This window comes from Syntrophobacterales bacterium, assembly GCA_019429105.1.
Taxonomy (GTDB): domain Bacteria; phylum Desulfobacterota; class Syntrophia; order Syntrophales; family UBA5619; genus DYTH01.
In genome coordinates, this window is sequence record JAHYJE010000004.1 from 1 (window position 1) to 96,955 (window position 96,955).

At 53.6% G+C, this 96,955-nt stretch carries 84 protein-coding genes; 46 read left to right on the top strand and 38 right to left on the bottom strand.

What is annotated here, in order from left to right:
- The 3 genes from K0B01_02120 to K0B01_02130 all read left to right on the top strand — a co-directional run.
- Positions 1 to 481, top strand: a 481-nt coding sequence (locus K0B01_02120) for an ABC transporter ATP-binding protein (GenBank protein MBW6484934.1), incomplete at its 5' end; no start/stop codon positions are given.
- A gap of 263 nt (positions 482 to 744) precedes the next feature.
- The gene (locus tag K0B01_02125) at positions 745 to 1,452 is read left to right on the top strand and encodes a hypothetical protein (GenBank protein ID MBW6484935.1); all 708 of its coding nucleotides are present in this window, start codon (positions 745 to 747) and stop codon (positions 1,450 to 1,452) included.
- On the top strand, positions 1,449 to 2,825 hold the full coding sequence (locus tag K0B01_02130) for a 4Fe-4S binding protein (protein MBW6484936.1): 1,377 nt from the start codon (positions 1,449 to 1,451) through the stop codon (positions 2,823 to 2,825). The genes K0B01_02125 and K0B01_02130 overlap by 4 nt, the downstream gene beginning before the upstream one ends.
- A 305-nt stretch (positions 2,826 to 3,130) precedes the next feature.
- Here the strand turns inward: K0B01_02130 and K0B01_02135 are convergent, their stop codons facing one another.
- From K0B01_02135 to K0B01_02150, 4 genes are all read right to left on the bottom strand, one after another.
- A complete protein-coding gene (locus tag K0B01_02135) occupies positions 3,131 to 3,529 on the bottom strand; it encodes a putative toxin-antitoxin system toxin component, PIN family (protein MBW6484937.1) in 399 nt (132 codons plus the stop codon).
- The gene (locus K0B01_02140) at positions 3,526 to 3,744 is read right to left on the bottom strand and encodes a ribbon-helix-helix domain-containing protein (GenBank protein ID MBW6484938.1); all 219 of its coding nucleotides are present in this window, start codon (positions 3,742 to 3,744) and stop codon (positions 3,526 to 3,528) included. Before K0B01_02140 ends, K0B01_02135 begins: the two co-directional genes overlap by 4 nt.
- 319 nt (positions 3,745 to 4,063) lie before the next feature.
- Positions 4,064 to 4,636 (bottom strand): TlpA family protein disulfide reductase, encoded by a 573-nt coding sequence (locus tag K0B01_02145; protein ID MBW6484939.1) that lies wholly within the window; start codon positions 4,634 to 4,636, stop codon positions 4,064 to 4,066.
- A gap of 26 nt (positions 4,637 to 4,662) precedes the next feature.
- Positions 4,663 to 5,385: a cytochrome c biogenesis protein CcdA gene (locus K0B01_02150; GenBank protein MBW6484940.1), complete on the bottom strand. Its 723-nt coding sequence runs from the start codon at positions 5,383 to 5,385 to the stop codon at positions 4,663 to 4,665.
- A gap of 563 nt (positions 5,386 to 5,948) precedes the next feature.
- Between K0B01_02150 and K0B01_02155 the strand changes: the two genes are divergently transcribed.
- From K0B01_02155 to K0B01_02170, 4 genes are all read left to right on the top strand, one after another.
- The gene (locus tag K0B01_02155) at positions 5,949 to 6,788 is read left to right on the top strand and encodes a fumarate hydratase (GenBank protein ID MBW6484941.1); all 840 of its coding nucleotides are present in this window, start codon (positions 5,949 to 5,951) and stop codon (positions 6,786 to 6,788) included.
- Positions 6,789 to 6,800: 12 nt separating this feature from the next.
- Positions 6,801 to 7,358: a Fe-S-containing hydro-lyase gene (locus K0B01_02160; protein ID MBW6484942.1), complete on the top strand. Its 558-nt coding sequence runs from the start codon at positions 6,801 to 6,803 to the stop codon at positions 7,356 to 7,358.
- A gap of 401 nt (positions 7,359 to 7,759) precedes the next feature.
- Entirely contained in the window at positions 7,760 to 8,806 is a 1,047-nt protein-coding gene (locus tag K0B01_02165; protein ID MBW6484943.1) for a hypothetical protein, read from the top strand.
- Positions 8,807 to 8,941: 135 nt separating this feature from the next.
- Positions 8,942 to 10,912: a TRAP transporter fused permease subunit gene (locus K0B01_02170; protein MBW6484944.1), complete on the top strand. Its 1,971-nt coding sequence runs from the start codon at positions 8,942 to 8,944 to the stop codon at positions 10,910 to 10,912.
- A gap of 195 nt (positions 10,913 to 11,107) precedes the next feature.
- Here K0B01_02170 and K0B01_02175 read toward each other — a convergent pair whose 3' ends face one another.
- The 13 genes from K0B01_02175 to K0B01_02235 form a co-directional block, all read right to left on the bottom strand.
- Complete coding sequence (locus tag K0B01_02175; GenBank protein ID MBW6484945.1) at positions 11,108 to 11,557, bottom strand: acyl-CoA thioesterase; 450 nt, start codon at positions 11,555 to 11,557, stop codon at positions 11,108 to 11,110.
- 65 nt (positions 11,558 to 11,622) lie between these two features.
- Positions 11,623 to 12,846, bottom strand: a complete 1,224-nt coding sequence (locus tag K0B01_02180; protein ID MBW6484946.1) for an ABC transporter permease — start codon at positions 12,844 to 12,846, stop codon at positions 11,623 to 11,625.
- Between the two features lie 2 nt (positions 12,847 to 12,848).
- Entirely contained in the window at positions 12,849 to 14,063 is a 1,215-nt protein-coding gene (locus K0B01_02185) for an ABC transporter permease (protein MBW6484947.1), read from the bottom strand.
- On the bottom strand, positions 14,056 to 14,733 hold the full coding sequence (locus K0B01_02190; protein ID MBW6484948.1) for an ABC transporter ATP-binding protein: 678 nt from the start codon (positions 14,731 to 14,733) through the stop codon (positions 14,056 to 14,058). Before K0B01_02190 ends, K0B01_02185 begins: the two co-directional genes overlap by 8 nt.
- Positions 14,730 to 15,953, bottom strand: a complete 1,224-nt coding sequence (locus K0B01_02195; protein MBW6484949.1) for an efflux RND transporter periplasmic adaptor subunit — start codon at positions 15,951 to 15,953, stop codon at positions 14,730 to 14,732. The genes K0B01_02190 and K0B01_02195 overlap by 4 nt, the downstream gene beginning before the upstream one ends.
- Positions 15,954 to 15,996: 43 nt before the next feature.
- Complete coding sequence (locus tag K0B01_02200) at positions 15,997 to 17,271, bottom strand: TolC family protein (protein MBW6484950.1); 1,275 nt, start codon at positions 17,269 to 17,271, stop codon at positions 15,997 to 15,999.
- Between the two features lie 125 nt (positions 17,272 to 17,396).
- Positions 17,397 to 18,617, bottom strand: coding sequence for an MFS transporter (locus tag K0B01_02205; protein MBW6484951.1), 1,221 nt, complete (start codon positions 18,615 to 18,617; stop codon positions 17,397 to 17,399).
- Positions 18,618 to 18,641: 24 nt separating this feature from the next.
- Positions 18,642 to 20,300, bottom strand: a complete 1,659-nt coding sequence (gene ilvD / locus K0B01_02210; protein MBW6484952.1) for a dihydroxy-acid dehydratase — start codon at positions 20,298 to 20,300, stop codon at positions 18,642 to 18,644.
- A 10-nt stretch (positions 20,301 to 20,310) separates the two neighbouring features.
- The gene (locus tag K0B01_02215; protein MBW6484953.1) at positions 20,311 to 21,054 is read right to left on the bottom strand and encodes an MBL fold metallo-hydrolase; all 744 of its coding nucleotides are present in this window, start codon (positions 21,052 to 21,054) and stop codon (positions 20,311 to 20,313) included.
- Positions 21,054 to 21,617: a cob(I)yrinic acid a,c-diamide adenosyltransferase gene (gene cobO, locus K0B01_02220; protein ID MBW6484954.1), complete on the bottom strand. Its 564-nt coding sequence runs from the start codon at positions 21,615 to 21,617 to the stop codon at positions 21,054 to 21,056. The genes K0B01_02215 and cobO overlap by 1 nt, the downstream gene beginning before the upstream one ends.
- A gap of 32 nt (positions 21,618 to 21,649) precedes the next feature.
- Positions 21,650 to 22,627, bottom strand: a complete 978-nt coding sequence (meaB, locus tag K0B01_02225) for a methylmalonyl Co-A mutase-associated GTPase MeaB (GenBank protein MBW6484955.1) — start codon at positions 22,625 to 22,627, stop codon at positions 21,650 to 21,652.
- Between the two features lie 46 nt (positions 22,628 to 22,673).
- Entirely contained in the window at positions 22,674 to 23,078 is a 405-nt protein-coding gene (locus K0B01_02230) for a cobalamin B12-binding domain-containing protein (protein ID MBW6484956.1), read from the bottom strand.
- Between the two features lie 27 nt (positions 23,079 to 23,105).
- A complete protein-coding gene (locus tag K0B01_02235) occupies positions 23,106 to 24,794 on the bottom strand; it encodes a methylmalonyl-CoA mutase family protein (protein ID MBW6484957.1) in 1,689 nt (562 codons plus the stop codon).
- Between the two features lie 315 nt (positions 24,795 to 25,109).
- On the opposite strand from K0B01_02235, the gene K0B01_02240 reads away from it, so the two are divergent.
- Complete coding sequence (locus K0B01_02240; GenBank protein MBW6484958.1) at positions 25,110 to 26,900, top strand: amidohydrolase family protein; 1,791 nt, start codon at positions 25,110 to 25,112, stop codon at positions 26,898 to 26,900.
- A gap of 8 nt (positions 26,901 to 26,908) precedes the next feature.
- On the opposite strand, the gene K0B01_02245 is transcribed toward K0B01_02240, so the two are convergent.
- Positions 26,909 to 27,157, bottom strand: a complete 249-nt coding sequence (locus tag K0B01_02245) for a hypothetical protein (GenBank protein ID MBW6484959.1) — start codon at positions 27,155 to 27,157, stop codon at positions 26,909 to 26,911.
- Positions 27,158 to 27,476: 319 nt separating this feature from the next.
- Between K0B01_02245 and K0B01_02250 the strand changes: the two genes are divergently transcribed.
- The 11 genes from K0B01_02250 to K0B01_02300 all read left to right on the top strand — a co-directional run bounded on the left by K0B01_02250 (position 27,477) and on the right by K0B01_02300 (position 39,316).
- Entirely contained in the window at positions 27,477 to 27,965 is a 489-nt protein-coding gene (locus K0B01_02250; GenBank protein MBW6484960.1) for a C-GCAxxG-C-C family protein, read from the top strand.
- Positions 27,966 to 28,084: 119 nt separating this feature from the next.
- Positions 28,085 to 28,327, top strand: a complete 243-nt coding sequence (locus K0B01_02255) for a hypothetical protein (protein MBW6484961.1) — start codon at positions 28,085 to 28,087, stop codon at positions 28,325 to 28,327.
- A gap of 13 nt (positions 28,328 to 28,340) precedes the next feature.
- A complete protein-coding gene (locus K0B01_02260; protein MBW6484962.1) occupies positions 28,341 to 29,666 on the top strand; it encodes a SpoIID/LytB domain-containing protein in 1,326 nt (441 codons plus the stop codon).
- A gap of 128 nt (positions 29,667 to 29,794) precedes the next feature.
- Positions 29,795 to 31,324 carry a PAS domain S-box protein gene (locus K0B01_02265; GenBank protein MBW6484963.1) on the top strand — a complete coding sequence of 510 codons (1,530 nt, stop codon included), beginning with the start codon at positions 29,795 to 29,797 and terminating at the stop codon, positions 31,322 to 31,324.
- A complete protein-coding gene (locus tag K0B01_02270) occupies positions 31,317 to 32,687 on the top strand; it encodes a sigma-54 dependent transcriptional regulator (protein MBW6484964.1) in 1,371 nt (456 codons plus the stop codon). Before K0B01_02265 ends, K0B01_02270 begins: the two co-directional genes overlap by 8 nt.
- Before the next feature lie 286 nt (positions 32,688 to 32,973).
- On the top strand, positions 32,974 to 34,230 hold the full coding sequence (locus K0B01_02275) for an ABC transporter substrate-binding protein (protein MBW6484965.1): 1,257 nt from the start codon (positions 32,974 to 32,976) through the stop codon (positions 34,228 to 34,230).
- A gap of 21 nt (positions 34,231 to 34,251) precedes the next feature.
- Positions 34,252 to 35,121: a branched-chain amino acid ABC transporter permease gene (locus K0B01_02280; GenBank protein ID MBW6484966.1), complete on the top strand. Its 870-nt coding sequence runs from the start codon at positions 34,252 to 34,254 to the stop codon at positions 35,119 to 35,121.
- 3 nt (positions 35,122 to 35,124) lie between these two features.
- Positions 35,125 to 36,135: a branched-chain amino acid ABC transporter permease gene (locus K0B01_02285; GenBank protein ID MBW6484967.1), complete on the top strand. Its 1,011-nt coding sequence runs from the start codon at positions 35,125 to 35,127 to the stop codon at positions 36,133 to 36,135.
- On the top strand, positions 36,132 to 36,899 hold the full coding sequence (locus tag K0B01_02290; GenBank protein MBW6484968.1) for an ABC transporter ATP-binding protein: 768 nt from the start codon (positions 36,132 to 36,134) through the stop codon (positions 36,897 to 36,899). The genes K0B01_02285 and K0B01_02290 overlap by 4 nt, the downstream gene beginning before the upstream one ends.
- Positions 36,900 to 36,905: 6 nt before the next feature.
- Positions 36,906 to 37,652, top strand: coding sequence for an ATP-binding cassette domain-containing protein (locus K0B01_02295; protein MBW6484969.1), 747 nt, complete (start codon positions 36,906 to 36,908; stop codon positions 37,650 to 37,652).
- Positions 37,653 to 37,663: 11 nt separating this feature from the next.
- Complete coding sequence (locus K0B01_02300) at positions 37,664 to 39,316, top strand: AMP-binding protein (protein ID MBW6484970.1); 1,653 nt, start codon at positions 37,664 to 37,666, stop codon at positions 39,314 to 39,316.
- 54 nt (positions 39,317 to 39,370) lie between these two features.
- Here the strand turns inward: K0B01_02300 and metK are convergent, their stop codons facing one another.
- On the bottom strand, positions 39,371 to 40,552 hold the full coding sequence (metK, locus tag K0B01_02305) for a methionine adenosyltransferase (protein ID MBW6484971.1): 1,182 nt from the start codon (positions 40,550 to 40,552) through the stop codon (positions 39,371 to 39,373).
- 305 nt (positions 40,553 to 40,857) lie between these two features.
- On the opposite strand from metK, the gene dctP (K0B01_02310) reads away from it, so the two are divergent.
- Entirely contained in the window at positions 40,858 to 41,982 is a 1,125-nt protein-coding gene (gene dctP / locus K0B01_02310) for a TRAP transporter substrate-binding protein DctP (protein ID MBW6484972.1), read from the top strand.
- Between the two features lie 213 nt (positions 41,983 to 42,195).
- On the opposite strand, the gene K0B01_02315 is transcribed toward dctP (K0B01_02310), so the two are convergent.
- A complete protein-coding gene (locus tag K0B01_02315) occupies positions 42,196 to 44,004 on the bottom strand; it encodes a TRAP transporter large permease subunit (protein MBW6484973.1) in 1,809 nt (602 codons plus the stop codon).
- Position 44,005: 1 nt separating this feature from the next.
- A complete protein-coding gene (locus tag K0B01_02320) occupies positions 44,006 to 44,590 on the bottom strand; it encodes a TRAP transporter small permease subunit (protein MBW6484974.1) in 585 nt (194 codons plus the stop codon).
- Positions 44,591 to 44,910: 320 nt separating this feature from the next.
- Here K0B01_02320 and K0B01_02325 point away from each other — a divergent pair, with 320 nt between their 5' ends.
- Both K0B01_02325 and K0B01_02330 read left to right on the top strand, forming a co-directional pair.
- Entirely contained in the window at positions 44,911 to 45,357 is a 447-nt protein-coding gene (locus K0B01_02325; GenBank protein MBW6484975.1) for a flavodoxin domain-containing protein, read from the top strand.
- A gap of 33 nt (positions 45,358 to 45,390) precedes the next feature.
- Complete coding sequence (locus K0B01_02330; GenBank protein MBW6484976.1) at positions 45,391 to 45,765, top strand: desulfoferrodoxin; 375 nt, start codon at positions 45,391 to 45,393, stop codon at positions 45,763 to 45,765.
- Between the two features lie 273 nt (positions 45,766 to 46,038).
- Here the strand turns inward: K0B01_02330 and K0B01_02335 are convergent, their stop codons facing one another.
- From K0B01_02335 to K0B01_02345, 3 genes are all read right to left on the bottom strand, one after another.
- Positions 46,039 to 46,980 carry a sensor domain-containing diguanylate cyclase gene (locus K0B01_02335; protein ID MBW6484977.1) on the bottom strand — a complete coding sequence of 314 codons (942 nt, stop codon included), beginning with the start codon at positions 46,978 to 46,980 and terminating at the stop codon, positions 46,039 to 46,041.
- 162 nt (positions 46,981 to 47,142) lie between these two features.
- Complete coding sequence (locus tag K0B01_02340; protein MBW6484978.1) at positions 47,143 to 50,853, bottom strand: DUF748 domain-containing protein; 3,711 nt, start codon at positions 50,851 to 50,853, stop codon at positions 47,143 to 47,145.
- A gap of 78 nt (positions 50,854 to 50,931) precedes the next feature.
- Complete coding sequence (locus K0B01_02345) at positions 50,932 to 51,702, bottom strand: DUF4197 domain-containing protein (GenBank protein MBW6484979.1); 771 nt, start codon at positions 51,700 to 51,702, stop codon at positions 50,932 to 50,934.
- Positions 51,703 to 51,906: 204 nt separating this feature from the next.
- Here K0B01_02345 and uvrB point away from each other — a divergent pair, with 204 nt between their 5' ends.
- The 4 genes from uvrB (at position 51,907) to gltA (ending at position 57,419) form a co-directional block, all read left to right on the top strand.
- Positions 51,907 to 53,904, top strand: a complete 1,998-nt coding sequence (uvrB, locus tag K0B01_02350) for an excinuclease ABC subunit UvrB (protein MBW6484980.1) — start codon at positions 51,907 to 51,909, stop codon at positions 53,902 to 53,904.
- Positions 53,905 to 54,224: 320 nt separating this feature from the next.
- On the top strand, positions 54,225 to 54,851 hold the full coding sequence (locus K0B01_02355) for a 5-formyltetrahydrofolate cyclo-ligase (protein ID MBW6484981.1): 627 nt from the start codon (positions 54,225 to 54,227) through the stop codon (positions 54,849 to 54,851).
- 305 nt (positions 54,852 to 55,156) lie between these two features.
- Positions 55,157 to 55,996: a sulfide/dihydroorotate dehydrogenase-like FAD/NAD-binding protein gene (locus K0B01_02360; GenBank protein ID MBW6484982.1), complete on the top strand. Its 840-nt coding sequence runs from the start codon at positions 55,157 to 55,159 to the stop codon at positions 55,994 to 55,996.
- Between the two features lie 25 nt (positions 55,997 to 56,021).
- Positions 56,022 to 57,419 carry an NADPH-dependent glutamate synthase gene (gene gltA / locus K0B01_02365; protein ID MBW6484983.1) on the top strand — a complete coding sequence of 466 codons (1,398 nt, stop codon included), beginning with the start codon at positions 56,022 to 56,024 and terminating at the stop codon, positions 57,417 to 57,419.
- 227 nt (positions 57,420 to 57,646) lie between these two features.
- Here gltA and K0B01_02370 read toward each other — a convergent pair whose 3' ends face one another.
- The 6 genes from K0B01_02370 to K0B01_02395 all read right to left on the bottom strand — a co-directional run bounded on the left by K0B01_02370 (position 57,647) and on the right by K0B01_02395 (position 62,457).
- Positions 57,647 to 57,820, bottom strand: coding sequence for a universal stress protein (locus K0B01_02370; GenBank protein MBW6484984.1), 174 nt, complete (start codon positions 57,818 to 57,820; stop codon positions 57,647 to 57,649).
- 95 nt (positions 57,821 to 57,915) lie between these two features.
- Positions 57,916 to 59,238, bottom strand: coding sequence for a TRAP transporter large permease subunit (locus K0B01_02375; protein MBW6484985.1), 1,323 nt, complete (start codon positions 59,236 to 59,238; stop codon positions 57,916 to 57,918).
- Entirely contained in the window at positions 59,235 to 59,756 is a 522-nt protein-coding gene (locus tag K0B01_02380; protein MBW6484986.1) for a TRAP transporter small permease subunit, read from the bottom strand. Before K0B01_02380 ends, K0B01_02375 begins: the two co-directional genes overlap by 4 nt.
- Positions 59,757 to 59,871: 115 nt before the next feature.
- Positions 59,872 to 60,936 (bottom strand): TRAP transporter substrate-binding protein DctP, encoded by a 1,065-nt coding sequence (dctP, locus tag K0B01_02385; protein MBW6484987.1) that lies wholly within the window; start codon positions 60,934 to 60,936, stop codon positions 59,872 to 59,874.
- Between the two features lie 337 nt (positions 60,937 to 61,273).
- Entirely contained in the window at positions 61,274 to 61,456 is a 183-nt protein-coding gene (locus K0B01_02390; protein MBW6484988.1) for an iron-containing alcohol dehydrogenase, read from the bottom strand.
- 155 nt (positions 61,457 to 61,611) lie between these two features.
- Complete coding sequence (locus K0B01_02395) at positions 61,612 to 62,457, bottom strand: SDR family oxidoreductase (protein MBW6484989.1); 846 nt, start codon at positions 62,455 to 62,457, stop codon at positions 61,612 to 61,614.
- Between the two features lie 338 nt (positions 62,458 to 62,795).
- Between K0B01_02395 and K0B01_02400 the strand changes: the two genes are divergently transcribed.
- From K0B01_02400 to K0B01_02495, 20 genes are all read left to right on the top strand, one after another.
- Complete coding sequence (locus tag K0B01_02400; GenBank protein ID MBW6484990.1) at positions 62,796 to 64,292, top strand: sigma 54-interacting transcriptional regulator; 1,497 nt, start codon at positions 62,796 to 62,798, stop codon at positions 64,290 to 64,292.
- Between the two features lie 29 nt (positions 64,293 to 64,321).
- Positions 64,322 to 64,483 carry a helix-turn-helix domain-containing protein gene (locus K0B01_02405; GenBank protein MBW6484991.1) on the top strand — a complete coding sequence of 54 codons (162 nt, stop codon included), beginning with the start codon at positions 64,322 to 64,324 and terminating at the stop codon, positions 64,481 to 64,483.
- Between the two features lie 163 nt (positions 64,484 to 64,646).
- Positions 64,647 to 65,642: a winged helix-turn-helix transcriptional regulator gene (locus K0B01_02410; GenBank protein MBW6484992.1), complete on the top strand. Its 996-nt coding sequence runs from the start codon at positions 64,647 to 64,649 to the stop codon at positions 65,640 to 65,642.
- Positions 65,635 to 65,853 carry a hypothetical protein gene (locus K0B01_02415; GenBank protein ID MBW6484993.1) on the top strand — a complete coding sequence of 73 codons (219 nt, stop codon included), beginning with the start codon at positions 65,635 to 65,637 and terminating at the stop codon, positions 65,851 to 65,853. Before K0B01_02410 ends, K0B01_02415 begins: the two co-directional genes overlap by 8 nt.
- 298 nt (positions 65,854 to 66,151) lie before the next feature.
- Positions 66,152 to 67,381: a 30S ribosomal protein S1 gene (gene rpsA, locus K0B01_02420; protein ID MBW6484994.1), complete on the top strand. Its 1,230-nt coding sequence runs from the start codon at positions 66,152 to 66,154 to the stop codon at positions 67,379 to 67,381.
- On the top strand, positions 67,374 to 69,383 hold the full coding sequence (gene uvrC / locus K0B01_02425; GenBank protein ID MBW6484995.1) for an excinuclease ABC subunit UvrC: 2,010 nt from the start codon (positions 67,374 to 67,376) through the stop codon (positions 69,381 to 69,383). Before rpsA ends, uvrC begins: the two co-directional genes overlap by 8 nt.
- A gap of 167 nt (positions 69,384 to 69,550) precedes the next feature.
- On the top strand, positions 69,551 to 73,849 hold the full coding sequence (locus K0B01_02430; GenBank protein MBW6484996.1) for an AAA family ATPase: 4,299 nt from the start codon (positions 69,551 to 69,553) through the stop codon (positions 73,847 to 73,849).
- A gap of 36 nt (positions 73,850 to 73,885) precedes the next feature.
- A complete protein-coding gene (locus tag K0B01_02435) occupies positions 73,886 to 74,302 on the top strand; it encodes a hypothetical protein (protein MBW6484997.1) in 417 nt (138 codons plus the stop codon).
- A 116-nt stretch (positions 74,303 to 74,418) separates the two neighbouring features.
- A complete protein-coding gene (locus tag K0B01_02440; protein ID MBW6484998.1) occupies positions 74,419 to 75,804 on the top strand; it encodes a putative DNA binding domain-containing protein in 1,386 nt (461 codons plus the stop codon).
- 20 nt (positions 75,805 to 75,824) lie between these two features.
- A complete protein-coding gene (locus K0B01_02445; protein MBW6484999.1) occupies positions 75,825 to 78,032 on the top strand; it encodes a hypothetical protein in 2,208 nt (735 codons plus the stop codon).
- A gap of 3 nt (positions 78,033 to 78,035) precedes the next feature.
- Positions 78,036 to 80,918: a DEAD/DEAH box helicase family protein gene (locus tag K0B01_02450; GenBank protein MBW6485000.1), complete on the top strand. Its 2,883-nt coding sequence runs from the start codon at positions 78,036 to 78,038 to the stop codon at positions 80,916 to 80,918.
- 249 nt (positions 80,919 to 81,167) lie between these two features.
- On the top strand, positions 81,168 to 81,749 hold the full coding sequence (locus K0B01_02455; GenBank protein ID MBW6485001.1) for an MGMT family protein: 582 nt from the start codon (positions 81,168 to 81,170) through the stop codon (positions 81,747 to 81,749).
- 202 nt (positions 81,750 to 81,951) lie between these two features.
- Positions 81,952 to 83,163, top strand: coding sequence for an ABC transporter substrate-binding protein (locus tag K0B01_02460; protein MBW6485002.1), 1,212 nt, complete (start codon positions 81,952 to 81,954; stop codon positions 83,161 to 83,163).
- A 19-nt stretch (positions 83,164 to 83,182) separates the two neighbouring features.
- A complete protein-coding gene (locus tag K0B01_02465; protein MBW6485003.1) occupies positions 83,183 to 84,088 on the top strand; it encodes a branched-chain amino acid ABC transporter permease in 906 nt (301 codons plus the stop codon).
- A gap of 87 nt (positions 84,089 to 84,175) precedes the next feature.
- Complete coding sequence (locus tag K0B01_02470; GenBank protein MBW6485004.1) at positions 84,176 to 85,132, top strand: branched-chain amino acid ABC transporter permease; 957 nt, start codon at positions 84,176 to 84,178, stop codon at positions 85,130 to 85,132.
- Positions 85,133 to 85,135: 3 nt separating this feature from the next.
- A complete protein-coding gene (locus K0B01_02475) occupies positions 85,136 to 85,879 on the top strand; it encodes an ABC transporter ATP-binding protein (GenBank protein MBW6485005.1) in 744 nt (247 codons plus the stop codon).
- Positions 85,873 to 86,562: an ABC transporter ATP-binding protein gene (locus K0B01_02480; protein MBW6485006.1), complete on the top strand. Its 690-nt coding sequence runs from the start codon at positions 85,873 to 85,875 to the stop codon at positions 86,560 to 86,562. Before K0B01_02475 ends, K0B01_02480 begins: the two co-directional genes overlap by 7 nt.
- A gap of 50 nt (positions 86,563 to 86,612) precedes the next feature.
- Complete coding sequence (locus tag K0B01_02485; GenBank protein MBW6485007.1) at positions 86,613 to 87,860, top strand: DUF2088 domain-containing protein; 1,248 nt, start codon at positions 86,613 to 86,615, stop codon at positions 87,858 to 87,860.
- 2 nt (positions 87,861 to 87,862) lie between these two features.
- Positions 87,863 to 89,377, top strand: a complete 1,515-nt coding sequence (gene glpK, locus K0B01_02490) for a glycerol kinase GlpK (GenBank protein ID MBW6485008.1) — start codon at positions 87,863 to 87,865, stop codon at positions 89,375 to 89,377.
- Between the two features lie 225 nt (positions 89,378 to 89,602).
- Complete coding sequence (locus tag K0B01_02495; protein ID MBW6485009.1) at positions 89,603 to 89,914, top strand: cupin domain-containing protein; 312 nt, start codon at positions 89,603 to 89,605, stop codon at positions 89,912 to 89,914.
- Between the two features lie 126 nt (positions 89,915 to 90,040).
- Here the strand turns inward: K0B01_02495 and K0B01_02500 are convergent, their stop codons facing one another.
- From K0B01_02500 to K0B01_02535, 8 genes are all read right to left on the bottom strand, one after another.
- Positions 90,041 to 90,208, bottom strand: coding sequence for a hypothetical protein (locus K0B01_02500; protein ID MBW6485010.1), 168 nt, complete (start codon positions 90,206 to 90,208; stop codon positions 90,041 to 90,043).
- A complete protein-coding gene (locus tag K0B01_02505) occupies positions 90,192 to 91,604 on the bottom strand; it encodes a CoA-binding protein (protein ID MBW6485011.1) in 1,413 nt (470 codons plus the stop codon). Before K0B01_02505 ends, K0B01_02500 begins: the two co-directional genes overlap by 17 nt.
- A gap of 215 nt (positions 91,605 to 91,819) precedes the next feature.
- The gene (locus K0B01_02510) at positions 91,820 to 92,209 is read right to left on the bottom strand and encodes a cupin domain-containing protein (protein MBW6485012.1); all 390 of its coding nucleotides are present in this window, start codon (positions 92,207 to 92,209) and stop codon (positions 91,820 to 91,822) included.
- Between the two features lie 91 nt (positions 92,210 to 92,300).
- Complete coding sequence (locus K0B01_02515) at positions 92,301 to 93,476, bottom strand: ABC transporter substrate-binding protein (protein MBW6485013.1); 1,176 nt, start codon at positions 93,474 to 93,476, stop codon at positions 92,301 to 92,303.
- A gap of 62 nt (positions 93,477 to 93,538) precedes the next feature.
- Positions 93,539 to 94,246, bottom strand: a complete 708-nt coding sequence (locus tag K0B01_02520; protein ID MBW6485014.1) for an ABC transporter ATP-binding protein — start codon at positions 94,244 to 94,246, stop codon at positions 93,539 to 93,541.
- Positions 94,239 to 95,006, bottom strand: coding sequence for an ABC transporter ATP-binding protein (locus tag K0B01_02525; GenBank protein MBW6485015.1), 768 nt, complete (start codon positions 95,004 to 95,006; stop codon positions 94,239 to 94,241). Before K0B01_02525 ends, K0B01_02520 begins: the two co-directional genes overlap by 8 nt.
- Positions 95,003 to 95,887, bottom strand: coding sequence for a branched-chain amino acid ABC transporter permease (locus K0B01_02530; GenBank protein MBW6485016.1), 885 nt, complete (start codon positions 95,885 to 95,887; stop codon positions 95,003 to 95,005). Before K0B01_02530 ends, K0B01_02525 begins: the two co-directional genes overlap by 4 nt.
- Positions 95,888 to 95,909: 22 nt before the next feature.
- Positions 95,910 to 96,773, bottom strand: coding sequence for a branched-chain amino acid ABC transporter permease (locus tag K0B01_02535; protein MBW6485017.1), 864 nt, complete (start codon positions 96,771 to 96,773; stop codon positions 95,910 to 95,912).
- Between the last annotated feature and the right edge of the window lie 182 nt (positions 96,774 to 96,955).

A 96,955-nucleotide genomic window follows, 5' to 3' on the forward strand; every position in this document is an offset into this window, starting at 1 on the left:
TTATATTGTGGACGGAATCGACATCTACGGCCTGCCCAACGAGAAACTGGCCGATTTCCGCAGGGAGTATATCGGGTTCGTCTTCCAGTCCTTTCAACTGATTCCCTATCTGACGGTTCTGGAGAACATGATGCTGCCGCTGACCATTGTCCGCGGTTCGAACGGCGGGCAGAAGGAGGCGGCTTCTCAGGTGCTGGACAAGGTGGGGCTGGGGGCAAAGGGACGGCGCCTGCCGAATCAGCTCTCCGGGGGGGAGCAGGAACGGGTGGCGATCGCCCGGGCGCTGGTCAATCATCCGCCGATCATCCTGGCCGACGAGCCGACGGGAAATCTCGATTCCGCGACCGGCGACGAGATCATGGCGCTCCTGGGCGACCTCAATGCCGAAGGCCAGACGATCATCATGGTGACGCACAATCCGGAGAATGCCGCCTCGGCCCGGGAAGTCATCCGGCTCAAGGACGGCCGGATTCAAGGCTGATCAAAAGGGGCGGCAAAGACACATGCTTTTTATACAGGTCGAGCCAATTGCAAAACTCCGTGTCATGCCCGAATGCTTTTGTCGGGCATCCATGATTTCAAATAGTTAAAAACTGGATTATGAACATTAAACTTCGTTTTCCCGCCCAGAAGCGTCGCGGCAATGACAGTGTTGGGAGTTTTGCAATTGGCTCAGGTCGTTAAGATAAAGCGGGTAGCAAGACGCGGCAGGTGGATTTTAAAAAACTTTGTAAAGGGAGAAAGATGAAACTTAATCTGGGTGTAATTCGAGCGTTAATGCTCGGGCTTGCTTTGCCTTTGTCCTTTGCAGGGCAGGTATGGGCGAGCGGCGGGGGGCATGTCAGCAGTCTTGAAGAGTCAGTCGATGGCTATAAAGTGGCATTGACTTTTAAGGCGGGGCAGGCGCAGATCGGTCACAACCAGTTGACCGTACGGATTCATGATGCCCAGGGAAAGCCTGTGGACAATGCGAAAGTGACCATTGTTACCAGGAAATACACCGGGACGAAGAAAGAGACCGCTGTTCATGGCGGCAGCGGTATGGATATGGACAAGGCGGACCATGCCGGCGAGGGCAGGAGCGCCCCAAAGGAGGCCTCTGTTCATGGCGGTGGCGGTATGGATATGGGCAAGGCTGACAAAGCCGACCACGCACCGAGTGAAGCAGCCTTGTCCGGTTCACTGGTTGCCGGGGCGCTTGCCGCCGGCCATGAAATCGGTGAATATGCCGGAGAGGCGGAAACCGCGGCGGCCGGTCAATGGATGATCGAGGTTATGTTTGCCGTTCCCGGGCAGGAAAAATCGGCGGCATTTATAGTGGACGTTAAAAGGGGCGGGCCAAACTGGCCGGTGTTATGGGGTTTTTTGATAGTTAATGCGGCGATCATCGTGATTGCCGCCATGACAAGAAAAAAATCTGGTTCGAGTTCCGTCCAGGAGGCAGCGTTATGAAGAGTTTACAGAAACAACAAGCGGCATCGTCCGCACCGAGATACAATCTGCTCAAGAATCGGTTAATCGGCGGATTCATCAAAAGCAAATGGTATCCCGGTATCATCAAGTGGCCAACGGCTGTATCCTTCGTTCTGATCATGTATGTACTGTTGTTCGGCCCGTCCATTGCCCACAACAATCTGGGCACTGCCCTGACCTGGGTATTGTGGTGGCCGCTCATTCCGATTATCTTTGTGCTGATGGGGCGCTTCTGGTGCGCCATCTGTCCCTTCGGTGCGCTCAACGACCTGGTGCAGAAGTTTGTGGGCCACCAGCGGCCCGTCCCCAAATTCTTGAAGAAATACGGCATCTGGCTCATCGATGCGATCTTCATTCTCATTACCTGGGGCGACCATGTGTTCGGGATGGTAAGCTCTCCCTGGGTATCCGGGATCGTGATGCTGATGATCACGACCGCGGTTGTGGCGTCAGGCGCCCTGTGGGAACGCCGGACTTTTTGCCGTCACCTGTGTTTCCTGGGAGGACTATCCGGGAACTACTCGCAGACCGGTATGCTGGCCCTGCGGAGCACTCCCGAAAAATGCGCCCAATGCAAAGACCCGGTTTGCTACAAGGGAACGAGGAATGTTCCGGGATGCCGCATGTTCGAGTACCCCCGGGTCATGGACAGCAGCGCCAATTGCAATTTGTGCGGGGATTGCGTGAAGTCCTGCCCGCATGATTCCCTCACGCTGACGGGACGTCTGCCTTCCGAGGAATTGTGGTCTGTCCATAAACCCAAACTGGCGGCGGCTTTCCTCGCTGTCGTGATTATGGGCATTGTCTTTTTGCAGAACATCACCATGCTGGAGATGTGGCAGGGGATTTTGAGCTGGCTGGAAAACCTGCTCCATACGAAAAACTATTTCGTGACCTTTACCGTCACTTTCCTGGTGATCCTGCCGATACCCATTTATTTGCTGACCCTTGCCAGTTTTGTCGCCAAAAAAATCAATGGCGATACCCTGGCGCAGAATTTCACGAAGTTCGGCTATGCGATTATCGCTCTTGACGTTGCCGGGCACATTGCCCATAATCTGTTCCATCTGCTGGCGGAGGGAAAGTCCGTTTATATTACCGCCCTGATGTTTGCAGGACGGGAGGCGCATGGCATTGACCCGGCTCTGGTGAGCGGCCCGACCATCCAGCTTCTCCAGTATGGCCTGGTGATCCTGGGGGTGATCGGTTCCCTGTACACGGCCTACCGGATCAGCCGGAGCAATTACCCTGATAAAATCTGGGGCAGTCTGGCGCCCTATGCGATCCTGATCGCGGTGTTGGGAGTCATCAATCTGGTGCTGTTCAGCCTGCCGATGTCGATGCGTATGTAACAAGCGATTTACAACCAAGCCCGGAGGGCATGATGCACTGTTAGAGTCCACTGTAATATTGGGTCGGCGTGGATCATGTCCTGCGGCTTTTTATCGCGGGAGTCTTGACCATCAAAAATCCGGGATTGGCGTGATCCAGACCTTCCATCTGGCGTTTTCCTCGCGAGACATTGCTGTAGTATCCGTAATATCTCACCATTTGCTCGCCCCGGTTCGGGGAAGAGCACCCTCCTCAATATCCTGGGGGGGCTCAGCCATCCCAGCGCGGGGATGGGAAATAAACAGGGGCGCATCTCTGCATTAATTCATTGCTTCACTATCGTCCAAAACTCTCTTGGGGTTACCATTTGAGTGTTCTGATACTTGACCAAACATAATAAATCCTGATCTCCGGTGATTATGTAATCTGCCAATGAACGGTGAGCAAGCCCCAATACATGAATATCGTTCTCATCTCTACACAATGATTCATCCAGGTCATCCGTTTCGGAAATGAGACAATTTTCTCTCAAATAGGATACTATTAAATTGCCTTGTGGTAAGGGGAGTTTGATTTTTCTCTCCAAATTCATTGATACTTCTGCTAAAATCGCTTCACTCAAGATCACATCAAACCGATCAAGGCACAGCTCAAAAACTGCACTGCAAAGTCCACGACTTGCAAAAGCAGCAATGATCACATTGGTATCAAGAATTATCTTCATGAAATCATAGTGAATATATCTTCATCGGACAATATGCCTTGCGCCTCGGCAAATGGCAGCACCCTGTTTCTTAATCTTCGAAAGCGGTAAATAGCCAAATATCGTTTTAAGGATTCGCGCACGATATCACTCACCGGTTTATTCTCGTTTCTGCTTAATTCTTGCAATCCTTCTCTTAGATCATCGGGTATGCGTATAGTAAGAGTTTGATTCATATATCACCTCCATTTGTGTTACAACGTAACACGCTCAGACATCATTGTCAACAAGCTTAACTTTAACAAATTCCTCAGGGCATATCCCCCGCGAGACCTTTGAATAATGCCCCTGCTTTGTCATTCCCGCGGAGGCGGGAATCCGGAACATCTCGAAATGACTTGATACTGTCTGTCGACGTTATGACGATTTGGCTGATTTCATGAGAAATTCAAGCTCTCTCCGCATCGGCCCTTAACATCTCCAGTATCGGTCCGAGGTCAATGGACGGAAATAAATAGGTTTCTGTCCCTCGTATAAACAATGTGATTCGCCGTTTTATGGCCTCTGGATCAGATTCCGGAAAAAACGGACAACTTCAGGGGTAAACCAGTCCCTCGGACCGATAACGATTTCTTCAATCAACCCCTCTTTATTAACGATAAAGCTTTCCGGAACGCCGGTCGTTCCATAGAGATTTTTTATCCTCCCCTCGGGGTCCAGAAGGGCCGGGAAACTCAGTTTGTATTCTTTCATGAACGGGGCGACAGCCGCAGCCCCTGCTGTGTCAATGCTGACCGCGAGGATTTCAAAGTCTTTACCCTTCAACTCCTGATGAAGCTTTTCCATCGAGGGCATCTCTTCCCGGCAAGGGGGGCACCATGTGGCCCAGATATTGACGAAGACCACTTTACCCTTGAAATCGGCCAGGCTGATATTCTTGCCGTCCAGTCCCGGAAAGGTAAAATTCGGTGCGGGCATTCCCACCTTGACCCTTGGCTTATGAGACGTAAAGAATGAATCTTTCCCCTGAAAGAGAATAAAGACCGCTGCTGCAATAATAATGAAAACAAAAAAGATGATATGTTTAAAGCGATATCCATCATCTGCACGTACCCTTTTTTCTTCCATGTTATCCACCATTGACAAAAAGATCACTAAAGGCCGAAATCGATCCAGAAGAACTGTCCATAGTTCGAGATCCACTGGAAAACATTAAAAAGCAACATCAAACCGACGATGACCAGGACAACGCCCATCCCTACCTCAACATAATGCGCCATTTTTCCGTACCGGCGGATTATCCCGGACAACCACCCGATGCTCAGGGCGGCGATCAAAAAGGGAATAGCCAAACCGAGGGAATAGGAGATAAGCAGTTTGGTCCCCAGGGCAACGGAACTGCCTTTGACAGCGAGTGTCAGGATCGAGCCCAGAACCGGACCAATGCAGGGCGACCATCCGGCGGAGAAAAAGATTCCCATCAGGAAAGAAGTTATGTATCCCCGCTTGCGGTCCGGATTGCCCTGGATGCGTACATCGTACTCCAGAAAGGCGATGCGGAAAACACCGGTCATGTGCAGTCCGAAAAGGATAACCACGATCCCGCCGATACGCGCCACCCAGTTGCGCAGGTCGTAGAGCAGGCTGCCAAAGGCGGAGGCCGCGACACCAAGCAGCACAAACACGACGCTGAAGCCAAGCACAAAGGCCAGACCGTGCGTAAAGGTCGTGAAACGATTTCCGGACCTGTTTTCACCCCCCGCGGCCCGGCCGCCCAGGTAGCCGATATACGCTGGAACCAGCGAGAAAAGGCAGGGGGAAAGAAAAGAGGCCAGCCCGGCCAGAAATGCCAATCCAATTGAAATGTTAAAACCCATAGTTACGCTTACCTGAGTGATAGTGAAATTTAATATCCAGACCGAAGCTAACACATATCCACAAGAGAGGCCATAGTATTTTATTGTCCGCTGAGGTAATTGCAAAACTCCGTGTCATGCCCGAATGCTTTTATCGGGCATCCATGATTTCAAATAGTTAAAAAATGGATTATGAACATTAAACTTCGTTTTCCCGCCCAGAAGCGTTGCGGGAATGACAGCGTTGGGAGTTTTGCAATTGGCTCCACTATATTGCGTATTGGCGGATTAGAGAATCAGCAATTTTTTCACTGAGAAAAAAATGTCCTCAGCGATCAGTTGCCGGAGCAAATGCCCAAGGGGAATAAACTTGTCGCCGGCCTACTGAAAAAGCAGATATTCCTGCCCATAAATTTGTTGCATACCTTATGAAAATGTTGTTATACAGGACACAACGCAACAAAAAAAACTCAACAGACATCTTGGATGATGCAGAGAAGACAGGCTCCTTCGAAATGACATTATGACATAACAGCAGGCGTATTTGAGGCCATGTATTGAGGTTCAATGAACAGGAGAAGACCATGAGAGAGATCAATATCAGTGAGATAGTTGCAACGGTGAAAGCTTTACTGATAGAGGCGAATTACCATTTGGGGCAGGATATTGTGGCCGCTTTTGAGCGGGGTATTGCCGGCGATGAATCGCCCGTCGCCAGGGAAGTGCTTAAGGAACTCAAAGAAAACGCCAGGATTGCCGCAGAAGGCGAATATCCGCTCTGCCAGGATACGGGGCTCGCCGTCCTGTTCGTCGATATCGGTCAGGATGTTCACGTTGTCGGCGGGAACATCAAAGACGCCTTCAACGAAGGCGTGCGGCAGGCCTACAAGGACGGGTATTTACGCAAATCGTCCTGCGATCCCTTTACCAGAAAAAATACGGGGGACAACACCCCGGCCATCATCCACTACGACATCGTCCCCGGAGAAAAGATCAAAATCATGGCCGTCCCGAAGGGCGGCGGGGCGGAGAACATGAGCCGCGTCCAGATGCTGGCCCCCTCGGCGGGCGTTGAAGGGATAAAGGATTACATCGTCAACCGGATCAGGGAAGCCGGTTCCAATCCCTGTCCGCCCATAATTGTCGGTGTAGGAATCGGCGGAACGTTCGAAAGAACGGCTATTCTGGCCAAGAAGGCATTGCTGCGCAAACTGGGCGAGCGCAATCCCGATCCCGGGATCGCCGCGCTTGAGCGGGAGGTGCTGGAGCTGATCAACAAGCTCGGGACAGGACCGATGGGTTATGGCGGCACGACCACGGCGCTCGAGGTTTTCTTCGAGGTTGAACCCTGTCATATAGCCAGCCTCCCCTTGGCGGTGAATGTTCAGTGTCATCAAAACAGGCATAAGGAAGCAACTATCTAAGGGAGGAAGAGCATGGCAAACGAAATTCGGCTGAAAACACCCCTGACCGATGCAGATACTGATAAATTGAAAATAGGCGACAAGGTTCTTATTTCCGGCATTATCTACACGGGACGGGATGCTGCCCACAAGCGGATGATCGAGCTTGTCAATGCGGGCCAGGAATTGCCTATCGACGTCAAGGGCCAGATAATCTACTACGTCGGTCCGACCCCGGCCCGGCCGGGGAACCCTATCGGTTCGGCGGGACCGACGACAAGTTATCGGATGGACGCCTACGCCCCCAAAATGATGGAATTGGGCCTGAAAGGGATGATCGGCAAGGGGAACCGCGCCCCGGCGGTCGTAGAGGCGATGCGAAAATACAAGGCCGTTTACTTCGGCGCCACGGGCGGCGCCGCTGCCGTCCTGGCCAGGAGTATCAAGAAGGCGGAGGTTGTTGCCTATGAGGAGCTGGGACCGGAGGCGATCCGTCGTCTGGAGGTGATAGATTTTCCGGCAGTTGTCATCAACGACGTCCGGGGGAACGATCTTTATGTAGAAGGCGCCGGGAAATATCGAAAAGCTTGACGAGCGGCCTGCTTAAAAAAAGCTTGACATCCTCTATAAAATCTGGTCGAAGGGCACATAAGAAATTCATAATCTCAGATAAATTTTCTGCAACAGCGTAAATCGTGATTTTGCTTGGTTTGTTGTTTGGCGAACTCGGAAGAAGGCCGTGATTTCCCGGTTTGCAATTCTATGCGAAGCGCTCTTTATTGAGAATGCCGACAGTAAAATGCCATTTCACAAGCAGCGGGCGCCTTTAATTCCCGTATTTTTCTCATTGCGGGATACGCAGCGCCGCTGGAGAATTGCCGATTATTCAGTAATTATGAGATTGCTTTGCTTGTATTCGCAATAATAAATTAGAGGTTTCACAAGGTTGCACGATGGCAGTTTACATAATGAGCTTAAATCGGAGGAGGTAAATGATGAAGACAGCAAGATCAAGGTACACGTTTTTGGTAAGTATGGCGATTATTGCCGTATTCTTCGCCGTTGCGACGATCAGTCCGGCCAACGCGGCGGAGCGCAAGTCCATCCGCTGGGCCACATCCAGCACGGGTTCTTACGGCTACAAGGTCGCGGCGCAGATGATCAAGGTGCTGGAGGACGCGCTCGGCGGCGAATACACGGTCACCGTCAACCCGTATCCTTCCACGACCGCCGCCATGAAGGCGACGATGGACGGCAACGCGGAAATCGGCTATACGGCCGACGTCGGGATGACCCAGGTTTATGACGGCACGGGCAGCTTCAAAGACTACAAACCCGCCAAATCGCAGATGGTGCATGCCTGGTATGCCTATCAGATGGAGTCGTTCATGGCCGTTTACGCCCCGAAGGCAGGCGCTTACAAGTCATGGGGAGATTTCAGCGGCAAACCGGTTTTCTTTACCCCCGCCGGCTTTATGAACTGGTTGAATTTCCAGCGTATTTTCAAGGCGCTTGGGTATCAGTTCAAACACCTCCAGATCGGTGAGGCGGCCCAGGGCGACTCCCTGCAGAGCGGCACTATTGCAGGCGCCGTAGCCTACACAACGGCCGGAAAATCGCTTGCGTCCTACTGGCGTGAGACAGAGCTGCGCACCGACCTCAAGATAATCAATCCCTCTCCCGATGAGGTGAAAAAACTGACAGCGGCCGGTCTCGCCCCGGTGGAGGTAGATCCCAAACAGGCATTCAGCAAGGACGTCGGCGTGAAGACCATTCTGGGCGTGCCGATTCTGTTCGCTTACAACGTTCGCGCCGATATGCCCGAGGATGTCGTCTATAAGATGCTGAACAAGTTCTACGCCGAGCGTGAAAATCTTGCCAAGGGTGATGCCGGGTTCGGGCCGATGGCGCGCGACTTTGTCGGCATGCAGGTCAAAGGCATCAACGCCAACCCGACCATCCCGGTGCACGCGGGAATGGCGAAGTTCCTGAAAGAAAAGAAGGCATGGGACAACAAGTGGAAGATTGCCGGAAAGTAATCCTTCGCACTGATTGCGTCTGGACGGGACAAAGCGCTGCAATGGCGGCTGTTCCCGTCCAGATTCCCGCATTTATAGATGCCGCCGATGGCAGGCGTATTTTTAAAATGATTCAGGCAAATCAGGGGGGAAACAATGCAGGGTAAACGGATTTCTAACAAATTCAATATTCAGAATCTGATCTTCCTTTTATCGCTTGTCATGTTCGCCTGGCTTTGCTGGTATTTCTATACCGGCTTCGGCGGTCCTATGGAACTGGTGGCTAATCTCGTGCCGGTCGCCCTGGCGGTGAGAATTCTGCATTTACACAAGAACGGCTTCATGTACAAACGCCTTCCGGAACTTGCCAACAACATCATCGTCATAATCTATCTGGCCATTTGCGTCTATGCCTTCTACCATTTTCACATGGAATACGAGGCCATCTCGATCTGGCGGCAAGGTTCCTACACCCGGGAGGACTTCGTCATGGGTCTTCTGGTTTTTGGTCTGGTCATGGAACTGTCGCGGATAACAAACAGTGAGCTGTTCTGGATGAATGTGGTGCTGCTCATCTATACTCTCTGGGGATATCTGAGCCCGATAGATTTTTTCTGGCACCCGGGCGCTTCCTTCTACCGGGTGATTACCTCGAGCACAGTGGAGCTCTCTACCGGCATCTACGGGCAATACGCGCAGATTGCGCTGACGACGATTGCGGCGTTTTTACTGCTGGCGGCGGCGGCGAGCGGCTTTAATGCCCAGGAGGCGATGGTCAGTTTTATGCGCCGAATCGCCGGCAAGTCGCGGCACACGATTCCCCAGACGGCGGTGCTTGCTTCGACGGCGGTTGGCATGATCAGCGGCAGCGGCGCGGCCAATGCCACGGTAGTCGGCGCCTTCACGATCCCGCTGATGAAGCGCTACGGCGTTCCGGGGGTGTTCGCCGCGGCGGTGGAAACGGCGTCGTCGATGGGAGGGCTGATAATGCCGCCCGTGATGGCGGTGGCCGGTTTCGTGATGGCGGAATTCCTCGGCGTCTCTTACTGGAGCGTGGTGATTCGCGGCTTTTCCCTCGCCTTTATTTACTACTCCACGCTCTCTTTATCCGTATATTTAATGAGCATAAGCAAGATGCCCGGCTCGCCGATCGAGGGAGCAACCATGCCGATCTATGAGCAGCTCAAGACGGCGGTTTTCTTCATCGGGATCATCTATTTGACAATCATTATGGGTGTGTTCAACTTCGGCGAGCAGTTGGCCGGTCTCTATGCCGGCTCGTTGATGTTAATCCTCCTCCTCCTTCTTTTTTATTATTTCAAGTATGTGAAAAAGGATCCGGCGACGGACAGGGATGCACTTTTCAAGAACATCCGCAAAATGATTGAGACGCACGCCGAGATGACCTCCTATCTGCTCCTGCTGCTGGCCACCCTCGGCATCATGATCGGCTTGTTCACGGTGACCGGGTTTATCAACCGTATGGGGGGGATGCTCCTGCGCGTCGGTGAATGGAACATCATCGCCCTGGTATTGATGGCCTGGATCTTCGGCTGGCTCGTCGGCACCGGCCTGCCGCCGACGGCGACCTATATCCTCCTTGCGGTTATCATTGTTGACCCGTTGCGCAAACTCGGCGTCGATCCCTGGATCGCCCATTTCTTCGCCTTTTTGATCGCCGTCTGGGGCGAGTTGTCGCCGCCGACTTCGCTTACCGCTGCCGTCTCGGCGCGCATTGCCGATGCCTCCTTCATGAATACCATGTGGCAGGCTCTGAAGATGTGCCTGCCGATTACCATCATGACCTTTGCCATTTTCATCCGCACTAAAATTGTTGTCAGTCCGGGCTGGGGTCAGATCAGCGACACGCTGCTTGTGGCGGTGGGCTGTTGCGGAATATCCTTTGCCATTTTCGGACAGTTCGTCAGCGGCCGGGTTGCGAACATTGCACTATGCACGGCGCTGGCTGTCATTTCTATAGTGATAATGTTCCATCCGAACGGCTTCGTTGCCTTGCTGGCGGCCGCCATTGTGCTGCCGGCAACGATATATGGCGTTGTGCGTCACCGGAAGATCGCCCCGGCTAAGGAGACGCCGCCGTCGGCCGCCGCTCCGAGTTGGAGTTAAAAACCGCAAGACGCGCAGTCCATATTTGTCGCCGCTGGTTCTTTTTACGGTTCTAAGTTGTTTGTAGGGTCTTTGGGGACAGATTTTAAATCTGCCCCCAAATAATGTTCGACGGTGTGACGATTTGCTGAGTTTCGCGAGAAATTCAAAAGGCTCAATACAGGGAATTGCTCAAAGGCTCTGATTTTCCTCCGCTCAAAGAAGCGGGGTGGTTCCGCTTTGGCCCTCGAGTTTCAATATTCTCTGTCTTAGTTCCTCCGGCACGGAGACCTTCCTGTTTTCCTGATAATTGAAGGTCACGATCAGCCCCTCGCCCTCGGCGGCCATTTTCTGATGGCTTACGCTAAAAACGCCGTAGCCCATCATAAAACTGTGTTCTCCGATGTTTGTAACTTTGGCGCCGATCAGAACATCGTCCGGATATGTGATCTGCACCTTGAATTTGCAGGAGAGGGAGGCGAGAATCGGGCCGATACCCGTCCTGGCCATTGCCTCGATCATGTCCAGCTTGTAAAAATAGGCAATCCGGGCGCTTTCGAAATACCTTAAATAGATGATGTTGTTGACATGCTGGAAGGCATCCATCTCCCCCCAGGCCACAGGCGTTTTTATCACTACCGGATAACCATTCAACAGGCTTCTCATTTCGACCTCCGTTGTAATATCTGTTTGCGGCGCTCATACCACATATTTTTTATTACCGGCAATTTTCAGGAGCGGATGATATCAACCGGGTTGATCTGGATCGCCTTGACCGAGGGGTAGATCCCCGCGAGGATCCCGGAGAGGGCCGAGGCGGCGAAGGAGAGAATAAGTCCCGGCACGGAGATGGTTGCCGGATAGCCCAGAATCCTGGCGATGGCAAGGCTGGCCAGGATTCCCGCGAGAATCCCGATCAGGCCTCCGGTCACGGAAATGAAGGAGGATTCGAGCAGGAATTGCAGAATGATATCGTGCCGGCGCGCTCCTACCGCCCGGCGGATCCCGATCTCTATCCGCCGTTCGTTCACGATCAGAATCATGATCGACAGAATCCCGAGGGCGCCGATCAGAAAGGATGCCGCCGCCGCGGTTCTGCCCAGGATCGTGATCATGCCCATCGCGTCATTTTTCAGGGCGTTGACGTCCTTCAAATCGACAACGGTGAAATCGTCTTTAAATCCTTCCTTTATCCTGTGCCGCATCCGCAAAAGTGCAGCGATGTCCGCCTGCAGGGTCGCGATGGCGTTGCCGCTTGCCGCCTGAATATAGAGAGAATTGACATAATCCTGGTTGGTAAAGGTGCGCAAGAAGGTCTTGAGCGGGATGAATATCTGGTTATCCTGGTCATTTCCCGCGATATCGGAGCCCTTGGCAATCGTAATGCCGATGACCAGGCAGGGAACCCGCCAGATCAGGATGGTTTTTCCCACCGGGTTTTCCTTGCCGAAAAGTTTTTCGGCGGTGGCCGGACCGAGCACGGCGACCTTCCGCTGGTTTTTGTCATCGTCGTCGGTTATCGAGTTTCCCTCGGCAATCTCAAAATTGCGGACTTCCAGAAAATTGGGGGTAACGCCGTTGACGGCGATGGCTTTCAATACCGAGTTTCTGTAGCGGATGGGGAAGGCCTTCATCCCTGCCGGCGCAACCTGGGTTGCCGCGGGCAGCGAGTCCAAAATGGCCGTGCCGTCTTCCCGTGTCAGGGTGGTGGAGCGGCTCGTCAGGGAAGTCCGCGGGCCGTGCTGATGGAACTGGCCGCTGAAGACAATGACAAGATTTTTGCCGAGATTGTCGATTTCCTGTGCCGTTTTTAATGAGAGAGAGTCGGAAAGGTTGCCCACGATAACCAGGGACAGCGTCCCGAAAAACACCCCGAGCACGGCGAGCGCCGTCCGGAGCCGGTAGTTGCCGAGGGCGCCGAGGGCGATTTTCAAATTGAGGATGATTCTCTTCATGTTCAGCCCCGGATCGCTTCGATGGGTTTCAGGTTGGCCGCGCGGGAGGCCGGCTGGAGGCCAAAGGCAATGCCGACAATCCACGAGAGGATAAGCCCGATCACGAAGGCCTTCCAGGAAAAATAGATCGGGAAATCGGCCAGTTTCTGGAGCAGTTTGGCACCGGCAAAGCCCAAAAGAAAGCCGCAGGCGCCGCCCGCCGTGGTTAGAAGCAGGGCCTCGCCGAGAAACTGGTACAGGATGTCCCGTTTTTTTGCACCGACCGAACGGCGGATGCCGATCTCCCCGGTGCGCTCCCGGACGGACAGATGGAAGAGGTTGGCCAGGACAAAGCCGGCGACGACAAGCGAGATGATGCCGACGATGCCGACAAAGACGATCAGCGAGCCGGTCAGGGCGACGAGAAATTTTATGATGTCCTTGGAAGAGAATATCTGAAAGTCGTCCACTTCCCGCGCGGGAATGCGATGCCGCATCCGCAGGAATTCCTTGAGTTCCTCCATGCGCAGATCGATGTTTTCAACATCCTCGAAACGCACCCGCAGCACCGAGACGTATTTTGCCTCGTTCTGCAGCTTTTTCATGACGGTTGTAATCGGCATCACCACCCGATTGTCGAGGTTGCCGCCTCCCATCGAGGCCCCCCTTTCCAAAAGGACGCCGACCACCTGAACGGGAATCGTTCTTACCTGGATAAACTTGCCGACAGGGTTTTCCTCGCCGAAAAGCTCATGCATGGTTTCGCTGCCGATCAAGGCAACGTTTGCGGAACGTTTGAGGTCTTCTTCGGTGAAATCCGATCCCTCCACGACCGGCCAGCTCCAGGCGACGCTGTAATCGCTTGTTGAGCCGACAACCTGGGAGGCGTAGCGGTTTCCCAGGTAGGAGACGGTTACATTGCGGAGGCTGCTCATCGGGACAACGAGGTAGGCGGTGCCGAACGAGGCGCGGATCGCATCTGCGTCCGCAATCGTCAGAGTCTTTACACGCCGGGTAATCGCCCGCGACTCCTCCGAGCCGCCGACAATCAAAACGGCGTCGGGGCCGAAGACATCCACAATATCGTAGGCTTTTTGAAAGGCGCCCTCGGTTGTGGCGACGATGATCGTGATTGCCGAAATGCCGATGGCGATGCTGAGAATGCAGAAAAAACTCCGCAGTTTCAGGGCAATGACCGCTGCAAGCGACTGGGAGAGGATGTTGATGATTCTACTCATCGATGATGACACCGTCTTTTATCCGGATGATCCGCTGGGCGCAGGCGGCAATTGCCGCGTCGTGGGTCACGAGGATTACGGTTTTGCCTTTTTTGTTCATTTCGGCAAGCAGGTTCATGATTTCCGCGGCGGTTTTGCTGTCCAATTGACCGGTCGGCTCGTCGGCAAGGATCATCTCCGGGTCGTTCATCAAGGCCCGACAGATGGCTGTCCGCTGCTGTTCCCCTCCGGAGAGCCGGTTCGGACGAAAGTTCATCCGCTTTTCGAGGCCGACCAGGTGGAGAAGTTCAACGGCGTGCTTCTCAATGTGTCCCCCCCCTTTTTCCCGGTATAGCGTCGGCAGCAGGACATTTTCCAGAACCGTCGCATAGGGGAGAAGATAGAAACTCTGAAAAACAAAGCCGATATGGGTGTTGCGAAGTTCGGAAAGGGCATCGTCCTGCAGTCCCAGCACCTCCTGCCCGGCTAACAGATAGCGTCCGGAGGTGGGTACGTCGAGGCAGCCGATCAGGTTCATCAGCGTGGATTTTCCCGAGCCCGACGTGCCCATGATGGCGATGAATTCCCCTTTGTCAACCGCCAGGTCGATTCCCTTCAGCACCTCGACGGATATGTTTTCGCCGAGGCTGAAGGTCTTTGTAACATTTTCCATCAGGCATAGTGCGGTCATGGACGACTTCCACTGGCGTTTTTGACAGTGCCGTTCCTGGGCGCGATCGGCAGGACGAGTTTTGTCGCAAGCTCGGTTCCCTCGGCAACCCCGGCGAGAACCTCGGTGCGCTCTTCACCGCGGATGCCGAGCTTCAACTGCACCTTTTGGACGGAGTGGGAACCTTTCTGTGCTTTATATGCTATCTGACGTCCTTTTTCGAATTTGATCGCGGCGTTCGGAACCGTCAGCACGTCTGACTTTTCGTTCAGGACGATCTTCACATGGGTTGTCATTTCCGGACGGAGGAAGGCCGCGTCGGCGGGGGAGACCTTCACCGTTGCGAGGTAATAAACGATGTTGTCCTTGACGACCGGCTGGGGGTTGATCCGCTCGATGGAGCTTTTGAAGGTGCGGTCGGGGAAGGTATCGACGGTGTATTCGACTACCTGCCCATTTTTTGCCCGGCCGACATCGGTTTCGTCAATATAAGTCCACATTTCGAGTCGCGTCGGATCGAGAACCGTAACGAGGTTGGCCACCTGAAGCCCGGCGACGATCGTTTCGCCCTCCTGCCCGGTGACATCGGCGACGATCCCGGAAAGCGGCGAATAGATGCGCGTATAGGAAAGCCGGATCTCCTGCTGTTCGATCTGGGCCGTTATTTCCTTGATCGTGGAATTGGCGATCTGCTCTTGCGTGACGAACTCCTCTTTGAGTCGCTGCAAAACCGCCTCCGCCGCCAGGGATTGATTCTGCGCCCGGTCCAGCGCGTCTTTTGTAGTGTATTCCCTTTTGAGCAGTTCCTGCTGGCGCTCGTAGGCAATGCGGGCGTAGCTCCAATTCGCTTCCGCCTCCTTTATTTTCTGCGGGTAGGTAAGTTTGGTCTGCGCCAGGGTGCTCTGGGCGGCGCGCAGGGCGGCCTTCTGCTGTTCGATCGCCTTCAGGGTTTCCCGGTCGTCTATTTTGGCGATAAACTGTCCGGCCTTGACCCGGTCTCCCACCTTGACGAGCATTTTATCCAGTCTGCCTGTCGCCCGGGCGCCGATTTTGACCACTGCCCCCACCTGGGATTTGATGATCCCGGTTTCGACCAGCACGCCTCGGATATTGCCCTTTTCCACCCGTCCTGTCTCGAGAACCTGGGTCTGCGGTTCGGGGTACAGCTTTTTGTATCCGGCAAATCCTCCCGCGCTCAGTATTGCAATCAGAACAACTGCCCACAACAATTTTTTCTTCACGTTATTTCCTCGTAAGACACAGATTTCTTTTGCGTTTGTCTAATCAGAGCTGTTTTCCCGATATTTTTTCCAGAAGGGCTGTGGCCAAAGCGACATTCAACTCTGCGGCAATCAGTTGTTCCCGCGCGCCGGCCAGGAGGCTTTCCGCCTGGACCAGCGACAGAATGTCCCCCACGCCGACCTTGTATTCGCCAAAGGCCTGTTCGTAGTTCTGGGTTGCCTGCTGAAGTTGAGCGCCGGCAACCTTATTGTTGCGCATCGCCGTCGCGAGATCCTCCCACCCCTTGCGGCAATCGAGCAGGAGTTGCCTTTTGAGCTCCTTGATGTTTTCGTCGGAAATCGCAATCTCGATTCCCGCAGCTTTCCTCCGGTAGAATTTGCCCAGTTCGAAGATATTCCAGGATGCTGTCAACCCGATGTTTTTGTCTTCCACCATCCTTGTTCCCGACGTGCCCGCATCCCCCCGGCTGTACGAGAGGTTGGCGGACAGGGTTGGATAAAAATCGGCCCCGGACAGGGAAAGGTTGCTTTGGGCCGTTTTCAGGGCGATTTCCGCCTGGCGTATTTCCGGCCGCTGAAGCGTGGCGTCGGCGAGGGGGTTGAACTCCGGGGGGGCGCTGTCGAACGAAAACGTACCTTCCGGAAGATCGGTCAAGCTATTGTTTTCGTATGCATTATGAACATCAAGCTCCGTTTTGCCGATCAGGGAAGAGAGTTCGGAAACGGCCTTGTTGAGGTTTCCTTCTGCCTGAACGACGTTGAAACGGGCCTGTTCGAGACGGACGGAGGCCTGCAGCGCCTCGGAGAGCCGCGCGACGCCGAGCTTGCGCCTCCCTTCGGCGATGTCGTAATCCGTCTGGGCGTTCTTTAGTTGTATCCGGCGCTGTTCAAGGATATTTTTATCGGCCAGCGCCGTGTAAAAGACGACCTTGACCCGATAGTCGAGTTCGAGCAGATTTTTCCGCAGCTCTTCCTTTTGCGTTTCGAGATTGAACCCCGCTATATCCCGCACCGGACGGCGCCGGGGATTGAAGAGGCCGTAAGAAAGCGTCGCGCCGTAGCCCTTTGTGCTGTAATCGTCGCTGCTTCTATAGTACCGATCCGCCTGTGCGGATGCATCCAGGCTGGGAAGGTAGGAACCAAGTGTCGCTTGATACGAAGCGTCAGCCGCCTCCACCTTTTTTTTCACCGCCTGATAGGAGGGGAGGTTTTCCCGCGCCTTTGCCAAGGCATCCTGCAGCGTCAACGCCGCGGCCGAGCCCCCGAAGGCCAACATTATCCCCAAGATAAAACCGATAAGCGCCGCTTTTCCAAACATTATCCGCTCTCCATAAAAAAGACCGCCCCCGTTGCCTGTCTTCGACTATAGACAAAACGGCGAGGCGCGGAATATACCGTAAAGAACGATTAGACGCAAAACAAATGTTTGCAGGCGGCGAGGGTTCATATCCCGCGATAGGCGCGGCTGGAAAGACCGAAGATGATGACCGCAAAGGCCAGTAAAATCCCGCCCGTCCCTACCGCTGCCTGAACTCCGAAGGCGTCGGTCAAAAGGCTCATGAGCATGTTTCCCAGAGGCAGGGCGGAAAAGGTCAGCATGTAAACGCTCATGACGCGGCCGTGATATTGCCTTTCTGAGCGGCCCATGATGAGGGTGGCGTTCAGGGAAAGATAGCCTGAGGAGGCGATGCCGATGACAAAGAGCATTGGCAGCGCCAGGTAAAAAGAACCGCTGAAGGCAAAAATCGCCAGCGTTGTCCCCAGGAGAGCCCCGAGGGCAAGCTGAACCATGCCGGGCCGCTTGAGACTGACTGAAGAGGCGATGGCAAGCGACCCGGCGATGGCGCCGGCGCCGTTTGCCATCATCAGCATCCCCAGGCCCCTGGGGCCCACGGCGAAGATATTTTTTGCAAATACCGGCATCAGGGCCTGGAAGGGCATGCCGAGGATGATCGGGGCAATGCTCAATACAAGCAGCGCCAGCAGAACCGCGTTTCCCCGGATATAGGAAATTCCCTGAACGAAAGATTGCCACCCCTTTGCGCCAGTTTCTTTCCTTTGGGCGCGGTCGGGGATTCTAAGAATGCCGGGGATTACCAAAACATACATGGCGGCCATCAGCAGATAGACACCGCCCGCGTTTATCCAACTGATGCCGATCAGCCACCCGGCAAGCGGCGGGCCGATAACCCGGCAGGCATTGAACCCGGCGCTGTTTAAGGCAATCGCGTTCAGCAAATATTTAGGGCTGACGAGTTCAGCTATAAAGGACTGGCGGGCCGGCATTTGAAAGGAGAAGGCGGTTCCCTGAAGCAAGGAGATGGCTGCCATCTGCCATATTCCGAGGGCGCTTGATATCACTAAAACGGCCATGAGCAGGGCGGCGGCGGTGGTAACTCCCTGGGAGGCCAATAAAATCATCCGCTTGGAATACCGGTCGGCGATTACGCCAGCCGGCAGGGAGAAACAGAGCATGGGAATGCCGAATCCGAGTGATATCAGGCCGATTGACGCTGCCTTGCCGGTCAGCTCGAAGGCAAGATAGCCATTGGTAAAGAAATTCATCTGAATCGCCAGAATGCCCGGCAGCATCCCTGCCCAAAGGACGCGGAAATCACGTTCCTGGAGCGACGGAAAGGTTTTTAACCAGGGACGACTCGTCATTTTGCATCCAATAATTCTAACTAATTAGCACAGCACCGCGCCCCGGTTGCCGGAGGTGACGACCCGGCGATACCGGTTCAAAAAGGGGCTGTCCACCGGCTGTTCGTAGGGTTTCCAGGCGGCGCGGCGGCGCTCCAGCTCCTTTTCATCCACAAGGAGATCAAGCTTTTTCGCGGGGATATCAATGGCAATCATATCCCCTTCCTGCACCAGCGCGATCGGGCCGCCCGCGGCCGCCTCCGGCGATACATGGCCGATGGAGGCGCCCCGGCTGGCGCCGCTGAAGCGCCCGTCGGTGATCAGGGCGACGGTTTTGTCCATCCCCATCCCGGCCAGGGCGGAGGTGGGGGTAAGCATTTCGCGCATCCCCGGCCCGCCTTTTGGCCCCTCGTAGCGGATCACCAGTACGTCTCCGTCCTTGATGGTTTTTTCGCGGATGGCCTGATAGGCGGCCTCCTCGCTTTCAAACACCCGGGCCGGCCCGGTATGGACGAGCATCTCGTCGGCCACGGCCGACTGCTTGACAATGCCGCCCAGGGGGGCGAGCGTTCCCCTGAGCACTGCGAGTCCGCCTTTGGCATGGTACGGAGCGGCCAGCGGGCGGATCACGTTTTCATCCCTGACGCGGACTCCGCGCAGGTTTTCCCCGACGGTTTTCCCGGTGGCGGTGATGAGCTCCTGCCGCAGCAGGCCTCCTTCTGCCAGACGGGCCATGACGGCCTGGACGCCGCCGGCGCGGTAAAGGTCCTGGATATGGTGACTGCCGCCGGGGCTCATGTTGCACAGATGGGGAACCCGCTCCGCGATCGTGTTGAAAAGTTCGATCGGCAGCTCGATCCCCGCCGCATGGGCGATTGCAGGCAAATGGAGGGCGGTGTTGGTGGAGCCCCCCAGGGCGAGATCGACGGCGATGGCGTTTTCGAACGCCTCTTTTGTCAGGATGTCGCGGGGGCGGATATTCCTTTCTATGAGTTCCATGATCTTGCGCCCCGCTTCCTTGGCCAGGCGGTCCCGTTCGGAATAGACGGCGGGGATGGTTCCGTTTCCCGGCAGACCGAGGCCAATCGCCTCCATCATGCAGTTCATCGTGTTGGCGGTGAACATCCCCGCGCAAGAGCCGCAGCCGGGACAGGCGGAGTTTTCTATCTCCCCCAGTTCGGCATCGGTCAGGTTGCCGGCAAGGTGCTTGCCCACGGCCTCAAAAACAGTGGCAAGGTCGATCTCTTTTCCGTTATGCAGCCCCGCCAGCATCGGCCCGCCGCTGACCACGATCGAGGGGACGTTCAACTCCGCCGCCGCCATCGCCATGCCGGGAATGATCTTGTCGCAGTTGGTGACCATAACCAGGGCGTCCAGGGCGTGCCCCTGCGTCATGATTTCGATCGAGTCCATGACGATCTCCCGGCTGGGGAGCGAAAACTTCATGCCGATATGGTTCATCGCGATCCCGTCGCAGACGCCGATGACGGGGAACTCGATGGGCAGCCCCCCCGCGGCATAAATCCCGATCTTTACCGCCTCGGCGATGCGCTTCAGGTGCACATGTCCCGGAATTATCGCGTTATAAGCGTTCACCACCCCGATCCAGGGACGGTCAATCTCCCAGTCCGTATAGCCCGATGCCTTCATCAGCGAACGGTGCGGCGCCCGTTCAATGCCCTTTTTGGCTTTGTCGCTTCTCATGCTAAACCCCTCAATCTTCTTCGTTAATTCGGTATGTTCCTGTTTGCCGGAGGCGGGAGCAGACAACGTATCTGCGTCCCTCGTTAAGACTTTCGAAAGCCTCCTTCGCCCTGGCGGCGGTGTTGTTTTTTTCGGAGAGATGCGCCAGCAGCACCAGAGAAAGGTGGGTTCCGTAGCGGCTGATAAAATCACTCGCATCGTCGTTGCTTAGATGGCCGCGGTCGGAGGCAATCCTGACCTTCAGATGTGCGGGGTAGGGGCCGTGAAAAAGCATCTCCTCGTCGTAATTGGATTCCAGAACGACAACCTTCAGCTTGCCCATTGCCTCTTTCATCCCTCCGGTGACGCGTCCCGTATCGGTGAAGATTCCCAGGCCGCCTACGACAAAACCGAACGAGGCAACGTCATGGGATGTTTCCACCGGGGTTATCTCCATTCCGTTGATTCGAAAACATCCTTGAAAGTGATGAATTTCCACTTTTCCGAGCCGCTCCCGGCAGGAATTATAGACCTCTTGGTCGGCATAGACGGGGATATCCAGATTTCGGGCGAGGGGACCTATCCCCTGATAATGATCCGAGTGGGCGTGGGAAAGGACTATGCCGTTTACCTGCCGGATATCCTTGCCGAGCGCGGCCAGCCTTTGGGCTGTCTCATGGAGGCCTATGCCGGCATCGATCAGCACCGAGGCGCCGCTTTCTTCCAGAAGATAGCAATTTCCGTTACTTCCCGAGGCGATTACCGATAATTCCATTAGTATTCTATTCCTACCCGGTCTTTGACGCCGGCGTTATAATGGTGTTTGATTTCCCGCATTTCGCTTACCGTGTCGGCGAGGGCGATGATTTCCGGCGGGGCGTAGCGGCCGGTCAGAACGAGATCGAGCGCGGCCGGTTTGTTCTTGAGCAAGGCTGTGACCTCTTGCAGAGAGACAAGTTTGAAGTCAAGCGCTACATTGATTTCGTCGAGGATGACCATGTCGTATTTTTCCGCAGCGACCGTCTCCCGGGCGAGCTCAAAGCCCTTTTGGGCGAGCTCGATGTCAAGGGGGGCGGGGTTGTCGCGCATGACAAAACTGTCCAGGCCGGAAAGATATACGGTCACATCGGGAAAGAGGCGCTCAGCGGCTATGTATTCACCGTATTTGCGCCCCTTCATGAACTGGATGATGCAGACTTTCAGCCCCTGGCCCACGGCCCGCAGCGCCTGACCGAACGCGGCGGTCGTTTTTCCCTTGCCGTTTCCGGTATATACCTGAATGATCCCCCGGCGGTATTTTGCAATTGCCGCTTGTCTCGGGTCGGCCGCTGTTTCCACGCGGGATGCTCCTTTTCAGTTGAAAACGCAGTTTATTTAAGATACCGCAGCGCCGCCTCTTCGGCGATCGAGTAGGGGTCGGATTCCCTCTTCAGAAGACGCTCCACGATCAGGTTCATCTCCCCGCTTTTCGTCAGCTCCCGGAGAATCGGCGTCAGGATCGCGTCGCGGAGCGCTTCGCCGATTTCCACCATCGCCTTGCGCTTCATCCGGTCGCCCAGGAGACCGGTTTCTTCGAGACGCCGATAGTGATCGGCGATCGCGCCTGTCAGCTCCTCGATGCTGGGCGTGAAGGACTGCGGCTCAAAGCAGCTCCCGATCTTGACGACCGGGGGCCGCCAGCCGCCGGGAAAGGCGGGGGCCATGTTCAGCATCGAACCCAGCTCGTTGGCCAGTTGGTTGGCGCCGTCCCGATCTGCCTTGTTGATCACGAAGATGTCGGCGATTTCCATGATTCCCGCCTTGATCGCCTGTATTTCATCCCCCATGCCGGGGACGAGGACGACGATAACCGTATGGGAGTGGTTGATTATCTCCACCTCCTGCTGGCCGGTCCCGACGGTTTCGATCAGGATAAGATCCTTGCCCATCACGTCGAGCACATGCACCGCGTCGCCCACCGCCTTCGAAAGCCCGCCCAGGGCGCCGCGCGTGGCGAGGCTCCGGACAAAAACGCCCGGATCCTCCGCATGGCGCTGCATCCGGATGCGGTCGCCGAGGATTGCGCCGCCGGTGAAGGGGGAGGTCGGATCAACGGCCAGGACGCCGACCGTTTTCCCCATTTTCCGGAACGAGGTGATCATCGCGTCAACGAGGGTGCTCTTCCCGGCGCCGGGGGAACCGGTTATCCCGATGACATGGGCCCGGCCGGTGTCGAGGAATATCCGTTTCAGCGCCGTTCTCGCCTCGGGAAGTTCGTCTTCAATATTTCTGATCAGGCGGGACGCGGTGCGAACGTCGCCGGCCTTGATTTTTTTAAGCTGTTCCGCTTCTTCGATGTTTTTTGTCATTGCTGTTCTGCTCCGGGATTAGCCTTGCGGCTGTTTGCCGATACTGCTATTCCCTCGGTTTAAGGTTATTTTTTATCCAGTCAAGAATCGAATCAAGGGTGGCGCCCGGGGTGAAGATCGCCTTGATGCCGGCGTCATAGAGCTTCTGAAAATCCTGATCGGGGATGATGCCGCCGCCGATCACGGTGATGTCCTCCGCTCCCTTTTCCTTCAGCAGCTCAACTACGCGGGGGAAGAGGTAGCCGTGGGCACCGGACAGACAGCTCAGGCCGACGAGGTCAACATCCTCCTGAACCGCCGCCGCTGCGATCTGTTCCGGTGTCTGGTGGCAGCCCGTATAGATTACCTCGTAGCCGGCGTCCCGAAAGGCGCGGGCGAGAATCCTCGCCCCCCGGTCATGGCCGTCGAGGCCGGGTTTGGCAACCATAATGCGTATTCTTCTTTCTGCCATATTGTCTCCTCAAAAATGGGGTGATACTCAAAATAGGCCGGGGTCGCGGTATTCGCCGAATGCCTCGCGGTAAACATCGCATATCTCCTGAAGCGTAGCCATATCCTTGACGGCCTTAATGCAGTAGGGCATGACGTTTTTCCCGGTTGTGCAGGCATTTTTCAGATCGTTCAGATCGGTGCTGACGGCCCGCGAGTCGCGTCTCCGCTTGATGTCGGCCAGGCGCTTGAGCTGTTCTTGCTCAACCTTTTCGTCGATCTGTAGGATCGGGATGGGCTGCTCTTCGGAGGTAACATACTTGTTCACGCCGACCATGACCTTTTCGTTATGGTCGATCTGCTTCTGGAAACGATAAGCGGCGTCGGCGATCTCCAACTGCGGGAATCCCTTGTCAATGGCCGCGATCATGCCGCCCATCTCGTCAATCTTGGTTATGTATTTCCATGCCTCTTCCTCCATCTTGTTGGTCAGCGACTCGATGAAGTAGGAGCCGGCGAGCGGGTCGATTGTGTTGGCGACGCCGGTTTCCTCGGCGATAATCTGCTGGGTGCGCAGCGCGATTTGAACGGAGTGTTCGGAGGGGAGGGCCAGCACCTCGTCGAGGGAATTGGTGTGCAGCGACTGCGTTCCGCCCAGCACCCCGGCCAGGGCTTCGATCGCCGTGCGGACGACGTTGTTGTACGGCTGTTGGGCGGTGAGCGAACACCCCGCCGTCTGCGTGTGGAAGCGCAGCCACCAGGAGCGCGGGTTTTTGGCGTGGAAACGTTCCTTCATTACATGGGCCCAGATTCTTCTCGCTGCCCGCATCTTGCAGATCTCCTCGAAAAAATCGATGTGCGAGTTGAAGAAAAAGGAGAGGCGGGGGGCAAATGAATCAACATCCATACCCTTGCGGCGAATGGCGTCTTCGACGTACTCGATGCCGTCGCGGAGCGTAAAGGCCAGTTCCTGGACGGCGGTGGAGCCCGCTTCCCGGATGTGGTAGCCGCTGATGCTGATCGTGTTCCACTTCGGGACGTATTTCGTGCCGAATTCCACTGTGTCGCTGATGATCCGGACCGAGGGTTCCGGAGGGCACATGAAGGTCTTCTGGGCGATAAATTCCTTGAGCATGTCGTTCTGAATCGTTCCCCCGATTTTGGAGAGCGGTACCCCTTTTTTGTCTGCGGCGGCGCAGTACATCGCCCAAAGCACCGAGGCGGGGGGGTTGATGGTCATCGAGGTGGTCACCTTGTCTAACGGGATTTTGTCCACCAGAGTCAGAAAGTCGTCGAGGGTGTCTATCGCCACGCCGCACCGGCCGCACTCGCCGCGGGCGTTAGGGGAATCAGTGTCGTAGCCCATCAGCGTCGGGAAGTCAAAGGCCGTGCTGAGCCCCGTCTGACCTTCGCGAAGCAGCATGTGCCAGCGGGCGTTGGTGTCGGCGGCGCTGCCCATTCCGGAGAACATACGGAAAGTCCAGTAGCGTCCCCGGTAGCCGGTCGGCTGGTTGCCGCGCAGGTAGGGAAATTCCCCCGGCGCGCCGATGTCGCGGGCGAAGTCGGCATCCTTGATGTCTTCCGGCGTATAGAGTTGCTTGATTTCCAGATCGGAGACGGTTGACCAGCGCGATTTCTGATCGGGGCTCTGCACGACGCTGTGCGCTACTTCGTCTTCCCATTTTTTGGTCAATTCCTGCGATTTATTGACCGTATCGTCTGAAAAATATGACCCCATTCCCCACACCTCCCGGTTTCCGGATATATTATGAAGATTATGCGTGTCGCACGCGAAGCCGGATTTTCATAACTATCGGCCTGCTTTGGTTATGTTTCGCGCAATAATTACGGAACATTTTAAAAATTCAACCGGTGCTTTCTATCCCCAAAAGCTTTTTTCTGTCAAGAGATTATGTGCCGTTTGCCGCAAGCCGGTTTTTAGAATTGAGCAGTCACGCTCAGGATGTCTATTTTACTTGAAATTCAAAGCGACAGCGATTAAAAGAGACAGGCTTGAGGAAAAAATACAAAAATAGTGCAGGGAGGTATTTTCGTGAGCGCAGCGGGGGAAGTGGCTGTAATGCAAAACAGCGAGGCCAAAGAAGTGATGCAGACGGCGCTGGGACGTCAGACGGCCGATCTCGTGGTTGTCAACGCCAGGGTGGCGAATGTCTATACAGGCGAAATTCTTGATGATTATTCCGTGGCAGTGAAAGGCAAGTGGATTGCTTATGTCGGGCGGGAGCCTCGGGAAAACATCGGCGCGAAAACCGTTGTTATTGACGCGGCGGGTATGACCGTCATCCCCGGTTTCATCGAGAGTCATACCCATTTGGTGCAGATTTATGGCAGTGCGGAGTTTTTACGCTATGCAATAAAGGGGGGGACAACCACGATCATCACCGAAACGATGGAAGTTTTTCCCATCGGCGGGTGCGAGGCCGTGGTGGATTTTCTGGAATCGTTTCGCGACCAGCCGGTGAAGGTCTATGGGACAATGCCGGCGATGGGTTCCATCAGCAGCGCCGCCAGCGGAATATCGGTTGAGGACATCCAGAAGCTGCTGCTCAGGGACGATATTCTTGGTTTGGGAGAGACCTACTGGCAGTTGCTGCTGCAGAACCCCGATCAGTTCCTCCTTATCTTTGCAGAGACCCTGCGGCGGGGGAAGACGCTGGAAGGTCATTCCGCCGGGGCCGGCGGTCGGAAACTGATGGCCTACGCGGCGGCCGGGATTTCCTCCTGCCACGAGCCGATAACGGCCGAAGAGGTGCAAGAAAGGCTGAGATTGGGGATTTACGTGATGGTCAGGGAGGGAAGCATCCGGCGCGAGCTGGAAACCGTCGCGCGGATAAAGGAGATGAATGTTGATCTGCGCAGGTTGATTCTTGTGACCGACAGCGTTGAGCCCAACGATCTGATAGAGAAGGGCTATATGGAATATGTAGTTCAGAAGGCGATCGATGTCGGGTTTAAGCCGATGGATGCCCTGCGGATGGCGACGCTGAATGCAGCCGAACATTTTTCTCTCGATCAAATTCTGGGAGGAATAGCGCCCGGCAAGTACGCCGACATGGCGATTATCCCTGATATGCAAACCATCAGACCCGAGTATGTAATTGCCAATGGCAAGATAGTGGCGAGGCAAGGCGAGGTTCTTGTTGCTCCCCGCGAGCACGTTTACGCGGAGGCGAGTCGCCACAGCGTTCATCTGCCCGCCGAGTTCCAGCCGGATGATTTTTCCATCCGGGCAGAGGAGGCCGCTGCCAGTGTGAATGTCCGGGTGATGGATCTGATAACGGAGCTGGTAACGAAGGAACTAAAGATGGATATGCTCGTTAGCGACGGCCTGATCCAGGCCGATCCGGGGCGCGATATTATAAAGGTTGCCGCCATTGACCGGGCCTGTAACCCCGGCCGTAACGTAGCGAACGTCAAGCGCCTTTTTGTCGGTCTTATTCGTGGCCTTAAGATGCGGGCCGGCGCCTTCGCGACATCAACGGCGTGGGATACAGCGGACATCGTTGTCGTCGGCGCCGGCGATGCCGATATGGCGCTTGCCGTAAACAGGATACGCGCGCTGCAGGGAGGAATGGCCGTTTGTAAAGACGGGGAAGTCCTCGCCGAATTTGCCCTTCCCCTCTGGGGCCTGGTTTCCGATCAACCGATGGAGATCCTTGCCAAAAAGCTCGCTGAGATAGACGCCGCCGTCTCAAGCCTTGGCGTTCGTCTTGCCAAACCGTTCTTGACGCTGGGCACCCTGACCACGGCTTCAATTCCCTACCTCCGCATCTGCGAAGAGGGGCTGGTAAATCTCCGGGAAGGGAAAACGGTGGGGTTATAATTCCTGGATTACCTTAATTCAACTGTATAGTTTTTATAGGCGGCAAGCAGCGCTATTCTGTATGCCCTTTCAGCGCCTGCGACGATGTAGTTTCTTTTCTTCACCATTTCCAACAGTTTTTCAGCAACTTCTTCTTCATCCAGCGCGAGGTTCCTTACATCCAGAAAGGCCTGTTCAAGGCCGATCAAACCCACCAGTTCGCTGCCCACGATGAGAGTGATTATTTTAGGCGCTCCCGGGGCACAACAGTTGCCCATCCTCTTTTTCTCCCTTCAGCTTCTATTATAAAAAACAAGGTATTAGATGGACGTCAGCCATCATTAACCGGGCAGCCGTGGTTTATAGCACAAATTTTACAAAAATCCACAGCAAAGGGCCTGTCCACAAATAACCTTCCTTGAAAATATACGATAATCGCCAATTACGCATTGACAGCCACAGCCGGATGAGCAATGATAGCTTGTAATCCATGCGTCTTACGATTAAGTTTTACACATAATGACCGTTTGAGGGAAGTAATGGCTTTGCGACCGGCGGCGGTTGGCATTTCGAAAAATGATGAATTGGGGGTGACAGGTGACCAATGAAGAGATGAGGGATAAGGCCGTCGAGCTGATGATGGTGAAGCGTTTTCATTGCAGTCAGGCGGTGCTGGCGGCCGGGCAGCAGAAGCTCAACAGGAAAGACGACGAGGTGATCAGGGCGATGGGGGCCTTCGGCGGGGGGCTCGGCGGAAACGGAGAGGTTTGCGGCGCCGTTGCCGGAGCGCTGGCGGTGATCGGGCTGAGGTTCAGCCGCGCTTCGGAGGATGAGCGGGAGAACCCGCAGATGTGGTCCTACGCCCAGGAGGTTCTGGAGCGGTTCCGGCGGGAAATCGCCAAAGACTGCGGGAGCATCCTTTGCCGGGAAATCGCCGGGGTGGACTGGAAGGACCGGGAACAGGTCAGGGCTTTTTATAAGGGCGAACGGGTGCACGAATGCGGACGAATCGTGGGTGATATGGCCATACTGGTTTTTGAACTTCTGGAACGTGCGGACAAGCAGGAGCTGAGGATCGTCCGATGAAATTCTTTGCATTGAGGGAAAAAGGCCGACGATGGAAATTCTGCTGATAAATTCGTATCTCTTCTCCAGAGAAGGCAACATCTGGACCAGCATCCAGGGCGCCCTTCCCCGGGACCAGAATGTTTGCCTGGGCAAAGGAAAACGGCTACCTGAAATCAGAGGACTGGTCCAAGTATGATTTTTCCAACATGGTAATGGAGTTGCCCACGATCAGTCGGGAGAAAATAGCCGACTATTACAGAAAAGTATTCAGGATGTTTTACTGGCGGCCTTCTTATCTGCTCAAAAGGCTCCTGATGCTCCGGAGTTTTAACGACATTAAAATGGCGTTCAAGGCTTTCATTGTGATCTTTAAGCACTGATTGGGAGAAAAGGATGGAAGAACCAAGAATAAAGGTGGGGATCTGCGATCGCTATCCGGAAATAAGGGGAAGGCTGAACGGTTTTTATCGCCCGAACGGGATAGCCTTGAGCGGTGAGTTTGTCGTCCGTCCGCAGGGAAACGCCGCCGTTTTTTGCGATGAACATGGCCGGGAAATCATCAAGGCGCCCGAGCTGAGACTGTTCGCAGAAAAAAATGCCACCTTTACGATAAACGGGGTAACGATCGGCGTCGGTTTCCATTGGGAGCAGCAGGAAAAACAGACCTTCCCCGGGGATCTGACCTTTCTGGCCTCTGAAGACGGCAAGATAACGGCGATAAACGAGCTTCCCGTCGAGACCTATCTGCAAAGCGTCGTTTCGTCGGAGATGAGCGGCGACGCCCCGCCGGAATTTCTCCATGCCCACGCCATCGCGTCCCGAAGCTGGCTTGTCGCGATGCTCCAGCGCAAGGAAAAGGCTGAAAAAATTGGCGGTTGCGAAAATTACGGTGCCAATGGCGAAAAAGAGGTGATCCGCTGGTATGAACGGGAGGATCATGATTTTTTCGATGTCTGTGCGGATGATCACTGTCAGCGCTATCAGGGAACCGGCAACCGGGTAGAAGGCAACGCGGCCGCGGCGGTCCGGGCGACGCGAGGGGTATTTCTGATTTATGAAGGTCAGATCTGCGATGCCCGGTATCACAAGGCGTGCGGCGGGATGACGGAAGACTATCGGACCTGCTGGGCGCCCAGGGATGTTCCCTACCTCTCCCATGTTTGCGATTCGGCAAGGCCATTTCCCCCGCTGCGCACTAAGCAGGAGGCGGCAGACTGGATTCTGTCCACGCCTGATTCCTGGTGCAATGTGAAGGATGAAAGGCTGTTGAAAAATATCCTGCCCGCTTATGACAGAAAAACAGCCGATTTTTTCCGCTGGCGAGTCGAATACAAAAGGGAGGAACTGGAAGAGATAATCCGCCGGAAAGCGGGCCTTGATTTCGGCGTTCTGCAGAGCCTCGTTCCTCTGCAAAGGGGACCCTCCGGCAGGATCAGCTCCCTGCGCCTCGAAGGGACAAAGGCCAAAGCGGTCGTCGGCAAGGAGCTGGAAATCCGCCGCTGGCTTTCTCCCAGCCATCTCTACAGCAGCGCCTTTATCGTCGAAACAAAAAACGGGTTTTCCGGCACGCCCTCCGGCTTTATTCTCCACGGGGCAGGTTGGGGGCACGGAGTCGGCCTCTGCCAGATCGGCGCCGCGGCGATGGCCTCCCGGGGATTAACTGCCGAGGAGATACTCCGCCACTATTTCCGGGGTGCGGCATTGGTGAAGCGTTATTGAAAAAGTTAATTTCAGTTTGCTGTCAAAATCCGCTTGACAGATAAATTTTATATTCATATACCCACCCTGCAAGAAACAACTCCTCATCCAATAATTACAGAAGCGCATTAATTGAGAATGGAAGCGCAATGGGCTTTGATCTATCAGAGTTTATCGAATGCAACCGCTCGCCAATCATTGAGGAATGGGCGGACAGACTGCATGCTGAGGTGGGCGAGCAATACTCCCGGAGACCCCATAAGGAATTGGTGGGTACGGTAACCGGGGCCTTCGATGCCAATACCCATGTTCTGCTTCATAACGACTTCAGCCATATAAACCGATTCATAAATAAAATCACCCGTATGCGCCTGGAAGCCGGTTTCCTGCTTTCCGATGTGCAAAAGGCCTTTGAGCTGTACCGGACGATCATGGTTCCCCTTTTGGCAAACGCGGCCGATGTTGGAGATTTTCATAGCGCAATATCCAAAATCAACCAATGTTTGGCCTATACCATTCACCGCTTCAGCGATCTTTTTCAGAATATGCATGAAAAAGAGATTATGGAGTATGCCCAGCGGCTCGAGGGGGAGGTGAAAGACCGGACCGCGGAGCTGAAGGAATCGGAATTAAAATACAAGACGCTGGTTGAGGAAATCAATGACGGATATTTTGTCATTCAGAAGGAGGCGATTGTTTTTGCCAACAAGGCATTCTGCCAGATGCACGGATACAAACAGGAAGAGGTTATCGGGCAGAAGTTTTATCTGTTCATAGCCCCGGAGAATCAACAGAAGGTCATCGAAATCTATGCGGATAGTCTAAGCAAGAGGCGCTCTCATCCCATCTTTGAATACAAACGGCTTACCAAGGATGGTCACCGGTTTCCTACAGAAATCATGGCCAAGGTCATCCGCTATGAAAATCAGCTCTCCAATATCGGCATCTGCCGGGACATTACCAAAAGGGTGGAGATGGAGCAGCGAATTCGGGAGGCGGAAAGGATGGCCTACATCGGCCAGATCACCACTTCGCTATCTCACGAGATCAGGAATCCCCTTTCCGCTGTTAAGATGAATATTCAAATACTCAACAAAAATCCCCAGTTGCGCGGCAATGACCAACGGCGCGTGGAGATATCCATCAAGGAGGTGCTCAGACTGGAGCGGATATTGACGGAACTGCTGGATTTTGCCAAGCCATTGCAGTTCGAATTCAGACCCTGTTGGGTTAATCAGATTCTCTTTGCCTGCGAAGAACTGCTCGATGTGAAATTTAAGGAAAAAGAACTCTCCCCATTCTTTTGCCTTGCCCCGGAAATATCGGAAATAATGGCGGATAAGGAAAAACTGGAACAGGCGTTTATTAACTTGCTGCTCAATACTATCGAGGCCTGTCGGGAAAGAGGGGAGATCTTGGTAACAAGCAGGAGCGGTCTATCTGACGGCAAGCCCACAGTCGAGGTGATTGTGGAAGATGATGGCCCGGGAATACCCAGGAAGCATATGGAGGATATCTTTAAGCCTTTTTTTACCACAAGGAGCAATGGCACCGGTCTGGGTCTGGCCAATGTGAAACGGATTGTCGAGGCCCACGGAGGGTGGATCAAGGCGCAAAACCGCGACCCCTCCGGCGCCTCTTTTCATATATATTTGCCAAGCGGGGGAGGGCATGCCTAAGATACTGGTAGTAGATGACGAATGTTCAATCAGGGAAACCCTGACCATGTTCCTGACTGAAAAAGGCCATGAACTCAGCGCGGCCTCTTCAGGCCAGGAGGGGATCGCCCTTTTTGAAAGCTTCAATCCGGAGGTGATCATCCTGGATATTCGTCTCCCCGACCAGAATGGCCTGGAGGTGCTAAGCCAGATGCGAAGCCGCAACAATCTAGCCAAGGTGCTGATGATCACCGCCTTTCAGGACATGGATACGACCATCCAGGCCATGAAAAGAGGGGCTTATGATTACATACACAAACCCCTCGATGCCGATGAGATAGAAAAAGCCGTCAATGGCGCCCTCCACACCCTCCGGTTGGAAAGGGAAGCCTCGCTTTCCAGGGAAAAATGGCAGCCAATGAACAGAGACGCCATTATCGGGAAAAGCAAGGAAATGCGGGATATATTCAAGATGATAGGTATGCTTTGCCAGAATCGGGCCTCGGTGCTGATTGAGGGCGAGACAGGCACAGGCAAGGAATTGATCGCCCGCATGATTCATCAAAACAGGGATTGCGCCGACGAACCGTTCATCACTCTGGACTGCTCGGCGGTTGTCGAAACATTGCTGGAGAGTGAACTTTTCGGCCATGAGAAGGGCGCCTATACCGGCGCCGAGTACACAAAAAAAGGGAAGATCGAACTGGCCGGCGGCGGCACCCTCTTTTTGGATGAGGTCGGAGAACTGCCTTTAGCCCTGCAGGGGAAGCTCCTGGGTTTTCTGCAGCGCCACGAATACATGCGGGTGGGCGGGGAAAAGATCTTGCAGTCGCACTGTCGCATCATTGCGGCTACTAATCGCAATCTTGCGGCGTTTGTGCAGCAGGGCAAGTTCAGGGAAGACCTGTACTTTCGGCTGAATGTTGTGTCGATTCGCGTTCCTCCGCTGAAGGAGAGAATATCCGACATCCCCCATCTGGCGAGACACTTTCTGCGAAAAATAAATATGGAACTGGGCACCGATGTATGCAGATTGCATCCCGGCGTACTGAAATGTTTGAGCCTCCATCCCTGGAAAGGAAATGTCCGGGAGTTGGAGAATGTGCTTGTGGAAGCTGTGGTAAAAGCCCGAGGCAAGGTAATTCTTGCAGAAGATATTGAAAAGATTTTGAAGAAGAACAGCCCTCTTTCCCCGCAGAATCTATCGGATTATTCGCTGCCCGTTATGGAACGAGAGCAGATTCAGAAAGCCTTGTCGCATGTAAGCGGGAATCGGACAGAAGCTGCCCGCCTGTTGGGGATTTCCCTCCCTACCTTGCGCAGCAAGATCTGTAAATACAACCTTATTGTCTCCAGCAGGGCGAGCGCCTTGTTGATCAAGTGAGGTGAAAGAATCTTTCTATCAATGAAAGTTTTTTTCAGTGCGGCCACGCCCGTTTTTTATGCCGGCTTTTTGCCGCGCTGAAATACCTTGCATGGTTTCGAATTGTTATAGGGAAATTTATTCTAAAAAACCGTTTTTTATTTTTGGCACACAGGTTGCTTTATTTTGGGGATTCAAACCTTTCCAAGAATATTGAACCAGACAGAGAATCTGGAGGCGGACTCTTTGCGCGGTAGTTTCTTAAGACGCAAGGCGGAGGATAGACAAACCGAAAAGGAGGGTGGTCATGAAGAATAAATTGTTGTATTTGTTAGCGGTTGTATCTCTTGTATTATGTATGCCGTTTACATCTTTTGCCCAGGGAAAGCCCATTGTCATAGGCGCGCCGCTGGCGACCGCCTTTTTGTATGGCTGGGATGCGGAACGGGGGATCAAGCTCGCCGTTGATGAAATCAATGCCGCCGGCGGCGTGAATGTTGCGGGGCAGAAAAGACCTTTCAAGGTAGAGGTGATTGACACCAGGGATCTGGAACCGAGCGTTCCGGTCGCGGATGCCCTCCTGGCAATGGAGAAACTGATCCTTGACAAGAAGGCGGATTTCATTGTCGGCGGGCCTGTGCGCTCCGAGGCTGCCCTTGCGGCCATGCCGCTGCTCAGCAAGCACAAGAAGGTGAGCATTCTTACGACCGGAGTCCTTACGCCTGCGTACGGGAAAGCGGTGGCGGAAAATTACGACAAGTACAAGTACTGTTTCCGCAATACGAGCCATGTGCCGGTCATGATGGGTGACTTTATGGCCATCTTGAACGATCTTCAACAGAAACACGGGTTCAATAAAGCCTATATCATGGTGCAGGATGTCGCGCACGCCAGAGCGGGCGGGGCATTCATGCAGAAAGCCCTTGCCGGAAAAAACTGGGAAGTCGAGATGAAGATCTATCCTACAGGAACCACCGACTATTCCGTGGGACTCATCGACTCCGGCAAGAAGGGCACCCAGGTTCTTTTTCTCTGGATGGATATGCCGGAAAGCGCCGCGCTGCTGCAACAATGGAGCAATATGAAGCTGAAATCACTGCCGATGGGGTTCATGAACGCCGCGGAACAGCCGGGTTTTTGGAAGGCCACCGGCGGCAAGGGCGAATTCATGATTGTTAACCTCGTCAATGGCGGCAACGCCCCGTCCAATATTACCCCCTGGACCATGAAATTTGTCAATGCCTACACGAAAAAATGGGGCCTGGAGCCGGAGGGTTATGGGACATCCTCGAGCTACATGGCCGTTTACCAGTTAAAAGACGCCATCGAAAAGGCCAAAACCACCGACTCGGATGCTGTTGTTACTGCCCTGGAAAATCAGGACCTGATGGGGGTTTACGGGAGAATGAGATTTGACAAGAAAACCCATCAGATAATCCCCTCCTGGGATCCCAAGGAGGGAGCTGTTACCGGCATTATTCAGTGGCAGGCCGGAAAGCGCGTGCAGATTTTCCCGCCCAAGGCGGCCGAGGGGAAAATCATGTTTCCGCCCTGGATGAAATAACTGAAGAGAATAGAGGCTGACGTGGAAATAATTGTTTATGGAGTTATAAACAGTGTGATTCTCTCCTTGACGGCTCTGGGGTTTACCCTGGTGTACAGCATTGCCAGGATGCCCAATTTTGCGCACGGAGCCCTCTACGTCACAACGGGGTATCTGGCCTGGCTCTTTATGAACAAGTTTGGGTCGCTCCCTTATCCGGTGGCGATTGTGCTTGCCATCGGCATTACTGCCGCGATCGGGGCCTTTATGTATAGGTTTATCCTGATCCGGATACGGGGAATGGAGATATCCGAGATTATCGCCACGTATGCGATCGGTCTGGCAATTCTGGAAGGACTGAGGTGGGGAGGGTTGAGAGGAATGACTTTCACCCTTCCCCCTTTTATCGCCGGGTCCATGAATATTTTCGGGGTGAGCGTCGATTACCAGCGACTGCTGATTGTTGCGGTGGGCATTATTGTCTTCGCTGCCCTCTATCTTTTTACACATTTCAACAGGGTGGGGCTGGCCTTGCGGGGGATAGCCCAGGACGAAAGGGCCGCCATGATGCTCGGCATTGATTCGGATATGACGGCAATTATCTCGCTGGCGTTGGGGTCGGGCCTGGCCGGTCTTGCGGCAATAATGCTTCTGCCTCTGGGAAACATAATCGTGGAGGTCGGCTACAGTGTCCTGATTTTTGCCATTGCCGTGAGCGTAATCGGAGGATTGGGAAGCTGGGGCGGGACAATTCTCGCGTCCTTCATCATCGGTTTTGCGCAAATCCTTACGGAAGCCTTTCTCTCGTCGCAATACCAGATGGTAGTCGCCCTGCTGGCGATTATTATCACTTTGCTCATAAAGCCATCCGGGATATTCGGCAAGCAGAAAGAGCTCGAAGAAAGGGTCTAAGTTATGGAGATGATGCGGAAGGAAAGGATTGACAGGGGCGTCCGGGTGAGAACCGCGGGGCTCTATGCGATCTCAACGTGGCGGGAAATGCTCTACTTGATAGGGCCTCCGCTTTTTTTAATAGTCGGGATGATAATCCTTCCCATCGTCCTTGAGTTTGCCCCCTACTGGAAAAGGGTCATCAATATTGTGTGCGTTTATGCGCTGCTTGCCCTTGCTTTTGATTTCCTTGCCAATTTTGTGGGTCTGGTGTGTCTGGGAGGCGCTTTTTTTGTGGGTATCGGCGGTTACCTCTCCGCCATCTTCAATGTTTACTTTCATTTCCCGGTTTATCTTTCCATCCCGCTTGCGACAATCGGCGGGGCTGCCCTTTCCACGCTGCTGCTGATGCCGGCCCTGCCGCTGCGCGGGGTTTACTTTGCAATTGTTACGCTGATGTATCCGCTGCTCGCGACCAGGGTGATCGAGGCATTGAACATCTTTGGCGGGACGAACGGCATCATCGGTCTCGACAGCCTTCCCAATGCATATGTTGAGCACTACCTGATCATCATCGCCACGCTGATCTTCCTCTACGGACTGAGGCGCTTTGTCAATCAGGACATGGGCCTCGTCATCAGGGGGGTCAAGGATAACGATCAGGCGGTGCGGGCCTCGGGCATCAGCGTTACCCGGATGAAGGCCTTTGCCGTATTCGTGTCCTCCTTCATGGGATGCTTTGCCGGGGCATACATCGCACACATGTATTCCTGGGCAGGCACTTCCCTTTTTGCCCTCGACTTTTCGATTATCCCGATTGCTTCGGTGGTGATCGGCGGCGGCGGCACCCTGCTGGGCGCAGTTGTCGGCAGCTTCATTCTGGTGCCGGTATCAGAATTACTGCGTAATTTCGGTACATTCAGGATAGTCATATACTGTGTAATCCTCACCGGATTCATCGTCTTCAAGAGTGAGGGAATAATGGTTTATGTCATGAGAAAATACCACCAGTTTGAAAGGTGGGTAAAGGTATGAGCGACGAAATAATCCTTTCTGTTCAGGGCATAAGCAAGAACTTCGGCGGTCTCAAGGCGCTCGTGGATGTGGGCTTTGAGATTAAACGGGGTGAGGTTTACGGCATTATCGGGCCGAACGGTTCGGGAAAAACCACACTGATTAACTGCATCACCGGTTTTATCAAGCCTGATGCCGGGCGGGTATTGTTCAAAGGAAAAAATATTACCAAGTGGGCGCCCCACAAGATCGCCCACATCGGCATCAGCCGGACGTTTCAGATCATGCGACCCTATTACAGCCTCCCGGCCTACAAGAACCTGATCATTCCCCTCTGGTCGCCGCGCGCCAAGACCGTGGGCGGATGGCGGGGCGGGGGAAAACACGGAGATCGGGATACGGTGGCGATCGATATCCTCGAAGAGATCGGTTTCGAGCGGGATTCGCGGGTTCCTTACAAAATCGCCTCCACGCTGCCAACCGGATATCAAAAGCGGCTGGAGTTGGCGCGGTGCATTGCGATGCGGCCGGAGATCATTTTCTGCGACGAGGTGTTTTCCGGATTGAGCATGAGCGAAATCGCCGGCATGCTCCCCTTGATCGAAAAGATGAAGGAAGAGGGGATTACCCTGATCATGGTTGAGCACCGGCTCCGGGAGTTGTTCCGGGTGGCCGACCGGGTCATGGCCCTGAACTTCGGGGAAAAGATTGCGGAAGGTGAATCGGGCGTTGTTATCGAAAACAAGAAGGTCAAAGAAGCCTATCTTGGCAAAGAAGAGGTATAGCGGACTATGCTTGAAGCAAGCGGGATGATGATTTTTTATGAAAACATGATTGCCCTTAATAACGTCAGCATTGACGCCCCGGACGGCAAAATCATCGGCATCTTCGGCTCGAACAGCGCCGGCAAAAGCGCGCTGATGTATTTTCTCTCCGGGATCATTCTCGACATCAAGAAAAAAGAGGAGATGCGAGGGGGAGAGCGCATCTCGGTCTATGGGAAATTAACCCTGAACGGGGAGGATGTCTCTCATCTCAAACCGCATCTGCGGGCCAAAAAGGGGATAGTCCTGTGCCCGGAGAGAAGGAGAATATTCCCCGAGAGTTCCGTCCTGGAAAATCTGAAGATCGGCGCGTATCTTTCAAAAAAGCAGGATACGAAAGACAATCTTGAATATGTGCTGAATCTTTTTCCCCGTCTCAAGGATCATCTCAACAGGCAGGGGGGGTTTTTAAGCGGCGGGGAGCAGCAGATGCTGGCCATCGGCAGGGCTCTCATGGCAAATCCCACCGTCCTGCTTTTGGATGAACCACTGCTGGGTTTGAGTCCGGCTTATATGGATATCGTCATCAGCGGGACGAAGGCGATCCGCGATACAAAGGGCATTACCATTATCATTACCGAGCAATACGCCCGTCCGGTTATTCCCATCATCGACAATGGGTACATTCTCGAGAACGGCTCCAGTGTGCTGCAAGGCACAGGCGCGGAACTCCTCGATAATCCGGACGTAAAATCAGCCTATTTTGGTGTTTGAGGGGAAAATCCATGGATAATTTTGCAAGCCAGTTAGCCTTCTCGCGTTTTTACGAAATCTGCCGGAAGCATCCTGGCAACACTGCCCTTATCTACCTGGGAAAACGATTTTCTTACAGTTTGTTGGAGAGAATGGTCGATCAATTTGCCAGGGGTCTTTCTGCCCTCGGGGTCAAAAAGGGCGATAAGGTGATGCTCTATATATCAAATTGTCCCCAGTGGATAATCGCCAACTACGCCATAAACAAGATCGGGGCGATCACCGTTCCCGTTTCCCCCATTTATACCGCCTTCGAAATCAAATACATGATGCTCGATGCGGGGATAGAATCCGTCATCTGCTTAGATACCAACTTCGGATATGTGAAAGATGTAATGGAAGGGGCCGGGCTGAAGCGCGTCATCGTTACGAACCTGGTCGATCTGGTTCCCTGGTGGAAGAAGATGGTAGGCCATCTGTTAGACAAGATTCCGATGGGCGCCGTGGAAAAAGGGGAAAAGATTTATTTTTTTAACGACATCATGAAGAAGGACTGGCCCCCGCCGCCGGAGGTTGCCATCGATCCGATGCAAGACCTTTCTTATATCATGTACACAGGCGGCACGACGGGATTTCCGAAGGGCGTTCTGGGGAACCACAGCGGCGAGGTTTCGTACATAAATGACATTATGGAGGATGTCGCCAGCGGTTTCATCGAGGAGGGAACAGATGTGGTGCTCATGGTAAACCCCCTCTTTCATATCATGGCCAAGGGGTTTGCCATGGCCTTTGGCCTGAATTTCGGCAATACGGTTGTGCTGATGCCGCTCCCCGAGGTCGATGCGATCCTGTCCGCCATAGAGCATTACAAGGTGCGCTGCATGCTGGGGGTGCCCGCCCTCTACCGCATGATCCTGGAAAATGACAGGATTGATCAATACGATTTAAGTTCCTTGAGGTACTGCTACTGCGGCGGGGATGTCCTGCCCCAGGAAGTCTTTCGGACCTGGCAGGAAAAATACGGCATCCCCCTCTACCAGGTGTACGGTTCAACCGAGATAGGACATGTAAGCTACAGCCCCCTGGACAAACAGCCGTCGCCCACGACCATCGGCAAGACGCTGAAGACCAGGAAATCGATCGTTGTCGATCGGACGACGCTCTCTCCTCTGCCGGTGGGCGAACTTGGTGAATTGCTTGTTACGTCGTTATACCCGATAAAGGAATATTTGAACAAGCCGGAAGAGACAAAGTACTCCTACATCGAGATAGACGGAGAAATCTACTATCGAACGGGCGATTATGTGAAAAGAACCGAGTCCGGGGAACTGGAGTTCATTGAAAGAACCGCGGACATCATCAAATATAAGGCTTACCGGGTTTCGGCCTCGGAGATCGAAGCGGCGCTTCAGGACCATCCGACCGTGATGGGGGCCTGCGTGGTCGGAGTGCCCGATCCGAAGGTGGGCGAACGGATCAAGGCGATCGTGGTTTTGAAGGAAGACGCCAAGGGAATAGGCAGCTCCGAACTTCTCAGGTGGTGCCACGAAAGGCTTGCCCCCTACAAGATTCCGCAATACATTGAGTTTCGGGATATGCTCCCCAAATCCAAGGTCGGCAAGCTGCTCCGGCGGGAAATCCGGGATGAAGAAAAGCGCAAACTCGAGAAGGAGAAAAAGCAGTAAAAAAGGGGACAGGCTGGTTTTTGAAAAATGAAAACCAGCCTGTCCCCTTTTTTGTTATTTCCCGCGCGCTTCCTTCTGCAGTTTCTTGACCATGTCGGTTTTCTCCCACGGATAGTTATCCATGAAGAGCGTCTTCGGAATCCGGCGGTAGGTTTCGCTGTTGAGAAGATCAAACCGCCCGATCATCCCGGCCGGGGTGAGGTCAAAGAGCTTGTCCACCATTTCCTCAAGCCTTCTGTCGCCTGTTTTGGCCGTCCCGAAGCTGTCGATGTAAACGGAAAAAGGCTGGGCGACGCCGATGGCGTAGGAGAGCTGCACGGAGCATTTTGTGGCCAACCCCGCGGCGACGATGTTTTTGGCGACATGCCGGGCGCCGAAGGCGGCCGAGCAATCCACCTTTTCCGGAGTTTTATTGACAACCGCGCCCCCTCCGAGCTGGGCGCCCGGATACCCGCCATAGGCCTGCACCACAAGCTTGCGGCCGGTTATTCCGGAGTCTGCCGCGCTGCATGAGTTTATCGCCTGCCATTCCCCGGTAGGATTGAACATGAATTCGGTGTTTTTATCCACATATCCTCCCATGGCAGCAAAGGCGATCTTCCGGGCCTTTTTTTCCACCAGTTCTCTTTTGCCTTTCACAAAGCGATAGTCAATGGCATTCGACATGAGCACCTTGGCCAGACGCAGGGGTTTGCACGTTTTGTCGTCATATTCTACCGAGACCTGCCCCTTGCCGTCCGGGGCAAAGATGGGATCGCCGCAGTCTTCGAAGGCCCTCATCATTTTGGTGGCAAGGACATAAGGCAGCGGGAGCAGCTCCGGCGTTTCGTCACAGGCAAATCCGTACATGATTCCCTGATCGCCCGCCCCGATCTCCCTGTATTTTCCGGAATCGGCGCGGGTGCCCATGTTGATGTCCGGGGACTGGGGGATAATGGCGTTCAGAACGCCAATGGAGCTGCCGTTCAGGCCGACGGCGATATCGTTGTATCCGATGCTGAGAACGGTTTCCCGAACGATCTTGTCAAGGTCGATCCAGGCCCTGGTGCTGACCTCCCCGCCGACGACGCAAAGCCCCTTGCCGAGGAAGACCTCGATGCCGCAGTGGGGCATATTGTTGATGTCCATCCCGAATTCTTTTTCCTGCTCAAGGATGGTGGCGATGACGTGCGCGGCGATCGTATCCGCAACGATATCCGGATGTCCAATCTTGATGCTTTCCGATGTTATCTGCATTTTGTCTCCTTTTTTAAGTTTAGTTTTCCCAAAACGAAAAAACCCGCGCCAGAGCGCGGGTTATAATTCACATGCACTTTAGCACATTTATATAGCGGAGCAATTGACGTAAATTCCCGCTTCCGGCGCGGTGAATACGTCACGAAAAATAAAAAGTCAAGGAAAATATCAGTGACGTTCAAAAAAAGAAAATTTTTGCTTGACTTTCCACACCCGGGACATACAATATGGACATTCTTTTGCTGTGGCAAGTGAGCCACGGCATAACAAAGCGACCATCAAACATAAATTGGGGAGGAGCAGAAATGGAGCAAGAAAAGAAGATTGTTCAGGGAAGACGTTCGTTTTTAAAGAAAGCCGGGGCGGGAATCGCCGCAGGGGCAGGAATCGCCGCAGGGATTGGGGTTGGGGCGCCGTTTGCCCATGCGCAGACGACAATCCGCTGGCGCCTTGCGTCGAGTTTCCCGAAGGCGCTGGATGCCCTCTTTCGACCGGCTGAGGAGTTTGCCAAGATAGTCGGCGAGATGTCCGGCGGGAAGTTTACGATAACCGCCCATCAGGCCGGGGAGCTGCTTCCCGCCTTTGGCGTTGTTGACGGCGTGCAGAACGGGACGGTGGAATGTTGCCACACCGCTCCCTACTATTTTTTCGGCAAGGATGAAACATTTGCCATGGGCACCGCGATTCCCTTTGGCCTGAACTCCCGCCAGATGACCGCCTGGATGTTTGAGGGCAACGGCCTGAAGCTGATGCGGGAATTTTACAAAAGCTACAACATCATCAACTTCCCGATGGGCAACACCGGGGCGCAGATGGGCGGATGGTACCGTAAGGAAGTAAAATCGCTAAAGGATTTGAAGGGTTTGAAGATGAGAACGGCAGGCATTGCCGGCACCGTTATGCAGCGGCTGGGCATGGTGACCGTGAGCATGCCCGGAGGCGAGATTTACACATCCCTGGAAAAGGGCACTATCGACGCTGTCGAGTTTGTCGGGCCCTATGACGACCTGAAACTCGGTTTTTACAAGGTGGCGCCCAATTATTACTATCCCGGCTGGTGGGAAGGCGGGGCGGCGACGGATTTGTACGTCAATGCGAAGGCGTTTGAGGCGCTTCCGGCGGAGTACAAGGCGATAATCGAAGCGGCCGCAGCACGTTCGCATGTGATAATGCAGGCCATATACGATGTAAAGAATCCGGAGGCCCTGAAAAAACTGGTGGCCGGCGGCGCCAAGCTGCACCGTTTCTCGAAAGATATCATGGATGCCGCGTTCAAGGAGTCGATGGCCCTCTACAGCGAGCTTTCCGCCAAGAACCCCCGCTGGAAGAAGGTTTACGATGATTACAGCCAGTTCCGATCGGACTCGAACATGTGGTTCCGGTTCGCCGAAGCCGGGTTCGACGATTTCATGCATACCCAGAAACTGTAGCGGAAAGCTACTGTTTTCTGGTGAACAATAAAAACCCCGCCATTCCGCAAACGAAGCTTGGAACGGCGGGGTTTTCAATTTTCTGTCGGTTTCCCAGTTGAATTCAAGGTTCTCAAATATTCCAGAAAAGAGGCGTTTCCTGACCTGTCGCTGAAGGGACTATATCAGGCCTGTTTTTCAAAAAAACGCCAGGAGTGTCGGAGGACGAGGATATTATTTCTTCACCTTGTCCTTTTCCAGTGCGCGCAGGACCGCCGCCATGGGATCATCCTCTTCCTTCTGCCCGCCGGCGCCGCTCTCCGGCGCCATGGATGTTCCCGGGCCTTCTGCCTGTTCCGGCGAAGGGAACTCCAGGGTTGCTGCGCCTTGCTCCTGCCCGTATTCCCCCTGCTCGGCTTCGAGCTTTATGGTGTCGAGATTGATCGCCTTATTCGTGTCGAGTCTTCCGGTTACGAGCTGGGGGAAGGAGATCACCAAGATCACCATAATCACCTGCAGGGCGATGAATAAAACGGAGCCCTTGTAAATCTGGGGCGTTGTCATGGCCTTAACCGTCTTGCCCGTTATCCGGTCGAGATAGTCCTCGCGCGGGGCGACGCTGCGGAGATAGAAAAGGGCAAAGCCGAAGGGAGGCGACAGAAAGGATGTCTGCAGGTTCATCCCGATCAGGATGCCGAACCATACCAGGTTGATGTCCAGTTTGGTGGCTACCCCGACCAGAAGCGGGATGACGATGAACGCGATCTCGAAAAAATCGATGAAACAGCCCAGGATAAAGACCAGGATGTTCACTGCGATCAGAAAACTCAGCCTGCCGCCCGGAAGTTGGGCAAAGATATTTTCAACCCAGAGATGGCCGTCCGCCGCGTTGAAGGTAAAACTGAACACCGTGGCCCCGATCAGGATAAACATGACAAAACAGGAAAGAATCGTCGTGTTTTCCAGCGCCTGTTTGAAAAGCGTAAAATCGAGCTTCCGGCGGGAAAAGGCCATGATCATGGCGCCGGAGGCGCCCATGGCCCCCCCCTCGGTCGGCGTGGCGACGCCGATGAAGATGGTGCCGAGAACCAGGAAGATCAGCACCAAAGGGGGAAGCAGCACAAAAACGACGCGTTCCGAAAGTTTGGACAGCAGATGCAGATGCAGCGCTTTATTGGCGATTGCTATTATAAAAGCCACCGCGGCGGCTACTGTCACGGAAAGGGTGATTATTTCGTCGGAAGGCGCCTTGTCTGTGCGGTCGATAAGCGGATTGATTAGGGCATCGTGAAAGTGGCTCCAGACAAACGCCGCGGAAATCGCGATGCCGAAGACAACCAGCAGGGATATGTAACCGCTGGCGCCGTTTTCTTCCCGGTAGATGCGCGCCTCCTTGGGCAGGGCCGGCACCCACTTCGGGCGGACGATGGCAAGCACAATGATGAAAAGCATGAACAGGCCCACCAGCAGCAACCCTGGGACCATTGCGCCGGCGTACATATCGCCGACGGAACATCCCAGTTGGTCAGCCATGACGATCAAGACCAGGGAGGGAGGAATGATCTGCGCCAGCGTGCCGGAAGCGGTGATCACTCCGGCGGTAACGCTGTTGTTGTAGCCATAGCGAAGCATAATCGGCAGCGAGATCAGGCCCATCGAGATGACGGCTGCCGCCATGACGCCGGTGGTCGCAGCCAGCAGGGCGCCGACGAAGATCGTCGCCAAAGCGAGGCCGCCCCGCAGCGGGCCGAACAACTGGCCGATCGTTTCCAGCAGATCCTCGGCCATGCCGCTCCTCTCGAGGATCAGCCCCATAAAGGTGAAAAAGGGAATCGCCAGCATGGTTTCATTCTGGACGATTCCGAAGATTCGGAGCGGCAGCGCCTGGAACAGGGAATTATGAAATAGCCCGGCCTGTATCCCGATGAACCCGAAGGCAAGGCCGGTGGCCGCGAGGCTGAAGGCGACGGGAAAACCGGTCAGCAGAAAGCAAAAAAGGCCGACGAACAGCAGCGGAACAAAATTATTGGCGATGAATTCCATCTCAGCATACCTCCGATCGACTGGGATCAGAGTGTGTTTCAGCGCAATCCTCGTTTTCGATCTTATGGGAGAGCGGATCAGGAATCATCCCTTTCAAAAAAGCGATCCGTTTTACCAGCTCTGAAAAGCTCTGTAACAGCAGCAGGGTCAGGCCGACCGGCAACAGCAGATAAACCGGCCAGCGAATAAGCCCTCCGGCGTTGGAAGACATTTCTCCACTTTCCCAGGCGTTGACAAACAGGGGCCAGGAAATACTGATTAACAGAAAGCAAAGGGGCGCAAGAAAAATGATGATGCCGAGGATGTCAATAACTGAGCGGGCCCGCGGTGAGAGATGCGACGAAATAAAGTCGATCCGCACGTGAGCATTTTTGAGGAAGGCGTAGCCGGCGCCCAGCAGGAACACCGCTCCGTAAAGATACCATTGCATTTCCGTGAAGGCGTTGGAGCCTATGCGGAACAACTTGCGCGCCAGGGCGTTGCCGGTGCTTAAAAGCACCGAAGCCAGAATAAACCAGATAATAACCTGACCGATTCGCCTGCTCAAGCCATCGATGAGCCCGGATATTTTGAGAAGCACCGTCATATTTTCACCTCGTGGGCCGCTTTATAAGAAATGCTAATCCCTTGCTGCACATCCGAGTATGCCGTTATTATTCACGTATATTGAGCATTTAGACTGCCTTCTGGCTAACTTAAGCTATCTCTCGGCAGAACCGTTTCCCGCCAGACGGTATAATATGGATAAGATTTTATTTATTGGAATATTATCCGCTGGAGGTACTGCGGCTCTATAGAAAAAAATTTTCTGCCTGTCAATAGCTAATGGTGATTTTTCATAGATGTTGACGGCGCGGTGGTAACATAGTATGTTAAAAAAAATTTAAATCATACGGAGGTGAAAAAATGAAAAAGGTTTTGATTGTGTATTACAGCAGAACAGGCAAGACCGAACAGATGGCCGAGCATATTGCCGAGGGGGTTAGAATTTCCGGAAGCGAAGCCGAGCTCAAAAAGGTTTCCGAAATCAAAAATGAAAAAGATTTAGCCGGATATGATGCCTATATCCTCGGTTGCCCGACTTACCATCGGACGATGCCCAATAATTTCGAAACATTTTTGTTTCTTGCCCAGAAGGCGGGGCTGCAGGGGAAAGTTGGCGGCGCCTTCGGTTCCTACACCCACAGCGGCGATGCCCCGAAGATGATTTTCGACACGATGGAGTTTGTTTACAAGATGAAGGTTACGAATCTTGGTTCCTTCAATATGCTGGAACATATCGTGGGGACGCAGGAGGGACTCAAATCCTGCCATGACTATGGCAAGGCAATCGGGGAGCAGCTCGCGGGCTGATCCTTCCAAACCTTTATAGAAAGGAGAAATGCAATGGCAAAACAGCTTGAGGTTTACAAGTGTAAGATTTGTGGAAACATTGTTGAGGTGCTGCACGGCGCCGCCGGCGTCTTGATCTGCTGCGGTCAGCCGATGGAGCTGCAGACGGAAAACACCGCCGATTCCACGAAGGAAAAACATGTTCCGCTGATTGAGAAGATCGACGGGGGGTACAAGGTAACCGTGGGTTCGACGCTCCATCCGATGGAGGAGAAGCACTATATCCAGTGGATCGAGCTGATTGCCGACGGTAAGGCCTATCGGCAGTTTTTAAAGCCCGGAGACGCGCCCACCGCGGTTTTCAATCTTTCCGCGGCAGCCGTGACGGCGCGGGAGTACTGCAATATTCATGGGCTGTGGAAGTCCTGAAGCGGACAGCGGCAGCAATTCGGCTGTTAGTCAACCCGCGAACCGTTAATTGGGTGGTCGTTTCATAGTAACTGTCTCAAATCCGGGGAGAGGGTGGTGCAATAAAAAACGCCCTTCCCCCGTTTTTCATGAAATAATAAGTGGCGTTCATGCCTTGCGCCTATCCGGGTAAAGAGATTAAGATCATCCCCTTTTCGTCAGGGGATGTCGCCCGGAAGGTTAGCTTGGGACGCTAATAAGCGGGTGCTTTTTTGTCAAGGAAATTCTGGACTCTTATCCGGAAGTCATTATTTTTTTCGGATGAGCCAAAACACTGTTCCCTCCTGATTTTTTTGCTGCGTAGAGCAGTATATCAACTTTATGAATTAATTCAAGCGGGTCTGTTTCGTCTGTGCGCTGAATCGCCCCCATGCTCAAGGTAACGCGAAATTTTCCTGCATTTTCCTCCTTGAAATCAAAGGGCCAGCGTTCGTTGAAGGAACTGCGTATCTTCTGAGCCACTGTCAAGGCCTGTTCACAGTTCGTTTCCGGCAGCAGGACAAAAAACTCGTCTCCACCATACCGGAAGGAAAGATCAGCCTGTCTCGTAGTTGCATGGAGGATATCCCCAACCAGGCGCAGGACGTTGTCCCCTTCAAGATGACCAAAATTGTCGTTGCATTGTTTGAAGTTGTCGAGGTCAAAGCCGATAACGCTCAAATCACGCTTGTGGCGTATGGCCCTTGACAACTCAAAGGACAAGGATGCGTAAAAATGGCGCTGATTGTAAAGGCCGGTCAGCCCGTCGGTAATGGAAAGGGTTCTCAACTTTTCTTCGAGTTTTCTCTTGCTGGTCAGATCGTGAAAAAAACCGACGCTGCCCACTTCCTTGCCGTTCTCAACAAGCAGGGCAGCGGAAAGCCTGATCGGTATGTGTTTTCCTGCGCTGTTGAGTATTTCGGTTTCATATCCAATCAGGCGGTTTTTTCCCCCGAACTTTTTCGAGTAAATGGCCGTTTTTACCGCCTTGGCAATTTTGATATCCCCGTATAATCCGGTTATATGCAGTTTGCCGAGGACGTCTTCAACGGCATGGCTGGTCATGGACGCGGCTGCCGGGTTGAAGATGATGACGATTCCTTTGTTGTTGACGCCGATAATGGCATCGGGGCAGGCATCGACCAGTTGGAGAAGAAGGATTTCCGAGGATTCATAAAGCGAGTGAGCGATTTTCATTATTTTTTTCTCCTTGGCCAATGCTTTTGTTATTGTTGGATTTATGCTCTCATGCAGCATCCTGCAACGGCAAAAACACCGCCGCCCGCTTGCCGCGTAAAGCCCAAAAAAAGTCAATGATTTATTCAGATTGTGTGGCTATAGTAAAAAAGCTTTCGTGTGTCAAGGCGTTATCGCATGGAGTTCCACCCGGCCTTGGGGCGTGTCGTTTTTTTCGGGAGGCTTGAAGATGTCGTCTTTCTTCTGAAAGATGCGTTCAGCCGGAATCTTGCCCTGCTGGATCAAAAAGCGCATCACGGCCTCTGCCCGTTCACGCGCCAAATTTTCCAATTCATCTTTTTCGACTTTGGTATTGGCGAGGATCAGCTTGACCATTTCCGCATCCGGCAACTTGATCTCCTGGCCAAGGGCATTGCGCGGTTTGGGGAACTTTTCCTTTGCATAAACCGCCCTCAGGTAGAGCGAGTACTCCTCCGGGGAAAGCGGCGGCGCCTCTGCGCCTTCTGTCGCCGTGTTCTGCCTGTCCCGGGCCAGTGCCAGGATATTTTCCCGCTTTATCTTGCGTTTGAGCAGCTCGTTCCGATAGCCTTCGACGTCCTTCTCCTGATCCACGTATGCCGAAAGCGACATTTTGAGCCCCGGGCGTTCGCCAAGTCCTTTGGCCAGCGATGCGAGCTTCTGCTCCCCTGCCGGTTGCAGGAAGGGGGATCCGGGCGAGAATACGACCACGCTGAGATCGCTGCCCCCGCCGAAGAGGGAGGAGAGCAGCGAGAAGGGGGCGGTAACGGCCTTCACAAGCAGATTTTTGATGACCTGGAAGACGATGCCCCAGATATTGAATTGGGGATCATCGATCTGTCCCATGACCGGGACATCCAGGTGGATCTCTCCGTGCCGGTCCTTCAGAAGGGCTATCCCGAGCTTGACGGGCAGTCTCGTGGCCTTGTCGCTTTTTACCGGGTCGCCAAAGGTGAACTGATCGACCATAATTTTGTTTTCGGAGAGAAGTTTTTTGTTCTCGATATGGTACTTAAGGTCGAGAAAGAGCTTTCCCTGTTTGAGGATATATCCCAGATAGGTTTCGGCGTAGAGACTCATCGGCGAAAGGTCGATGTCCGTGAACGAGAGCTTGAGGTCAACGAAGAGATCCTCCCGCAGGGGGTTTATTTTGCCGGTGATCTTCATCGGGGAGCGGTTTTCCAGATTGCCGCGCAGGTCAACGTCGGCCAAAAGCGAGGCCTCGGACGAAAGGCCGCTGATCCGCCCGCCCAGGTTGTAAAAGGTCGTTTCGAAATCGTTGGAGAGGTGCTTGTCGGTAAACGCAATGGTGCCGTCCAGGATCGTGACATTGCCGATGCGGACGGCCGGCGGCGCCTTGGGGCCGGCTTCGGCGGGGGAAGCGGGCGCAGTCGAAGGAGAGGCCTTCCGAGTTTCAGTTGCCGTTGCGGGGTTTGGACCTGGTTTATCCGCTCCCTCCGCTTTTTCCTCTTTCCGGGTCAGGTTCTGCAAATTGAGGGTTCCGTCTTTGCGGATGATGATGCGCGAATAGACCTCATTGAGGGAAACCTCGCCGATTTCCAGACGAAGGGGCTTGATGTCCCCGGAGATCCCGTCGAGTTGCAACCGCTTCCACTTCAGCAAATCTTCCTCTTCGACGGCATCGACCATGTGAAAGGAGCCGAGACTGGCTTTTCCCTTGAAGCTCCCCGTCGCCGCCCCGTCTTTTAGTGCGATGTCCAGATTCAGGGCCGCATCCAGCAGGCCGCCTATGATCAGGAAGTTCAGGTTCCCGGGGTAATAGGCCTCGAAATCGCGAAGCGGCAGGCGGCCGATCCGCAGATCTCCGCGGTAGCTAAAGGGAGACGGGGTGAGCGCGCCTCCTGCCTGGATGGGTGTTTCCTTCCCGAAGAGCGAAGCAAAACGGAATTGGGCTGGCTTCGGCGTGGGGCCGCTCAGGTCTGATAGAGAAAGCGTTGTTTTGGCGAGCGTGAAACGAGGTTTTTTCAGCTTGGTCTTGTCGGTAACGGCGATATTGAAGTGGTCGAGTTCGATGCGTTTTATTTGATATTCGAGGGGTTTTGCTGCTGTCTGTTTTGGCGGAGCTGCCGGTCTTGCAGTCGCCGTGACAGTCGTTCCTGCCGGCTGGTTCTGCGCCTGCGAAGACAGCAGCGATTGGGGGGAGAGCTGCCCGTCGGCCTCGAGGGAGAGGGAGACATTTCCCCGGGAGAGCCTAAGCTGGTCGATCGCCAGACGGTTGGTCTTCTGGCTGAAACTTGCGCCAGTCACAGCCAGATGCGCCATGTCTATCCCTTCGCCCTTTCCGTATCTTGCGGAGAAATCCTTGACGGTGAGACTGCCCTTTTCGGCTGTCAGCCCGTTTTTGCCGCTAAAGGCGACCTCGCCGGACAGGTCAACCACCCCTTTAAGCGGCGCCGTCAGATAACTGGCCAGATAGGGCCACCCTTTTTGCAGTGGGAGTCCGGTCAACTGGACGGAGGCCTTCGCTGCCGGCTCGACGATGGTGAAACTTCCCTGGGAGGCTAGACGAATTTCCCGGTCCACCCGCAGCGAGAGGTCGTACTGGCCGATTTGTTCAGGGCGATTGCCAATGTTTTTCAGGGCCAGTGCGAGCTCTTCCACGGAGGCCTTGAATCCGCCCCGGGGAAGCTCGTCACGGAAATGGATACGGCCATTTTGGAGCGCCAGTGAAGCGATGAAAAAGGAGGGCGATTGAGCCTTGCCGTCGCTGCCCGTGACCGTCCGCGTTGGAACAACTAAAGGCGCCTTGGCGGAAACGGGCGGCGGCGGGACCCGGTCTTTTAGCGATTGTTTCCCTGCCGACACGGTTGCCGATTTTTCCGGCTCGGGGTTGAGCAGACGGGCGAACATCCATTCACCCCGCCGGTCGCGGCTTACGAACAGCTCCATTCCGGCAAGCGTGATCGCCTCGACGTCAAACCGACCGGCAAAGGGCTCAAGACGGGACGATTTGACCTCCAGCGAGGGGAGTTTGAGCAGCGGCGGCCCATTTTTCAGGTTAAGATCAAGGGCGTCAAGGCGGGCGAGGCCTTTGACGCTGAGTTCCGGTTTGCGGTCGGCGGCTTGCCGGTAAAGGATATCCGCAGCGATGGTAAGTTTGCCCGAGGCCAGTTCGATCGGCGGCGCCTGGGGGACATAGGCCAGAAGCTCCGGCAGGCTGAACTGCTGAAGGTCGATGTGGACGGAACTTTCCAGGTTCTTGCTGAAGGGTTTGACCTTGGCGGTGACGACAAGGGGTGCGCCGTTGACGAGAGCGGAGATGCGCGGGACAGCCTCCCTGTCCGCCTCAGCCGGAATGCTGCTGAGCCAGGGGAGGGCAATCTCCAGGTTGTTGATGCTGTGCTTCCTACCGCCCGCGACGATGCGGTCATCCAGAACCAGTGATCCGCCCGTCAGTTGGAAGCGATTCAGAACGAAGGGAAAAACTCCGGCTGATTTCGGTTTTTCCTCTTTTTTCTGGCGCTCAATGATTTCCGAAAAATTGAAGCTGTTAGCGCCTGTACGAATGATCCGGAGCGATGGGGATTCAATAAATACCTCGGAAAGCACCAGGGCGCGCCGGTAAATGGAGGTCGGGCTGATCGAGATGCGAAGGGCGCCGATGGAGAGGAAGGGGCCGCCGCCCTTTTCTTCAACGGCAAAACCTCGTACAGCGGCAGCGAGGGTCAAGGGGTTCAGGGAGACCTTTTCTATCCGCACGTTGCGTCCGGTCGCCTCCCGCAGGAGCTCGACGGCCTTGTTCTTGATTAAAACCGGCAGGGCGGCGGCCATGAAGATTAGCAAAGCGGCCAAGGCCCCGATGGCGACCAGCGTTATTTTCTTCCACTTGGTCATGCGCATCTCCACTTTCTCCGCAAACGGCCAGCTTTTCAGGCCGCCCCTTTCTCCGGGGGTGAAGGGGGCGTTACGTTTCTACCTGGCAAAAACCTTCTTCAAGAGATCGGTGGTTCGGGCAACGGGATTGGTTCGTATTTTGGTTTCTTCCTCGGCGATCATCTGAAACAGGCCATTCAGCGCCTTGTTGGTCACATAGTGGTCGAGATCGACGGAGTCCGGTTTCACGAGGGAGAGTGCCGGGAGCCGGCCGAGCATTGCCTGATAGGCGCGGGTTGCCCCCACCTGATTCATGCTTGCCGCGATGGCCGGTTTGAAAGCTTCGTAAAGCTGGGCGGTCGTTTTGGATTGAAAGTAATCGGTGGCCGCCCTGTTATTGCCGGCCAGAATCTTTCGGGCATCCTCGATGCTCATTTCCCGAATCGCCGCGGCGAAAGGGGATGCCGCGTTGGGGGCAGCCTGCTCGGCGGCGCGGTTCATGCTTTGAATGAACTCGTCCACCTGCCTCTGATAGCCGAGCTTACTCAGGAGTTCCGCTGTCCGCTGTATCTTGTCGGGCAGGAGAATCTTGATGGCATCGTTTCCCATATATCCGTTGAGTTGAGAAACAAGGCCGACGGCATTTTTCGTACCCAGGGAGAGGGCTTCCTTGAGTCCGGAGGCAATCGTTGAATCGTCGAGTCCTCGGGCCGCTGCGGAACCCTGCGGCAGATCGATGATTCCCTGCAGTTTGGGCAATCCCTTGTTGAGCGCATCACCGAGAAAATCCGCATGCAGGGGAAGGGGAAATACTTGAGAAAAAAATAACAAGAGCAGGAGGATAACGGTGACAAATAGCCGGTCTTTCATAGCGACTCCTTTGAGTTGTTGGAACCAAGGCAGAAAAAAGCCTCTGTCAAAATTACTTGAAGGCATCATATTCATAATGACTCAAAAAATCAAGCGGTATGTGGCGAGGGAAGGCCAATTTATTCGGCAGACAAGTGCCAGTTCGAGCCCTTTTCATTGCGGTCCCGCATAAATTATGACAGGATGCGCTGCCGTGGAGGAGGTATGGAGAGCTTTAAGCTTGTCAGCGAATTCAAGCCGCAGGGGGATCAGCCGCAGGCAATTGCGGGACTGGTTGCCGGTTTGGAGAGGGGCGCCCCGCACCAGGTTCTGCTCGGAGTCACCGGTTCCGGGAAGACGTTCACGATGGCCAATGTGATCGCCGCTGTTAATCGCCCCGCCCTGGTTATCGCCCATAACAAGACCCTGGCCGCCCAGCTCTACGGCGAGTTCAAGTCGCTCTTCCCGGAAAACGCCGTCGGCTATTTCGTCAGTTATTACGATTACTACCAGCCGGAGGCCTACATCCCCAGCACGGACACCTACATCGAGAAGGACTCGGCGATCAACGACGAGATCGACAAGCTTCGGCATGCGGCGACGCACATTCTGCTGGAGCGGCGGGATGTCATTATTGTCGCCAGCGTCTCGTGCATCTACGGCATCGGGTCCCCCGAGGCGTACCAGGGGATGCTTTTAATGATCGCAGAGGGGATGGAGATCGTGCGGGACGAGCTGTTGGCCAGGCTTGTCGAGATCCAGTATGAACGCAACGATATCGACTTCCACCGGGGAACCTTCCGGGTCCGGGGAGACAGCGTCGAGATTTTTCCGCCATACGAGGAGGACAAGGCGATCCGCGTCGAGTTTTTCGGCGACACGGTTGAGACGCTGGCGCTCGTCGATCCGTTGCGGGGCAAAAAACTGGAAAGATTGCGCAGGATTGCCGTTTATCCCGGCAGCCATTATGTGACAACGAAGGATAACCTGAAGCGGGCGATAGTGGCGATTCGTGAGGAGCTGGGGGTGCGTCTTCCGGAATTGAAGACGCAGGAAAAATTTCTCGAGGCGCAGCGCATCGAGCAGCGCACCTCCTTCGATATTGAAATGATGGAGGAGATGGGCTACTGCTCCGGCATCGAAAACTACTCCCGCCATCTGACGGGACGCAAACCCGGCCAGCCCCCGCCGACCCTGATGGAGTACCTGCCGCAAGACGCGCTCATTTTTATCGACGAAAGCCACGCGACGCTGCCGCAACTTGTCGGGATGTACCGGGGCGACCGGGCGAGGAAGGAAACGCTGGTCAATTACGGGTTTCGCCTGCCCTCTGCTCTTGACAACCGGCCGCTGCGCTTCGAGGAATTCGAGACCTTCGCCAACCAGCGGATTTACGTTTCGGCAACGCCGGCCGTATATGAACTCGATAAGTCAGAGGGGCGAGTTGTCGAGCAGATTATCCGGCCGACCGGTCTCATGGACCCGGAGATCATCATCCGGCCGGTCACAGGACAGGTGGACGATCTGCTTGCCGAGATCCGTACTCGCGCTGAACGGGGGGAAAGGGTGCTGGTCACGACGCTGACCAAGCGGATGGCGGAGAATCTGACGTCATATTACGAGGGGCTCGGCGTGCGGGTGAAGTACCTCCACTCCGACATCCACACGCTGGAGCGGGTGGAGATCATCCGGGATCTGCGGACCGGCGAATTCGACTGCCTGGTCGGGGTGAACCTGCTCAGAGAGGGGTTAGACATCCCGGAGGTTTCGCTGGTGGCGATTCTCGATGCGGACAAGGAGGGGTTCCTCCGGTCGGAGCGTTCGCTGATGCAGACAAGTGGACGGGCGGCCCGGAACGTCGCCGGCGTGGTGATCATGTATGCCGAGGTGATAACCAATTCGATCCGCAAATGTCTTGACGAAACGAAGCGACGGCGGATTATCCAGGAAAGATTCAACCGGGAACACGGGATTACCCCGGAAAGCATCAAGACGGACATCCGTCGCATTCTTGGTTCCGTTTACGAGTCGGATTATGTTACGGTGGAGACCGTTTCGGAAGAGGCGGCGGCCTATGGGTCGGAAAAGGAGATTTCCGTTGTGATTCGCAAGCTGAAGGAGGAGATGAAAGCTGCGGCAAAAGAGCTGGAATTCGAGAAGGCGGCGGCTCTGCGCGACCAGATTCGCGACTTGACGAAGCTGATGCTGGAAATCGTAGATTAATGAGGCAATTGCAAAACTCCCCATTCTTGTCATTCCCGCAACGATTCTGAGCGGGAAAACGAAGTTTAATGTTCATAATCTGGTTCTAACTGCTTGAAAAAAACCATATTCCCGATAGAGACATTATGGACATTAAGCTGCGCTTTCGGGAATGACAAATGGTTTTGCAATTGGCTCTAATGTTCACAAATCGCAGATTAATGGTCATAAATCGCAGATTAATGTTCACAGGCAGGCGGCGAGGTATGGCCGGAATAATTGTTGACGCCCCGCTTTTCGCGGTTGAAGGGCGGTGAGCTTTAAGGGACAGGATTGGGAAAATGGACGAAATTGCCGATAAAAAAGAGCTGCGCAAAAGGATTCTTAAAATCAGAAACGCACTGCCGCCCGAGGAAAGGGCGGTTAAGAGTGCGATTATAACAAGCAGGCTGACGGAGATGCAAGATTTTCGCCAGGCTGCCACCATCATGGTTTTTCTGAACTTTGGCAGCGAGGTTCAGACCGATGATCTGATCTCCTGGGGGTGGGAAAAGGGGAAAAGGATTGTTGCACCGCTCTGCTGCCCGGAAACCAGAGAGATGGCGCCTTGTGTCATAAATGATTTCAGCGACCTCGAAACAGGTCATTACGGAATCCGGGAGCCAAAAGCGGCCTGCTCGCTTGTCGTGCCGCCCGAGGAGATCGACGTGGTTCTCATTCCCGCGGTGGCCTTCGATCGACAGGGCCGGAGGGTCGGTTATGGCGGCGGCTACTATGACCGTTTTTTGCCCAAGGTTCCCCGCGCCGCAAGGATCGGCATGGTTTTTTCCTGCCAGATCGTTCCTGCGGTCAATGCCGATGCTTATGACATCCCCGCGCAGAAAATAGTGACGGAAAAAGGCGTTATCGTTTCCGTACTGGATGTTTCGCAACAACCGGAGGCAGAAGGGCGGGGAGCTCTCGATTGACTGTTCAGACGTAAATATTCCTTGACAAGCATAAACTGCCGCCATAAACTCCCGCCGCGAAGGAGGTGAGGACATTGTGGGTGGAAGCAGGGTAGAGAAGGCTGAAAAAGTAACTTCAGGGAGCTATGGGCCTGCCTGCACGAAATAGCTCACGGTCGGGAAATGCGTCGGAAATTTCAGGGAAATGGGACTTGGTTTTGAGCAAGAATGCACCTGCGGTGAAGCGAAGCGTTTTGTGCAGTGCGCTGTCAGAAGGTTGATGTGGCCGCCGCGGGAATCCAGAAAAACTGAGGAGGGAAGAACGCTTGTATAAGATTTTACACATTGAGCAACTGGTGCCCAGCATCCATCTTTTTAAGGTTGAGGCGCCGGAAGTAGCGAAAAAGGCGCAAGCCGGACAATTTGTAGTCGTCCGGCTTGATGAAACGGGCGAGCGGATTCCACTCACTTTTGCTGACTGGGACGCTAAAGAGGGTACGGTTACCATCATCTTTATGGAAGTTGGCACCACTACCCATCGCCTGGCAAGAATGAAGGCCGGCGATTATATTGCCGATTTTGTTGGTCCTCTGGGCGTGCCCACTCATGTCGAGAAATTCGGTACAGTGCTCTGCGTGGCGGGCGGGGTAGGCGTGGCGCCGGTTGTGCCGATTGCCCGCGCCTTGAAGCAGTCCGGCAATAAAGTAATCACGATCATGGGCGCCCGGAGCAAGAACCTGCTTTTTTGGGAAGACAGGCTAAGGGATGCCAGCGACAAAATGATAGTGACTACCGATGACGGGTCCTATGGCCGCAAGGCTCTGGTGACGGAACCGCTGAAGGAACTTCTGGAAGGCGCCGAGAAGATTGACCGGATAATCGCCATTGGCCCCAGCATCATGATGAAGTTTTGCGCGGCGACGAGCAAACCTTTCGGCGTTAAAACTATTGTCAGCCTGAATCCGATAATGGTTGACGGCACCGGCATGTGCGGCTGTTGTCGGGTGGCAGTGGGCGGCGTTACCAAATTTGCCTGTGTGGAAGGTCCCGATTTTGACGGGCACCAGGTGGATTGGAATTTGCTGGCGGCGCGCCAGCGCACTTACACGGCAGAGGAGAAACAGTCTCTGGAGCAGTGGCGCTGTCAGTGCGGCGAACAGAAATAAGCTGAGAGGAGATAGAGGGAGCATTATGGCCAAACTGAATTTGAATCGGATGGAAATGCCCCGGCAGGATGCAATCGAGCGGGGTAAAAATTTCAACGAAGTTGCCCTAGGATATACCAAAGAGATGGCAAAAGAGGAAGCTGGCCGCTGCATTCAGTGCGCCAAGCGCCCCTGTATGGAGGGATGTCCCGTTATGGTCGATATCCCCGAGTTTATCAAGGCTGTTACCGAGGACAACATGCCGGAGGCGGTCCGGGCGCTTAAAGGCAAAAATGCCCTGCCCGGAATCTGCGGTCGGGTATGTCCCCAGGAGGTGCAGTGTGAAGCAGTATGCACCCTGGGGAAAAAGGGAGCGCCTGTCGCCATCGGGCGGCTGGAACGATATGTGGCCGACTGGGAGAGGGAGAATATCGCGCCGGCTGAGCGCAAGGTAGAACTGGCGACGGCTACCGGCAAGAAAGTGGCCGTGGTCGGATCCGGCCCGGCCAGTCTCACGGCGGCGGCAGATTTAACCAAAATTGGGCATGAGGTCGTAATCTTGGAAGCCCTGCATGTCGCGGGCGGCGTGCTGATGTATGGCATTCCCGAGTTCAGGCTGCCCAAGGCAATAGTTCAGGGTGAGGTTGACTATGTGAAATCACTGGGGGTTGAGATCAAGCTAAACTCCATTGTCGGCAAACTCAACACGGTTGATGAGCTCTTGCAAAATGGCTATTCCGCTGTTTTTCTGGGCACCGGCGCAGGACTGCCGATATTTCTGAATTGTCCCGGCGAGAACCTGAACGGCATCTATTCGGCTAACGAATTTCTGACCAGGGTTAACCTCATGAAGGCGTACCGGTTCCCCGAGTATGATACCCCGGTGAGAATCGGGAAACGGGTTGCCGTTATTGGCGGCGGCAACGTGGCAATGGACAGCGCCCGTTGCGCCCTGAGGCTCGGCGCCGAGAAGGTCTATGTTATCTACCGGCGTTCCGAGGTGGAGCTGCCGGCGCGGCATGAAGAGGTGGAAAATGCCCAGGAAGAGGGCATTGATTTCCGTTTTCTCACCAACCCCAAGCAGTTTATCGGCGATGAAAGCAACAACCTGGCGGCGATGGAGTGCTATCAGATGGAGCTCGGCGAGCCGGACGCAAGCGGCAGACGGCGTCCGATGGTTAAGGAAGGAAGCGAGTTCAAGATTGACGTTGACGTGGCGATAGTGGCCCTGGGCACCACCCCCAACCCGCTGATCGCACAGACCACGGCTGGACTGGAGACGACCAAGCACGGCACTGTCGTGGCGGATGAGTCCACAGGCAAGACGGTGAAGGCGGGAGTCTGGGCGGGCGGCGACGTGGTTACCGGCGCCGCCACGGTCATCAGTGCCATGGGCGCCGGCAAACGGGCGGCGGCGGACATAGACAAGTTTTTGCGCGGTTGATCTCGCGCTGATTGCTGGAATTACTATGGGAATTAAAGAGCCTCGCTCCGAAAGGGAGTGGGGCTCTTTAAATAAGGATGAATATTCCCCGAGCTACCCAGAGCAGTTGACTGATGCAGACGTTCGCGGACTTGAAGTAACGATCCTCCGGAATCAACACATCCTTCTTCCGGATCACCGGTTCCCGCAGGTCACTTTCCCCTTCATGATCATCCCTTTGAAATCGGCTAAATTTCTCCCAAGCTAATGTCGGTTTCTCCCTTCGGCAGTGGAATGATATAAACCGGCTTGCGTATCCGGCGGAGAACCTTTTCGGAAACGTTTCCGAGGAAAGCATGGCCGATCGCTCCTTTACCGTGCGACCCCATGATGATTGTGTCGCAGTCGAGTTCATCCGACATGTTCAGAATTTCCGTTGCGGGATCGCCCTGGACGACATGGATTCCGAAAGAACCGCTTGTATCTTTGGAATCATATTCTCTTTACTCCTTTTATCTCAACCGGCAAGTGTTGCTGCCCGCGGGGCCCACATCAGAATGTCGGGAAAAATGGCAAACAGGGTCACTGCCACGAGTATCAGCAGGATAAACGGCACGACGCCCTGATAAATATGATTCAGTGTTATCTCAGGCGGCGCAACCCCCTTAAGATAGAAAATCGTATAGGCAAAGGGAGGCGTCAAAAACGATGTCTGCAGCACGACGATATTCATCAAAGCAAACCAGACAGGATCAAAGCCGAGCTTGACTGCGATGGGCGAAAAGAGCGGCACGGCAATCATCACGATGCCGATCCAGTCCAGAAAACATCCCATAATAACGATAATGACCCACATCGCGATCAGAATGCCCCATTTGCCGAAGGGCAGCGCCAGAACCATCTCCTCAACGATATCGCCGCAGCCCAGCCGCATGAAGACGCTCGTAAAAAACGAGGCCCCGATCACGACCAGGTAAACCATGGCGGATGATTTCGCGGTGGCGAGCGCTGCGTCTTTAATAACCTTCCAGCTCAACGCTTTGTAAGCGGCGGCCATAATGACCGCCGCAAAGGCTCCAAACGCGGCTGCTTCCGTCGGCGCGGCCACCCCAAAAAAGATCGTGCCTAAAACCGCCAGAATGAGTATACACACGGGCGCTACCGAAGTGGCGAGCATCTGCAGCTTTTTCGGTAACGACACCCGGAGGTCTTCATGGATGGCCGGTCCCATTTCGGGCTTAATAAAACAGACAATACCGATGTAAAGAAGATACAAAGCCGACAGAATCACGCCCGGTAGAAAACAGCCGATCAACAAAGCGCCGACGGAAACATTCGCGGTGGGCGCATAGACCAGGATCAGGATACTTGGCGGAATCAAGATGCCCAGGGCACCGCCCGCGCAGACGGAGCCGCAGGCCAACGGTTTGTTGTATTTATATTTCATCATCGCCGGCATCGCCATTATGCCCATCGTGGTTACGGTTGCCCCGACAACTCCTGTCGCTGCGGCAAAGATCGTGGAAGCAGCAACTGTTGACATTGCGAGCCCGCCCCTCAATCCTCCCAGCATAACATACATGGCATCAAAGAGCCTTGTCGCGATTCCCGATTTTTCGATGACGATTCCCATATAAATAAACAGAGGAACGGCAATCAGCGTATTGTCGGAAAGGGCGACATGAATTCGCATCATAAAAACATTGCTGATCTGGGGCCCCACAAAAATAATGCCGAAAATCGTCGCGACGCCGGCCAGTGAAAAACCGATCGGGAATCCCATCAGGATCACTCCGATCAAAAGGGCTAACATCAGAACAGTGATCATTTCTAAACTCATGAGACTTTCAGCTCCTTTCCCTTAATCAGCCGGTAAATCTCCTTGATGAAGACATTGACCCCCTGGAAAACCAACAGGAGAGTGCCGATGAGTATCCAGGTCTTGTAAGGATGGATCGGGGGAAAATAGCCGATAGAGGATCTTTCCAGAATCCTCCAGGATTCTATGACATTCGGCACCATTGCCCAGACAATCATGACCCAGCACAAAAAGAACAGCGTCAGCATAAAAAATACATTCAAGAAAGCCTGCACCTTGACCGGGAACTTTACCAGAATCATGTCCACGCTGACATGTCCGCCCGTCTGCCAGGTATAGGCCATGGCGAAGATCAAGGCGATACTGCAGAGAAAATATGTCGCATCGCTGCTCCATACAGTCGGAGAGTTGAATGCATAGCGCGCAAAGACTTCATAGACGAGCGAGAGAATCAACAAAATAAGGCAATACGATGCAAGCTTGGCGATTTTCTCATTGATGACATCGACAATCTTTATGAATCCAATAACGGTTTTCATAATGACACTCCAAATTTCTCGTTCCTCAAAATAGGACATTGGCCTTTTTGGCCACGCGCCCGGCCGGAAGCAAAGCTCCGACCGGGCAACGCAAGAGGATAGGCATAAAGGAACTTTACTTCCGAACAGGCACCATGAAATGCTCGTATTCCGAAAAGTCCTTCCACATTTTATTTACGGAAGCCCATGTTTTGGTGGTATGGGGTCTGTTGATCTTCTTCACCTCGTCATCAATAAATTTCCAGGCTTTTTTCCGGAACTCTCTCTGGTCGGCGTCCTCAACACGGGTCAAGGTCAAGCCTTTGCTTTTGTAGAATGCCAGCGTTTCTACACCCTTGGTGATATCTTCGGACCACTTCTGGATCGTCATGGCCATCGCGGCCGACTGAATGATGGCTTTGTATTCAGGGGACAACGCATTATATTTTGTTTTATTGAAACCCAGCTCAAAATAGCAGGTCGGCTGATGCATGCCGGGGCCGGCGACATATTTGGTTACTTCATGAAAACCCTGCTGTTTGTTCACGATCGGGGTGGAAAATTCCAGGGCATCCAGAATGCCCTTTTGCAGCGAGGGATACAGATCTACACCGGGCACCATCATGACGGAAACACCCATTGATTTAAGAATTTCCGCCCACCAGCCCGGGGTTCTGTATTTCAGGCCTTTAAAATCTTTGACATTCTTCAGGGGCTTGTTGGACATAGCCAACAATTCCGGGTGAGTTAAGCCGCCGGGAATGACGATGACGTTCATGCCCATTTCATCATACATTTCCTGGAGGAGTTCCTTGCCCCCGCCGGAATACATCCAGGTTACGTACATGGTCGGTTCCAGATGCATGGGAATGGATGCAAAGAAATTTGCCGACGGATGCTTGCCCTGCCAATAACCGGTCCAGCTGTGCCAGCCATCCAGGGTGCCTTTGGAGGTCGCCTCCATATTCTCCATGGCTCCGACGACAGCTCCTGCGGGCAGCACTTTGATAACAAAATTGCCGCCGCTCATGTCACTGACACGTTTGGCAAAATCTTCCGCCATTTCATGAAGCAGCCACCCTTTGGCCCAGGTTGTCTGCATGGTCCAGCGCACTTTCTCCGCCGCTTGCGCGTAACCCCCAAAAATCAAGGAACCCATCAACATCAAGACAAAAATAAAACCGAATATTCTGCTTTTCATCTCTTTCTCCTCCTCCTTTTTTTAGTCGTTCAGTTACGGTTTTCTTCTTCAAGTCTCCCGGCTCCGCCATGGAATTCTAACAGCACGATTACTGCTCCGAAATCTGCCGGCGAAAACTCCGATAAACTTCCTCGTACGTATCTTTTCTCCTGTAAAATACGGTTCTCCTTGTTTTTCAGCAACGCCGTTTGGCGGCTGCCGATTCATTTCGTTTCAAGATTCGGGCAGGATCAGCAGCTTTGGAGCGTCTTGTAATAGAGGGAGACTATCTCCCCGGGCGTGGCTATGCGCGGGTTGTTGCCGGGGCTGCCGCTGGCGATGACGTCCTTTGCCATATCTATCGGGCTGCCCCCAGAGAGTCTGTTACCGGCTTTACCGCGCCTGTCTGCAGCAGGATTTCGTCGGTGACGAGCAGCGCCTTTTTCGCCCCCAGACGGGCAGCCTCGGGCCCGGCCTGTGCGGCGGCGCCATTGCCGAAATGGACTGTGGACGGCATTTGAAAGATTCTGGAATCACTCATGTCACACCTCCGAATGATCGTGATGACCAATTTCTTGAAAGAGGGGTCTTGTTGGCTGCTGGAGTTTTGAAAACCGTTCGCACTTGGCTGCGAACGGCTCTTGTGCAAAAAATTTCCCCGGAAAACGCAACCCCAAAATTACAGCATATCGCCGTTCAGTAGGTCAGCACCATCCCGCCGTCAAAGAGCAGATCGCCGCCGTTGAGATAAGACGCAAAGCGGGAAAAGCCAAGAATGAAAAGGTTCCCGACCTCCGCGGGCGACATCATCTCTTTTACTCGCGATTTTCCCATCATGACATCACGCACTACCTCCTCAGCGGTGATGTGCCTTTGTTCGGCCTGCGCCTGGATCTGGTTCAGGGCGAGTTGCGTCTTTACATAACCGGTGCTGACCGTGAAGGCGCGGATTTTGCCCTCGCCCTCCGCGGCGATGGATTGCGCCAGCGCCCGCAGTCCGAATTTCGTGATGTTGTAAACCGGTTTATTAAGAGTGCAGATGTGGCCATGCACGGAACTCATGTTGCCGATGACGCCCTTTCCGCCCGGATTGTTGTGGAAATAAGGAGTGACCAGCTTGGAGAGATAGAAAGGGGCACGCAGCATGATCGCCAGCATCAGATCGTATTTGGCCATCGGGAAATTTTCGATGGAGTCGATATGCTGGATGCCGGCGATATTGGCGAGGTACCGGATATTGCCGAGCTTTGCCGCTTCCTGGACGGCTCGGTCCATATCGCCGTCACTGGTCAGATCCGTCCTGATGAAGATCATCTGGCCGCCGAGCTGGCGGGCGAGCGACTGGGTCTTCTGTCCGGCCGCCTCATCGACATCGAGGCCGACGGTGATAAGGTTGTTCACCGAGGCGGCGACGGCCGTCGCCCTGCCGATCCCGCTGCCGGCACCGGTTACGATGCAGACGTTCTGCAGACTGAAGTTGCCGTCGTCAATTTTTAGAACATCTTCCTTCCGTATTTCCGGTTCGGTAATGTAAGCATCCATGACATGATCTCCTAATGATCTTAGAAATATATATAAGCCGACACTTTTGGGGGTCGTCTTCCTGGTGGAACTGCTTTTTTAAAGTCCTTAGAATAATCGGCAGCAGATTGTTGCCGTCTATAGAAAAGCAAGATGCATGCCAGCGGTGCGAAGCGGCGCCTTCATAATATATGCTTATTATCTTGGTAAGTTACAAATAAACAAAAGTTTCATTTTTTTGCTTGTTTCCATTTGGCTACATGGTGTAGTATCAATACCGTAGTTGATTGGCTACAGCTTCCCGCAGACTTAACAACAAAAGCGTCTCTGCAATTTTGGAAAAATGAAAGGTTCTTGCCATGAAAGCGAAGCTTAATGTCCACAAAGCGGAGCTTGATGTCCACAAAGCAAAGCTTAATGTTCACAAAGCGCAGCTTGATGTCCACAAAGCGGAGCTTGATGATTCCAGCAAAGCTGTCTCGTCAAGGCAAAACGGCCGCACCCCGCTGGAGCAAATCAGGTTTCTGGAGCTGATAATGGACAATATTCACAACGGCGTCGTTGTTACGGATGCCGAGGGCTACATTATCTACTTCAATAGTCCCTACGGCAGGTTTCTGGGCGTTGATCCGGCCGCCCAGATCGGCCGACACATAACCGAGGTTATCGAGAATACCCGGATGCATATCGTGGCCAAAACGGGGATAGCGGAGATAAACGAGCCCCATTCTATCAATGGACAAACAATGGTGGTTCAGCGCATCCCGATCAAACAGGATGGCAAGGTTGTCGCGACCTTTGGGCAGGTCATGTTCAAACATGCAAGCGATGTCGGCAAACTCGCCAGAGAACTGGATTTCCTCCAGTCAAAATTGAAACTTTATGAAGAAGAATTGCTCAGTCTGAGGGCGGAGCGCTACACCTTTGACAGCATTCTCGGCACTAACCCGGTTATCGCCGGGCTGAAAAAAGAGGCGCTGCGGGCGGCAGAGACAAGTTTCCCGGTCCTGATCAGCGGGGAGTCGGGTACCGGGAAAGAGATGTTCTCGCAGGCGATTCACAATGCAAGTCCCCGCAGACTTCATCCGTTTATTCGAATAAATTGCGCCTCGATCCCCCGGGAATTGTTCGAGTCTGAACTCTTCGGATACGAAAAAGGGGCCTTCACCGGCGCCAGCGCCTCGGGGAAGCACGGCAAGTTCGAGTTGGCTGGCAAAGGAACAGTTTTTCTTGACGAAATCGGCGATCTGCCCCTGGAAATGCAGCCGAAAATCCTGCGGGTGCTGGAGGAAAAGGAATTGGAGCGCATTGGCGGGACAACTCCGATAAAACTTGATTTTCGTCTCATCGCTGCCAGCAACCAGCCTCTGGAGGAAATGGTAGCCGCCGGGAGATTTCGCAAAGACCTCTATTACCGTCTGAACGTCATTCGTCTGAATATCCCGCCGCTCCGGGAACGCAGGGAAGACATTATCGCAATCGCCGAAGACGTTCTCGAACGGATGGCCGAAGAGCTTCCCTTCCGGGAGACAAAGATCCATCCGGATGCGGCGGCGATATTCCTCGAATATGACTGGCCCGGCAATGTCCGGGAGCTGATTAACGTTCTGAGTCACGTGAGCTGCCAACTGGAGCGGGACATCATCATGCCTTACGATCTTCCCCTGTCCATGCGCGGGGGAAGGAGTGTCGCCAGAGCCGCCGCCTCTTCCCTCGATACCGCCATCGGCACTGCCGGAAAGGACGCTGTAATCCGGGCCTTGAAGGCAGCGGGGGGCAACAAGACCGCTGCTGCCGCTGTGCTGGGCATCCACCGGACGCAGCTCTACAAAAAAATGAAAAAGTACGGACTATGAGCAAACCGTACTCTACGCTGAGGCAGAAAATGAAACCGGCGGCACAAGTAAAAGCGGCTGAGAAGACAAAGGCCCTACTTAATGCAATGCCTTTGCAGGAATTGCGACATGCCCGGCATTTAAGCCAGGAACAACTGGCACAGACATTATCTGTCAAGCAAGCTGCTGTATCAAAGATGGTATTCATATAGATGCCGACTCATTTCCCTGAATATTTTTCGATATGCCTTACGTTTCATAGTGGTATTCATCCGGGAATAGTGATAGTTAAAATGCGCCATATTTAACCATCAGTAGAAATTGCGGGTATATAACCATGCGTGATTGCACTTTGTGATGATTATCGAGACCCCATTGCTTATAGGAGAGCGAGGTTTTTCACGGGGACATGCCTGGAAGCTGCCGGCCAAGGAAATTGCCGCACGCAACTATAACCTGGACTGCAAAAATCCCCACGAGGTGGTCGTGAATCACCGCTATCCGGAAGTGCTGATGCAGGAGTATCTGGAGATCGCCAGGCAACTTGCAGCCGCGCAAACCGCCTTGAAACAGGAACTGATGCAGGTCGCAAAGTACGCCGACACGACGCGCGTCAATCTGATCGAAAATCGGGATTTCGGCAAATGTTCTCTCGTCAAGGCCTTGAAAGGCATTCTGGATCGCATGGCGGTGGAAAACACCATCTTCACGAAGATCGGGTATCCCCTGCGAAAAGAACAAGAGATGATCGATTCGACGGCCATGCGCGAGGCGGTGGTGAATGCCGTTGTCCATAACGATTACTCCTACGGCGGTGCACCCAAGTTTGAATTCTTTTCGGACAGGCTGGAAATAACCTCTATGGGTGGTCTGCCCTATGGCGTGGATTCGGAAGATTTTTTCAGCGGGTTTTCCGTGCCACGAAACAAAGAGATCATGCGGGTTTCCCGAGATCTGGAGATTGTCGAGCAGTTGGGTTCGGGTATCCCTCGTATCCTGAAAACTTATGGAAGAGAGGCCTTTGAGATTCGCAAGAGCCTCCTGCGGGTGGTCTTCCATTACACAATACCCGTTTCCAGGGTGAAAAACACAAGTCAACAAGCTGTTATACCTGAGAAGGCGTCGGGGAAAACGTTGGTAGATGGGTTGGTAGCAAGGTTGGCAGATGGGTTGGCGGAAAGCCAGCGCCTGATGCTTGAACTCATTGCCGAGAATCCGCGTATTTCCAAAAGGGCGATGGCGGAAAAAATCGGCATCAGCACCACAGCCATCGATAAAAATATAGCGGCATTGAAAACGAAAGGCCTGCTCACGCGCATCGGCTCTAACAAAAGCGGTCACTGGAAGGTGGTGGCTGATCGCCATGAATAAGCCTTCCTCTGCCATGCAATTACTGGAAAAGCACTTTGATACCGCCTTTGCCGCGCCCGAGGGCATCAAAAAACTGCGCGAACTGATCCTATCCTCCGGGAAAGCGACTTTTCCACAAGTTGTGCGATTTGTTTTTCTATTGAGCCAATTGCAAAACCATTGGTCATTCCCGAATGTCTCTATCGGGAATATGGTTTTTTCAAGCAGTTAGAACCAGATTCCCGCTCAGAATCGTTGCGGGAATGACAAGAATGGGGAGTTTTGCAATTGCCTCTATTGATTCGTCTAAACGAGGCACTAAAACTTGTCCGGCATCACGAGGGGCGAGGTGGCCATTTGTTGAGCCTGTGATCCAGAGGAAGAATTGCAACTGCCCAACCTTATGGTACAGAGCAGCCGATCCGGCAAAACTTGACAATGTTTGAAATTTACCTGTTTGAAATTTACATTGACAAGGACGTTGCGAACGGGGCAATATGCCCGGACTTTTTGAGGGCGAGGAGAGGATAATGGCGGAAATAGAGCAGAATGATAATATGGATACCGAAGACGTAGGCGGGGAGAAGAGTTTTGCCGAGCTTTTCAATGAAAGCGGCGCCATCCAGGGGCGTTTTGCCCCCGGGGAGCGCGTGGACGCGGTGGTGGTAAAAATTACCCCGGAATGGGTTTTTATCGACATCGGCGGGAAAAACGAGGGCTATCTGGACATCAAGGAATTCCTTGACGCCGACGGGAATGTCGCGATCAAGGAAGGGGCTACCGTCCGGGCCTACTTTCTCTACTCCAAAAATAACGAGAAGCTCTTTTCGACCAAGATAGGCAAGGGCGATGCGGGGCGGGCCTTTCTCGAAGACGCGGCGCAAAGCGGCATGCCCGTGGAGGGCTTGGTCGAAAAAGAGGTCAAGGGCGGCTTTGATGTCCGCATTGCCGGTGACGTCCGCGCCTTTTGTCCCTTTTCCCAGACTGGGCTTTTCCGCGTTGACACGCCTGCCGATCTTGTCGGCCAGCGTTTGAGTTTCCGAATCATCGAATATGCCGAAAACGGTCGGAACATCATTGTTTCCCGCCGGGCGCTGCTCGAAGAGGAGCGGGCAAAAAACAAGGACCTCCTGAAGGAGTCGCTCCGCGAGGGGGCGCTGGTCAACGGAACGGTGGTTTCGTTGCAGAAATACGGCGCCTTTGTCGATATCGGCGGCGTGCAGGCGCTGCTCCCCATCTCCGAGATTGCCTGGGGGCATGTTGACGACATAGCCGAAAAGCTGGTCGTTGGCCAGCAGATCGAGGCGTCGGTACTGAAGATGGATTGGGAAAACGACAGGATTTCCCTCAGTCTCAAGTCGATCCTGCCCGATCCGTGGGAGCAGGCGGAGCGGGACTTCCCGATTGGGATGACCACGACCGGGACGGTGGCGCGACTTACCAAGTTCGGGGCATTCGTAACGCTTTCGCCCGGGGTGGACGGCCTCGTGCATATTTCCCGGATTGGGCGCGGCAAGCGGATATCCCATCCTTCCGAGGTATTGAAAGAAGGGCAGGCCCTGGAAGTCAGGGTAGAAAAAATTGATCGGGAAGCCAAGCGGATATCCCTTGTCCCGGCCGACGAGGTTGCCGAAAGCGCGGGAGACTACAAAAAGGAGGAACCGGATGATTTCCGAAAGTATCTGGTCAAGGACTCCGGGGCCTTAGGCTCACTTGGCGACCTGCTGCAGAAAAAACTGGGCGCAAAAAAGGGTGCCTGAAAGTCGACGTGACGATATGCCGTCAGCTGCCGCTCTGGAGATAAAGGTAAAAAATGCCCCCCGTTCGCCGGGCGTCTATCTCATGAAGGATGAGAAGGGGGCGGTAATATATGTCGGGAAGGCCCGGGATCTGAGGATGCGGATCCGCGCCTACTTCTCGCAAACCGACGCGCGGGCGATGATCCCGTTTCTGGTATCCCGGATCAGGGATATCGAATTCATCCTCACCCAGACGGAAAAAGAGGCCCTCATCCTTGAGAATAATGTAATCAAGGAGCATCGCCCTCGCTACAACGTCAATCTTCGCGACGACAAATCGTATTACAATATCCGGATTTATCCCACCGAAGCGTTCCCCCGCTTTCAATTAGTGCGCCGCTCCAAAAAAGACGGCGCCCGTTATTTTGGCCCCTATCCCTCCGGCGGCGCCGCGCGGGAGACGATCCAATTTTTGCAGTCAATTCTGCCTCTCAGGAGCTGTCGGGACCGGGAGCTGAAGATGCGTCGGCGTCCCTGCCTCGAATACGAGATCGGCCGCTGCAGCGCCCCCTGTGTGGGCCTGATCGAGCGCGAGGAATACCATCGCCTGGTGAAAGACGGCATGGCTTTTCTTGAAGGCCGGGCGAAATCCCTCATGGGCGAGCTGCGCACCCGGATGAACGATCTGGCGGAGGGGCTGCATTTCGAGAAAGCGGCAGTTCTGCGGGATCGCATCGCGGCGCTCAATGAGACCCTCGAAAAACAGCGAATGGTCTCCATGGCGGGTCGCAACCGGGATGTATTTGGGCTCTGTCGGGAGGATAATCTGACGCAGGTTGTCCTGCTCTTTGTTCGCGAAGGACGGATGACCGGCAGAAAGACCTTCCCGGTTATACGCCTGCGCGCCGAGACCGGCGAGATAGTTTCTTCATTGCTTACGCAGTACTACGACGGTGCGGTTGAAATCCCCGACGAGATAATGCTGCCTGTGGCGCTCGAAGACGGGGATGTGCTGTCCGAATGGCTCTCTGAAAAGAAGGGGAGAGGGGTGGCGGTTCTTTGCCCGCAGCGGGGAGAGGCGCTGGCCCTGCTCGGAATCGCCGCCAAGAATGCCGAAAGCGCTTTGAAAACAGCGCGGCTGGCCGACGATAAAGCGGAGCTTAATGTTCATAATTCCGAAGAGGCGCTGCGGCTCCTTGCCGAGAAATTAGCACTTTTAAAAATACCAAGGCATATTGAATGCTTCGACATTTCCAACATCAGCGGGCAATATGCCGTCGGTTCGCTGGTCGCCTTTGCCGACGGAGTGCCGGACAAGAAAAACTACCGTCGTTTCCGGATTCGCACCGTATCGGGCGCCGATGACTTCGCGATGATGTACGAAGTGCTCAGCCGCCGTTATCAAAAAAAGGAGCGGCTGCCCGAGCTGATAGTCGTGGATGGCGGAAAGGGACAGTTAGGCGTTGCCGTTGCGGTGTTGAAGGATCTGCAAATCGGGGGGGTGGAGCTGATCGGCCTGGCCAAGGAACGCGACGAAGCGCCTTCCGGCATCTTTCGGCACACAAACAGGACCGGGAAGTCCGCCGCAGATTTGCCCGTGGAAAGCGCGAAAGCGGGAGAGAGCAATAAGCAGGGACAAGGTCGCGTTTTTGCCGCCGCCCGCCGCAATGAATCTCCTGGAAAAAGCGAGGATCGCGTCTTTCTTCCGGGACGTAAGGACCCAATCTATCTCTCCCGCTGGCCGGCCGCCCTTTTTCTGCTCCAGCGGATTCGCGACGAGGCGCACCGCTTTGCCATCACCTATCACAGAAAGCTCAGGCAGAAAGGCGAATTGCAATCGCTGCTGGATAAAATTCCCGGCATCGGCCCCGCACGCAAAAAGGCGCTGCTCGTCTATTTTGGCGATCTCGGAAAAATCCGGCAGGCGTCGGTGGAAGACTTGCTGCGCGTCAAAGGCATCAGTGAAAATGTCGCCCGCCAGATCCTCGCCGTTCTCGACGGCGACCGGGAACCTGGTGGTTGACTTCTTTTTTGTTGTAATGTTTCTAATAATTTGTAATATGCCTTGCGGTCAGTAAATTATTCAAAGAAGAAAAAAAATATTTCAGCGCCGGTTCTGTGCACGGCCATTGTCAGCGGTGCAGATCTGATGATTGATGCGGATATTTTGTTGAGGAGATATCTATAGCTATGAAAAAGCTGCCGAAGGAAATTCTCAACTACTTTGCCACCTTCACCGAAACCCGGTTTAATTTCCGGCGGCTCATCAATTATAAATGGACGAACAATGAACTGACGCTCGATCTCTCGCTTTTCCCGACATTTCAGACACGGCTACTTCAAAAAATCAAAACCGGCGACCTCTCGCCTGTTACCATAAAGCAAAATGAATATACCATTGTGATCAGCAAGGAAGTACTCCAGCTTGACGTCGAAGCTCTGCTGCAAAACAAAGTCAATAAATCCTATTTGGACAAATGTTTGACCGACGAATACGCCCTGATTGCCCAAAACAAGGCTTTCATTGCAGATCAGAGGTGCGAAATCGTGCCGGAAGAAGATGATCCGGCTGGGCATGAATTACTGACACGGCAAAAATCACTCGCGTTGAAAGAAGGACTGAGGACCTATAATCTTGCCCTGCGGCGTGAGTTTGAAAAGACCTTAAACAAGTTGCATGAAAAAGTTGTTGAGCAAAAGAAAGATGAACTCAATATTGAACATGTACCGTCGTCCATATTCGGCGGGACCAATTATGTGAATCAGAAATTTGAACAGATCAAAGCCATCGGCAATAATTTCACAGACAGCAATAGTTACATTCAGTCGCTTTTGGAATATTTCAGGAAATCCATTGACGATATTGTCATCTACGACCTCTACTACAATCTTCAGAAGTATGCCGATTTTACCAAACTGGGCACGCTGTACCTGTTCTTTCACATGCTCGTGGACAATGGCGAGGCGTATCCTTTGTATTTTATTGAAGTTGAATATCGGACGTCCAGTTCGGAAGTCACCTTATCCTTTCCCCGTAACTTGATGCTTTTAAACACGCCGGCCATAAATTACTTTAAATATGACAGCGTGCTGACCATTCCGAGGGCCTCTTCCATTACCGCAATGAACGCATATCTGGGTGCGATGGAAACCTTTATCCAAACTCAATACGGATTCCAAACGCCGTTTATTACGGAGCCGTCTTTTAACCGCATCACGCATGTGGACAATAAATTCCCCGCCATCAAGAATCGAATCGGCTTTCAAACGATTATGAATGAAGATAAGAAACTGCTGGACTACTCCGAGCTCATGACCAAAACGGAAATGAATCCGGAAGGCAAGTTTTCCGATTTCATCGATCAGTATGTCAGAGGGTCCGTTCCCAACCATCAGGAAGAAGTCGATCGAAAATTTCTGGAAAAGTATTCCATTAAAAACCCGGCGCGTTATATTTCCAATAGTCCGCTCCCGCTGAACAATTCGCAGAAACGCATATTGCTTGCGCTGGCGAATGAAAAGAACCACGTGATCGTAGTTGATGGCCCGCCGGGTACGGGAAAATCGCACACCATTGCCGCGCTCACCTATTGGGCCAATGAGAATAATAAATCGGTGGTAATTACGTCGCATAAACAAGAGGCGCTCGATGTCATTGACCGCATGCTGACGGATAAATACAAATCTCTGCACCCGCAGGCCAAACCGTCCATTGTCCGGATGGATAAGGAAACAGGTTCGGCAAACAATCTTCCCAATACCCTGGCAACTTCGGTGCTGGGCGCGGCAAGCACGCGAGCGCTTGATTACAATAAGGAAGCAAACCAAACAGATGCAAAGAGACAGAGTGAACGACTCATCCGCAAGATTGAAGACAAATTAGCACAGTCCGGATGCTATGAGGAAACAATTCAAAAGATCATCCAGTTTGATGATGTCGATCAGAAACTGGCAACAGATGTCCAACTGGCATCCATTCTCTCTGCAATCAAGCCACCGGGGCAGAAAACCGATTTTACCGTCATTCAGGAATTTCTGGATTCCGGCATATTGCCCAAACTAAGCTTCGCGAGTCTTGAGGAATACGCCTATCTTCTGGAGCAGAAAGAAAATATCCCGGCGTTTCTGGAGGCATGTGAAAGACTGCACCGGGTTCCCGAAGCCGATTTACGGATGGAAACGGCGCTTGCGGAAATTCCCCCGAGCTTTTCAGAACTGCTGGCCGATCTCCAGGCGCACTTTAAGGATGATATTCAGCTTTCAGAAATCACCACAAAACACGCAACCGCCGGATTTTTTAAGAAGCTATTGGGCAAAGCGCCCAAAGATGAAACGCTCAAAGCGATGCTCGCCGAGCTTTCCAGTTTGCAGTTTGCCAATGTCGTTGCGGAGATTGCCCGAATCCTGAAAAGAGAAAAAGAAAGCATCACCATCCGCGATCTTGTGGAAGGTGTGGAAAAAATTAGATTCGTTATCTCCATCAAAAAATATAAGGATTTGCTGGAATCTTATCGGGCGCTGCCCGGCAATCCGGACAAAAGCATCGGCGATATTTATGAAGCATTCCGGAAATTGGATGAATTTAAAGACTTGTTAACCCTTGCCCTGTATCAGGCGTTGCAGTCTTCATTCAAGAATTATGGCCCCCTGCTGACTCATTTCGGCATAACGGAAAAAAGCCTGAAAGGACTGGCCAAACTTAAAGGGCTGGATGAAAAGACGAAACACGCCTGGCAATGGATGCAACTGCATTATTTTCTTTCCGGGCAAGCCCGTTTGTCCGCGCTCCATCTGACGGATTTCGACAGCTACTGCCGGCTCAAACAAAAAGAAATTGAAAATCTCAATGATCAGCGCCTGAAAAACCTCAACAACCATCTGGGCGAAATGGCCCGAATCAAGGTGTCCTATGAAGGCGGAAAACGCTTTACGGCGGCAGAAGCCAAAGTGCTGCTGGGCGGAATCTCCTGCATCATTGCGGAACCAGGCACGATCTCCCGGCACTTTCCGATGGAAGAAGGACTGATTGATGTGCTCATCATTGATGAAGCCTCGCAGGTTTCCATTGCCGATTCCATTTCACTGATCCTGCGCGCCAAACAGGTTGTGATTTTCGGCGATGAATACCAGTACGGCGCCGTGAGCGCCACCAACGTCAACGCCCGTTATTCGGCAAGCTATTTCAGTAAAATCATCAGCGCTTTTGCCGATGATTACAACACGACCGTGACGGCGGCCGCCGAGAAGGAACTGGTTGATGAGGTATCACGCAAAATCTCTGCCGACGACCAGATGATCGACATTCCCCTCAAGCCGGAGCCGGGAAAGATTCTCTGGCTGAAAACATTCGACATCCGCACCTCAACCTTGACCTTTGCCAAGGCCATTGCCAACTATACAACGTCGCTCAAGGAACATTTTCGCAGCTTCCCGGAAATCATCAGCTATTCCAACGATCATTTTTACAAAGAAGCGCAGATGGAACTGATTGTCAACCGCATCCGCACCAAGCCCATTGGGGAAGTCTTGCAGTTTATCCATGTCGAAACGCAGGGCAAGGCCGGCCCCAATACCAATCTGGATGAGATAGAAACTATTGCCAACGATATTCAAAAGCGCCTGAAAGAAGGATTCAAAGGCACCATCGGCGTGATCACGTCTTTTAGAGAACAGCAGGCGCGCATGGAGCAGTCTCTCAATGAACGCTTCAACATGGCGGCGCTGAGGCGCGACCATAAACTGGCGATCTGGTTTGTGGGCGATGTGCAGGGCGAGGAGCGCGACATCGTTTATTATTCGTTTGTCGAAGGTAAAAATATTAATAACGCCAACTTAGCGACGATTTACCCCGTGCTGCAAGGCACGGCTGACAGCATCCGCAGCCTGAAAATGCAAAGGCTCAACGTCGGTTTCAGCCGCGCCAAAGACACCATGATCTTTGTGATGAGCCAGCCGCTAGAAAATTTCAGCAATACGCGCCTGGGCGATGCGCTCAAGCACTATGCAAGCACATTGGAACAAAATAAAAAGAATGATTTCTTTATTGAAAACGAGGCGGTCTTTGAATCGCCCATGGAGAAGAAATTATATGCCCTGCTTCTGGAAACCCCCTTTGTGCAGGAGCGCCGCGAGCATATCAAGATCATCCCGCAGTTTGACATCGGCAAATATATTGCAGCCGAGTATAACGCCAGCATACCCAAATACCGCGCCGACTTTCTTTTGACCTATGCCAAAGGCGGCAAGGAAGAAACGCTGATTCTGGAATATGACGGTCTGGAATATCATTTCCAAAATCCGCGCGACGTCAACAACCTCAACTTTTCCCAAAGCTATCTGGATTACGACACGCAAAGACAAATGGAGCTGGAAAGCTACGGTTACCGGTTCCTTCGAATCAATAAATTCAACCTGCGGCCGCAAATGCCGGGGCAGACGGAAGTGGATGTGTTGGATCAGTTATTGAAGGAGAGTTTTACCAGTCATTAGTAAGCATACGATTATTGGCAAGGAGCCACGCTATTCATGACGGCTAAAAACAAAGGCACTTTATCCCCGATTCAGTATGGTAAATTTTTGCAGGCCATCCGGCAGCGTATCCAGAACAGCCGGATGATGGCGTACCGCGCCGTGCACAAGGAATTGATTGATCTATATTGGGACATCGGCAGAGAAATTACCCAGCGGCAGGAGCGCACAGGGTGGGGCAAAGCGGTCGTCGAGCGTCTGGCGAAGGATTTGCAAAAGGAATTTGCCGGATCGACCGGATTTTCGGCGCAAAACCTATGGTTCATGCGTCAACTGTATACGGAATATAAAGATTTTCCAAATCTCTTACAGCTTGTTAGAGAAATTCCCTGGGGACAGAATATTGCTGTCATGCCTAAGCTCAAAGACCCGGACGCGAGGGAATACTATTTGCGGATGTGGAATGAATATTAGCATTCCTGACAAGTAATGATGGTCTCGACAGCCGGTATAGGGTAATGAACCGGTTACAAAATGTAACCGTTTGAAGAGGGTAGCCCAAGACGGAGAAATTCAAAAAAAGGCACACTATGCGCAAGGTTGAAAATCAAAATAAGGAATTCAAGCAGGCCTGGAATGGAAACTGTTTGAAAACCATTTGCGCCTTTGCCAACACCGAAGGCGGAAAGCTCTACATTGGCATTGACGATGAGGGAAAACCGGTTGACATAAAAGATGCCGCCAAATCCCTGGACGACATCCCCAATCAAACAAAAGACATTTTAGGTATTACGCCCGACGTCAAACTGAAAAAGAAAGACGGCAAGAATATTATCGAAGTAACGGTGGCCCCGTCTTCCGCCCCGATTTCCTACCACGGCCGCTTTTACACGCGCAGCGGCAGCTCCTCCATTGAAATCAAGGGGCACGAACTGGTGGAACTGCTGATGCAAAAATCCGGGCGCTCCTGGGATGGATTTATCGAAGAGGGCGCAACGCTCAAAGACATTGACCCCGCCGCTATTAACAAATTCCGGAAACTGGCTGCCAAAAAAATCCCGCAGATTACGGACGAAAAAAGCGCCCAGGCAATCCTCCAGAAATTAAACCTTCAGGAAAAAGGAAAACTTAGGCGTGCAGCTCTTTTGCTTTTCGGGAAAAACCCGAAGAAATTTCACATCACCGCCTATATCAAAATCGGCAAATTTGTCAGCGCCACCGATCTGATCAGCACGGACGATATTGAAGGCAATCTTTTCGATCAGGTGGATAAGTCCATAGAAATTTTAAGGATAAAATATCTGCTTTCCAATATTACGTATGAAGGCATTTACCGCAAAGACAATATGGAATATCCGGAAGAAGCCCTGCGCGAAGCGATCATCAACGCCGTGATTCACCGCAACTATATGGGCGCGCACACTCAACTTCGGATAGATCCCGAAAGTCTCAATCTCTGGAATGAAGGCGGCTTGCCACCCGGCATCGTAGTTACGGATTTAAAGACATGGCACTTGTCCAGACCGCGCAATGAGCTTCTGGCTGACGTCTTTTTCAAGGCGGGCATGATTGAAGCCTGGGGACGGGGCACCGTCAAGATTGTGGATGAATGTAAAAAGGCCGGGCTGCCCGAGCCGGAGTTCCGCGAAGAGTTCGGGGGTTTTTCCGTGCGTTTCCACAAAGCGGCAAAAGCCCAAGAGGCCCAGTCGAAGGCCCAGTCGAAGGCCCAGTCGAAGGCCCAGTCAGAAAGAATACTTTTTATCCTGTCACGCTCGGAGGCATCGGCGAGTGAACTGTTGTTGGAACTTGGGCTTAAATCTAAAACAGGATATTTGAAAAGGGAGATAAAGGAACTGATGGATGAAAATCTAATTGAATACACCATTCCTGACAAACCCATCAGCCGCCTGCAGAAGTATCGTCTTACCGCCAAGGGGCGGAGGATTCTGGTGGTAAGGCAAGACGATAATAAGTGACCGGAACAAATGGAGGATCAATGTCTAAGGTTGAACTGACAGAGGAAGAAAAGGCCGCTATATTGGAGGCGATTAATAAAGGTGTGGAGCCCAGGGCGGACTTGCTGCCCAAGCTTTTTCCAGGGCTTGCCGAAAAGTTTGACGTGCAGGCCCTCGACCGCGCCAAGATTCCCACGCTGGAATATGCAGGCAAGCGCTCGAAAGCGGCCATCTTGGCGGAAGCCCACGCGGGCATCGGCGCCGCGCCTCTGCAAACCGTGCGTTGCTTGGGCGATACAAAAAACGGCGAATGGAAAAACCTGATCGTTCAGGGCGACAACCTGCAATTTTTGAAAACCTGTTACCGCAATGTTGACCCGCTGATTAAAGACAAAGTCAAAGGGAAAGTGAAGCTGATCTATATTGATCCGCCGTTCGCGACGAAGAGTGAGTTCGGAGGCAAAGACGGTGAAAGAAGTTATGCGGATAAGGTTGATACTGCGGAGTTTATAGAAGCACTACGTGAGCGGTTGATATATCAACGCGAGTTATTGGCTGATGACGGGGGTATTTATGTGCATCTAGACTATAGGATGGTATCTCACATAAGAATTATTTTAGATGAGATATTTGGAAGCTTTAAGAATCAGATATCTTGGAAAAGATCTGCAATTGCATCTAATGTCAATAAGCAATATCGCAATAGTCAAGACTTTATTCTCTTTTATTCAAAATCTGAAAATAATTTATTTAAGCCACAATTTGGTAAATACTCGGAATCGTCAAAAGCACATTATAACAAAGTAGATGAAAAAGGTGTTTTTCGAACAGTTCCATTGATGGCGAGTGGAAAAACGAACGAAGGACTCTCGGGGCAACCGTGGCGTGGCATTGACGTGTCTAGCAGAGGTAAAAGTGGGATGCATTGGCTTAAAAGTCATGATGAATTGGAAAGACTTGATGCAGAAGGTATAATATATTGGAATACAAAAGGTATTCCAGAACTTAAGTATTATAGTTCGGAGGCTAAAGGTGTTTATATAAGTGACTTTTGGGAAGATATTACTGTAATAAATTCTATGGCAATCGAATACCAAAATTACATGACTCAAAAACCTGAAGCCTTGCTTGAACGGATTATATTAGGATCCTCAAATCCTGATGATCTTGTTATGGACATCTTTGGCGGTTCCGGTACAACTGCTGCCGTTGCGGAAAAGCTGGGCCGTCGCTGGATTACCTGTGATTTTGGTAAACACTCTATTTATACGATCCAAAAACGCTTACTAAACATTGCTGATTCAAGAAAAATCAACATTCAGACTCAAGAAGACACCGTTGATATAGAACGCTGCAATAAATGCAATAGTGTGATTGCGGAGACCGATGAATATATAAAATGTAAAGATTGCGGTTCAATTTATCACAAGGAAATGAAGGAAAAAATTGAAAAACACGGACTTAAACCCAAACCGTTTTGCGTCGTCTCCGCCGGTGCTTATGATTTTTCGCATGTCATGGACTTGCGAAAGCATAAGGACAAATACATTGATTTCGTCCTGGCCCTGTTTAATCTCACGCGCGATGAGGAAAAAGCAAAAAAATACAAACTGGCCAATATTTATGCGGTTTGGGACAACCACCCGGTAGAAGTCTATCCGGTCTGGGATGATGAATTTTTAAAGCAGGTGAAAATTGACGAGGCGTATCTGCGCGGAATTGTCGCGCAGGCAGGCGGGCGCCTGAAAGGCGAATATATCATCATCGCGCCGGAGAGCTGCGCCAATGTCGGCGATACCAAGCTTAAAAATCAGGAAGGCCGGGATGTTCAGTTTCTCATCAAGCCCTTTCCCTACAAGGTGCTGGAAGACATCTCCCGCAATTTCGTGCTCTGCGAGCAGCCCAACTCGCAGGCCAACGTCAACAACCTCATCACGTCCACCGCCTTTTACTTTAACGATGACGTCAAGATCAAAGCCAAACGCTGCGCCCAAGGCTTTAAACTGTGCAAGTTTGAAACCAAAATTCTGGATAAAGAAGGCAAAAAGTTTCCGGGCTTTACGGGTCTGTCGATGATCCTGGTGGATCTGGATTATGAACAAGGCAAACCCTTCGATATGGACAAAACCATTTTCGCCGGCGACGTTGCCGAAGACGGCAAGATCATCTTTGACGGGCTCACCAAAAGCGTGGGCCTGATCGCTATTGACCGCCACGGCAACGAATCCAAACCCTACAATTTGGAGTAATTTATGCCTTTTCGACGAACGCGCCGGATTCAAACGGTAGAAAAACTCAATCTCTCGGAACATACGCTGGATATCAATCTGCGCAAATGCAGTTACGACAAGTTTCGCTTCTCCGAAATCGAAGACTACGTGCAGGCGATCACCGGCGGGAGAACGTATCAATACGAAGCCATCAAACATACGATGATTTATCTGTGGGGCGGCGGCTATAAAAACGCTGCCGCGCTGGCCAAAGAAAACTTTGCGCAAAAGGAGCATATCCGGGAGCGGTTCGGCTCGCTGGAGATGATGCTGGGGCATCTGCCGCTCGCCGACCGCTTGTCGGGCGTGGTCCACATGGCCACGGGCACCGGCAAGTCCTATGTCATCTTTGCCGTTGCGTACTTGTCCGTTGTGATGGGGCTTGCCAAACGGGTGTTGGTGCTGGGGCCGTCATCCACGATTATCGAGGAAGGCCTGCGGGACAAATTTGCCGATTTTATGCACCGTAAAGAGTGGAATGACCTTCTGCCCGCGGAATACCGGGGCAAGGCAGTAGCCCTTCTGACCAACAACGACGCCATCGAAGACGGCAGCATTACGATTGAAAACATCAATGCTATTTACACCTTGGGCGGCATCCGCGACACGCTTTTCCAGAACACCAAAGAAGTGCTGGTGCTGGGCGATGAAATCCATCACGCCTATTCGCATTTGAATTTCAACATGACACGGCATGAACTGGAGCTGGATCAGGAAGTGGAGGCGGGAGGCGGCCGCGAATCGGAGGAGAGGACCGAGCGCCTCTGGATGCAGTTTCTCAAAAAGAACAAGGAGATCACCAGCCATATCGGCTTTACGGGTACGCCCTACAACAAAGATGACTACTTTGCCGACGTGATTTACGACTACAACATCCGCATTGCCATCAATCAGAAATACATCAAGGACATTGATCCCATCATAGACGTGGAGACGGATCACGGGCCGATGGAATGGACAACGGACAAGCGCTTTGCCGTGGTCTTAAAAAAGCATATCGAAAATGCCGAAAAGTACGCCTACAAAAGAAAAGACCAAAGGCAGGTCAAACCCGTCACGGTTTTCTATTGCCCCAAGCAGGCCAACGCCAAAACCCGCTCGGAAGAGTTCATCCGCTTTCTGGCCAAATGGGAAAAAGAGGAAAATGGCGCAAAAGGCACGGAGGCCCAACTGGATCAACTGGCGCGGGCCAGAGTCATTTGCGTTACCGGCGCTGAATTAAAAAAATCCTATAAAAATGAACTCGACAACATCGAAGAAATCGATCCATCCAACGTCGGCGGTAAAGTTGAATTCATCTTTAGCGTCGGCATGTTGCTGGAAGGCTGGGACGTGGACAACGTCTTTCAGATTGTGCCGATGGAGGAGCGCATTTTTAATTCCAAATTGCTCATCTCGCAAGTCTTGGGGCGCGGCCTGCGCATTCCCCGTAAAGTCAGCTTTATTGATATTCAGATGACCTATCCGGTGCTGACGGTGACCAATCATGAAAAGTTTGCCAACCACATACGCGAATTGCTGGATGCCGTCACTAACTCCGAGATGTATATCACCTCGGAGCCGCTTAAAAAGCTGCCGGATGAAAACTGGCGCGGCCGTCACCACTTTACGGTTTTTAATCTGAATTATCTGGCCGGCGCCAGGCTCGAAAACATCCCGCCGGAAGAAAATCCAACGCTGCCCATGCGCGAGCTGATGCTCACGAAGTACAGCGTTGACGAAAACGTGACCATTGAACGTATCAAAGGCACGGATAAATATGTGTTGCGGAAGAAAACCTTTACGATCGATAGCGTGGTTGACGAGCGTCACCGGCGTTTTAAACTGCGTGAATTTGAGGGCATCCATTTTGATTTTGGCAGCGGCGCGCACGACCGCTGTCCCGAAGAAGATGAAATCCGCGACGTCATACTTGCGGCGATGGAGAAAGCGGGCATTGCGCACAACGGTCTCACGGACGACAACAAAAAGCAGATTGAGCTTTACTTTAATCAGTTCCTGCCGCGCGGTACGAAAAGGCGCGTCTTTGAAAACGTGACGGGCGATCTGACAACGGCCAGCACCATCAACCTGGAAAAAAACTCTCTCCGCATCGGCGAACTGGAACGGGACGCCACGGCGTTCATCAGTGAATCCTCCGATGAAGAGCTGGATGATCGGTCAAAATTGCTAATCAAGTATTTGATGGCCACACGACAACCCAAAGTTCAACCGGACGGCCAGCAGGAATTCAGTTTTATTGATTCCACGGGACTGCTTGCCAAACACGGCGAATATGTCCGCCCGATTCTGGCGAATGACGACCGGCCGCCTTATATCGCAAATCCGTCCGTTTTGAAATCGCCTCAAAGCGCTGTGCTGGTTTCCCATTACCCCGAAAAGGACTTTGTTTTCCGCCTGCTGGAGCATGAACAATATCTGGACGCCTGGATCAAAGCGCCCGACAAGGGCTTTTACACGATTGATTATGAATACTGGCGAGGCGGCAAAGACCGCGTCCGCCACGGGTTCAACCCGGACTTTTTTATTAAGCTCGCTCTGGATGCTTATATTGCGCTTCTGAAAAGAAAAGGCGAAACCGGCCATCTGGAGGCGCTGAGAGATTTGCAGGACAAGGGGTATGAAACGCTGATTCGCGTTGTGGAAATAAAATCCGATGAGGATGATGACGAAGCCACGCCGGCCAAAGCCGAATGGGCGAAAAGGCATTTTGCGTCGCTCAACGAGAAATTGCTGGAGCCGCTGCCGGGCAACTTTTCTGCGGAACACAAAAACGACATCAAGCAATTTTACACCTTCGATCTTCTGAAACCGGCAGGCTATGCTAAATGGTTTGACAATCTGCGAATTGGAAGAATAACATGATAAAATCAATCTATTATTGATGAACTCGTCAAAAGTCAAAATTTATCAAAATTAACTTTGTAACACGCTGTAATTATTAAGCTCAAGTTTTCAAAATTGGCCATTTTTCGACTTTTTACGAGACCATCAATTATTAACCGATGAATTTGGCCGGGGTGCAAAATCTCCGGCAGGGATCAGGGAATCCAAAAGGGTTTTCTGCGAATATGGAGGGCAATTTGGGGGCGCCTGTAGGGAGGAATTGCAGAGATGGAAATGAGTGCGTTTTTCTATAATCTTGTTCACACGGGATACGGCGAAGCGGTCGTTATCGGGAAACAGGCCGGGGAGCGTGTTGCGGCCTGTCGGATTATGTTGCCGCAGCAGGGTCTGAAAGCGGCGGAAATTGCCGAGGCCGAGTTTCCTGGTGCGGTATTCGTGCCGGATGCATGCGGTCAAATATGCAGAAATATTAGCTACTTTTTTCAGGGCAAGGGGGTATTTTTTGACCTTGCCGATATTGATTCCGAGATCGTGCAGGGTTTTGCGAGACGCGTCCTGACAAGGGCGGCGGAGATTCCCCGTGGCCGCGTCATGACCTACGGGGGACTGGCCGCGAGCATTGGCGTTCCTGGCGGGGCGCGGGCCGTTGGCAACGCCCTTGCCGGCAACCCCTTGCCGCTCATTTTCCCCTGCCATCGGGTGATAAGAATGGACAGAACCCTGGGTGGTTTCGGCGGCGGTGTAAAGCTGAAGAGGGCGCTTCTGGAATTGGAAGGGGTTTCTTTTGATCGGTGCGGCAGGGTTAAGCCGGGCCATATTCTGGACAGGGGGCTTTGCTCCCCGGCGTAAACAAGAAAAGGCGCTCCCGCATTATGTGATATTTACAGAGAGGCGCCGCTGGGCAACGAGGATTGCAACAATAGTGCGGGCGGAGAATTTTCAAATTCCCTTGACTTTTCCCGGGTGGAAAGATATTACTCAAAGTCGCGGCGGGTCTGACAGTCGCGTTTTTTTACAAGGAATTCAGAGAAATTAAATGGGGGGGATAGACATGAAAAAGAGTTTACTGCTTGTTCTTGGATTGTTTTTAGTGGGAGGGCTTTTTCTGCCCGTTACATCGCACGCGGCCCAGACGTTGAAGGTGGGCATTGTTGACACCTATACAGGCCCGGCAACAGCTTTTACGCTGGATGTCCTCGACGGGTTTAAACTGGCCGCGGACAAGATCAACGCCAAAGGCGGGGTCCTGGGGAAAAAGATCGAGTACCTGACCAGGGATGACAAGTTCAAGCCTGATATCGGGTTGAACATGGCAAAAGAGCTGGTAATGAAGGAAGAGGTGGATGTGCTGATGGGGACGATCAACAGCGCGACCGCCCTTGCCATTTCCGATTTTGCCAAAGCTGAGAAGGTTCCCTTTTTCGTCACATTTTCCAAAAGCGATAAAATCAATATGCAGAAGGGCCATCGTTACGTCTTCATGATGAGCGAACATAGTGAAATGGCGGGCCGGGCGGCGGCGGAGGCCCTTGCCAAAAAGCCCTACCTGAAATACTGGATTGCCGGCGACGACTACGAGTACGGTCATTCCATCGCCAACGGCGTCTGGAAGCACCTGCAAAAGTTGAACCCGAAGGTCAAGCTGGTTGGCGAGACCTGGTGGAAGGTGGGCGAGGCGGATTTCACACCTTACATCACGCAGATTATCGCCGCGAAGCCGGATTTTGTCATTGTTGCGACGGGCGGCTCCGGAATGGTAAATTTCCAGAAGGCGGCAAAGGCAACCGGATTCAGCAAGAATATGCCGTTTTATCAGCACACGGCCATTGAGACTTCAACCCTTGCGCCCCAGGGAAAGAACGCCCCCGAGGGCGTCTTCGGAACGGCCAATTACCTCTTTTATTATCCGAATACCGCGGAAAACAAGGCTTTCGTGGAGGAGTTCCAGAAGGCGTACAAAAGATATCCCAAGGTCGGCGCCCTGTATGGCTATCTGACGGCCAATTTCATCGCGGAAGGGTTTAAAAAGGCAGGCAAAATTGATAAGGAAAAGTTCATCGACAGCGTGGAAGGCTTGTCGCTTGCCAGCCCCGTGGGGAAGATTGCCATCAGAGCCTGTGATCATCAGTTGGAGCTGCCCATGTATTTCGGCGTGACCAAGCTTGATCCCAAATACGATTTTCTGACCGCGGGCAATATCCAGGTGGTTCCGGCAATTGATTATATGCCGACCTGTGATGAAGTAAAAGCATCGAGAAAATAGATTGAATCATTAAGGGGATATGCCGGTGGACGCTGCCTGGGTGTTGTTTTCGGAGAAGGTTCTCAGCCAGATTCTGGTTGGTTTAAGCAGGACTACGATACTTTTCATCGTCGCTTCGGGGATGTCCCTGATTCTGGGGGTGCTGAGGATTCCGAATGTGGCCCACGGCTCCCTTTATATGATCGGCGCCTTTATGGCCTACAGCGTCTCCCGTCTTTTCGGGGGAGGTTCGCAGGGGTTCTGGATGGCTTTGCTTTTGGCCCCTCTCGGCGTGGCCGTATTGAGTTTTATTGCCGAGAGGGCGCTTTTTCAGCACCTCTATAAACGCGAACACCTGATGTTGCTCTTGCTTACCTTTGCGCTGAGCCTGATTTTCGGCGATCTGACCAAACTTGTCTGGGGGGCCGAGTACAAATCGGTGCCGGTGCCCCAAATTTTTCAGGGTTTTGTAACGATTATTGCCGGGTTTCCGCTTCCCCTTTACAACCTGTTTTTACTGGCTGTCGGCCCTGTTGTGGCTGTTTCGCTCTGGCTTTTTGTGAACAAGACAAAGATCGGCAAGATATCGCGGGCAGCGGCGGTGGACCGGGAGATGGTGAGCGCGGTGGGGATAAACGTGAGTCTGGTCTTTGCCGTTGTCTTTGTTGTCGGCTGCTTCCTTGCAGGGTTGGGCGGGGTGCTGGTCGCCCCGACGGTGAGCGTTACCCTCGGGATGGATCATACCCTCATCATGGAGGCATTTTTGATTGTCATTATGGGGGGGCTGGGAAACATCTGGGGCGCGCTGATCGGGGCGCTGATTTTTGGACTTTCCCAGTCGCTGGGGATTCTGATCTGGCCCCAATTCGGGATCATCTTTCCGTATCTTGCCGTTGTCATAGTTCTGATGATAAAGCCCACCGGGCTTTTAAAATCGACGTGGTAACTGCGCAAGCGGAACAGGCAGAGGGACTGAAGCCGGGTCACTTCCGCCTTCAGTCTAAAAAGATTTATAAATATAGGTACCTGCGATATGGATAAAGGCCTTTCGGGAAGGGCTTGGGGAGTGGGGATCGCCGCCGTTGCTATCCTTTTTATTCTGCCCGCTTTTCTTCCCAGATTTTATATCTATTTGATCTCGCTCATATTTGTTTATGGGCTTTTAGCCACCAGTCTGAACGTTGTTTTGGGATACGGCGGCGTTTTCCAATTTCATCATTGCGTCTTTTATGGGCTGGGCGCTTATGCAACGGCGCTGTTTCTGACCAAGACAGGGGTGCCTTTTGTCGTCAGTTTTATTGCCGGAGGGGTTGCCGCCGCTGTCCTGAGCTTCCTCATGGGAATTATTACCGTAAGACTTTCGAAACTTTATTTCGGGATGCTGCAGATTTCCCTCGGCTCTCTGGTCTGGGCCATTGTCTATCGCTGGTACGCCTTTACCGGCGGGGACGACGGCATCCACGGGATCTCCCTTCCGGATATTATCTCCTCCCAGAAGGGCGCCTACTATTTCACGCTAAGTGTAACGTTAATCAGCCTCTTTATCATCTACAAGATCATCAAATCGCCCTTCGGGAGCGTGCTGCAGGGTATCCGGGACAACCCCGTGCGCAGCGGGATGGTCGGGATAAATGTGAAAAGGCATATCCTTGTCGCCCTGATGATTGCCGGATTTTTCGGGGGCGTTGCCGGGTCTCTGTTTGTGGTTGTGGATAAAACGGTCTTCCCGGACATGCTTTTCTGGACGCTGTCCCTGGAGGTGCTGATCATGTGTCTCATCGGGGGGTGGTTTAACTTCTTTGGCCCCATGCTGGGTGCCGCGATCGTCATTGCCCTGAGAACCTTCGTCAGCGGTTACACCGTTTATTGGGCGCTTGTTTACGGCATTGTCATGATTTTTGTAATATTTTTCCTTCCCGATGGGGTGCTGGGTTATATCCAGCAGAAGCTCAAACCGGCAAAAGGCAGGGTTGTTGCAAAAGAGGGGTGAATTTTGTTAAAGATAGAGGCGCTGTCGAAATCCTTTGATGGATTCATGGCGGTAAGCAAGGTAAATCTTGAAGTGAAGAAGGGGGAAATCGTCGCCGTGATCGGCCCTAATGGCGCAGGCAAGACGACCCTCTTTAATCTCATCTCCGGTGTTTTAAAACCCGATGGCGGCAAGGTGATTTTCAAGGGAGAGAACATTGCCGGACTGCCCCCGCACGCAATCTGCAAAAAGGGACTTTGCCGTTCCTTCCAGATTGTGAATGTATTTGAGAGGCTTACCGTCTTTGAAAATGTGCAGATTTCCCTGATGGCCAGGGAAAAGATGAACTGGAATCTCGTTACCCCTTCCTCACGGGTTTTAATAGCGGAAACCTTGAAGATCCTGGAGAGCGTCGGGCTGGCCGAAAAGAGGGACAATGTCTGCGGTCTCCTTTCGCACGGCGATCGCAAGGTGCTGGAGATCGCGGTTGCCCTGGGGGGCAATCCGGAGTTTCTGATTCTTGATGAACCGACGGCCGGCATGGCCCCCGAAGAAACCGGCCGTTGCATTGATTTAATCAAAGGCCTTTCCGATAATCTCGGTTTAACGATCCTTTTCTGCGAGCATGATATGGCGCTGGTCTTTGCGATTGCCAATCGCATCATGGTTATGGCCAGAGGCGCGACGCTCGTTCAGGGCAGTTGCGAGGAAGTCAGATGCAATCAGGCGGTTCAGGATGCCTATCTCGGCGGGAGCGACGTATGCTGAATGTAGTTGATATAAATACCTATTATGGCTTGAGTCATGTGCTGTTCAATATCTCCCTGAAGGTGGGAAGCGGAGAGGTTGTGGGCTTGCTCGGCCGCAACGGGGCCGGAAAATCCACGACCATGAAGAGCATCATGGCGCTTGTTCCCCCCCAAACCGGAACAATTCGCTTCAAGGGCGAGGATATTGCGTGCCAGGCCCCTTATCAGCTTTTCCGAAAAGGCATCGGCTATGTTCCCGACGATAGAAGGGTTTTTGCAGACCTGAGCGTTGATGACAACCTCGATATCGTTTACGGAAAGGACTGTGAACGGACAAAGGAGATGGTTTATGAGCTCTTTCCCGCCCTCGCGGAGATCAAGACGAGAAGAGCCGGCCATTTAAGCGGCGGCGAACAGCAGATGCTGACCATCGGCAGGGCCCTCATGGGGAGGCCGGAACTGCTCCTGCTCGATGAGCCGACCGAGGGTTTGGCGCCGCTTATCGTCAAGTCGCTGGAAGAAAAGATATTGAAATTAAAGGCTACAGGGATGAGCATCCTGCTTTCCGAACAGAATGTGCGCTCGGCCCTGAAGATGGTTGACCGCGTCTATGTCATTGACAACGGCTGGATACGCTTTGAGGGCTCTGTCGGCGAGCTGGAGGCCAATAAGGAGATAATGAAAAAATATCTGATGGTGTAATTCCGTTTGAAGTAACTCTGATAATTCAATAATCCATTCAGGTTATTCTTATGCAAACCATTTTTGTTCCCTCTCGCCTCTGGTACGAAAATAAAGAAAGGGCGCTTGCCTTTCCCGAGCGCTGGGATGTTGACGATTTGACCTCCCCCGGCTTTGACAAGCCGGGGCTCACGCCGGCTCAAATAAAGACAAAGATATCTCGGCCGCTGGAGGGCGAAAATCTCGAAGAGCTGGCCCGCGGGAAAAAACAGGCCGTCATCGTTTTTGACGATATGACCCGCCCCACCCCGGTTAGAGCAGTGGCGCCCTTTGTTCTCGAAGCCCTGCACAAGGCGGGCTTGCAGAAGGAACAGATCCGCTTCATCTGGGCACTGGGCAGTCATGGCGCCTACGATATGGCCAGCGCCCGGAAAAAATTGGGGGATTACATTGTCGAGAACTATGCAGTTTATAACCACGACCCCTTTCAGAACACCGTCCGGGCGGGAAGAACGCCGACCGGGGTGGAGGTCTGGTTCAACCGGGAATTTATGAACTGCGATCTGAAGATCGGCATCGGTTGCGTAACTACCCATGTTCACGTGGGATTCAGCGGTGGCGGGAAAATAGTCTTTCCTGGCGTGGCGGGGCTCGAATCGATCAACCAGTTTCATAATCAGCTCTACCGGGATCGGAGCCGCACCGGCCTCGGCAATTTCGACAACAATATCATGCGGGCGGAGTGCGATGCAGCCGCAGAGCTGGCGGGTTTGAACTTCAAGATCGACTGCCTGGTAAACCGGCGGGGAGAGATCGTAAATCTTTATGCCGGTCCTTTCAAAAGCACCCATGCCGCCGGCGCCGCCGAAGCAAAGGAGCATTGCGGGATACCCTACGCCTCCGGTTACGATATTGCCGTCGGCAACGCCTACGGAAAGGCGAGCGAGGCGATCATCGCCCTCGTCCCGGCCCTCATGGCGCTGAAGCACGACTGCACCGGCACGGCAATCTTGATTGCCGATGCGCCGGGAGGACAGGTGCCCCACTACGTGATGCGGGCCTGGGGGAGTGATTATGGCGGCCGCCACTATCTCGCGAAGGCCCGGGGCGAAAAAACGCTCACGGCCGCCCTGAAACGTCTGATTGTCCTTACCCCTTATCCGGACAGGACGATGCTTGACATGGTCTGCCATATCGACGATGTGGCCGTCGTGAAGACATGGACCGAGGCGCTTGCCCTCCTCGAACAGGATTATCCGGGGAACGCCCGCGTCGCCGTCATCCAGGACGGAACGATGCAGTATATGAAACCTCGCTAAATATGAAAAATTACATACTTGCTCTCGATCAGGGGACGACGAGTTCGCGGGCGATCATCTTCGATAGAAACGGCCTGCCGGTTGCCGTCGCGCAAAAGGAATTCACGCAGCTCTACCCCAAGCCCGGCTGGGTGGAGCACAACCCCGAGGAAATCTGGTCAACCCAGGCCGGTGTTGCGATGGAAGCGATTGCCAAGGCCGGCCTGGAGGTCGCCGCGATCGTGGCGATCGGAATCACCAATCAGCGCGAAACCACGGTAGTCTGGAACAAAAAAACGGGGAAGCCCGTGTTTAACGCCATTGTCTGGCAGGACAGACGCACCGCCGATTTCTGCGACAAATTAATAACCGCTGGGTACAGCAGCATAATCCTTCAAAAAACGGGCCTTGTCATTGACGCCTATTTCTCCGCCACCAAGCTGCGCTGGATACTCGATAATGTAAAAAACGCCCGCAAACAAGCTGAAAAAGGGGAGCTGGCCTTCGGGACAATCGATTCCTGGCTGCTTTGGAACCTTACCCGGGGCAGGCTGCATGCAACCGATGTGACCAACGCGTCGCGAACCATGCTGTTCAACATTCACTCCCTGCAGTGGGACGAGGAGCTGCTCGAGCTTTTCGGAATACCCGCTTCGCTCCTGCCGGAGGTGCGTTCCTCCAGCGAGATTTACGGGGAATCCACGGGGCTCTTTTCATCCCCCCTTCCCATTGCGGGAATTGCCGGCGACCAGCAGGCCTCGCTCTTCGGGCAGATGTGCACCGAGCCGGGAATGGTCAAGAACACCTACGGCACCGGCTGCTTCATTATGATGAATATCGGCGACCAGCCGGTGGAATCGAAAAACCGGCTCCTGACCACTGTAGCATGGAAAATCGGCGACAAAACGCAGTACGCACTCGAGGGGAGCATTTTTATTGCCGGCGCGGTTGTCCAGTGGCTGCGCGACGAACTGGGAATAATAGGCAAGGCGGCGGATGTCGAAGCGCTGGCAGGCGCGGTCCCGGACAGCGGCGGCGTCTATTTTGTTCCCGCCTTTGCCGGGCTGGGTGCGCCCTATTGGAATCAGCATGCCCGAGGCGCCATATTTGGCATGACCAGGGGGACGACTGCCGCGCATATCGCCCGTGCGGCGCTGGAGAGCATCGCTTACCAGACCATCGAGGTTATCCGGGCGATGCAGAAGGACTCCGGCATTGCGTTCAGAGAGTTGCGAGTTGACGGAGGGGCAACGGCCAATAACCTGCTGATGCAGTTTCAGGCCGATCTGCTCAGGGCCAAGGTGGCGCGTCCCCGGGTAGCCGAGACTACCGCCCTGGGCGCTGCTTATCTGGCCGGGCTTGCCGTCGGCTGCTGGAGCACGATGGCTGAAATCAAAAAGCAGCGGCAGATAGACAGGATTTTTTCTTCCCGCATGAAAGAGGCGGAGGCCCAAATGCTGATCAGGGGCTGGCGACGCGCGGTGAGCGCCGCCCAGGTCTGGGTGTCCAACCCGGGGGTGGATTCCGAACATGAATGAGCCAATTGCAAAACTATTTGTCATTCCCGAAAGCGGAGCTTAATGTACACAATGCTTCTATCGGGAATACGGTTTTTCAAGCAGTTAGAACCAGATTATGAACATTAAACTTCGTTTTCCCGCTTAAAATCATTGCGGGAATGACAGAATGTGAGAGTTTTGCAATTGCCTCGAATGGATAAAATTGGAGAAGCATTTTAACCTTAAACATGATGGGAGGAAAGTATGGCCGAGCAAGTATCGAATATAAAGGAAATGGTGGCCTATCAGGCAGGGTCCATTGTCAGCAAGGAGATCATCGCGAAAACGACCGGAACGGTGACCATCTTTGCCTTTGACCAGGATCAGGGATTAAGTGAGCATACAGCCCCCTTTGACGCCTTGGTTCAGATAGTGGAGGGCGAGGCGGAGATCCTTATCGCCGGAGAATCCCATCATTTGCAGGAAGGACAAATAATCATCATGCCTGCCGGTAAGCCGCATGCCGTGAAGGCCTTGAAGAAATTCAAGATGATGCTGGCAATGGTAAAATCATGATCGATGTTGAGGGCAGACAAAGATCAGGGAAATAAACTAATCAAGCTCATCAGGATGGATCAGTTGACTTCGGTAATGAGCCTTGAGAGTGAAAGGCCCGGTTCAGCATTTCCTGAGCTCAATCACTCAAAGATGCCCGAAGATTGCCGAGGCGTTGGCGAGAATCAGATCGGCGCCGGCTGCACGCAGACTTTTCTCGTCGGCGCTTCCCGTCAAGACCCCGACCGCGCAGCTTCCCGCCTGCCGGGCGTTGATGATATCCGTCGCCTGCCAGGTTTTAGGTTCTATCTTCAAAACCGCTCATTTCCCGATACTCCCGGAGCGCTGCCAGGGCGCTCGCCGCCCGCTCCGGGGTAGGAAAATTGACGAGGGCGCCTCCTGCCTCGAGTTTCCGGATTTCCTCGTCCCAAATTCCCGGTGGGGAGAGCAGGCAGGAGATAACCGGTTTTTTCTGCTTCCATTCCAGCAGGAGTCTGGAAAAGCCGGCTATGGCATCCCTGTTGGCGGAAGCGAATACCATGAGGAGCACAACACCGTCCACATTGTCATCTTCCAGCGCCGCCCGAATGATGCCCTCGATTGCCCCGGTGTTGTACCAGGCCGGTCCCATGTCCACGGGGTTCGTGCGCAGGGCAAGGGGCGGAAGCAGTTTGTTGATCAATAGCTGAGTCTCCGGGCAAAAAGCGGCTATCTCCAGACCTTTGGATTCGCAGACATCCGCGGCGGCGATGCCGGGACCCGCCTGACCTGTAAGAATGGCGACTTTTCCTCCCACGGGAAGCGGGCAAAGGGAAAGGGCGCGCGCTGTATCGAGAAGTTGCTCCGCGCTTTCAACCTGGAGAACGCCCGCCTGTTTGAACGCCCCGGCGTAGATTTCCTGCCTCCCGGCCAGAGACCCGGTATGGGAAGCGGAGGCCTGATTGCCGGTGCGGGAGTTTCCAGTCTTGTAGGCGACAACCGGTTTGGCAAAACGGGCATTTTTCATCGCCGTCAGGAACCGGCGCGGCTCATCCATGCCCTCAATATACAGGGCAATGACCCGCGTTTCCGGATCGTCCATCAGATAGGCGATCATTTCGGGAAAGTCAACATTAAGGCGGTTTCCCAGACCGACTATCTTGCTGAAGCCCACGTTCTGCCGCATGGCCAGAAACCCGACCAGATGCGAGACGCCGCCGCTCTGGCTGACGAAGGCGATATTGCCTTTGGGTAGCAACGAGAACTCCGGGGTAAAGGAGGCGTTCAGGTTCAATCGAAGGTTGAGCATGCCGAAGGTGTTCGGGCCGATAACCGGGAGGCCGGCCTTTCGGGCGAACTCGGCCAGGGAGCTCTGGAGCGCGGCGCCCTCGGGATCGTCGATTTCCTTGAAACCGGCGGTGATCAAGACCACCCCTTTCACGTTTTTTTGACGGCATTCCTGAAAGATATCCGGAACCATCTTTGCGGGCAGGACGATCACGGCCAAATCGATGGCGCCGGGAAAATCCCCGAGGGATGAAAACGCATGGATGCCCATAATTGAATCGGTTCCCGGGTTTACGGGAACAATCGTTCCCGTAAACCCGCCTGCGGTCAGGCTTTTCATTACATGGAACCCGAGCTTGTCGGGGTTTGCCGAAGCCCCCAGCACGGCAACCGCACGAGGATTGAAAAGGCGCTCCAGATTTTTCAACATAACTGCCTCGGCCATTGGCTGATCCTCCTGCGATCTTTGGACGAAAATCTTCCCTGGAAATTGGGCGGCAAGCAGTGAACCTTGCGTTCCCGTCTTTCGGCAAGTCCGCATTGCCGGAAGTTACTGCGGACTACGATTTGTCGCTATATAAGGCACGCTACCACTATCCCCGTCAATCTCGCTCTGGCCGTTGCGATGCGGACTCCGGTTTGTCGCTTATGTAAAAAACGCTACTCTCTTATATTGGCGATGCTGCACAAAAAAGTGCATTCCTCCGTGTCGCTCGCGTTTTTCATGCTGTGCGGCTCCAGCGTCGGGAGATAGACGAAGTCGTGGGGGCCCAAAACCTTTTCCCCGGTCGCCTTGTCGTTTTCGTCGTAGGACACAACCAAGAGACGCCCCGACAGGACATAGGTGGTCTGATAATAGGAGTGACTGTGAATCGGCACCTCGCCGCCCGGGCCGACCGTGAAAAAACGCAGCCCGTAATCCGGCGCCGCTTCGGGACCGGCCTTGGAGAGCCACTGTATCCAAACATCCTTTACCTGCTGGAGTCGGCCCTTGTAGGTGATGGTCTCGACCCTTGTTTTAAAGACATCCCTGGCATTCATTGCAATCATGGGAACCCCCTGTATTGTTATAATGCGACTGCTCACTTTAAGCGAGCACGAAGCTGTTCAGCCTGCAGCCTATATGTTCTGAGCAGTTACGTTAGGGAGTAATCAAATTCTTGTCGGTGATCACGCCGAAGTAGCGAAAACGCCCGTCTTTTACTTGCTGCACCTGCACCTCCTTGACAACCTCGCCATTTTTGAAGCCGCGGATGACGCCGGTCAGCCCGTTGTAATCCTTCGTGGCGGCGATTGCGTCGCGCATTGCCTTGCCGTCGGTGCTGCCCGCGCGTTTGATGCCGTCGCAGATGATCATGAACGCGTCATAGGCCGATGCGCCGACCATGTCCGGCTGGATATTGAAGCGGCTCTCGTAGCTCTTCAGAAATTCCTGCACAAACTGCCTTTTGTCGTCGCGGTTGAGGTTGGTGACGATCACGAAGCCATTGGCCGCATCGCCGGCGATCTCAAGAGTTTTGGGGGAGTCGGCCCCTTCTTCGCCGATGATCCGGGCCTTGATGCCGAGCTCACGCGCCTGTTTGAGCACAGGGCCGGTCTGGAAGTAGTAGCCGCTTGCAAAGATGACGTCGGGATTGATTTCCTTTATCTTCGAAAGGTAAGGTTTGAAATCCTTTTCCGACATCGGGTAGGTCTGGGTGCTGACGACCTTCGCCTGACCCTTGGCGAACTTGGCGATATACTCGTTAAAACCCTCGGCCAGTGTGCGGCCGAAGTCGTTGTCGCTGGTGAGCAGAGCAATCTTTTTGCCTTTGAGCAGCTTCACAGCCGCGTAGGCGGCGGCTCGTCCTTCCACCGCGCCGAGAAACCCGTTGCGGTAGTTAAAGTTGCCGGCTTTGGTGACGTCGGGGTGAATTGCGTAGGCCGCAACCAGAGGGATTTCCTCGTCCTGAAAAAGCGGCGCGATCGCCCGGGTAGGCATACTGTAAGAACCGGCCACCAGCGCCGCCACCTTGTCCTGCTGGAGAAGCTTCTGGGCCAGCGCGACGGCCTCTTTCGCATCGGCCCTATCGTCATAGACAACCAGCTCGATCTTTTTCCCCAGCAGACCGCCGGCCTTGTTCACCTTTTCCACGGCCAGATCGACAGAATTCTTCACACTGGCGCCATCCGCCGCGGCAAACCCGGTAAGCGGCGCCAGCAGGCCGATCTTGATGGTTTCCGCGGCATTTGCCGTCGCCCATCCGGCAAGCAGCATAACCACCCCTAACAACGTAGAACTGATCAGTTTATGAACATTAACCTTTGTTTTCATCATACCCTCTCCTTTCCAGAAAGTTTCATTTTACCGCCCTTTTTAACTATCAACTTTTAACTATCTCACTCCCCCAGATACGCCGCCTTGAGCTGCGGATCCTTCAACAGTTCTTCCGCGTAACCAGCGAATATGCAAGTGCCGGTTTCAAGTACGTAGGCGCGATTGGATATTTCGAGGGAGGCGAGCGCATTCTGTTCGACGAGCAGGATGGTCAGCCCCTTCTCCCGATTGAGCTGGGCGAGAACAGCGAAGACCTGATCGACTAATTTCGGCATGAGCCCCATGGAGACTTCATCCACCAAAAGCAGCTCCGGGTCGGAGACGAGCGCCCGGGCAATAGCGAGCTGCTGCTGTTCGCCGCCCGAGAGCGTTGAGGCCGGCTGACGGCTGCGTTCCTTGAGAATCGGGAATAGTTCGTGCACCCAGCCGATTCTGTCTTTGACCTCGATTTTTCGGTGCAGGCCGTAAAGACCGGTCAGCAGGTTTTCCTGCACTCTCAAGCGGGGAAATACCCGCGCCCGCTCCGGAACAAGCCTCATGCCGCGCCTGGCCCGCTCGAATGAGGGGAGCCCTTTTATTTCCTCATCCTTGAAACGGATGCTTCCCCCGCTTACCGGCGCCATGCCCATCAGTCCGCCCAGGATCGAGGTCTTGCCGGCGCCGTTGGCGCCGATGATGGAAACGAGCTCCCCTTTCTCCAGATTGAAACTTACCCCCGATACCGCGTGGATGTCCCCGTAAGAGATGGACAGGTCTTTTACCTCAAGCAGCATGGGCGCTTCCTTTCCGGCCGAGGTATGCCTCGATTACCGCCTCATTGGCGCGCACCTCCGCCGGCGTCCCTTCGGTCAGTTTGCTGCCGTGCTCCAGGACGACCAGCCTGTCGCAAAGTCCCATGGCCACCCGCATGTTGTGTTCGATCAGCAAAACCGTCAGGCCGTCCTCGCGAATGACTCGGATCAGCGCTTCCAACTGGGCGATCTCTTCGTGGCGCAGGCCGGAAAATGATTCGTCCAAAAGCAGGAGTTTGTGGCCGACGGCAAGCGCCCTCGCTATTTCCAGCCTCCGGAGATTCCCCAACGGCAGAAGGCCGGCCCGGCGTTCGGAAAGTTCGGGAAGGCCGACCTTTTCCAGCAGGTTCATTGCCCCGCGCCGTTCGGCGGGGGTCTTCCATCCTGACCAGATCTTCAACGTGCTCCGGTAGCGGGTAATTCCGCGGGCCGCGATGACGTTTTCCAGAACGGTCAGGTTGGCAAACGGTTTCACAATCTGGAAGGTGCGGCCGATCCCCAGATTGGCAATCGCGTGCGGCGCAAGGCCGTCAATGCGGCGTGCGTTCAGAAATATCTGCCCCGCCGTGGGTTTGTAAATGCCGGAGATGAGGTTGAAACAGACTGTTTTGCCGGCGCCGTTCGGTCCGAGCAGGCCGAGGATTTCACCCTGTTCGATATTGAAGCTGACGCCTTCCACCGCCTTCAGTCCGCCAAAGGATTTGGAAAGCCCGGAAATATTGAGTAACGGCCGTTTCATTTCTTCCCCCGGGGTAGTATTTTTGTAAACACCCGCCGCGCCAGGCTGTTTTCGCCCAGAATCCCGCCGGGTTGGAAGCGGATCATCAGTAACAGCAAGGTCGTATAGAAAAGGATGCGGTAGTCGATCAGGGGGCGGAAGAGCTCCGGCAGGATTCCGATGATGATGGCGCCAAGGATCGGCCCCCACAGTGTTCCGATGCCCCCCACCACGACCATGCTCAGCAGGGAGACCGACAGGGGAAACGAAAAGTCGGAAGACGAGATGAAGTGCATGAAATGGGCGTAGAGCGCCCCGCCCAGTCCGGCCATGCCGGTGCCGATAACGAAGGCCAGCAGCTTGAAGCGCACGGGCGAGATTCCCACGCTGGACGCAGCCGCTTCCTCCTCGCGCATCGCAAAGCACGCCAGCCCTGCCCACGAGCGCGTCAGCCACCAGCTTATTATCATTACGACAGCGAGAAAAAAGAGGCACAAATAAAGAAACTCCGTCCCCCGAAATTTGAGATCGAAAAGAACAACCCGGGGGATGCCGCTGATTCCCAGCGCCCCGCCGAAAAACTCGAAGTTGTTGAACACCGCCTCGACGATGAAGTTGATGCCGATCGTGGTAATCGCCAGAAAGTCGTCGCGCACCCGCAGGCTGGGGATGCCCAAAAGCAGTCCGATTGCGGCGGTGATCGCGATTACCCCGGGCAGGGCGACCCAGAACGAAAGCCCGGCCTTGGTGGCCAGAAGCGCCGCCGCGTAGGCCCCGATCCCGAAAAAGGCGGCGTGGCCGAGGGAAATCTGCCCGGCAAAGCCCACGATCACATTGAGGCCCGAAGCCACGATGGCATTGATGGCGATGATGGTGGCAATGGTGACAAGATATCCGTTCACGTTTTCAGTCCTTTATCTCTGCTCAGCGGGAACCCATGATCCCTTCGGAGCGCCACATCAGCACGCCGATCATCGCGATGAACGCAATCGCGTCCCGGGGCAACGGGATGTTCGCGTAACCGATGAGCAGCGTCTCGGCCATGCCGAGGAGCATCGACGCGACAACCGCCCCCGGCGCCGAACCCATGCCCCCCACGACGATGATGGCGAGCGTTTTGTATGCCGGGATTGCGCCCATCGTCGGATAAATCTGGTTGAAATAGATGCCGACCAGAATCCCGGCGATTGCCGCGATGGCGGAACCGATGACAAAGGTGATGCTGATAATCAGATGGGAATTGATTCCCATCGCGTCGGCGATTGCCCGGTCCTGGGAGGCGGCCCGCATGGCGAGGCCCAGTTCGGTTTTTGTCGTGATCACCCAAAGCAAGGCGAGCACCAGTGCGGTGATGCAGTAAACTGCCGTGATCGTGGAGTTTATCGTTACGCCGGCGATGTGCAGCTCCGGAAACGGGAGAACCGCCGGAAAGGTCAGAATCTGGGGTCCGGCGAGCAGCCGGGAGAGTTCCTCGACGGAAAGCAGAATCGCGATGCTGGCGATGAGCGGCACGAAGGGCGGGTACTTCAGGAGCGGAAAATAAACGAACCGTTCGATCAGGACACCCAGGAGCGCGCAAACGGCCATGCTGCCCAGAATGGCGGCAAGCAGGCTGCCCGTGAGGTTGAAAAACAGCAGCCCCATGTAGGCGCCAACGGTGTAAACCGCCGCATGGGCAACGTGCAGGATGCGCATGATCCCATAGACCAAAGCCAGCCCCAGGGTGATCAGGGCATATATGGAGCCCGTCGCGATGCCGTTCAGCAGTTGTTCGATAAATAGCTGCATCTCTTGCCGGTTCTCTCCTGTTTCAGGGACTGCACCTATACACTACATCTTTACGAGGGAGCCAATTGCAAAACTATTTGTCATTCCCGAAAGCGGAGCTTAATGTACACAATGCTTCTATCGGGAATACGGTTTTTCAAGCAGTTAGAACCAGATTATGAACATTAAACTTCGTTTTCCCG

Excerpts from the sequence above, each read along its gene's own strand:
- K0B01_02125 (MBW6484935.1), top strand. The coding sequence starts at position 745 with ATGAAACTTAATCTGGGTGTAATTCGAGCGTTAATGCTCGGGCTTGCT.
- K0B01_02130 (MBW6484936.1), top strand. The coding sequence starts at position 1,449 with ATGAAGAGTTTACAGAAACAACAAGCGGCATCGTCCGCACCGAGATAC.
- K0B01_02135 (MBW6484937.1), bottom strand. The coding sequence starts at position 3,529 with ATGAAGATAATTCTTGATACCAATGTGATCATTGCTGCTTTTGCAAGT.
- K0B01_02140 (MBW6484938.1), bottom strand. The coding sequence starts at position 3,744 with ATGAATCAAACTCTTACTATACGCATACCCGATGATCTAAGAGAAGGA.
- K0B01_02145 (MBW6484939.1), bottom strand. The coding sequence starts at position 4,636 with ATGGAAGAAAAAAGGGTACGTGCAGATGATGGATATCGCTTTAAACAT.
- K0B01_02150 (MBW6484940.1), bottom strand. The coding sequence starts at position 5,385 with ATGGGTTTTAACATTTCAATTGGATTGGCATTTCTGGCCGGGCTGGCC.
- K0B01_02155 (MBW6484941.1), top strand. The coding sequence starts at position 5,949 with ATGAGAGAGATCAATATCAGTGAGATAGTTGCAACGGTGAAAGCTTTA.
- K0B01_02160 (MBW6484942.1), top strand. The coding sequence starts at position 6,801 with ATGGCAAACGAAATTCGGCTGAAAACACCCCTGACCGATGCAGATACT.
- K0B01_02165 (MBW6484943.1), top strand. The coding sequence starts at position 7,760 with ATGATGAAGACAGCAAGATCAAGGTACACGTTTTTGGTAAGTATGGCG.
- K0B01_02170 (MBW6484944.1), top strand. The coding sequence starts at position 8,942 with ATGCAGGGTAAACGGATTTCTAACAAATTCAATATTCAGAATCTGATC.
- K0B01_02175 (MBW6484945.1), bottom strand. The coding sequence starts at position 11,557 with ATGAGAAGCCTGTTGAATGGTTATCCGGTAGTGATAAAAACGCCTGTG.
- K0B01_02180 (MBW6484946.1), bottom strand. The coding sequence starts at position 12,846 with ATGAAGAGAATCATCCTCAATTTGAAAATCGCCCTCGGCGCCCTCGGC.
- K0B01_02185 (MBW6484947.1), bottom strand. The coding sequence starts at position 14,063 with ATGAGTAGAATCATCAACATCCTCTCCCAGTCGCTTGCAGCGGTCATT.
- K0B01_02190 (MBW6484948.1), bottom strand. The coding sequence starts at position 14,733 with ATGACCGCACTATGCCTGATGGAAAATGTTACAAAGACCTTCAGCCTC.
- K0B01_02200 (MBW6484950.1), bottom strand. The coding sequence starts at position 17,271 with ATGTTTGGAAAAGCGGCGCTTATCGGTTTTATCTTGGGGATAATGTTG.
- K0B01_02205 (MBW6484951.1), bottom strand. The coding sequence starts at position 18,617 with ATGACGAGTCGTCCCTGGTTAAAAACCTTTCCGTCGCTCCAGGAACGT.
- ilvD (MBW6484952.1), bottom strand. The coding sequence starts at position 20,300 with ATGAGAAGCGACAAAGCCAAAAAGGGCATTGAACGGGCGCCGCACCGT.
- K0B01_02215 (MBW6484953.1), bottom strand. The coding sequence starts at position 21,054 with ATGGAATTATCGGTAATCGCCTCGGGAAGTAACGGAAATTGCTATCTT.
- meaB (MBW6484955.1), bottom strand. The coding sequence starts at position 22,627 with ATGACAAAAAACATCGAAGAAGCGGAACAGCTTAAAAAAATCAAGGCC.
- K0B01_02230 (MBW6484956.1), bottom strand. The coding sequence starts at position 23,078 with ATGGCAGAAAGAAGAATACGCATTATGGTTGCCAAACCCGGCCTCGAC.
- K0B01_02235 (MBW6484957.1), bottom strand. The coding sequence starts at position 24,794 with ATGGGGTCATATTTTTCAGACGATACGGTCAATAAATCGCAGGAATTG.
- K0B01_02245 (MBW6484959.1), bottom strand. The coding sequence starts at position 27,157 with ATGGGCAACTGTTGTGCCCCGGGAGCGCCTAAAATAATCACTCTCATC.
- K0B01_02255 (MBW6484961.1), top strand. The coding sequence starts at position 28,085 with ATGTTTGCCTGGGCAAAGGAAAACGGCTACCTGAAATCAGAGGACTGG.
- K0B01_02260 (MBW6484962.1), top strand. The coding sequence starts at position 28,341 with ATGGAAGAACCAAGAATAAAGGTGGGGATCTGCGATCGCTATCCGGAA.
- K0B01_02265 (MBW6484963.1), top strand. The coding sequence starts at position 29,795 with ATGGGCTTTGATCTATCAGAGTTTATCGAATGCAACCGCTCGCCAATC.
- K0B01_02270 (MBW6484964.1), top strand. The coding sequence starts at position 31,317 with ATGCCTAAGATACTGGTAGTAGATGACGAATGTTCAATCAGGGAAACC.
- K0B01_02275 (MBW6484965.1), top strand. The coding sequence starts at position 32,974 with ATGAAGAATAAATTGTTGTATTTGTTAGCGGTTGTATCTCTTGTATTA.
- K0B01_02285 (MBW6484967.1), top strand. The coding sequence starts at position 35,125 with ATGGAGATGATGCGGAAGGAAAGGATTGACAGGGGCGTCCGGGTGAGA.
- K0B01_02290 (MBW6484968.1), top strand. The coding sequence starts at position 36,132 with ATGAGCGACGAAATAATCCTTTCTGTTCAGGGCATAAGCAAGAACTTC.
- K0B01_02295 (MBW6484969.1), top strand. The coding sequence starts at position 36,906 with ATGCTTGAAGCAAGCGGGATGATGATTTTTTATGAAAACATGATTGCC.
- K0B01_02300 (MBW6484970.1), top strand. The coding sequence starts at position 37,664 with ATGGATAATTTTGCAAGCCAGTTAGCCTTCTCGCGTTTTTACGAAATC.
- metK (MBW6484971.1), bottom strand. The coding sequence starts at position 40,552 with ATGCAGATAACATCGGAAAGCATCAAGATTGGACATCCGGATATCGTT.
- dctP (MBW6484972.1), top strand. The coding sequence starts at position 40,858 with ATGGAGCAAGAAAAGAAGATTGTTCAGGGAAGACGTTCGTTTTTAAAG.
- K0B01_02315 (MBW6484973.1), bottom strand. The coding sequence starts at position 44,004 with ATGGAATTCATCGCCAATAATTTTGTTCCGCTGCTGTTCGTCGGCCTT.
- K0B01_02320 (MBW6484974.1), bottom strand. The coding sequence starts at position 44,590 with ATGACGGTGCTTCTCAAAATATCCGGGCTCATCGATGGCTTGAGCAGG.
- K0B01_02325 (MBW6484975.1), top strand. The coding sequence starts at position 44,911 with ATGAAAAAGGTTTTGATTGTGTATTACAGCAGAACAGGCAAGACCGAA.
- K0B01_02330 (MBW6484976.1), top strand. The coding sequence starts at position 45,391 with ATGGCAAAACAGCTTGAGGTTTACAAGTGTAAGATTTGTGGAAACATT.
- K0B01_02335 (MBW6484977.1), bottom strand. The coding sequence starts at position 46,980 with ATGAAAATCGCTCACTCGCTTTATGAATCCTCGGAAATCCTTCTTCTC.
- K0B01_02340 (MBW6484978.1), bottom strand. The coding sequence starts at position 50,853 with ATGACCAAGTGGAAGAAAATAACGCTGGTCGCCATCGGGGCCTTGGCC.
- K0B01_02345 (MBW6484979.1), bottom strand. The coding sequence starts at position 51,702 with ATGAAAGACCGGCTATTTGTCACCGTTATCCTCCTGCTCTTGTTATTT.
- uvrB (MBW6484980.1), top strand. The coding sequence starts at position 51,907 with ATGGAGAGCTTTAAGCTTGTCAGCGAATTCAAGCCGCAGGGGGATCAG.
- K0B01_02355 (MBW6484981.1), top strand. The coding sequence starts at position 54,225 with ATGGACGAAATTGCCGATAAAAAAGAGCTGCGCAAAAGGATTCTTAAA.
- gltA (MBW6484983.1), top strand. The coding sequence starts at position 56,022 with ATGGCCAAACTGAATTTGAATCGGATGGAAATGCCCCGGCAGGATGCA.
- K0B01_02370 (MBW6484984.1), bottom strand. The coding sequence starts at position 57,820 with ATGTCGGATGAACTCGACTGCGACACAATCATCATGGGGTCGCACGGT.
- K0B01_02375 (MBW6484985.1), bottom strand. The coding sequence starts at position 59,238 with ATGAGTTTAGAAATGATCACTGTTCTGATGTTAGCCCTTTTGATCGGA.
- K0B01_02380 (MBW6484986.1), bottom strand. The coding sequence starts at position 59,756 with ATGAAAACCGTTATTGGATTCATAAAGATTGTCGATGTCATCAATGAG.
- dctP (MBW6484987.1), bottom strand. The coding sequence starts at position 60,936 with ATGAAAAGCAGAATATTCGGTTTTATTTTTGTCTTGATGTTGATGGGT.
- K0B01_02390 (MBW6484988.1), bottom strand. The coding sequence starts at position 61,456 with ATGAGTGATTCCAGAATCTTTCAAATGCCGTCCACAGTCCATTTCGGC.
- K0B01_02395 (MBW6484989.1), bottom strand. The coding sequence starts at position 62,457 with ATGGATGCTTACATTACCGAACCGGAAATACGGAAGGAAGATGTTCTA.
- K0B01_02400 (MBW6484990.1), top strand. The coding sequence starts at position 62,796 with ATGAAAGCGAAGCTTAATGTCCACAAAGCGGAGCTTGATGTCCACAAA.
- K0B01_02405 (MBW6484991.1), top strand. The coding sequence starts at position 64,322 with ATGAAACCGGCGGCACAAGTAAAAGCGGCTGAGAAGACAAAGGCCCTA.
- K0B01_02415 (MBW6484993.1), top strand. The coding sequence starts at position 65,635 with ATGAATAAGCCTTCCTCTGCCATGCAATTACTGGAAAAGCACTTTGAT.
- rpsA (MBW6484994.1), top strand. The coding sequence starts at position 66,152 with ATGGCGGAAATAGAGCAGAATGATAATATGGATACCGAAGACGTAGGC.
- K0B01_02430 (MBW6484996.1), top strand. The coding sequence starts at position 69,551 with ATGAAAAAGCTGCCGAAGGAAATTCTCAACTACTTTGCCACCTTCACC.
- K0B01_02435 (MBW6484997.1), top strand. The coding sequence starts at position 73,886 with ATGACGGCTAAAAACAAAGGCACTTTATCCCCGATTCAGTATGGTAAA.
- K0B01_02440 (MBW6484998.1), top strand. The coding sequence starts at position 74,419 with ATGCGCAAGGTTGAAAATCAAAATAAGGAATTCAAGCAGGCCTGGAAT.
- K0B01_02445 (MBW6484999.1), top strand. The coding sequence starts at position 75,825 with ATGTCTAAGGTTGAACTGACAGAGGAAGAAAAGGCCGCTATATTGGAG.
- K0B01_02450 (MBW6485000.1), top strand. The coding sequence starts at position 78,036 with ATGCCTTTTCGACGAACGCGCCGGATTCAAACGGTAGAAAAACTCAAT.
- K0B01_02455 (MBW6485001.1), top strand. The coding sequence starts at position 81,168 with ATGGAAATGAGTGCGTTTTTCTATAATCTTGTTCACACGGGATACGGC.
- K0B01_02460 (MBW6485002.1), top strand. The coding sequence starts at position 81,952 with ATGAAAAAGAGTTTACTGCTTGTTCTTGGATTGTTTTTAGTGGGAGGG.
- K0B01_02465 (MBW6485003.1), top strand. The coding sequence starts at position 83,183 with ATGCCGGTGGACGCTGCCTGGGTGTTGTTTTCGGAGAAGGTTCTCAGC.
- K0B01_02470 (MBW6485004.1), top strand. The coding sequence starts at position 84,176 with ATGGATAAAGGCCTTTCGGGAAGGGCTTGGGGAGTGGGGATCGCCGCC.
- K0B01_02480 (MBW6485006.1), top strand. The coding sequence starts at position 85,873 with ATGCTGAATGTAGTTGATATAAATACCTATTATGGCTTGAGTCATGTG.
- K0B01_02485 (MBW6485007.1), top strand. The coding sequence starts at position 86,613 with ATGCAAACCATTTTTGTTCCCTCTCGCCTCTGGTACGAAAATAAAGAA.
- glpK (MBW6485008.1), top strand. The coding sequence starts at position 87,863 with ATGAAAAATTACATACTTGCTCTCGATCAGGGGACGACGAGTTCGCGG.
- K0B01_02495 (MBW6485009.1), top strand. The coding sequence starts at position 89,603 with ATGGCCGAGCAAGTATCGAATATAAAGGAAATGGTGGCCTATCAGGCA.
- K0B01_02505 (MBW6485011.1), bottom strand. The coding sequence starts at position 91,604 with ATGGCCGAGGCAGTTATGTTGAAAAATCTGGAGCGCCTTTTCAATCCT.
- K0B01_02510 (MBW6485012.1), bottom strand. The coding sequence starts at position 92,209 with ATGATTGCAATGAATGCCAGGGATGTCTTTAAAACAAGGGTCGAGACC.
- K0B01_02515 (MBW6485013.1), bottom strand. The coding sequence starts at position 93,476 with ATGATGAAAACAAAGGTTAATGTTCATAAACTGATCAGTTCTACGTTG.
- K0B01_02525 (MBW6485015.1), bottom strand. The coding sequence starts at position 95,006 with ATGAAACGGCCGTTACTCAATATTTCCGGGCTTTCCAAATCCTTTGGC.
- K0B01_02535 (MBW6485017.1), bottom strand. The coding sequence starts at position 96,773 with ATGCAGCTATTTATCGAACAACTGCTGAACGGCATCGCGACGGGCTCC.